Origin of the sequence: Thauera sp., assembly GCF_047601425.1 — a bacterium.
GTDB lineage: Bacteria > Pseudomonadota > Gammaproteobacteria > Burkholderiales > Rhodocyclaceae > Thauera.
The window spans coordinates 2,599,307-2,713,709 of record NZ_JASGJL010000001.1; the positions used below are offsets into that span (position 1 = coordinate 2,599,307).

Consider the following 114,403-nt stretch of genomic DNA (forward strand, 5'->3'; position numbering starts at 1 on the left):
AGCGCGCCGAGCAGGAACTGCTCGGTATTGCCGGTGCGCAGGAAGGCCGGCATGTTCTGCAGGAAACCGCCATCGGCGGCCGGCTGCTGCGGCATCGGCCCCATGCCTTGGGCAAAACCCTGGGCAAAACCGGCTTCCAGACCGCCCGGCAGGTCGCTCGCCATGCCGTACTGGCCCCAGGGCTGCTGCGCTCCGTACGGCTGGCCGTATTGGCCATACTGGGCACCATATTGCGCATTGGGCGGCTGGCCGGGCCACGCCTGGCCAGGCCAGGCGTCGTCCTGCATCGCCCGCCTGCCGCGCCCGTGCTTGTTCTTCTTAGCCATCATGCTTCTCCTGTTCGGCCTGCGCGCTGTCGCGCAGCAATCGTTCGATGATCAGCACGCCGGCCGCGCCGACCGCGGCAGCGGCCAGCACGCCGGCGTAGTTCTGCTGGCGGACGGCGGCCGCTGCCCAGGTGCCGGCAGCCAGCGCGGTGCCGCCCTGCAGTGCATGGCGCAGCACCCGCTTCAGTTCGGCCGGCGAGGGCGAACAAAGCTGCGCAGGGCGGTCCTGGAAGGCCGACAGGCAGCCCCCGGCGACGAAGCCCTGCATGAAGGTCGCCCCGCTGGCGCGAAGCGGCACACCGACCGGCATACCCGCCGGTGCACCGTAGGTCATGATCGTGTTTCTCATGATTCGGCGCCCTCCCCGGCCGTGCCGGGTCCGGCCTCGGCGCTCGCAGCGGGGGCGGCCTTTGCCTTCTTCGGCTTGGCCGCGGCGCGCGGCGCACGCTTCCTGCGTGCCGGCGCCGGCTTTTCGGCCTGCTCGGGGGCTCCTGCATCGGCAGGGGCAGCGTCTTCGACGGCATCGGCTGCCGGAGCTTCTTCGGCGCTTAGGCGCTTGCGCGCACGCGCCGAGGCGTTCTCGATGGCCTCGAGGCTGGACACCGCGGCACCGCGCAGCGTGCCCTGGGCCTTCTCCATGCCGGCACGGGCTTTCTCCACGCCGGCTTCGACACCCGCCTTGGTCTTGTCGGCCTTGGCCAGACGGAGGGCAACTGCACCGGTCAGCACGCCGGCGACGAAAGGTAGTAGCGGGAACATGTCAGTCCTCCTTGCGGTTGCGGCCGGCCCTGTTCTTCCACAGATAGACTCCTGCGCCGCCCGTCACCATGCCGGCCAGCAGGGCGGGATGCGCATTGCGCAGAAGCGGACTGAAGATGCCGATCGGCCCGGCGTACGGCCCGAGCTGCGAGAAGGCACGTTCAAGGAAATCGGACAGCGGCCCGTGGCGCACATAGGCCTGCTGCGGCGGAATGCCGTGCGCGGCGTGGTAGCTCTCCTGCGCCTGCGCCGCGACGGCGGCCTGGCGGAAGGCCGGCAGATGATGCTGCAGCGCCGCTGCCTGCAGGTTCTGGAACACCCTGCGCACTTCCGGCTCGGCAACCTGGTTCAGCAGCCCGGCATACATCTGCACGTTGCCGATCTCGCCGGCGACGGCGCGCTGGCAGTTCGCCAGCCAGGTCGGCTCGACCGTGGTCTCCTGCGGGAAGGGGTCGAGCGGGCGCGGAATACCGAAGCGCTCGCACAGCCCCAGCAGGGCCGTCACGTGCTGCTCTTCGGAGCGCACGACGTTGTCAAAGGGCGGGCGCTCGCCAAAGGATTCGACCACCCGCCCATAGAAGCTGCGGGCCGCATACTCGTCGTACAGCGCGATCCTGACCGCCTGGTGCGCCAGGGGAAAAGGCGCGGCCGGGTCGATACGCTGCGTGCGCAGGATCAGTTCATCGTAGTTTTGCATTGCCGGCCTCCAGATAGGCATCGTGCAGAATGCGTTCGAGAATTGCTGCAGCGTCCGATTCGACATCATTCAGCAGATCGATCCAGGCCCGCTCGGGAATCACCGCGGGGTCGTAATGCACGGTGCAGGAGCGCGCCAGCAGGTTGACCTGCACCGAGGCGACGCCGGGAATGCGATCGAGCAAGCCCTGGAACTCGCGCGCCTGGGCACGCGGCACGTCGATGGAAACCGAGCGGCTTGCCAGCTTCAATCGGATGCGCCCCCGAATGTGATGGGCGATATGCACATCACGCAGAAAGATGCGCAACTCTTCGAATTCCGGCATTTCACTCTCCAGCCTTTCCCGGCCACAACAGGCCTTGCCACGCCCGGGGCATACAGCCCTGCTTCCAAAACCAATTACACGGGCAATGCTGGCTGGCGACCTCGGCTGGCTACACGAACCCGATCCATCTGGAAACCACTCTACGCCCCTTGCAGCGGGCGGTAATGATGCACGTCAACTCCGCCCGAGACGGCCGCTCCTCTTTCTGCTCCCGACCTTCAGAACTCCCAGGCCACGCCGACATTGGCGATGTTGCGATCGTTGCCGCGCCCGACCGCCCCGGAAACCTTGAAGCCTTCGAAGATTTCATAACGCAGGCCGACCTGGCGATCCGGACCGGCGTGCTCCTCGCCGAAAGTCTCGATCGTGAACTGCAACTGCCCGGTGAGCGGAAAATCCGCGCCAATACCCCAGAAATCGGTGTGGCCGTCGCCGCGAACCCATTCGCGGCCAAGGTTCAGGTGAACCCGCGGCCCGGCCTCGAAGGCCCAGGTCGCCAGGCCCGCCAGCGCATTGGCGCGCGCAGTGCCTTCGCCGGTGACACGCTCGCGTCCGTATTCGTATTTCAAGCCGGCGGACAGGCCGGCTTCCTGCTGCAGCGGCACCCACTTCACCGCCGCCCCCACGCCCCGCACCGTGACATCGGGCGACTCGTCGCGGTCCTTCGCCCGGCCGAAGGAAAGCTCGACCTCCACGTTGTCGATCGGGCCGTAGCCGACGGCACCCTCGAAGCCTTTCAGCGAGTCGTCCCGGCTCCAGCCGAACTCGACCTTGGCGCCGCCGCGCTCCAGCGTTCCGGCGTCATCGACGGCCATCGGGCGTTCGGCCAGGACCGGCATGCTGACGGTGGCGAGCATGGAGGCAAGGGCAAGCAGCCTCACAGGGTTGCGATTCTTTGTAGTTTTCATGATGCAACTCCACGGCAAAACGGTGGATGAATGGAAAAGAGGCAACCGGCTCCCCGGCAATGCCTCCTGCGAGACTCTGTCGATGCGACGTCTTCAACACCGCCATCAAACAGTACTGATTCTCACTCTATGCTTCTCCACCGCCGCCGTTCTGACGCAGATCAAACGCTCATGCAGCTTCCTCCATCACTTCCTCGCAGCCCGTTCCGGCATCCGGCCGCGGCCGCAGGAACACCGTACCGAGGAAGATGGCAACAAGCCCGAAACCCAGCGTCCAGGCGACCACGCTGGCAGCCTGCAGCCCGGCCACCGGCATTCCCGGCAGGCCGGCCGCGGCACGCGCCAGTGCGCCCACGCCGATCGCCAGTGCGGCCACCGGCACCCATGGCCGCGTGTCGAGTTCGTAGCCCGAATGGGTGCGCCCGGCGATGCACAGCACGCCGAAGATCGACAAGCCCATCGCGCCGACCGTCAGCAGATGCAGGCCGGCGCTGGGCGCCACCGCGACACCGAGCAGGGACAGGCCGATCGCCCCGTAGCCGAGCGCCATCAGCCAGTACACCGCGTACAGCAAGAAGGCCCAGCGCGTCAGCAGGGCGCGGCCGACGTGCCAGTCGTTGAGCAGGTTCAGCACCGCCGCAGCCGCGGCGAGCGCGACCCAGCCGGCAATCGGCGAGCCCGGCAGCGCGAACTCGGCCAGCGTATAGGCGGCGATGCCGAACACCGCCAGGTTGCGCCGCGGCGGGCGGGCACGGTAGGCGGGCAGTTCGTCATCCTCCTCGCCGGGCAGGCGCGGCCGTTCACCGACATCGCCATGTTCCGCCTCGCGGCGCAGGCGCTCCGCATCCAGCGCATCGTTGACGATGCGCATCGACACCCGGCTCATCGCGACGACGATCAGCACCATCATCACGCCGACACCGGCCAGCACCCAGCGCATCGGATACAACCCGCGCAGCACGTCGGCGTGGTAACCGCTGACGACAAGCCACATTGCCGCCAGCCCCCACAGGAAGGACAGGTGGCGCCGTTCCGGATCGCGCCACAGCCGCGGCGCCACCAGCACCACGATCGCGGCCATGAAGCCGCTGTTGAGCAGCGCGGCAAGCACGGTGCCGGCACCGCCCAGCACACCGGACAGCCAGAATGCCGCACGTGCCGCGACCCAGCACAGCAGCAGCGCGAACGTCATCCGTCGGCCGAAAGCCGCCGTCACGGTGAACTCGGGCACCGCAGTCAGCACGAAGCCGGCGACCGCGGCCAGGCCGAAGCCGAACATCAGTTCGTGCGCATGCCAGACGATCGGGCCGCCCGGCACATCGGGCAGGCCGGTGCCGGCGGCAAGGAAACCCAGCCACACCAGCAGCGGGGCCACGCCGTACAGCGCGGCGGCGAGGAAGAAGGAACGGAAGCTGCAGAGGAACAGCGGTTTCGCCAGCAGCCGGTCGAAGTTCGTCATCGCGCCCGTCATCCTCCGCAACGGCTGGCACTGCGCGCCGATGCCGACTCGGGCGTTTCCACCAGGCGCAGCCCAGAAGTGATGGGCACGGCAGCCGTGGGGCCGTCGGCCGCCGGAGCGCCGGCCGCCGGAACGCCGGCCGCCCCTGTTCCTGCCACTACTGGCGGCAGGCCGAAGGCATCACGCACCGCTGCGTTCTGCAAAAGCTCCGCGGTATGGCGATAGACCCAGGCATCGTCGCGCTGCGCGGCAGGCAGGCCCAGTTCGAAGCGGCAGACGATGCGTCCGGGCGTGGGCGCCATCAGCAGAATCGCGTCCGACAGCCGCACCGCCTCCATCAGGTCATGGGTGATCATCAGCACACCCATCGCCCGCCCGGCCTGCTGCTCCAGCAGCAGGCGGTAGAGTTCTTCCTTCAGGCCCACGTCCAGCGCCGAGAACGGTTCGTCGAGCAGCAGCAGGTCGGGCGCCAGCACCAGCGCACGCGCCAGCGCCACCCGGCTCTGCATGCCGCCGGAAAGCTGGTGCGGAAACTTGTCGAGGTCGCGCAGCACGAGGCCGAGCTGCAGGCCGATGTCGCGCGCGCGGCGGTGGCGTTCGGTGCGCGCGAGGCCCGCCGCCTTGAGGCCGAGCGCGATGTTGTCGAGCGCGGTCTGCCACGGCAGCAGGCGCGGCTGCTGGAACATGAAGGCGGTGGTGTCGAAGCCGTTGCTCACCTGTCCTTCCTGCACCGTCAGCAGGCCGGCGGCCAGATGCAGCAAGGTGGTCTTGCCGCAGCCCGAGGGACCGACCAGCGCCGCCACCTCGCCCGCGGGCAGGCGGAAGCCGATGCCGGCCAGCACCTCGTCGCGGCCGAACGCATGGCTCAGGCCCTCGACGCGCAATTCGCGCACAGGCGTGTTCGCCGTACAGGATGTCGTTCCGCTCATGTCCCCTGCACCCGCCAGCGCTCCACTTCGCGCTTGATCGGCTCCAGCACCAGGTATTCGGCCGCCAGCAGCAGGCCGACCACGGCGGCGATCCAGGCCATCGTCGCCGCGGTGTCCAGGTGCGAGCGCGACACCGCCAGCGCCGCGCCGACGCCGTCCTGGGTCGCCAGCAGCTCGGCCATCACCACCACTTTCCACGAAGTGCCGAGCGCGGCGATCCAGGCCGGGAACAGGTAGGAGACGACGTGCGGCAGATAGACGTCGGTGAACATCATGCGCCGCGGCAGGCGGAAGGCCTCGGCCATGCCGCGCAGCTGGTTGTCCAGCGTGCGCGTGCCCTGCAGCGCGCCGATGAAGATCACCGGGAAGGCGGCGACGAAGACGGTGAACACCGGCGTGCCGTCGCTGGCGCCGAACCACAGCATCGCCAGCACCAGCCAGGCGATCGGCGGCGTGCCCATCAGCACGGTGACGAGCGGACGCGACATCATCGAGGCGGTCATCGACAGCCCCGCCAGCAGGCCGAGAAAACTGCCGGCGACCAGCGACAGGGCATAGCCGCTCATCGCCCGGCGCGCGGTGGCGGCCAGTTCCGGCCAGGCCGCACCGCTTTCGATCAGGCCCAGCAGGGTGCCGAAAGCGGCACGCGGATCCGGCATCACCAGCGGGCCATAGAACGAGGCGACCGCTTCCCAGGCCGCGAACAGCAGCAGCAGGCTGGAAATCGCGCCCCAGCCGCTCCACAGGTAGGCAGGCAGCCCGGCCAGCCAGGCACGCAGCAGCTTCATTGCGCAACGGCGCTGCCGCCGTAGAAGCCGTCGTCCGGCAGCTTGCCGCCGACCAGCGCCGGATTCTTGCGCAGCAGATGGCCGAACATGAACTCGAGCTCGGCACGCGCATCGGCAGCCGGCACCGCTTCCAGCTGGCTGACGGCGATCGAATCGGCCACAGCCTCGGGGCTCAGCATGTCGATGCGGGCGGCGACCGCCTTGCCACAGGACTCGGCATTGGCACGGCACCAGGCAAGCGAGCGGGCATACTCGGCCTCGATGCGGGCAATCACGTCCGGGCGATCGCGCAGCGCGCCCATCACCGCGATGCCGGCCTGCGGGATGCGCGCCGGGCGCTCGAACACCCGCCCCCATTCCTGCTGCAGATCGACGCTGCGGTGCAGTTCGGGGGCGATCACGCTGAGCGGAAAGGAGCCAGTCTTGCGCAAGGCCATCGACACCGCCGGCTCCGCCAGCAGGGCATGGTTGACGCGGCGCATCACCAGCAGCTGCATCGCATCGATCGGGCTGGCGACGTAGCGCAGGCTCAGGTCCTTGCGCACGTCCAGGCCCTGCTGTTCGGCCAGCAGCTGGAAGACGATATCCGGCATGTCGCCGCGGAAAGGCATCGCCAGTTCCTTGCCGCGCAGGTCGGCGAGCGACTTCAGCGCCGGGTCGCGCGACACCAGCCACAGCACGCCCCAGGTCGACACGTTGAGCAGGCGCAGTTTTGCACCGCGGTTGTAGAGGTTGGCGGCGACGTTGCTCGGCATCGCCAGCACGTCGGCGCGGCCGTCGAGCGCCATCACGCGCAACTGGTCAGGGTCGCGCCAGGGCACGAACTCGACCACGTCGGCGAGATCGGCCAGGGCGCCGGAGTCGACCATGTGGATCAGCGGATTCGACACCGCCGCCGAGGGGCCGGCGAGCGTCAGCCTGGGCAGCTTTTGCGCGCTGGCAGTGCCGGTCACGACGAGGAAGGCGAGCACCACGCAGATGTGCAGCAGGATCCGGCTCCAGCCGGGCAGACGGGGGCGTGGTGCTTGCATCTCAGAAACTCCCGGAAAGACTCAATGTTACCCCCCGGCCCGGCGCGGCCAGCTCCTGGCCGGAGACGCCGTCGGTGAGGTGCTCGTGGTAGCGCTTGTCGGCCAGGTTGTGCAGGCCGACGGCAGCCGTGGCGCCGCTGAGGAAGCCGACCGGGCCGAAGCGCCAGCCCAGTTCGGCGTCGGCGGTGACGAAACCGGAGGTGGCATCCTCGGTGCCGTTGGAGAAGCGCGTCGCGATGCGGTCCTGTTCGGCCACCGCGCGCAGCTGCGCATGCCAGTACAAGCCGCGTTCGGCCGGCTGGCCGATGCCCAGCCGCAGTTCGGGCGCCGGCATCTGGTACAGCGGCTCGCTGTCCTGATGGTTCCTGCCGCGCAGCCAGGTGAAGCCGGCATCGGCGACGAAGGCGCCGACCGGCGCGCGCATGCTGCCTTCGACGCCGTAGATGGTGACCTTGTCGAGGTTCTCGGTGCGCTTGAGCGGCAGGCCGGTGCCCGGATGCCTTGCGCCGGTGACACGGCCGGCGATGTAGTCGTCGATGCGGGTGTAGAAGGCCGCCAGTTGATATTCGACGCCGCCACGGGTGGCGCTCTTGAGGCCGACCTCGACGCTGGTCGACACTTCCGGGTCGAGCTGCGGGTTGCCGACGTGGTAGTAGCCGTCGCCACGCGCCGAATCCTCGAAGCGTTCGCGCATGTCGGCAGCACGGTAGGCACGGCCGAGATTGGCGTAGGCGTTGAGGCTTTCGCTCAGCGGCTGGATCACACCCAGCGACCAGGACAGGTTGTTGTCGGTGCTGTCGAGCCCGCGGGTCTGCGCTGCCGGCCCCCAGCCCTTCTGCTTCGCGTCGCCCTTGACGCGGTCGTAGCGTGCGCCGGCAACGATGCGGGTGCGGCCCAGCTCGAACTCGTCCTGGACGAAAACGCCGGCCGCCTCCACCTCGCCGTCGATGAAGGGATCGTTGCGCTGGTTGTTGTTGAAGAAGGGCGCGTTGTTGTCCATGTAGCGCTCGGGATCGCCGGTCATGCGCCAGATTTCGGCGCCGACCGTCAGCAGATGGCTGCCGCCGGCCGGGAACATGTACTTGGCCCTGAGCCCGTCGGTGCTGAAAGTGACGTCGTTGCGCACGTAGTCGCGCCCGAGCCGCTCGGCGCGGGCGCGGATCTGGCGGAACACTTCCTGGCGATAGACCTCGGCCGACAGCTGCCCCTCACCCAGTTTGGCATCGATACCCAGTTCGTAGAGTTCGCGGCGCTGCTCGGGCGAGTGGATGGTGGCGACGCCGAGCGGCGGCGGAATGCCCGCGCCGGTGCGCGCCGAACCGGGATACCAAACGTCCTTGTCCTCATGCCGCTGCAGGTTCAGCCGCAGGCTGAGGTCGTCGCCGAGACGGTGGCGGTACTTGAGCAGCAGGCTACTGGAGTCATAGCCGGTACGGCGCTCGCGGCCGTCCGGGCTGCGGTAGTCGCCGATGTCGCGCCCGGCGGCGCCCAGCACCAGGGCATGGTCCGCATTCGAGCGCTGCACCAGCAGCGCGCCGGCGACGCCCTTGTCGACGCTGCTGTAACGTAGCCCGGCGCGTCCGCCGATGCGTTGGTCGGCGCTGAAGCCGGCTTCAGGCGTCAGCATGTTGACCACGCCGCCCATCGCACCGCTGCCGTGCAGCACCGAACCCGGCCCCTTCACCACTTCCACGCGGTCGAGCAGGCCGAGATCCATGAAGGAGGCGATCGCGCCCTGCGGCTGGGCGGAATTGACCCGCAGGCCGTCGACCATGACGACCACGCTTTCCCGTTTCAGGCCGCGCAGCACCGGGTTCTGCCCCCAGGCGCCATCGGACTGCGCAGCCAGCCCGGGCGCACCGCGCAGCAGGTCGCCGGGTACCTTGGCGCCCGCTGCAGCGGGGTGCAGCACTTCGATCGCCTGCGGAGTCTCGAGTGCATCACCCGCATAACCCTTGGCGGTGACGACCTGCTCGCCGAGCAGGGTATCGGCACACGCGGCAGAAGAGGGAACCAGGGACAAGGGAACGGCGAACAGACCCAGCATGGCCAGGCACAGCGTGTGCGGACGGGACTTCATGAACGGCTCCATCGGGCAGCGAGCTGGCTTGCACTTGGCTGGCTTGCTCGGGATGACAGGGAATCAGGCTGAGACAACGATAGCTGAATGGGAATCACTACCGTTTGATTCCGGTCAAATCCACATATCCGATACCCTACCCCGCACTTTCCGTCCTACTTCTTCAGCTTCGGGCAACCCTTGCAGGGCTTGTCCTTCTTGCAGCACTTCTTCTTGCTCATGATCCTGCTCCCGGGGGCATGAGCCCCATGACGGCAATCGATCAATGCACCTGCGAACCCGCTGCCGGAGTTGGCGAGGATTCGCTCAACATGGCGTACGCGCGCCAATCATCGACCAGCCTGGATGCGCATTCGCGCACGCAGCCGGCCATCCTGGCGTCATTGCCGATCACCTGGAGATGATCGGCAATGGCTTTCGCCACCGCCGGCGACTGCCGCGCCGGAAAGCGCGACAGCAACTGCAGGACGGCGGCGAGTGCCAGTTCGGGCTGGTTCGGATAGGCCAGCCCATCGTCCGGCGCGGCCGAAGCCGCGCCGCCACGACGGCGGGATGCCGGAATGCTCACAGCCGCACCGCGTAGTATTCGACGACTTGCTGGACGTCGACCGGGAACGGCACTTCGTCCGGCGACGGCGTGCGCGTCACGCTGGCGGCGAAGGCGGCCTCGTCGAAGCTCAGCCATTCGGGGCGGGTCAGCGCCGGCTCGGCAAGCGCCTCGACCACGATCGGAATGCGGCGGCCGCGCTCGGTGATCTGGATGCGGTCACCCGGCTTGACGCGAATCGACGGGATGTTGACCGAACGGCCATTCAGTAGCACATGCTTGTGGCGCACCAGCTGGCGGGCAGCCACGGTGGTGGGCGCAAAGCCGGCGCGGAAGACGAAGTTGTCCAGGCGGCGTTCGAGCAGCTCGAGCAGCTTGTCGCCGGTCGGGCCGCGGTCGCGCTTGGCTTCGCGGAACAGGCGCTGGATCTGCTTTTCGGTCAGGCCGTAGTTGAAGCGCAGCTTCTGCTTCTCGATCAGCTGCACGCCGTAGCCCGACTTGCGCTTCGGGCGCTGGCCGTGCTGGCCAGGCGGGTAGTTGCGCTCGCCGAGCGACTTGCGCGACAGGCCGGGCAGCTCTGTTCCAAGCGCACGCATCACTTTCAATCGGGGGCCGGTGTAACGAGACAAGATGATCTCCTTCGATCAGTTCGGAAATGAAAAGCTTGTGGCGGAAGTACGCGAGCGAGACTGAATCGAAGTCCATGCATCGCTGCCGGCGCTCGCACCACCCGCATGGCAGGCATGGGATATCGCCTGGTCGAGCTGTTCGCACGAGGACATCAGTTCTTCATCCATCGTGCTGGTGTCGAGGCAGCGCAGCAGCAACCCGGCCTGGTGAGCGGCACGGGGACAGCCGGTATCGAGATAGCGCGAGACATGCATCAGCACCCCTGCCAGCAGGCGATTCTGCTCGATGGACGCATCCATTAGTGTACTCGCCGCCATGAGAAACCCCTTTCATTTGAGAATGGTTCTCGATATCATCTGCCAATCAAAAATGCATGTCAAGACTTCACGATTCGCCGTCAGGCACAGCACCTCCATAGCCTGTGTACTCGCGAGGCATTGATTTTACAATGCCCCCGGAACAGTAAATAATAGCACTCGTTCTCATTTGCGTGCACTATCTCGCAGACCTTTTTCACGGAGATCACTCGATGCGCCTGAAGCTCCTCGCCGTCGGCCTGGCCGCGGCCCTCGCCCTGCCCGCCTTCGCTCAGAAAGCCGTCACCCCGCAGGACGTGCTGAACCATTATGGCCAGCTCGTCCACGCCAGCTATGCGGACTCCGCCGCCACCGCGCAAACGATGAAAAAGGCCATCGACGCCTTCGTCGCCGCACCATCCGAAGCCGGCCTGCTCGAAGCGCGCAAGCGCTGGCTGGAAGCACGCGAGTGGTACGGCCAGACCGAAGCCTTCCGCTTCTATGGCGGCCCGATCGACGGCGAGGACGGCCCTGAAGGCCGCATCAACGCCTGGCCGATGGACGAAGCCTATGTCGACAGCGTGGAAGGCAACCCGGGCGCCGGCATCATCAACGACCGCAGCGTGAAGCTGGACGCCGAGACGCTCGCCGAACTCAACGAGAAGGACGGCGAGGAGAACATCTCCACCGGCTGGCATGCGATCGAATTCCTGCTGTGGGGCCAGGATCTGCGTGCCGACGGCCCCGGCGACCGCGCGTGGACGGACTTCGTCGACGACAAGGCGCCGAACGCCGACCGCCGCCGCGCCTATCTGCAGATCGTCACCGACCTGCTGGTGCAGGACCTCGAAGATCTGACCCAGGCCTGGGCGCCGGGCGCGCAGAACTACCGCGCGGAATTCGTCGCCGATCCGGCGAGCCTGACCAAGGTGATCTCGGCGCTCGGCATCCTCAGCCGCGCAGAACTGGCCGGCGAGCGCATCGAGGTCGCGCTCGACTCGCAGAGCCAGGAAGACGAGCATTCGTGCTTCTCCGACAACACCCACCGCGATGCCGCCACCAACGCGCTCGGCATCCGCAACGTCTGGCGCGGCGAGTTCCAGCGCGCCGATGGCTCGCTGCTGAAAGGGCCGTCGCTCAGTGCGCTGGTGACGAAAAAGGACAAGGCGCTCGCCGCCGAAGTCGATGCCCGCATGAGCGCCAGCCTGAAAGCCGCCGAAGCCATCCCTGCCCCCTTCGACCAGGCCATCCTGGCCGGCAACCCGGGCCGGCCGAAGGTGGAGGCCACCGTCGCCAGCCTGAAGCAGCAGACCGAGAGCCTGGTGAAGGCAGCCGAAGTGCTCGGCATCAAGCGCCTGAACACCGATCTGCCGGAGTAAACTCCCGCCGCCGTGGAAGGCTGGCGCCGTTTTCGGGGCGCCCCTTCCACGGTGCACGCCCGCATTCCACCGTCAGGCAATCGGGCCCTGCACGCACGGAACCAATCGACTGATGCCACTCAAACACAGCCTGCGTACCGCAATGGTCGCAGCAGTAGCTCTGAGCCTGCCGGCCATCGCCGGCACAGCAGACTTCGAACCTGGCGAGGATCTGCCCGGCGGCAGGACCACGACCAGCGACCAGGGGCGCAACGCCTTTTCCTACCCCGCGGCCAACCTGTCGGTCGACCGCCAGACGCCATTCTTCATCGGCAACTCCTTCTTCAAGAAGAACTGGGTCGAAGCCCCCGCCTCCACCACCGGCCGTGACGGCCTCGGCCCCCATTTCATCGCCCGCTCCTGTGCGGGCTGTCACATCCTCGACGGCCGGGGCGCGCCGCCGCCGGCACCGGACGGCATCAACACCGCGCAACCGGTCGGCCTGCTGTTCCGCCTGTCGATTCCAGCCACGGCCGAACGCCCCGCGGGCAAGGACGGCGTGGTGCCGGAACCCAGCTACGGCAGCCAGTTCAACAATGCCGCCGTAACCGGCATCACGGCAGAAGGCGCGGTCGAGATCCGCTATACCGAACAGCCGGGCCAGTTCGCCGACGGCACGCCCTATTCGCTGCGCAGGCCAAGCTACCGGCTGCACGACCTGGCCTATGGGCCGATGCACCCCGAAACACAGGTTTCGCCGCGCGTCGCCCCGGCAGTGATCGGCCTCGGCCTGCTGGAAGCGGTCCCGGAAGCTGGCTTGCTTGCCGCCGCCGCGCGCCAGGCGGAAGAGGGCCTCGGCATCTCGGGCCGCCCGAACCGCGTCTGGGATGCCGGCAAGCAGGACTGGGCGGTCGGCCGCTTCGGCTGGAAGGCGAACGTCGCCACGGTGCGCCACCAGACCGCGGGCGCCTTCCACGGCGACATCGGCATCACCAGCACGCTGTTCCCGCACGAGGAGTGCATGCCCGCGCAGACGGACTGCCTCGAACGCCAGCAGCGCGAAGCCGAATGGCGCCGCGGCCGCGGTGAGCCCGAGGTGGACATCGATGACCGCACGCTCGATCGCACGGTGTTCTACACCACCACGCTCGCCGTCCCGGCGCGCCCCGATGCCCGCGACCCGCAGGTTCTTGCCGGCAAGCGCCTGTTCCACGAAGCCAACTGCGCAAGCTGCCACACCCCCCGGCATGTGACCGGAGACTTGCCCGGCTACCCGGAACTGTCGAACCAGACCATCTATCCATACACCGACCTGCTGCTGCACGACATGGGCGAAGGGCTGGCCGACAGCCGGCCCGATTTCGACGCCGACGGGCGCGAATGGCGCACGCCTCCGCTGTGGGGCATCGGCCGGGTCAAGACGGTGAACGGCCACACCTTCTTCCTTCACGACGGTCGCGCCCGCAACCTGATGGAGGCCATCCTGTGGCACGGCGGCGAAGCCGAAGCCGCCAAGTCGCGCGTGCTCGGCTTCAGCCAGGCCGAGCGCGACGCCCTGATCCGTTTCCTGGAGTCGCTATGAAGCAGCGCCCTTCCCTTGCCGCCGCCCTGCTCGCAGCCGCGCTACTGTCCGCCCCGGCAAGCGCGGCTGCGCCAGCACCTTTCATCAGCCCTGCTGCGTGGATGTCCGCACTCGGCCAGCAGGTGCTGACCCCCGGCTACGTCAACCTGGCCCGCTCCTCGACCGCGCTGGCACAGCACGTCGACGCGCTGTGCCAGCAAGCGCAGGACGATGCGCTCGAAGCCGCACGCGCCGCATGGCGGCAGACCGCGCTCGGGCTGCGCCGCCTCAGCGCGCTGCCTTTCGGCCCGGCGCTGGAAAGCCGCATCCTGCGCCGCATCGACTTCTGGCCCACCCGCCCGCCTCAGATCGAATCCTCGTTGCGCGGCCGCGCGGCCGGCACCTTGCCGGACGAGCGCATCGGCGTCACCGCCAAGGGCCTCCCGGCGCTGGAATACCTGTTGTTCGACCCGGCCAGGACATCGCTCACCGCAGACGCCACGGCCTGCGGCTACGCCAGCTGGCTGGCGGCCGACGCCAGCCGTGACCTCGAAGCGCTGCTGCCTGCCTGGCCGGCATGGATCTCGAGCCTGGAGGAGGTCGACGAGGAAACCGAAGCCCTGATGCTGAGCGACGGGGTGAACATCCTGATCGGTGGTTTCGACACGCTTCGGGTCAAGTATCTTGAAAAACCCGCCCGCAAACCGACCGACCGCAGCGGCTTCGACGCCTGGCGCAGCGGCGAGGAGCGCACCCACCTGCTCGCCCTGTTCGACGGCCTGCGGCTCGGCCTGCAAGGCCGCGAAGGCCTGCCAGGCCTCACCGCCATCCTGCGCGGCCGCGGCCTGCTGGCGCTCGCCGACAAGCTCGATGCCCAGGCCGCCACCGTCGCAACTGCCCTTCAGGCATTGCCGTCGCCCCCCGGCAAGGACGGCGGAGCCGCCATCTCCCGGGCCATCGAGGCGCTGGCCGTGCTGCAGGGGCTGCTTGCCCACGATGCCGCGGAGCATCTCAAGGTCCGAGTCGGCTTCGGAGACAACGATGGCGACTGAGCTCTCGCGCCGCCGCCTGCTTGCCGGTCTCGCGGCGCTGTCCTGCGGCGGGCTCGCCGCCCGCCCGGCGTTCGCGTGGGCCTCCGCCTGTTCCCTGGGAGATGCCGGCGCCCCGCCCGCTCTGCTGACCTGCTGGAGCGATTCGCCGACGCGTCCGACCGAATTCCACGCCGGCCTGCTCGGCGCGGACTCGCCAACGCTCGCCCTGCCTGCGCGCGGCCATGACATCGCCTGGCATCCGTCGGGAGATGGCAGCGCAGTGGTCGCAGCGCGCCGTCCCGGCGATTTCCTCGTGCGCTGGCACGTTGCCACCGGCACCGAACTGGCGCGCTTCGAAACCGACGACGAATCGCGCTTCGAAGGCCATCTCGCCTTCCGCCCGGACGGCCGCGTGCTGTACGCCACCGAAACCGACCTGATCACCGGCGACGGCCGCATCGGCGTATTCGACGCCTTGAGCCTCGAACGCCTGGACGCCTGGCCCTGCGGCGGCATCGGCCCGCACGCGGTCGAATGGATGGCCGACGGCCGCCTGGCCGTCGCCGTCGGCGGCATCCTGACCCTCCCCGAGACCGGCCGGGTGAAGCGCAACCTGACCAGCATGGACTCCACGCTGGCCTTTCTGGACCCGGCCGACGGGCGGCTGCTGTCCCGCCACCGGCCGCCGGACGCCTTCATGAGCGTGCGCCACATCGCGCAGGACGCACACGGCAACATCGCGGTATCGATGCAGAACGAAGGCAAGACCGGCCGCCCGCTGTTTGCCCTGCTCGACGGCGAGCAGTTGCGCTACGGCGAAGCCGACGCCGGCCTGATCGAACGCTGCGGCGACTACGCAGGCGACATCATCGCGATCGACGGTGGTTTCGCGGTGAGCTGCACGCACGCCGGCGTGACCGCGGCATGGGACACGGACGGCAAGGCCGCCAAGGTTTTCGATACCCAGCGGGTGTGCGCGATGAGCACGCACGACGGCCGTCTGATCGTCACTGGCGACACCGGCGGCCTGTGGCAGCTCGAAGCCGCGGACGCACGCTGCACGCGGCAGTGGCGACTGCCGGTGGCGCTGGACAACCACGCCGACCCTGCCCCCTCGCGGACCTGAAAACCAGCCCGGACGGAGTACTGCGCTGCATCTGGATCGCTCCATACGTTTCCGTATCTTTTTGCCGCCGGCCCCATTCCTACACCCCCCGGAAAACCGTATCATTCTCCTGTTCTCCTCAGCGGGACGGCGGCAGACTCACCCGACCACCTTGCGCCAAGGCGGTGAGGACGTCCCCCGCCAGTGCGAGGAGAAGAAATCGGAAACGGGCACCGCTGCACTCATTCCTATTCAATAGCCCGTTTCTCACGATGGGAGTGGAAAAAGAATGTCGAATGCCTACGCAGTCGGACTTGACAAGAATCCGGCCAACTATGTCCCGCTGTCGCCATTGAGCTTCCTCGAGCGCACGGCACTGGTGTATCCCACCCGCACCAGCGTGGTGCACGGCTCGCGCAGCTACACCTGGAGCGAGACCTATACCCGCTGCCGCCGGCTGGCCAGCGCCCTGGTCGCCCACGGCGTCAAGCGCGGCGACACCGTGGCGGTGATGCTGCCCAACGTGCCGCCGATGTTCGAGGCCCACTTCGGCGTGCCGATGGCCGGCGCCGTGCTCAACACCCTGAACACCCGCCTGGACCCGGAAGCCGTCGCCTTCATGCTCGGCCACGGTGAAGCAAAGGTACTGATCACCGATCCCGAGTTCGCTGCCATCGTTCGCCCCGCGCTCGATCTGCTCGAAGGCGACAAGCCGCTGGTCATCGACGCGCTCGACGACGAGTACCCGGGCACCGAGCGTGTCGGCACCCTGCTATACGACGACTTCCTCGCCAGCGGCAACCCCGAATACCAGTGGAGCCTGCCGGCCGACGAGTGGGATGCGATCGCGCTGAACTACACCTCCGGCACCACCGGCAACCCCAAGGGCGTGGTCTACCACCATCGCGGCGCCTACCTGAACGCAGCCTCCAACATCATCAGTTGGGGCATGCCGCAGCACTCGGTGTATCTGTGGACGCTGCCGATGTTCCACTGCAACGGCTGGTGCTTCCCCTGGACCATGGCCGCCAATGCCGGCGTCAACGTCTGCCTGCGCAAGGTCGACCCGGCACTGATCTTCGAGCTGATCCGCAGCCAGAAGGTCAGCCACATGTGCGGCGCGCCGATCGTCTACGGCATGCTGATCAACGCGCCCGAGCAGCTGCGCGCCGGCATCGAGCACAGCGTCGCCGGCCTGATCGCCGGTGCCGCGCCCCCGGCCGCGATCATCGAGGGCGCCGAACGCATCGGCTTCGACATCACCCACGTCTATGGCCTGACAGAAACCTACGGCCCGGCCTCGGTGTGCGCCAAGCATCCGGAATGGGACGAGCTGCCGATCGACCGCCGCGCCGAACGCAACGGCCGCCAGGGCGTGCGCTACCACATGCAGGAAGGCCTGACGGTGATGGATCCGCAGACCATGGAAGTCGTGCCCGCCGACGGCGAGACCATGGGCGAACTGATGTTCCGCGGCAACCTCGTCATGAAGGGCTACCTGAAGAACGAGAAGGCCACGCAGGAAGCCTTCGCCGGCGGCTGGTTCCACACCGGCGACCTCGGCGTGCTGCAGCCGGACGGCTACGTGAAGATCAAGGACCGCTCCAAGGACGTGATCATCTCCGGCGGCGAGAACATCTCCTCGCTGGAAGTCGAGGAAGTGCTGTACCGCCATCCCGCGGTGCTGACCGCCGCCGTGGTCGCCAAGCCCGACGAGAAGTGGGGTGAGGTGCCCGCCGCCTACATCGAGGTCAAGGACGGCGCCGGCGTCACCGCCGACGACATCGTCGCCCACTGCCGCGAGCATCTGGCTCGCTACAAGGTGCCCAAGTACATCGAGTTCTGCGTGCTGCCGAAGACTTCCACCGGCAAGATCCAGAAGTTCGCGCTGCGCGAAATGGCGAAATCCAGCTCGGCGATCGAGTAAGCCGGGCAGCGGCGGCACTGCCGGCGGTTCGCGCCACCGGCACTGCCAGGCACCCCAGGGCTGGGCCGGTGGCTGCCGCTACCAGCCCAGCCCTTTTTTCAGCCCCAGCAACACCGCCATGCCGACGATGAAAGGCAGCCAGGGATTGCGCCAGCGCAAGGCCACGCCGATCACCACCACGCCGGCGGCGAGCTTGGGATTCAGCAGTGACACCTCGTTGCCGTCGAGCAGCAGGTCGGGCACCACCAGCGCGGACAGCGCCGCCGCCGGCGCATAGCGCAGCGCGCGCTGCAGCGCGGGCGGCAAACGCCCCTTTTCGCCCAGCAGGATGAAACTGCCGCGGGTGCCGACCGTCGTCATCGACATCAGCACGAAAGCCAGCCACAGCCACACGCCTTCGATCATGACGGCCTCCCGCGCTGCTGCCAGCGTTCGGCGATGAAGCCGGCGCCGATGCCGAGCACGATGGCCGCCACGACGCCGAGGCGCAGCGGCAGGCCGCGCAGCAGCACGGCGCCCAGGCCGCCGGCCAGCGCGGCGATCAGCATCGGCCGCGTGCGCACCATCGGCAGCACCATGACCATCAGCGCGATCGTCACCATGAACTCCAGCGACCAGTTGCGCGGCACGAAATCGGCGCCGAACACGCCAAAGGCGACGAACAGCTGCCACATGATCCAGTTGAAGATCGACGGCGCGATGAAGTAGCCCCAGCGCCACTGCGCGTCGCCGGATTTCAACGCCTTGTCGGCGCAGATCGCATACACGCCATCGACGAGCAGATAGCTGGAGGCCAGGCGTTCGGACAGGCTTCGTCCTGCGAACATCGGTGCGATCGAGGCACTGAAGATGACGAAGCGCAGGTTCAGCGCCAGCGCGGTGAGCATGATCAGCCACAGCGGCGCACCGGCGGCAATCAGCGGCAGCGTGCCGAGCTGTGCAGTGCCTGCATACACCAGCAGGTTCATGCCCAGCGACTCGAGCTCGGTCAGGCCGATCGAGCGCATCGCGATGCCGGTGACGATGCCCCAGGGTACCAGGCCGACCGACAGCGGCAGGAAATCGCGCAGCCCTTCCCGGGCGCCGCGACGGAAAGCGGACTCCATCGAAAGCTTCTCGAAAAAAGCTTCGAAGGATAGCAGCCCTAGGCCGCGTGCGGCAGGGATTCCCGCCCTCGCAACAGGAGCCTCGTCTCGAGATAGGCGGCGAACGCCGTTGGCGCCATCGGCTGCGCGAACAGGAAACCCTGCGCCACATTGCAGCCCCGCTCGCTGAGGAAGGCCAGTTGCTTATGGTCCTCGACGCCTTCGGCGACGGTTTTCAGCTTCAGGATCCGGCCGAGGTTGACGATCAGATTGACGATCGCCGCATCCTCGGGGTCGCTGGCCAGATCGCGCACGAAGGCACGGTCGATCTTCAGCTTGTCGATCGGGAAGCGGCGCAGGTAGGCAAGGCTGGAGTAGCCGGTGCCGAAATCGTCGATCGCGATCCGCAGGCCGAGCGCCTTGAGCCGGCGCAAGGTGTCCAGCGTCGCGCCGGAGCCATCCTGCACCAGCAGGGATTCGGTCAGCTCCAGCTCCAGGCATTCGGCCGGCAGGCCGGTTTCGCGCAGGATGCGGTTGACCATTTCCACCGGATCGCCGCGATGGAACTGCAGCGCAGAGACATTGACCGCCATCACCTCCAGACCCATCCCCTGGTCGCGCCATGCACGGGCCTGGCGGCACGCCTCGCGCAGCGCCCATTCGCCCACCGGAATGATCAGGCCCGACTCTTCCGCCAGCGGGATGAAACGTGTCGGCGGCACGCTGCCGAGTTCGGCAGACTCCCAGCGCAGCAAGGCTTCCGCACCGACCACCCTGCCGGTGGCGAGATCGATCTGCGGCTGGTAGTGCAACCCCAGCTCGCCATGCTGGATGGCATTGCGCAGATGGTTCAGCATCGTCAGGCGCTCGTGCGCATCGACGTTCATCTGCGCGGTGAAGAAGCGGAAGACGTTGCGTCCGCTCGCCTTGGCCTGGTACATCGCGGTATCCGCACGCAGCAGCAGGCTGTCGAAATCCGCCCCGTCGTCCGGATGGATGGCGATGCCGATCGAGCACGAGCAGCTCAACTCATGGCCGTCGATGTCGCAAGGCTGCGCCACTGCCTCGATGATCTTCTGCGCGATTGCCGAAACCATGCCGCGATCGCGCAGGCCGGACAGCACGACCAGGAACTCGTCGCCGCCCTGGCGGCTGATGGTGTCGCTTGCACGCAGGCAGGACGACAGCCGCCGGCCGATCTCCTGCAGGAAGCGGTCGCCCACGCCGTGGCCAAGGGTGTCGTTGATGATCTTGAAACGGTCGAGATCGACGAACAGCAGCGCCACCAGCGTCTGCTCGCGCGCGGCCAGCGCCAGCGCCTGGCCGAACCTGTCCCGCGCCAGCACGCGGTTCGGCAGGCCGGTGAGCGGATCGTGGGTTGCCGCGCGGCGCAATTGCTCCTGCGTCTCGCGCAACTCACGCAGGTCGACATCGACGCAGTACATCTCCGCCTCGCCCCGCTCGTTGCTCAGCATGGTGTGGGAAGAGAAGACCGGGACCAGTTCGCCATCACGGTTGAGCAGTTCGATCTCGCTGGCCGGGATCGGCTCGCCCTTGTCGATCCAGTTGCGGTGCAGGCGGATCACCTCGTCGCGGCAGACGGGAGGAATGATCAGATCCTCCAGGCGGCGGCCCAGGGCTTCTTCACGTGGATAGCCGTACAAGGCCTCGCTCGCGGAATTCCAGAACACCACCCGGCGCTCGGAATCGTAGCCTTGCACGGCGACATTGCTGAGATCCTCGAACAGGCGGCGGCAGCGTTCCTCGCTGCTCTTGAGCGCAGTGATGTCGCGCACCACCGCGATCGCACCGACGAACTGTCCATCCTCGTCGATCATCGGCGAAAGCTTGGCGCTGTACCAGCAGCGCCCCTGCGGCAGATCGAGCGCATATTCGACCGACTGCGTCGAGCGCTCGTCGCATACCCGCTGAAGGGCCAGGCCGATCTCGGCCGGCAGGCCCGCCTCACCAGCCTCCTTGCCCATGAAATGCTCGGGCGGGATCAACAAGGCCTTGGGGTCCGGGTAATAGGCATGGGCGAAACGCAGCTTGTCGTCGAAGACGAAGATCAGGTCGTCGAGCGACTCCAGCATCCGCCGCAGATATGTCGCGAGCTCGCGCGACCTGGCGCGCGAGAGCTCGATGCGGGCGAATTGCTCGCGCATCAGGGCAAAAAGCAGAAGCCCGGTGGCAAGGACGAGGATCACCCCTTTCCAGGTCTGCAGCCCAGCATGGATATCGGCATCCGCTGCAAGCCACTGCGTGATGCTGTCGGACAGCCCCATCCACAGCCCTGCCACTGCCATGTAGGGCATGACGATCCGCAACGCGCGCACGGTGGAGGGAGCGATGCCCAGCCATTTACAATTCATGTTCCGCAAACCATTGAATCCATGCGCACAGCTTGGCGGCTGATGCTGGCGTCGTCGCGGTAAAACCGCACGGGCCGGACGGGGCCGGCTCGGGCAAACCGCCGCCGATGTGCATCACGACACGGAAAAGGCAGCGATGGAGGCGCCCCTACGGCGGGGAAGCCCGGTCAGGCTGCCCCGGCAGCAGCGGCACCGTATCCAGATAGACAGCGAATTCCGAGGACGGCATCGGCCGTGCGAACAGATACCCCTGTGCCTCATTGCAGCCGCGTTCGCTGAGGAAAGCCAGTTGCCCGTGGTCCTCGACGCCTTCGGCGACGGTCTTCAGCTTCAAGATCCGGCCGAGGTCGACGATCAGATTGACGATCGCCGCATCCTCGGGGTCGCTGGCCAGATCGCGCACGAAGGCGCGGTCGATCTTCAGCTTGTCGATCGGGAAGCGGCGCAGGTAGGCAAGGCTGGAGTAACCGGTGCCGAAATCGTCGATCGCGATCCGCAGGCCGAGCGCCTTGAGCCGGCGCAAGGTATCCAGCGTCGCACCGGAGCCATCCTGCACCAGCAGGGATTCGGTCAGCTCCAGCTCCAGGCATTCGGCCGGCAGGCCGGTTTCGCGCAGGATGCGGCCGACCATTTCCACCGGATCGCCGCGATGGAACTGCAGCGCAGAGACATTGACCGCCATCACCTCCAGGCCCAAGCCCCGGTCGCGCCATTCCCGAGCCTGGCGACAGGCTTCGCGCAGCACCCATTCACCGATCTGGATGATCAGGCCCGACTCTTCCGCCAGCGGGATGAAACGGACCGGCGGCACGCTGCCGAGCTCGGCACAGTGCCAGCGGAGCAGTGCCTCGGCACCGGCCACCCTGCCGGTGGCGAGATCGATCTGGGGCTGGTAGTGCAATTCCAGCTCGCCATGCTGGATGGCATTGCGCAGGTGGTTCAGCATCGTCAGGCGCTCATGCGCATCGACGTTCATCTGGGTGGTGAAGAAGCGGAAGGCGTCGCGTCCGCTCGCCTTGGCCTGGTACATCGCGGTGTCCGCACGCAGCAGCAGGCTGTCGAAATCCATACCGTCGTCCGGGTGGGTGGCGATGCCGATCGAGCACGAGCAGCTCAGCGAGCGGCCGTCGATGCTGCACGGCTCCTGCACCGCTTCGATGATCTTCTGGGCGATCGCGGCAACCGCGGCCCGATCGTGCAGGCCGGACATCATGACCAGGAACTCGTCGCCGCCCTGGCGGCTGACCGTGTCGCTCTCGCGCAGGCAGGACGTGAGCCGCCGGCCGATCTCCTGCAGGAAGCGGTCACCCACGCCATGGCCGAGGGTGTCGTTGATGATCTTGAAATGGTCGAGATCGACGAACAGCAATGCCAGCAGCGTCCGGTCGCGCACTGCCAGCGCCAGCGCCAGATCGAACCTGTCCCGCGCCAGCACGCGGTTCGGCAGGCCGGTGAGCGGATCGTGGGTCGCCGCAAGCCGCAGTTGCGCCTGCGTCTCGCGCAGCTCGCGCAGGTCGACATCGACGCAGTACATCTCCGCCTCGCCCCGCTCGTTGCGCAGCATGGTGTGGCATGAGAACACCGGGACCAGTTCACCGTCGCGATTGAGCAGTTCCATTTCTCCGGGCGGAATCGGCTCGTCGCGCTCCATCCAGGCGTGGTAGCGGCGAACCGCTTCGTCGCGGTAGGCCGGGGGGATCATCAGTTCTTCCAGGCGCTGGCCCAGGGCTTCTTCACGCGAATAGCCGTACAGCGCTTCGCTCGCGGCATTCCAGAACACCACCCGGCGATCGGCACCGAAACCCTGCACGGCAATGTTGTCGAGATCCTCGAACAGGCGCCGGAAACGCTGCTCGCTGCTCTTGAGCGCCGTGATCTCGCGCACCACCGCGATCGCGCCGACGAAGGTCCCATCCTCGTCGATCATCGGCGAGACCTTGGCGCTGTACCAGCAGCGGCCATGCGGCAGATCGAGCGCATATTCGACCGACTGCGTCGAGCGCTCGTCATATACCTGCTGCAGCGCCTGGCAGATTTCGGCCGGCATTCCCACTTCGTCGGCCCGCTTGCCCATGAAGTGCTCGGGCGGGATCAGCAAGGCGGAACGGTCGGGGTAATAGGCGTCGGCGAAATGCATCCTGTCGTCGAAGACGAAGATCAGGTCGTCGAGCGACTCCAGCATCCGCCGCAGGTACGCCGCGAGATTCCTCGCCTTGGCCCGTGAGCCTTCGATGCGCCTGAACTGCGCGCGCATCAGGACATGGAGCAGGATTCCGGTGGCGATGACGAAGATCGAACCTTTCCAGGTCTGCAGCCTGGCATAGACGTCGGCATCGGCCGCAAACCATCGTGCAAGGCTGTCGGACAACCCGATCCAGAGACCTGCCGCCACCATGTAAGGCATGACGATCCGCAATGCACGCCAGGAGGAAGGCGTGATACCCAGCCATTTATGGTTCATGTTCCGCAAGCCGTTGAGTCCGCGCCCAGTTTGACTGCCGACGCCGAACACGTCGCAGTAAAAGTGCACGAATCATGCAACGCCAGCCCAGGCAGACGGCCGGCCGGCTTGACGCAGACTCAGTCCTCGCCGGTGACCTGGAAGGTGAGCGTGGGCGCGCTGAAATCTTCCGGCTGGGCGCCGAGGCCGATCTCGCCAGCGCCGTACAGCGCACAACTGTCGCGGCGCAGCATCACCGGTGCGGAGGAGCCGGCAAAACGCACCCAGCTGCCATTGCTGCTGAAGTCGGTGAAGGTGCACTGCCCGCCCGTCCACTCGATGCGGGCATGCCGGCGCGACACGCGAGGATCATCGATGGCAAAACCCGCGCCGTCGCCGCGCCCGACGATCAGCGGGCCCTCGCCCGAATACAGCACTGCCTGATGCTCCAGCCTGTGGATGTCGATGCGCTGGACCGGCTGGCGGTCTTCGAGCAGCTGGTTGAAGTCGAAGCTTGCGGCCACGGTCGATTCGGCAGTTCGCGCCCAATCGACGCGCCACACCCGCATCGGCTCGGCCTTGCCCTTGATCGTGATGCGGTCGAGGCTCTGGCATGCCAGCCGCTGGGCCTCGGGCAGGCCGTCGAACGCGGCTTCGCCGATCAGCGTCTCGCCCGGCTGGGCACGGTCGCTGAGCCGGGCGGCGACATTCACCGCATCGCCATAACAGTCGCCGTCATGTTCGACGATGGGGCCCCGCTCGATGCCGGTCTTGACGCCGAGCATGCCGCCTTGCGGCAGCCCGGGAACCTGCTCGCGCAGCACCTCCTGCATTCGCGAGGCGGCTTCGACGGCAGCGAGCGTGTTGTCGAACAGCACCAGCACGCCATCTCCCAGGTATTTCACGAGCTGTCCGCCCGCAAGGGTGAGGTGGCGGCCGATGGTCTGCGTGCAACGCGTGACGAGCCGCGTGGCAATCATGTTGCCCGCCGATTCAAAAAGACCGGTACTCCCCGTCAGATCGGCAAATACCACGGTCCTTACCGTTTGCTTCACACCTCTCCCCGCTGTGGATCATCGAAGCCGCGCAGGACGGGAGGCTCTTTGCCGGCGCGACAAGGACTCCTGCCCATGCAGAAAGACAGGATGCTAGCACCAAGCCTTCTGAACGTCATCGCCCGCGCGACCAAAGGCGGGCCCGGGGCGGGGCGGAAACCTCAAGCGGCGTGAATTGCGCGCAGGGCTTCGGCCAACCGGGGAGCAAGGCATGCCGCCTTGTTGGGATGGGAGTCGCAGCCGGTACTCCGGCCCTGCTCCACGCCGGCTTCGCGCGGCAAGGCGGCATGTGCATGCAGCACCGGCACGGCCTCTGCCAGCGACGAGACACGGCTCGGATACGGGTCCGCAGTCAGCACCGCATCGAACAAGCCTGCGAGAAAACCGCCGACGATGCCCTCGCAGCCAGCCTCGCCTGCCGCGGATTCATCGTCCCGCCGCAGGCCGGCCAGATACGGCGCCACCAGCGTGACATGCTCGGCCCCCCGCCGGCCCGCGGCGCGCACCACCAGCAGCAGCTCCAGCAGCTTCTCGTTGGGACGGTGCAGACTGCGATAGACGACCACCCTGCTCGGCAGGGACTGGGGCAGGCGCAGGTGAAGCTCGTCATCGGGGAAGCTGTGCCGCTCGATGACCGCACATTCGACGCCCACCGCCCGTGCCAGGCGTTCCGCCTCCAGGGTTTCATCGTCGAAGTGCAACAACAAGGTATCCATCAAGGCTCCACGAACAAATGCCGTGCCGGCAAGCGCCGATACAGGCAGGCGAATGGAGGCTACACGCAGGCTCCCGCGGTTTGAAGGATCAAATGAGGCCGGGCGAGAAGCACGCCACGCTGGGCATTTCCTCCGCCGCGGCAGCGCCGCTCAATTGCCGGCCGCAACGCCCCGCACGTGGAAGCGAAGCGTGCCGATCATCTGCTCGTCGCCAGTCAGCACCCTGACCTGCCAGCGGCCGGCGGGATTCTCGGGAAACATCAGCTTGTGCGTCCAGGCGCGATAGCCCTCCTCGCGCCCGCCACGGATATCGAGCGTGATCCGGTCGATCTCGCGCCCTTCGTGGAGCCAGACATGCTGGATGCGCTCCTGCAGGCCCAGCGGCGCACGAATCGAGGTATAGGCATACAGCCCCTGTGCCAACAGCTGGGGGGCATCGATCTCCGCCAGGCTGTCGGCCGGCGCACGCTGCGCATCGTCGATGCTGCTGGCGAGCGCGACGTCGGTCAGGCGCAGCGTGGCTGGCGGCACCCACAAGCGCGCCAGCCAGCCGGTTGCGGCGAGCACCCCCATCAGCCCCACCACCAGCACCCCGCGCCACCAGCGCGGCACCGTGATCGAGCCGAGCAGGCTGGGAAAGGCAAGCAGCACCGCGATGCCCAGCGCAAGCTCGTAGCTGCGCGCGGTCGGCAGCTGCAGGATCAGCGGCATCGCCACCAGCAGCACCGCAAACAGGGCCAGCGTGTGATAGGTCAGGAACAGCCAGCGCCGGGGCGCGAGCCGGCGGTAATAGATCGGATCGATCAGGGCGACCAGTGCCGCCACGATCAGGCTGCCGGTGAACACCGCCTGCCCACTGTTCCACGACGTGCTCGCAAGGAAGAAGGGCAAGGCGAAGAACAGGCTCTCCTGGTGGATCAGCTGCGTCACGTAGCGCAGCACCGGCGCAGGCAGATGCAGGCCGAAACGCTCGAGCAGCAGCTCGCTCAGCATCCGCTCCAGCACCAGCCAGACCCAGCCGATCAGCATCGCCGCCGCAATGACGCGCGCAAAGCCTTCATGGCGATCGATCAGAAAGAAGGAAGCCACGCCGGAAACGAAACCGAAGGCCGCGATCACACCCGGATAACGCCGCGCCAGGGCGACGAGCCGCAACAGTCGGTGCTTGAGCAGAGGCATCGGCAGCAAGAATCCGGGCAGGAACCGAAAGGATGCAGACCATACCGCAGGACGGGCCCGGCCGAAGCGGCTGTTTGTCAGGATTTCTTTCAACCGGACCGCCGCCACGCCACCGCCGGCAAGACCGTAGAATGTGCGTCCTACCGCTGTGGACGCCACCATGCCCGCCTACCGGCACATCCTGTTCGATCTGGACGGTACCCTGATCGACTCCGCCCCCGCCATCCTCGCCAGCTACCGGGATGCCTTCGCTGCTGCCGGCCGCACACCTGCACGGACGATCGACGCTTCCATCGTCGGCCCGCCGCTGACCGAGACCCTGCAGATGCTGGCAGACAGCACCGATCCGGCGCTGATCAGCCCCCTGGCCGACGGCTTCAAGGCCAGCTACGACACCACCGGCTACCTTCAGACGGCAGCCTATGCCGGCGTCGGCGGCATGCTGGCCCGGCTGGCGGCAGGCGGCGGCCGGCTCGCGATCGCCACCAACAAGCGCCTGCATCCCACTAGATTGATCCTGCAGCACCTCGGCTGGGCGCATCATTTCGACGCCGTCTACGCGCTGGACATGTTCGAGCCTCGCCTGCCCGACAAGGCGGCCATGATCGCGCGCCTGCTCGCCGACCTCGGCATTCCGCACGGGGAAGCAGTCTATGTCGGCGACCGCGCCGAAGACGGCGAATCGGCCGACGCCAACCGCCTGCCCTTCATCGCCGCGACCTGGGGCTACGGCAGCCTGCAGGCCGGCGACATGGCTGAGCACTGGCGGGCGGCCGCCAGCCCAGCAACGCTGGCGGACATGCTCCTCGGGGCTTGAAGCTCGTACCAAGCTGCATTCGCAGTGGGAACGAGGTAAGCGGCCGCAAAACGTCCAGAGCCGACATCACCCGGTATCAGGCCGTCTCGCCGGCTGGCCAGCCGTCGGGCGGATACACGCACCAGCCGCCGCCGCCCTTGCGCTTGACCGCGTAGAGCGCCTGGTCGGCGCAGCTTTCGAGGCTGGGGCGGTCATTGCCGTGCAGCGGCGCCAGCGCGATTCCGACTGAACCGGACACGCGAGCCTCGCCCTGCTCCAGCACGAAGGACTCCGCCAGCGCGGCACAGATGCGCTGCGCGGCCTCCCGGGCATCCTCTGCCCCGCCCACTTCCAGCAGGATGGCAGCGAACTCGTCGCCGCCGAAACGGGCCACGGTATCGGACTCGCGCACACAGCCGGTGATCCGCCGGCCGGCCTCGATCAGCAAGGCGTCGCCCGCCGGATGGCCCAGGCCGTCATTGACCGCCTTGAAGCGGTCGAGGTCGATGAACAGCACCGCGAACAGTCCGCCATTGCGATGCATCGATGCCAGCGCGGCATCGAGCCGATCCTGGAACAGCGCCCGGTTCGGCAGGCCGGTCAGGGCATCGTGGTCGGCGCGGTACTGCACGCGCTCTTCGGCCTCCTTGCGCAGCGTGATGTCGGTCAGCGTCGCCACGAAAGCCCCCGCCTCGCCAGGCAGGCTCGCGCGCGTGATCGACATCCACTGCACATAGGCGTCACCGCTCTTGCGCCGGTTCCAGACCTCGCCCTGCCAGTTGCCGGCAGCGGCCAGCGCACTGCGGATGCCGTCGAAAAAATCCCGCCCGTGACGCCCCGCCCCCAGCAGGTCCAGCCCGCGGCCGCGAACCTCGTCCTCGCCATAGCCGGTGATCGCGGTGAAAGCCGGATTGACCTGCGTGATCCGCATGTCGTCGTCGATCAGCATGATGCCTTCGGCCGTGCTGTCGAAGATCGCCCGGTAGCGTGCCTCGCTGGCAGCGAGGCTGCGCTGGTCGCGCCGGCGCTCTTCGATCTCGCGTGCCAGCCCGACGTTGCTGGCCTCCAGTTCACCAGTGCGCTGCGCAATCAGTTGCTCCTGCGCCGCGTTGACGCGAGCGATGGCGCGCACATGGCGGCGCGCGGCAAGGAGCACGTAGTGCACCGAACCCGCCACCAACACGAAGGCCACCAGGAACATCCCCGCCACCCGACGGCGCTCTGCATCGCGCAGGGCCAGCAAGGGTTCCGCAGGCATCGTCACCGAAATGCCGCCGCGGACGTCGCCAAGGCGATAACCATCGGCCGCATGGCATTGCATGCAGGACTCGACCATGCGCAGCGGCGCCATGTAGCGATGAACCGGCTCGCTGCCGCGCTCGAACAGCGCCAAGCGTTCCTGCTCCCCTTGCTCGAATGCGGCCAGCGCCTCGGCCTCCCAGGCATCCGGCACATTCGCCGGACGCATCGGCCGCAGGCTGGTAAGGTGCAGGCGGACGCCGCCAGACTGCTGCGCAAGCTCGGCGATCTGGCGCGTCATGAAGGCCGGGTTGACCATCGTCATGTGCTGCCCATCCCGCGTGACGATGTCCCGCCGAGGGTGGACGAGATAGGGATTCGGCTGCATCTCGTCCGTCTCCAGCACATACACGCCGCCATGGCGGGCATTCCAGTCCCGGGTGGTTTCGACCAGCTGGAACAAAGCATCCCCGCGCTCACGCGCCACCGCCATGGAGGCTTCGTCCACACGCAGCAACTCGCTCCACAGCAGTCCGCCGAACAGCAGCGCCAGCAGCAACTGGGCCAGCACTAGCCGGCAGCAATGCCGGGAAGCCACTTCAGCAACGCCGGAATGGAACGATTCGGCCATCACCTTTTCCCTGCATGGAAGATTCCCCCTGCACAGCAGTTACATACCTGACCGCCACGCCAATCCGCCTTGCACTGCGTAAGCAGGGACACGCTCTTGATCTTCGGTCTCGTGATGGCCAGCAAGCGGTACATGACTGCCTCCATCCGGATTGAACGCCAACGATTCAATCTTGGCAATTCGAAACCGGGCCGAACTTGCCAGAGTCGGGAGGGGGAAATCCCTTCATGGCCATGTGCGCGGAGTGAGCAGCGGAAGCTCCCAGGATGAGATGGCGTCAGACGCGGAAGTGCTCCACGCTCTGCTTGAGCCGGCTGGCGACCTCCTCCAGCGCCTTGCTGGCCTCGGCCGACTGGCGGGCATCGGCATTGTTGCTCTCAGCCATCAGGGCGATCTGCTCGACCCCCTGGGCGACGCTTGCCGCGGCGACACTCTGCTCCTTGGCCGCATTGCTGATGCTGGCAACCGCTTCCGAGGTCTTCATCGCGCCATCGTAGATGCGGCGGATGGCTTCGTCCGCCTCGTTCGCCAGCTTGACGCCGCTGTCGACCTGCTCGACGCCCTTGTTCATGCTCGCCACCGCGTCCTCGGTGTCGTGCTGGATGTGCTCGACCATGCGCGAAATCTCCTTGGTCGAACTGGAGGTGCGTTCGGCCAGCTTGCGTACCTCGTCGGCGACCACGGCGAAGCCGCGTCCCTGCTCTCCCGCCCGCGCAGCTTCGATGGCGGCATTCAGCGCCAGCAGATTGGTTTGCTCGGCGATCTCGTGAATCGTGTTGACGATGCTGGAGATCTCCTGAGACGACTGCCCCAGGCGGGTCAACTTCTCCGAGGCCTCGCCAACGGTGCCGGCAATGTCCTGCATCGCCTCGGTGGCGAGCCGGATGATGCGCGAGCTGTCGGCCGATATCTGCGCCGCCTCCGAACTCGTCTCGCGCGCTTCGTCCGTATTGCCCGCGATCAGGTCGATGCTGGTGCTCATCTGCTCGACCGCCGCCGCCATGCCTGCCGTGGCATCGCTCTGCTTGTCGGAATTGACCGCGACCTCATCGGCCTGGCGCCTGAGCACGTTGGCATCATTGCTCACCAGCGAAGCCACGTCGCGCACTTCGGCAATGGTCTTGCCCAACCCACCGACCATGCGCCCCAAGGCCTCCATCAACTGTCCGACCTCATCGCGCGAGCTGGCGGCGCTGACCTTGACACTCAGGTCGGCATCGGCGACGCGGGTGGCGAGCGCCACGGCTTCGCCCAACGGCTTGCTCACCCAGCGCCGAATGGCGATAACGACGATCAGTATCACGATCGGCACCAGGATGAGGAACAGCAGGATCATTCCCAGCCTCACCTGCTGGCCTTCACTGTTGACCTCAGCCAGATAGCTGCCGGAAACGACCACCCAATCCCATGGTTCGTAGTAGTTGAACACCACCACCTTTTCGCGGGCCTTGTCTTCACCGGGGTTCTTCCACCAATAAGAAAGGGAGCCATTCTTGCGGTCAAGTATTTCGGTGGTGAACGGCCGGCCATGGGTATCGACCGCAGACAGCAGCGACTGGCCTTCGACGGCAGGATGCACTACAGCCGTGCCCCGATTGTCTGCGGCGGCGCTGATCACATAAGGGTAACCGGTATCGCCGATCCGGATACCGACGATCGAACGCCTCAGTTCCTGCAGGCCACTTGTGAAATCGATGCTGACGAAGAAGGCGCCGACGACCGTACCGGCAGCATTCTTGATCGGCTGCGAGTAGGTCATCATCTCGCGGCCAAAGACACTCACCTTGCTGGAAAAGCTCTCACCATTCAGCAAGCGCGCAGTCGCGGCATGCGAAGCACCGAGGAAAGAGCCACCCTGGTTCAGGCGCCGGCCCTGACCGTCCGTCATCGAGGTATTCAAGCGCCGGAAATCGTTGTCGGCACGCACCATCACGGTTCCGAACGCGCCCGAAGTCGCTGTGAAGGCGTCCAGAATCTGCGTGTCGTGCTCGGTGAGCGGCCGCCCGCCGTGGTGGAGCGTGCCTTCGCGCAGTTCAAAGCCGTCCGGGTAGGCCGCTGCGAGCATCCTGCCCATGCGTTCGGTATGTTGGGCGAGGTTTCGGTTGAAGGTGTCGATCATCGTCACGATGGTGGCATTGGTAGCCTCCAGCGTGCGCATCGAGTGCTCCTCCAGCCGGGTGCTCAGATAGTTCGACAAACCTGCCGTGCCGGCCAGCAGCAGCACGCTGATGGACACGACCAGTACAACGCAAAGCTTGAGGCCAATGGAAACATTCTTGAACAATTGAATTTACCTCAAGTGAAAAATCCCCATGCAAAATATGTAAACAAACTAGACATGTCAATTTATTTGACTCAAGACTGCAAAACCACGTCCCGGCAAAATCGTGGACATGGTCGAAGCACACCTCCAAGTCCCTGATTGTCCGAACGAGTTACGCTGGGAGGTACGTCAGCGATTGACCCTGTTGGAGACGAGCCTGGTTCTGCTTGGCAGAATGAACAGCAATGCCTTGACCCACCGCTTCGGCATCAGCCGGGCGCAAGCATCCAAGGATCTCGCGCTCTACCAGAAGCTCCGCCCTGGCAATCTCGTCTATGACCGTTTTGTCAAGAACTACGTCATCACCGACGATTTCAAACCCCTGCTGATCAAGGGCACCTCGGACGAGATCTTTTCGCTGCTGCGCGCAGGCATGCCGGCAGACGGGCCCGTGGTGGTATTGAGCGGCGGGATACCGCCCGTGGATGTGCTGGAACCGGCTCCGCTGCGTGTCGATGCCTGCATCCTGTCGGCAATCTGCCGGGCCATCCATGCCAAAGACAAGATCGAGCTAAGCTACCAAGCGCTGGATCACGCCGACCCGGACTGTCTGCACTTGGCCCCTCACGCACTGGTGTACAACGGCTTTCGCTGGCACGTGCGGGCCTGGAACGAGAATACGCAGTCGTTCCTGGACTATGTCCTCGCCCGGATACGTTCGGTACCCACCAAGCTTGGCCCCGCGGCTCGCATGGCAGAGGAGGACGAGGCATGGCAGTCCATCGTTACGGTGCGCATCGCCCCCCATCCTGGCCTGGCCGCCAGCCAGCAACAAGTGATTGCCGATGACTTCGGCATGATGAATGGGTACGTTGACATCCCGGTACGGGCGGCGCTGATTCCATACTATCTGCGCCTGATGCGGATCGGCTCGGGGGACGAACGGCGTGATCCGAAGATTCAACAGATCATTCTGGCAAACAAGGAAGAAGTGGTGCCTCTAGCCACGCGGCTGGAAGCGTGAGTCAGGCAGTACTGCCATTCTGCAAGGCAGTGACACAGCCGACAGCAAGGCCATCAAGCTTGCGCTGAATCAACTGCCTGGCCCTCCTCATCCTCGGTCGCCTCGCCGATGAAGCCGCCGCTCTGCCGCGCCCACAGCCGCGCGTACAGACCGCCGCGCGCGAGCAGGCTGTGGTGGTCGCCCTCCTCGACGATGCGCCCCTTGTCCATCACCACCAGCCGGTCCATCGCCGCGATGGTCGACAGCCGGTGCGCGATCGCCACCACCGTCTTGCCTTCCATCAGGCGGTACAGGCTGGCCTGGATCGCCGCCTCGACTTCCGAGTCGAGCGCGCTGGTGGCCTCGTCGAGCAGCAGGATCGGCGCATCCTTGAGCATCACGCGGGCGATGGCGATGCGCTGACGCTGGCCGCCGGAGAGCTTCACGCCGCGTTCGCCGACGTGGGCGTCGTAGCCGATGCGGCCTTTCGGGTCGGTGAGGCCGAGGACGAAATCGTGCGCCTCGGCACGCTTCGCGGCCGAGATCATCCCGGCCTCGCCCGCATCCGGACGGCCGTACAGGATGTTGTCGCGCACCGAGCGGTGCAGCAGCGAGGTGTCCTGCGTCACCATGCCGATCTGCGCGCGCAAGCTGTCCTGCGTCACCGTGGCGACGTCCTGGCCGTCGATCAGGATGCGGCCCTGGTCGATGTCGTAGAAGCGCAGCAGCAGATTGACCAGCGTCGATTTGCCCGCCCCCGAACGTCCGACCAGGCCGATCTTCTCGCCCGGCCGGATGGTCAGCGACAGGTCGTCGATGATGCGTTGCGCTTCCGGCCCGGTCGCACCGTAGGAGAAACCCAGGTGTTCGAAGCGGATTTCGCCCCGGTCCACCACCAGCGGCTTCGCATCCGGCCGATCGACCACCGCATGCGGGCGCGACAGGGTGTTGATGCCGTCCTGCACGGTGCCGACGTTCTCGAACAGCGAGGCCATCTCCCACATCACCCAGTGCGACATGCCGTTCAGGCGCAAGGCCATCGCCGTCGCCGCCGCCACCGCGCCGACGCCGACGCCGACCTGGCCCTCGCTCCACAGCCACAGCGCGAGGCCGCCGGTACTCAGGATCAGCAGCATCGACAGGCTGTGGTTGACGATCTCGATCGCGCTGACCAAGCGCATCTGCGCATGCACGGTGTGCATGAACTCCTGCATCGCGCTGCGCGCGTAGCCCGCCTCGCGGCCGGCGTGGGAGAACAGCTTCACCGTGGCGATGTTGGTGTAGGCGTCAGTGATGCGGCCGGTCATCAGCGAGCGGGCATCGGCCTGGGCCCGCGCCACCTTCGACAGCCGCGGCACGAACCAGCGCAGCGACACCGCGTACAGCGCCAGCCAGCCGAGGAAGGGCAGCAGCATCCACAGGTCGAAGCTCGCCACCACCGCGGTGAGGGTAACGAAGTAGATGACGACGAAGACCAGGATGTCGGTCATGATCAGACAGGTGTCGCGCACCGCCAGCGCGGTCTGCATGACCTTGGCCGATACCCGGCCGGCGAACTCGTCCTGATAGAAGCTCATGCTCTGGCCGAGCATCAGGCTGTGGAACTTCCAGCGCAGCCGCATCGGGAAATTGCCCGCCAGCGCCTGGTGCTTGAGCATGGTCTGCAGCGCCACCAGCGCGATGCTGCCGAGCACGATCGCCGCCAGCCACAACAGCTTGCCGCCCTCGTCGGCCCACAGCCGCGCCGGCTCCACCGCCGCCAGCCAGTTCCACCACCTTGCCCAGCATCGCGAACAGCAGCGCCTCGAAGGCTCCGATGGCCGCGGTCAGCAGCATCATGCCGAGGATGAAAGGCCGCATGCCTTCGGTCGCCGCCCACAGGAAGGCGAAGAAGCGCTTCGGCGCGGGCCGCGGCGGCGTGTCGGGGTAAGGATCGACGCGGCGCTCGAACCAGTTGAAAAACAAGGGAATTCTCCGTCAGGGAAAGGCAGGGGCGGAAAAGCAAAAATGCCCCGCAGCAGGCGGGGCATTCTACGACAGTGCAGCGGCGGATCAGGCCGGCGCGCTGGTCCGGATCAGGTGGTCGAAGGCCGACAGCGCCGCCTTGGAGCCTTCGCCCATGGCGATGACGATCTGCTTGTACGGCACCGTGGTGCAGTCGCCGGCGGCGAACACGCCCGGCACCGAAGTCTGGCACTTTGGATCGACGACGATCTCGCCGAAGCGGCTCAGCTCGATCGTGCCCTTCAGGAAGTCGGTGTTCGGCAGCAGGCCGATCTGGACGAAGATGCCTTCCAGTTCGATGCGGTGCGGCTCGCCAGTCTTGCGGTTGGTATACACCAAGCCGTTCACCTTCTCGCTGCCGGTGACTTCGGTGGTCAGCGCGCTCTTGATCACGGTGACGTTGGCCAGGCTGTAGAGCTTCCTCTGCAGCACCGCGTCGGCACGCAGCTCGTCGGCGAACTCCAGCAGCGTGACGTGGCCGACGATGCCGGCAAGATCGATCGCCGCCTCGACACCCGAGTTGCCGCCGCCGATCACCGCCACGCGCTTGCCCTTGAACAGCGGGCCGTCGCAGTGCGGGCAGTAGGCCACGCCCTTGCCGCGGAATTCCTGTTCGCCGGGCACGTTCATCTCGCGCCAGCGTGCGCCGGTGGCGAGGATCACGGTCTTCGCCTTCAGCGAGGCGCCGTTCTCCAGCTGCACTTCGGCCAGCGTGGCGCCGTCCGCGCTGCCCGGCACCAGCCTGGCCGCGCGCTGCAGGTTCATGATGTTGACTTCGTACTGCTTGACGTGCTCTTCGAGCGCCATCGCCAGCTTCGGCCCTTCGGTTTCCTTCACCGAGATGAAGTTCTCGATCGCCAGCGTATCCATCACCTGGCCGCCGAAGCGCTCGGCGACGATGCCGGTGCGGATGCCCTTGCGTGCGGCGTAGATCGCCGCCGCGGCGCCGGCCGGGCCGCCGCCGACGACCAGCACGTCGAAGGCTTCCTTGGCCGACAGCTTCTTGGCGTCGCGCGCCGCGGCGCCGGTGTTGACCTTGGCAAGGATCTCGCCCAGCTCCATGCGGCCGGCGCCGAACTCCTGGCCGTTCAGGTAGACCGTCGGCACCGCCATGATCTGAAGCGCTTCGACTTCCTGCTGGAACATGCCGCCATCGACCATGGTGTGGCGGATGTTGGGGTTGAGCACCGCCATCAGGTTCAGCGCCTGCACCACGTCGGGGCAGTTGTGGCAGGACAGCGAGATGTAGGTGACGAACTCGAAGTCGCCTTCGAGCGCCTTGATCTGCTCGATCACCTCGGCTTCGACCTTGGGCGGGTAGCCGCCGGCCTGCAGCAGGGCGAGGATCAGCGAGGTGAATTCATGGCCCATCGGCAGGCCGGCGAAACGCACGCGCGCCTCGCCGCCCTTGGGGCCGACCGAGAAGGACGGCTTGCGCTCGTCGCCGTCGCGGCGTTCGATCAGGGTGATCAGGTTGGACTGCTCGGCCACATCCTTGAGCAGTTCCTGCATTTCGGCCGACTTCGCACCATCATCCAGCGACGCCACGATCTCGATCGGCTGCGTCACCCGTTCCAGATAGGCTTTCAGTTGAGTCTTGATGTTGGCGTCCAGCATGATGGCTTCTTCCTTCAAAAGTATGGTCACCGCTGTTTACGGCGATCCTGATACGACACAGCCGGCACTTGGCCGGCTGTGGAGCGGGCAGCCCGGGCCGGATGGGCCCGGACGGTGCGGCGACGGACTCAGATCTTGCCGACCAGGTCGATCGACGGAGCCAGCGTCTTTTCGCCTTCCTTCCACTTCGCCGGGCACACTTCGTTCGGGTGGGCGGCGACGTACTGGGCAGCCTTGAGCTTGCGCACGGTTTCGGTCACGTCACGGGCGATGGCGTTGTCGTGCACTTCCATCGTCTTGATGATGCCTTCCGGGTTGACGATGAAGGTACCGCGCAGGGCCAGGCCTTCTTCCGGGATATGCACGTCGAAGGCGTTGGTCAGCTGGTGGGTCGGGTCACCGACCAGGGCGAACTGGGCCTTGCCGACGGCTTGCGAGGTTTCGTGCCACACCTTGTGCGAGAAATGGGTGTCGGTGGTGACGATGTAGACTTCGGCGCCAGCCTTCTGGAACTCGCCGTAGTGTTCGGCGGCGTCTTCGATTTCGGTCGGGCAGTTGAAGGTGAAGGCGGCCGGCATGAAGATCAGCACGGACCACTTGCCCTTCAGGTCGGCGTCGGTGACTTCGATGAACTTGCCGTTCTTGTAGGCTTGGGCTTTGAAAGGCTTGACTTCGGTGTTGATCAGCGACATCTGACATCCTCCAGCGGGGGTTGATGAAACGGGGTGTTGAATCGATGGAAAGAAGTTTAGACCGGTTCGATGAATTGCTCTAATTGATAATCGAGATACTGTCGATTCAATCTCGCTATCGGCAAGCCATTCAGGAATGGCCATATCCAATCGCCAGCCAGCCTGCGGCAATAAGGCCGCCGCCAGGCCGGCTACCGTCGATAGCTGGGGACGATATCCGGAAAATCAAGTGCTGGCGAGATGACGCCGCACTGAAATGACCGCGCCCAGCCAGCCGAGGAAGGCTGCAAAGGCGACGATCGCCAGCGACGCGCGCCAATCCGGGCCAGCAAGCTGGAACACCGCGCCATAGGTCTGCGCCAGCCGCGCGACCGGCTGCCCCAGCGCCTGAACGCCAAGCCATACCGTGCCGAGCGCGACCAGGCCGCCGAGCGCGCCCTGCAGGCCGCCGAACCAGTAGAAGGGCCGGCGGATGAAGGGGTCGGTGGCGCCGAGCAGGCGGCTCACTCCGATCTCCTGGCGCTGGGTCAGGATCTGCAGGCGGATGGTGTTGAAGGTGACGATGACGAGCGCAAAGCCGAGCAGCCCGGCCAGCATCAGCACCGCGGACCGCCCCAGCTCCAGCAAGGCATGCAGGCGCGACACCCAGGCGGAGTCGAGCTGCACATGCGCCACCTTCGGCCAGGCGCCGATGTCTGCCGCCATCTGCTCGAACAGCGCGGGGTCCTCGCCCTGCGGCGTCAGCACGAAGGCATCGGGCAGCGGATTGTCGCCCAGCCCGGCCAGCACGTCGCCCAGGCCACTGGCGGCGAGCTGGCCGAGCGCTTCGTCACGCGCGACGAAGCGATAGCTGGCCAGCATGGGCATGGCCTTGAGCCTGCTCTCGATCGCCTCGGCGTCGGCCTTCTGCGCCTGGGTGTCGAGGAAGACGCTGATTTCCGGCGTTCCCGACACACCCCGCGCCAGCGAGGCGACGTTGTCCAGCAGCAGATAGCCGCCGCCCGGCAGCGACAGCGCGATCCCGACCACCAGCGCCGACAGCAGGGTGCCGACCGGCTGGCCGAACAGGCGGCGCAGCGCATCGGCGATCGCGCGCACATGCAGATACAGCCAGTGGCTCATGCGAACACCTCATCCGCAGTGCTGCCGATTGGGCGGTTGTCCTCGCTCAGCATGCCCTTCTCCAGCACCAGCCGGCGCGGCTGGCTGGCAGCGAACAGGGCGGCATCATGGGTGCTGACCAGCACCGTGACGCCCGCCTCGTTGAAGGACAGGAACAGCTCGGCGATGTCCGCCGCATAGGCCGGGTCGAGGTGGGCGGTGGGTTCGTCGGCGATCAGGATCGAAGGCCTGTTGACAATCGCGCGCGCGATCGCCACGCGCTGCTGCTCGCCGCCCGACAGCCCTGCCGGCACTTCCTTGCCGCGCCCCTTCAGGCCGACGCGGTCGAGCGCCGCGGCCACCCGCTTGGCGGCGTCGCGCGGCGGATGGCCGGTGATCACCAGCGGCAGCATCACGTTGTCGAATACGTTGCGGTCGAACAGCAGCCGGCTTTCCTGCAGCACCAGGCCGAGGTTGCGGCGCAGGTAGGGAATCGCCGCCTTCGGCAGATGCGACACGTCCTGGCCGTTGATCAGCACGCGGCCGGCGCTCGGCCGCTCGATGACCGGGATCAGCTTCAGCAGCGTGCTCTTGCCGGCGCCGGAATGGCCCGACAGCACGACCAGCTCGCCATGGCGAATCGCAAAGTTGACGCCCGCCAGCGCCGTGTAGCCGCCCGCATAGCGTTTGGCCACGTCCTCGAAGACGATCATGGACGTTCGCCTTCTCCGTTCCTGGCCGCACCCGCGGCGGGCTCGAACAGCGCATCGACGAACTCCCGCGCCTTGAACGGCTGCAGGTCGTCGATGCCTTCGCCGACACCGATGAAGCGCAGGGGCTTCGGGCACTGGCGGGCGATCGCCGCCAGCACGCCGCCCTTGGCGGTGCCGTCGAGCTTGGTCACGACCAGGCCGGTGACGCCGATCGCCTTGTCGAAGGCCTTGACCTGGGCCAGCGCGTTCTGGCCGATGTTGGCGTCGAGCACCAGCAGCACCTCGTGCGGGCCGCTCGGGTCGGCCTTGGCGATGACACGCCTGACCTTGGCGATCTCTTCCATCAGGTGGAGCTGGGTCGGCAGCCGGCCGGCAGTGTCGGCCAGCACGATGTCGATGTTCCGCGCGCGCGCGGCATTGATCGCGTCGAAGATCACCGCCGCGGCATCGCCGCCGTCCTGCGCCACCACGGTGACCTTGTTGCGCTCGCCCCAGGTCATCAGCTGCTCGCGCGCCGCGGCACGGAAAGTGTCGCCGGCGGCCAGCAGCACGCTCTTGCCCTGGGCCTGGAAATGCTTGGCCAGCTTGCCGATCGAGGTGGTCTTGCCGGCGCCGTTGACGCCCGCGATCATGATCACGAAGGGCTTGTGGGTACCGGCGTCGAGCGGCTGCTCGAGCGATGAGACGATGGCATGCAGGCCGTCGGCCAGCGCCTTCTGCAACTGGTCTGCGGTTTCCAGGCGGTCGCGCTTCCAGCGCAGGCGCAGGTCGTCGATCAGGTGCTGGGTGGCCTCGACGCCGCAATCGGCCATCAGCAGCGTCGATTCGAGTTCTTCCAGCAGCTCCTCGTCGATCTTGCGGCGGCCGAACAGGCTCGCCAGGCCGCCGCCCAGCTGCTGCCGGGTGCGGGCCAGGCCGGCCTTGAGGCGGTCGGTCCAGGAACGCCTGGCCGGCACTTCGGCGGCTGCCGGAACGACAGGCTCCTCGATGGACGATGCAGGTTCGGCGGTTTCGGCAACAGCCGGCACTTCCACCGGCTCGGGCTCGACGGGGGCCGCAGGCGCCTCGACGGCTGCAGGCTCTGCTTCTGCGACCGGCTGCACGACGACGGGCTCGGCCGCGACTTCGGGTAGCACTTCGGCGACGGGGAGGGATTCGGCGGGCAGCGCGACAGCTTCGTCCGCCTGCGGCTCGACAGGCGCATCGACTGCTTCAGCGGATGGATTCTGTGAAGCAGCGCCTTGCGCCGCTTCCGGGGTGACATCGGGGGCAAGCTCGGCAGCCACCTGCCCGGCACGGTCCTCGGCCGGCTGCTGGCCGGCTTCGGCTTGCCCGGCCTTGCCGAACTTCTTCTTCAGGAAACCAAACATTGCACGCTCGGGTCAGAGGGAACGTTTCGCGTCGGCGGCGCCCCACGCCAGCCGTGGGCACCTGCAACCGATCACGTTAAGATGCGGCACTCCGTCCAGCCGGCGCACTCCGTGCGCCAGCCCCGGCGGAGCGCCGCGAATTCTAACAGATGCAGGACATCCCCATGTTTCTCCACACGTTTGCCCGCGCCCTCGCCATCGGCGGCATTGCCGCCGCCCCGCTGCTCGCACCCGCGGGTGCCCATGCCAATCCCTTCGAGACCACGCTCACCAACGGCATGAAGGTCATCGTCAAGGAAGACCGCCGTGCGCCATCGGCAGTCCATATGGTGTGGTACCGCAGCGGTTCGATGGACGAAGCCGAAGGCGTATCCGGCGTCGCCCACGTGCTCGAGCACATGATGTTCAAGGGCACGAAGAACGTCGGCCCGGGCGAGTTCAACAAGCGCGTGGCCGCCGTCGGCGGGCGCGACAACGCCTTCACCGGCAAGGACTACACCGCCTACTTCCAGCAGGTTCCGCCGGACCGCCTGAGCGAGATGATGGCGCTCGAAGCCGACCGCATGCAGCACCTGGTGCTGGACGACGAGGCCTTCCGCCGCGAACTCGAAGTCGTCAAGGAAGAACGCCGCCTGCGCACCGACGATCAGCCGCGGGCGCTGGTCTATGAACAGTTGATGGCCACTGCCTTCAAGGCCCACCCCTACCGCCGCCCGGTGATCGGCTGGATGCCCGACCTGGAAGCGATGAAGCCCGAGGATGCCCGCGAGTGGTATCGCCGCTGGTATACGCCCGCCAATGCCTACCTGGTGGTGGTTGGCGACGTCGATCACCGCCGCGTGTTCCGCGACGCCGAACGCCATTACGGCCCGATCGCCGCGCGCCCGCTGCCCGAGCGCCGCATCTCCACCGAACCGGCTCAGCGGGGGCCGCGCCAGGCGGAGGTGAAAGCACCGGCCGAACTGCCCTACCTGAGCATGGCCTGGCACGTGCCCGCGCTGCACGACCCGGCCAAGGACCGCGACGCCTATGCGCTGCAGGTGCTGTCGGCCGTGCTCGACGGCTACGACGGCGCCCGCCTGACCCGCCGCCTGGTGCGTGACAGCGGCCTGGCCCTGTCCGCCGGCTCCGGCTACGACGGCAGCGGCCGCGGCCCCGCGCTGTTCTACCTCGACGGCGTGCCGGCCCCCGGCCACTCGGTCGACGAACTCCAGGCCGCGCTGCGCGCCGAACTGCAGCGCATCCGCGACGAAGGCATCAGCGAAGCCGAGCTTGCCCGCGTCAAGACGCAGGCCGTGGCCAGCCGTGTTTACAAGCGCGATTCGCTGATGGGACAGGCGATGGAAATCGGCTACCTGGAATCGGCCGGCCTGTCGTGGCGCGACGAAGAGCTGCTGCTCGAAGGCCTGCGCAGCGTCACCGCCGAAGAGGTCCGCAGCGTGGCGCAGCGCTATTTCAGCGACGACAGCCTGAACGTCGCCCGCCTCGAGCCGCAGCCGCTCGAGGCATCGCAACCCCCGCAGCCGCGCTCGCCGCTCGCGCCGACGCATCACTGATCGCTTCCGCCAACCGACGGAATCCCCGACATGACCAAGACTTCCCGCCTGTTCACCCCTCTCGTCGCCAGCCTCGCGCTGCTCGCCCAGCTCGCCGCCGGCCCCGCCCTGGCCGGGCCGAAGATCGAGCAATGGACCGCGCCGACCGGCGCCCGCGTACTCTACGTCGAAAGCCGCGCCCTGCCGCTGGTTGACATCCAGATCGATTTCGCCGCCGGCTCGGCCTTCGACCCTGCCGGCAAGGCCGGCCTCGCCAGCCTGACGCAGGGCCTGCTCGAAGCCGGCTCCGCCTCGCTCGACGAACAGCAGATCGCCGACCGCATCGCCGACATCGGTGCGCAGATCGGCGGCAGCACCGAAAGCGACCGTACCAGCCTGTCGATCCGCAGCCTTTCGTCCGAAGCCGAGCGCAACGCCGCAATCGAACTCGGCGCCAGCCTGCTCGCCCAGCCCACGTTCCCGGAAGACATCCTCGAGCGCGAGCGCAAGCGCGCCCTCGCCGGCCTGCGCGAAGCGCTGACCAAGCCCGCCATGCTGGCCGCCCGCCGCTTCAACGAAGCGCTGTACGCCGGCCACCCCTACGGCGGCAGCGTCACGGCGGAATCGCTCGAGTCGATCACCCGCGACGACGTGGTCGACTTCCACCGCCGCCACTTCGGTGCCCAGCGCGCCTCGATCGCCATCGTCGGCGACGTTGACCGCGCCACCGCCGAGCGCATCGCCATCCGGCTGACCGAACAGTTGCCGCCGGTCGAAGCCGCCGCCCCGCTGCCCGCCCCTGCACCGACGCAGGCAACCGTGCTGCGCATTCCCAACCCCTCGGCCCAGGCCCACATCGCCGTAGGCCAGGCCGCCCTGGCACGCGAGGACGCCGACTACTTCCCGCTGCTGGTGGGCAACTACGTGCTCGGCGGCGGCGGCTTCGTATCGCGCCTGACCAAGGAAGTGCGCGAAAAGCGCGGCTTTGCCTACAGCGTGCATAGCTACTTCGCGCCGCAGCAGGTTGCCGGCCCCTTCCAGATCAGCCTGCAGACGCGCGGCAGCCAGGCCGACGAAGCGCTGGCAGTGGTGCGCGAAACCCTGGCCGGCTTCATCGCCGAAGGACCGAGCGCAGAAGAGCTGCAGGCCGCCAAGGACAACATGATCAACGGTTTCGGCCTGCGCCTGGATTCGAACGCCAAGATCCTCGGCTACGTGGCGATGATCGGCTTCTACCGGCTGCCGCTGGACTGGCTCGACACCTATCCGCAACAGGTCGCCGCGGTCAGCGCCGAACAGATCCGCGACGCTTTCGCCCGCCGCATCCACGCCGACCGGCTCGTCACCGTGATCGCCGGCGGCGACGGCGACAAGGCCGGAGCCGCGCCCGCCACGGCAGAAGCCGGCAAATGAGCCGTGTGCGCATCGTCGGCGGCCAGTGGCGCTCGCGCCTGCTCGAGGTCACCGACGCCCAAGGCCTGCGCCCGACGCCCGACCGTGTGCGCGAGACCCTGTTCAACTGGCTGGGCCAGACACTGGACGGCGAGCACTGCCTCGACCTCTTCGCCGGCAGCGGCATTCTCGGCTTCGAGGCCGCCTCGCGCGGCGCCGGATCCGTCGTGCTGGTCGAACGCAATCCGCGCGCAGTCGCCGCGCTGCACAACGCGGCAAAGACCTTACAAGCGTCGCAAGTAGAGATCGTGTGCGGCGATGCGGTAAGATTCGCCCAAAACGCGCAGAGGAAGTTCGACGGCGTGTTTCTCGACCCCCCCTACAGCCAGGGCTGGATCGAGCGGATACAGCCCTGGCTGGACTCGCTGCTGAAACCCGACGGATGGATCTACGTCGAGTCCGAAGCCGCGCTAAGCAGCTTGGGCAACTGGCAGGCCGTGAAGCAGGGCCGCGCCGGAACAGTCAATTTCCATCTGATGCGCAGGAGTCAGGAATGAAGGAAGCGGTGGCGGTCTATCCGGGGACCTTCGACCCGTTCACCCGGGGGCATGCCGATCTCGTCCGCCGGGCCTCGGTGCTGTTCGACCGCGTCATCGTCGCGGTCGCGCGCAGCAACAGCAAGGGGCCGATCTTCGGCCTCGACGAACGGGTGGACATCGCCCGCGAAGCGGTTGCCGACTATCCCAACGTCTCGGTCGTCGGCTTCGACTGCCTGCTGATGGATTTCCTCGGGCAGCAGAATGCCCGCGTGATCCTGCGCGGCCTGCGCGCGGTGTCGGACTTCGAATACGAGTTCCAGATGGCCGGGATGAACCGCAAGCTCCATCCGGACGTCGAAACGGTATTCCTGACGCCGGCGGAGGAGTACATGTTCATCTCGGCGACGATGGTCCGGGAAATTGCCCGTCTGGGCGGCGATGTAAGCAAGTTCGTGCAGCCTTCGGTACTGGCACGGCTGCAGGAAAAACTGAAATCAAGGCAATAGCAAGGAAGCGAACACCATGGCTCTGAAGATTACCGACGAATGCATCAACTGCGACGTCTGCGAACCGGAGTGCCCCAACGGCGCCATCTCCCAGGGTGACGAAATCTACGTCATCGACCCGAACAAATGCACCGAATGCGTCGGCCACTTCGACGAACCGCAGTGCCAGCAGGTTTGTCCGGTCGACTGTATCCCGCTCGATCCGGACCGCCCGGAAACGAAGGAACAGTTGATGGAGAAGTACGAGAAGCTGACCGCAGAAGGCTGACCGCCCTGCCGCCCAATATACGAGGCCGCCCGCTGCATAATGCAGCGGGCGGCCTCGTATATTGCGGAACCGCAGCGGCGATCAGGCCGCCGCGCGCACCTCCGTCCCGCGCTCGCCCGCCTCGCTCCGCGCCAGCGGCCCGAGGGTCTCCGCGATCTCCTGCAGCAAGGCATCGAGCTGCGCCAGCATCGCCAGCACGTTGTCCTCGCCCTGCTTCAACTCCTCGACCCGGTCTTCGAGCGTATCCGTCGCCTGATGGATGCGCTTGACGCTTTCGAGCCGGCGCTTGAGCTGGATCTGGTATTCGCGCACCTGCGTCTCGAGCGGCGACATCACCGCGCGCAGCCACTGTTCGACGTCGCGGTTGGCGACCTCGAAGGTGCGCCGGGCCTGCACCGCGACGGTCTCGAAGAACTTCTGCGTCAGCGCATGCTTCTCGGTCGTCACCAGCGTCAGCGTGGTGTTGAGCTGGCGGTTGAAAGCCGCCTCCAGGCGGTCGATCTCCTTCTCGTAGCGCAGCGTGGAGAAGGCTTCGGGCTGCGTCAGCTTGAGCCCATGCTCGACGCTGAAGCGCTTGTACATGGCGTCTAGCATCCTGGAGATTTCACCGACCTCTCCCGTCGACCGCTCCAGGTTCGCGCGCAGATGGCGGAAGAAACCCTCCATCGCGTCGCGCAGGCCCTTGGTGAAGGTCGACTCCAGCATTGCTTCGCGGGTGCGGCGGGTCTCGTCGCGCAGCGCGTCCATGCCGATGGTGGCAAGCAGGCTGTTGGTGAGATCGGAGAACACCGAACGCACGGCGTAGTACTTCTGCAGCCCCTGCTCGAAGTCGTCCTTCTCGGTGCGGATCTTGCGCATCATGTATTCGATGACGCTCTGGTTCTTGCCGCGCAGGTCGGTCAGCTCCTGCAACTGCTCGCGCAGGCCGGCCAGGCGGGCTTCGAGCAGCGTGCGCGTCTGCGCCATCACTTCACCGGTTTCGGCCAGCGTGTCTTCGCGCACGATGTCCTGCTTGGCCGGCAGCAGGTCGCTGGTCAGCGCCCGCTCCAGCGCCGGCATGCGGCTGCGCTCGAGCAGCGGCGCATCGCCGGTGATGCGCGCCACCAGCCCCTTCTGCGCCGACACCGGGAACACCGCGTCGGCGCCGACCTCCAGCGTCTCCGCCACCGAGGCCACCTGGCGGGTGATCTCGGCATCGATCCGCGCCTCGTCGCGCAAGCCATCCCACAAGCCGTCGATCTTGTTCAGCACCACCAGCCGGCCGCGCTGGCTGCCGCCCTGCACATAACTGCGCCACACGGTCAGGTCGCTCTGGGTGACGCCAGTATCGGCAGCGAGGATGAACAGCACCGCATGCGCGCTCGGCAGCATCGACAGGGTCAGTTCGGGTTCGGCACCGATTGCGTTCAGGCCCGGCGTGTCGAGCACCACCAGTCCCTGCTCGAGCAGCGGATGCGGAAACTGGATCACCGCATGGCGCCAGCTCGGAATCTCGATCAGGCCGTCCGCGCCCGGCTTCAGCCCATCGTCACCGTCGGCATCGATGGCAAAGCCGAGGCGCCTGGCCTCGTCCTGCGTCACGCGTTCGGTTTCGCCGACGCGGGCGAGCGCAGCCTGCAGGCTGCCGGCATCCAGGCTCTGCAGCGATACCGTCTGCCATTCTTCGGCATAGCGCTTCAGTTCGCTGACCGGCGTCTGGCGGGCCCGCGTGCGGATCGGCAGCAGGCGCAGCTCCGGCTGTGCGCCCTTGCGCCACTGCAGCTCGGTCGGGCACATCGTCGTGCGCCCGGCGCTGGAAGGCAGGATGCGGTCGCCGTAGTCGGCGAAGAAGATCGCGTTGATCAGCTCCGACTTGCCGCGCGAGAACTCGGCGACGAAAGCCACCGTGAGCTTGTCGTCGCGCAGGCGCTCCAGCAGGTACTGCAGGCGCAGATCGCTCTGGACATCGCCGACTTCGTTGCGCGCCAGCCAGGCGCGCAGGCGCGCGACGGAATCAGCGGCGGCAGTGCGCCAGTTGGCATAGGCTGAAAACTGGTCGATCAATTCGGTCATCGGAGCGCTCACAACAAACTCAGGGCATGAAGCGAAATATCAGCAGCATAACGGCGAACACACGGCACGGCCATGCAGAAATGCGCACTGCGGCCCAGCGGCCGGCTGGGGCCGACGAACGCGCAATCTACGCCGGAACGGACGTTCGCCCGGCTTGATTCAGCGGCGGCGCTGGCAACCGGGGCAGAAGTAGGTCGCCCGCTGGCCGCTGACGATGCCGAACACCGTGCCGCCGCACTGGCGGCAGGCTTCGCCGGCACGCCCATAAACGAAATACTGCTGCTGGAAATAGCCAGGGCGGCCATCGCCGCCGACGAAGTCGCGCAGGGTGCTGCCGCCGGCGGCAATGGCGTCGGTCAGCGTCTCGCGCACCGTCTGCACCAGCCGCGCACAGCGCCGCAGGCCCAGCATGCCGGCCGGCTCCAGCGGATGGATGCGGGCACGGAACAGGCTTTCCGAAGCGTAGATGTTGCCGACGCCGACCAGCTTGCGATTGTCCATCAGCACATGCTTGATCGGCGCCCGCAGGCCGCGCGTGACGCGGAACAGCCAAGCCGCATCGAACGCCTCGCCCAGGGGCTCCGGCCCCAGATGCGCCAGCAGCGGATGCTGATCGCCCGCCCCATCCTGCCATACCACCATGCCGAAGCGGCGCGGATCGCGCAGCCGCAGCGCCTGTTCACCGAAAACGAAGTCGACATGATCGTGCTTGCCAGGCTCTTCGCCGGCGCCGACCAGCCGCAGGCTGCCCGACATGCCCAGATGCACGATCACCGTACCGGAACCGAAATCCAGCAACAGGTACTTTGCCCGCCGCGACACGCCCCGCAGCGTCCGGCCCACGACACGCTCGGCGAGCTCGGGAGGCACCGGCAGCCGCAGCCGCGGATTGCGCACCTGCAGCCCGCTCAGCTCGCGGCCTTCGACATGGGGGCGGATGCCGCGGCAGGTGGTTTCGACTTCGGGCAGTTCAGGCATCGTCGCTATCGGGATCGGATCACGGGGTCGGGCACGAGCTTGGGCAAACCTCACGGCGCCCGCACGGCTCGTCTTGCGGGCCGGGCGCCGATCTGCATACCATGCTTGATACAAACCGAATTCTAGAGCAGCACTCCAAACCCTGCCGATACCTTCGCGGCACCATCTGCACCCCCGCCTTCCGTGGCACCATCTTCACTGCGCAAACCGCCGCAGCCTGCCGGACCTCCGATATGAACACTCGTTCCTCCCGCACTCTCCGCATCCTGTGCCTGGCAATCGGCCTGGGCACCACCGCCTGCCTCGCCGGCGCGGCGGACAAGAGCGAGGCAGGCGGGGCGCTGCCAGCCCAGGAACTGACGCCGCGCACGATCTACCAGTTCCTGCTCGCCGAAATCGCCGGCGCACGCGGCCAGATCGGCCTGTCTGCCCAGCTTTACGTCAACCTGGCCCGGGCCACGCGCGATCCGCGCATCGCCCGCCGCGCCACCGAAATCGCGATGTATTCGCGCAACCCCCAGCTCGCTGGCGAAGCCGCCCGGCTATGGACCGAAACCGCGCCCAGTTCCGAAGAAGCGCGCCGTGTGTTCGCGGGCGTCAGCGGCCGGATGGGCGGCGGCCCCGCGGTCAACCTCGAACAGATCCAGATCCAGCTGGCCCGCACCCTGGCCCAATCCAACGCCCGGCTCCCGCAGAATCTGCTGGGCCTGAACCAGGCGCTCGCAGCCGTTCCCGACAAGGAAGCGGCGCAAGGCATCGTACGGCGCCTGACCGACCCCTATCTCGACCTGCCCGAAGCCCACATCGCCCGCGCCCAGGCGGCGATGATCGCCGAAGAGCCGATGCAGGCGCTGGGTGCCGTCAACAATGCGCTGCAGTTGAAGCCGGGCTGGGAACCCGCCATCCAGCTGAAGGCCCAGATCCTGCAGCACACCGGCGCCACCGCGGAGGCGGTGCGCCAGCTGGAAGCCGAACTCGCACGCAACCCCGGCAGCGCCTCGCTGCGCCTGACCTACGCCCGCGCGCTGGTCAGCGCGCAGCGCTTCGCGGAGGCGCGCGAGGAATTCCGCAGCCTGCTGGCCGCCAGCCCCGGCGATGCCGAACTGCTCTACGCCGTCGGCCTGCTGTCGGTGCAGCTCAACGAACCCGCCGAAGCCGAGGCCCGCTACCAGGAAGCGCTCGCAGCCGGCCATCCTCAGCCGGACCTGATCCGCTTGCAGCTCGGCCAGATCGCGGAGCAGCGCGGCGAAGGCGTGCCGGCGCGCAAGTGGTTCGGCGAGGTCACCGACGAACGCCACCGCGCCGAGGCGATGATCCGCAGCGCGCAGAGCCTGGCGCGCGAAGGCAGCATCGACGAAGCTCGCGCACTGCTGAAGGCGCAGCACGGCAGCGACGAAGACACGCGCCGCTACATGCTGGCCGAGACCCAGTTGCTGCACGAGGCCGGGCGCACCGCGGAAGCTCTGGCCGTCCTGGACCGAGCCCTGGCCGCCACGCCGGACGACGTCAACCTGTTGTACGAATCGGCGATGATGGCCGAGCGCCTGAACCGGGTCGACCTCATGGAAACCCGCCTGCGGCGCGTGATCGAACTCGAACCAGACCACGCCCACGCCCACAACGCGCTGGGCTATTCGCTTGCCGACCGCGGCCTGCGCCTGGACGAAGCCGAGGAACTGATCGCCCGCGCGCACGAACTGTTGCCCGACGACGCCTTCATTCTCGACAGCCTGGGCTGGGTGCGCTTCCGCCGCGGCGACGCAGCCGGGGCGCTGGAGCACCTGGAGCACGCCTACTCGATCCGGCAGGACGCCGAGATCGCCGCCCATCTCGGCGAAGTGCTGTGGGCGATGAACCGCCGCGAGGACGCCAACCGCATCTTCGACGAAGCACGCCAGGCCCACCCCGACAACAGCCTGCTGGCCGACACCGTCCGCCGCCTGCGCGGCCAATGAGAACACGCCGCCTCCTGCCGGCGATGGTCATCGCCGCAGCCGCGCTGGCCCTTCCCGCCTGCGCCCCGCTCACGGTCGGTCCGGCCACCGGCGTCGCCGCACGCAGCTTTTCGCCTGCCTTCGAGCTGCAGGGCCGCATCTCCGCCAGCGACGGCAACCAGGCGGCCAGCGGCCGCATCGAGTGGCGGCACGGGCACGGCACCGACAGCTTCACCCTGCTGACCCCGCTGGGGCAGATCGCCGCCGCCCTCGACGCCGATGCCGGCGGCGCCCGCCTGCGTACCGCCGACGGCCAGTCATTGCATGCGCACAGCACGGAAGCCCTGCTGCCGCGCGTGCTCGGCACCGAAGTGCCGGTCGGCCGCCTGAGCCGCTGGGTGCAGGCGGCGCCCGACGCCGATGCCGAAGTCCGCAGCCTCGACACTGCCGGCCGGCCGGCCATCGTCATCGACCAGGGCTGGCGCATCGAGTATCTCGAATACGACGGCCCTGCCGGCGACGCTCTCCCTGCCCGCATCGACATCTCCCGCGGCGACGCCCGCATCCGCCTCGTCATCGACTCATGGACCGCCCTACCCTGACCCTGCCGGACACTTCCGACCCGCGACGCCTGCCGGGCTGCCCTGCGCCGGCCAAGCTGAACCTGTTCCTGCACGTCACCGGCCGCCGCGCCGATGGCTACCACCTGCTGCAGACCGCCTTCCGGCTGCTCGACTGGGGCGACACGCTCGATTTCGCCCTGCGCGAGGACGGCGGCATCCAGCGCACGACCGAGGTCGCCGGCGTGCCGCCCGAGCAGGATCTGGTCGTGCGTGCGGCACGCCTGCTGCAGGCGCATTCCGGCTGCCGCCTCGGCGCCGACATCGCGCTGCACAAGGTATTGCCGATGGGCGGCGGCATCGGCGGCGGCAGCTCGGATGCGGCGACGACGCTGATCGCGCTCAACCGCCTCTGGGGCACCGGCCTCGGCCGCAGTGAATTGCAGGCGCTGGGCCTTCGGCTCGGCGCCGACGTGCCTGTGTTCATCTTCGGCCGCGACGCCTTCGCCGAAGGCGTGGGCGAAGCCCTGCAGCCGCTGGAGCTGGCGCCCGCCTGGTACGTGATCGTGTCGCCGCAAGTGTCGGTACCCACTGGTGAAATTTTTTCGGCAGGGGACTTGACGAGAAACACGCCTCTCATCAAAATGGCGGACTTCGCAGCAAGCACCACGCGAAACGATCTGCAAGCCGTAGCCTGCAGCCGTTACCCGGAAGTGCAGCGTGCGATCGACTGGCTGATGCAACATGCACCAGCCCGGATGACAGGCTCTGGCGCCTGTGTCTTCGCCGAAGTTCCTTCGGCCCGGGACGCGGAGCGCATCGCCGCAAGCTGTCCGCAGCAATGGACAGCCTGGAAAGTGCGAACGGCCTCTCGCCATCCGCTGTACGAATGGCTAGAATAGCGGCCGCTTCGTCACAGTCGATTTCACGAGCTGACGAAAAAAGGTTTCATTGGGGAGTCGCCAAGTCGGTTAAGGCACCGGATTTTGATTCCGGCATTCGAGGGTTCGAATCCTTCCTCCCCAGCCATACAACGACGGGCAGGCCCAGGTTTTATCCGGGAGCCTGCCCGAGTCGTTTTTACGGGTCGACAATTAAAACGGCATCGGAGCAGCGATCATGCCCCACGGCAGCCTGATGGTCTTCACCGGCAACGCCAACCCCAAGCTCGGCGCGGACGTCACGCGGCGCCTGGGCATCTCCCTCGGCTCGGCCACCGTCGGCCGCTTCTCCGACGGCGAAGTCAACATCGAGCTGCTCGAAAACGTCCGCGGCAAGGACGTCTTCGTGCTGCAGCCGACCTGTTCGCCCACCAACGAAAACCTGATGGAACTGCTGGTGCTGGTCGATGCGCTCAAGCGCGCCTCGGCTGGACGCATCACCGCCGCCATCCCCTACTTCGGCTACGCCCGCCAGGACCGCCGCCCGCGCTCGGCACGCGTGCCGATCACGGCCAAGGTCGTCGCCAACATGCTGCAGGCTGCCGGCGTCCAGCGCCTGCTGACGATGGACCTGCACGCCGACCAGATCCAGGGCTTCTTCGACATCCCGGTCGACAACGTCTATGCCGCCCCGGTGCTGCTGAACGACCTCGACAAGCAGAAGTACGACGACCTGCTGGTGGTGTCGCCCGACGTCGGCGGCGTGGTCCGTGCCCGCGCCTTCGCCAAGCGCATGGAATGCGACCTGGCGATCATCGACAAGCGCCGGCCGAAGGCCAACGTTTCCGAAGTCATGAACATCATCGGCGAGGTCGAGGGCCGCACCTGCGTGATCATGGACGACATCGTCGATACCGCCGGCACGCTGTGCAAGGCTGCCACCGCGCTCAAGGAGCACGGCGCCAAGCGCGTGCTGTCCTACTGCACGCACGCCGTGCTGTCGGGCGCCGCGGTGTCGCGCATCAACGAATCCGAACTCGACGAACTGGTCGTCACCGACACCATTCCGCTGAGCGACGACGCCAAGGCCAGCCCGCGCATCCGCCAGGTCTCGGTCGCCTCGCTGCTGGCCGACACCATCCTGCGCATCAGCAACGAAGAATCCGTCTCGTCGCTGTTCATGGAATGATTTTTTTCGCCCGCGCCTTCCGCTGAAGGGACGGGCTTTTTGCGTTTTCGCCTGGTCGCGGGCGAGGACATCAACTTCAGGAGCAACACATGCAGATCCAATTCAAGGCCACCAAGCGTGACGCTCAAGGTACGGGTGCGAGCCGCCGCCTGCGTCGCGCCGGCCAGCTGCCGGGCATCATCTACGGCACCAGCGAAGCGCTGCCGATCACGCTCGACCACAACGAGCTGTACCACATGCTGCGCAAGGAAGCCTTCCACTCGTCCGTGCTGAGCATCGACGTCAACGGCAAGAAGGAAACCGTCGTGCTGCGTGACACCCAGTGGCACGCCTTCAAGCCGCAAGTCCTGCACATCGACTTCCAGCGCGTCGCTGCCGACCAGAAGATGCACCTGAAGGTGCCGCTGCACTTCGTCGGCGACGACGCCTGCCCCGCGGTCAAGCTGGGCGGCTGCATCGTCTCGCACGTCCTCAACGAACTCGACGTCCAGTGCCTGCCGAAGGATCTGCCCGAGTTCGTCGAAGTCAACCTGTCGGCGCTGGAAGCCGGCCAGTCGGTGCACGTCTCGCAGATCAAGCTGCCGGCCGGTGTCGAACTGGTCCAGCACGGCGACTCCGACCCGGTGGTCGCCAGCTCGCTGAAGGTCCGCGGCGCAGCTGACGCCGAAGGCGACGGCGAAGCTGCCTGAGTCGCTGAATCCCAAGGAAAGCCGGAGACCCCAGATCGATGAGCGCCGCGCCTTCGCGCCCCGTGCGCCTCATCGTCGGTCTCGGCAATCCGGGGAGTGAATACACTGAAACCCGGCACAATGCCGGGTTTTGGTTTTGTGAGCAGCTCGCGCACAAGCTCGGCGTGCGCTTCTCGCATGAATCCCGCTTCCACGGCCTGGTCGCCAACGCGCGCGAAGCCGGCATCTGGCTGCTGATGCCGCAGACCTTCATGAACCGCTCGGGCCAGGCCATCGGCGCCCTCGCGCGTTTCTACCGTATCGAACCCGCGGAAATCCTCGTCGTCCACGACGAGCTGGACATCCCCCCCGGCCAGCTGCGCCTCAAGTTCGGCGGCGGCCTCGGCGGCCACAACGGCCTCAAGGACACCTCCGCCCATCTCGGCACCAACGACTACTGGCGCCTGCGCATCGGCATCGGCCATCCCGGCGACCGTAACGAGGTGATCAACTTCGTCCTCAAGCCGGCACGCCGCGAAGAACAGCAACTGATCGACGAATCCATCGACAAGGCCCTCGCCGCCTGGCCGCTGCTCGCCAAGGGCGAACTCAACACCGCCGCCACCCGGCTGAACGCCCGCCCGGCGCCGCCGAAACCGCCCAAGCCTCCGAAGGCTCCCAAGCCGGCAGCGCCTCCCCAGGCACCGGACGACACCGGCGCCTGAGCAGGATCACGCGGCAGGAAGCGCTCAGTAGCCGACCGCCGCCAGCGCCTTCAGCGGCCCCACACGGCGGATCGACTCGATCTGCTCCGGCTGGCGGGTATACAAGGTGCCGCCGAAGCACACCGCACTCATCGAAATGCCCTCGAAGTGCTCCGCGCTACGCGGCAGCACCAGCAGCCAGCCATCGCTCGCCAGCAGGTTGTAGGGCGACAGCAGGCCATCCTCACCCGGCTGCAGATCCAGCGTTTCGCAAGCCAGTCGATACGCGGCATACAGACTGTCCGCCGCCGTCGCCACCGGCACGCCCTCGCCGCAGCACACGCGCACGAAGCAATGCTTCATCGGCAGCGCCGGATGCTGGGCCACGCCCTGCTCGGGCAGGCCCGCCGGCAGGCCGGGCGTGAAGATGCGCAGGCTGGCATTGCCCGCGGTCAACGGAATCCACTGCACGTGCTTGTGCCGCTGGCTCGCACCCGCGGCCGTGCCGCCGTTGTACAGGCCGATGCCGCCGGCCTCGGCCATGATCTCCGCCAGTGCGGCGAAGTCGCTGCGTGCCAGCGGCAGCAGCTGTTCCTCGAATTCGCGCCGCGCCAGCACCAGGTGGCGCTCGCTGAGCGGGAACTTGTTCAGGATCACCGTGTGTGCGTCGCCCAGCGGGCCGACGGTCAGTTCCGGATCGGGATTCAGGAAGGGATTGAAGTTCGGGTCGCGCGGCCCGCCCGGGATCGCCACCTGCGCAGTCTTGGCCGCATCCTTCACCGCCAGCGACGACACCCAGCGCACGATGAAGCGCATGCCGCCGTCTTCCATCTCGGTCTGCTCCGCCTGCACCGGCTGCAAGGCCCCCGACGCCAGCGCGCCCGCACTGCGCGCATCGATCGCCTCGATCCAATTGCTCGCCATATCTCCTCTCCTCCTCGATTCGTCTTGTGTGTGGCAATGCAAGCCGGACATTGTAGGCGCTGCCCGGCCGTTTGGTAGGCACCGGCCAGTTTTGGAGCTGCTCCCCATCGCGGTACAATTCGCGGTTTTCCACACCGGATCAAGGCAATAGCCCGCCTTCGCGGCACCCCGCCCCGGAACGACAAGGATTCACATGAGCCTGAAATGCGGAATCGTCGGACTGCCCAACGTCGGCAAGTCGACCCTCTTCAACGCCCTGACCAAGGCCGGCATCCAGGCCGAGAACTACCCCTTCTGCACCATCGAGCCCAACGTCGGCATCGTCGAAGTGCCCGACCCGCGCCTCGACCTGCTCTCCGAAATCGTCAAGCCGCAGAAGATCCAGCCCGCCATCGTCGAGTTCGTCAACATCGCCGGCCTAGTCGCGGGCGCCTCCAAGGGTGAAGGCCTGGGCAACCAGTTCCTCGCCAACATCCGCGAAACCGACGCCATTGTGCACGTCGTGCGCTGCTTCGCCGACGACAACGTCATCCACGTCTCCGGCAGCGTCGATCCGATCCGCGACATCGAAGTCATCGACACCGAACTCGCGCTCGCCGACCTCGCCACCGTCGAAAAGGCCATCGCCCGCTACAAGCGCCCGGCCGCCTCAGGCGACAAGGAAGCCAAGGTCCTGGTCGCGGTACTCGAAAAGTGCTTCGCCCAACTCGACGCCGGCAAGGCGGTGCGCGCACTCGACCTCGCCAAGGAAGAATGGGCCAGCCTCAAGCCCTTCTGCCTGATCACCGCCAAGCCGGTGCTGTACGCCGCCAACGTCGCCGAGGACGGTTTCGAGAACAACCCGCACCTGGACGCCGTGCGTACCCACGCCGCCGCCGAAGGTGCCGAAGTCGTCGCCCTGTGCGCCGCCATCGAAGCCGAGATCGCCGACCTCGAAGACGCCGACAAGAAGGAATTCCTCGAGACCATGGGCCTCGAAGAACCCGGCCTCGACCGCCTGATCCGCGCCGGCTACAAGCTGCTCGGCCTGCAGACCTATTTCACCGCCGGCGTCAAGGAAGTGCGCGCCTGGACCATCCACGCCGGCGACACCGCCCCCCAGGCCGCCGGCGTCATCCACACCGACTTCGAACGCGGCTTCATCCGCGCCCAGACCATCGCCTTCGACGACTTCATCCAGTACAAGGGTGAAGCCGGCGCCAAGGAAGCCGGCAAGATGCGCGCGGAAGGGAAGGAATATGTGGTGAAGGATGGGGATGTGCTGAATTTCCTGTTCAACGTGTGATCAACGTCAACTTTCTCCTGCCCCAGTGACTGCCGGGTAGCACTCGGCAGACTGAGCAGCATAGCGGGAAGCACCAATGAGGTAGTTTCCTTGGAACTACCCCATTCCAAACTCATGACTACCTCGTTTGGCGGTGGAACGCCCCCAGAAACCGCCTTGAAAACGGAGGGAATTACTTCGGAGACTGGCCAAAAGATTGGGCACTCCAGCATTTATTTCTGTTCAAGCTCTGACGGTTTTTTCTACACTCGGCGCAGCCAGGCGACGCTCATGCCCCCACAATGAAACAGCAAAGCAAACAGCGTGCGCAAAGGTAAGAGCCGGCATGGAAGGGATCGCCCATGCATAGCAGGCGCTCAGCGAGCTGAACTATACGGACGCTTTCGGCGAAGCTTGGCCAGACGTGCCATTTGTGCAGGCGTTGCTTGCACAAATGCTCTGGCTCTCCTTGCTCGCAGTTGTTAGAGAGGATGGCGAAGAGAACTCATCATGACCGAAGCCGACCTCCTCCACCAACTGGCTCAAGGCGAAGACAGCCGCCGCCAGTTCAAGCGTGACGCCACCAATGCCGATGCGTTGGGCAGAACTGGCGGCGTTTTCCAACAGCGGCGGCGGCACCCTGTTCATCGGCGTGAATGACGATGGTTCGGTGGCCGGGCTGGATGCCTCTGCCGTGCGGCGCCTGAACCAGTTGCTGGGCAATGCGGCATCCCAGCATGTACGCCCGCCGGTGCATCCGCTGACCGAGAACGTGGCGACGGCCAATGGCATCGTGATGGTGGTCAGCGTGCCCGATGGCTTGTCCAAGCCCTATCTGGATGCGCTGGGGCGGTTGTGGGTCAAGCAGGGTGCGGACAAGCGCCATGTGACCTCGCGCGAGGAGATGCAGCGCATGTTCCAGCGTTCGGGCTGGTGCGGGCCGACCTGATGCCGGTAGCGGGTACGTCGGTGGCCGATCTGGACGAGAAGGCCTTCAGTACCTATTTCGAGCGCCGTTACGGACACAGTATCGAAAATACCGGCGCGACGCTGGATCAGGTGTTGCAGAACATCGGGCTGGGCGATGGGCGAGAGCTGACCGGGTGGAGATCATCAGCCCCGGCCATCTGCCCGACAGCCTGAGCGTGGAGGATGTGCGCCAGGGCAAAACCAACCGACGCAATCCGACGTTGACGGAACACGCTTTCCGGGTGCTGCCCTATCGCGGCCTGGGCAGCGGCATTCCGCGTGCGCTGGAGGAATGGCCGCGCATCGACCTGGTCGATGACGTGCGGGGCAACCAGTTCAGCGCGGTGGTGCGCCGGCCGGAAGCAGAGTGGGCGAGCGCGACGGCTCGTATCGCCTACCAAGTCGCCCCACCAGTCACCGGGGAAGTCGGCAGATTGCTGAAGGCGTTGCGGGATGAAATGAAACGGACTGAGCTTCAGAACGCCCTGGGCCTCAAGCACGAGGATCATTTCCGCGATGCTTACCTGAGGCCTGCGCTGGAACTTGGCATGGTGGAGATGATCATCCCCGACAAACCCCGCAGCCGCCTGCAGAAATACCGCCTGACCTCCGCCGGCCGTCGATGGCTGCAATCGCAGCGCAAGGACCAAACCTAGTCATGGCCCCATCGCACCGTTCCCCTCCCCACACCAGCTCAATGCGGACGCAGGCGCAGCTCGCGGCGCAGCACCTTGCCCGTGGTCGTGCTCGGCAGCTCGTCGATGTACTCGATCAGCCGCGGGTACTCATGCCCGGCGAGCCGCGAGCGCACGTGCTCCTTCAGCTGCCGCGTCAGCTCGTCTCCGCCGGCGAATCCATCGTTGAGGACGACGAAGGCCTTCACCAGTTCGGTCCGCTCGGGATCGGGGACGCCGACCACCGCGGCCTGCCGCACCGCGGGATGTCCGAGCAGGCAGTCCTCGATCGGTCCCGGCCCGATCCGATAGCCGGCGCTGGTGATGATGTCGTCGTCGCGTCCGATGAAGCGGATGAAGCCGTCGGCGTCCATCTCGCCCTGGTCGCCCGTGAGCAGGAAGTCGCCGGCAAATTTCTCGCGTGTCGCCGCCGGGTTGTTCCAGTAGCCGATGAACGATACCGGATCCGGCTGGCGGACACCGATCAGCCCGACTTGCCCCGCCGGCTTCACCACCCCGTTCGCGTCGACGATGCGCACGTCGTGTCCCGGCACGGCCTTGCCCATCCAGCCGGGTCTGGCGGGAAACGAGCGGCTGCTCGACGACACCACCACGTTGCATTCGGTCTGCCCGTAGAACTCGTTGATCTCCACGCCGAGGACGGCCCGCCCCCAGTCGAGCAGTTCGGCGCCGAGGCTCTCTCCGCCGCTTGCAACCGAGCGTAGCGCCAGGCCGTAGTCGTGGTCCCTGCGCGTGCCGGCGCGCAGGAGCTTCAATGCGGTCGGCGGCAGCATCACGTTGCGGACGCGGTGCCGGGCCATCAATGCCATCGCCTCGACGGCCTCGAATTTCTCGAAACGGCGCGCGACGACGGGAATGCCGTGGTGCCAGGCGGGCATCAGCACATCCAGCAGCCCGCCGATCCACGACCAGTCGGCCGGCGTCCACATCAGGTCATCGGGCTGGCCGAGGCCATCGTGCGACATCTCGACACCGGGGAGATGGCCCAGCAGCACACGCTGCGCATGCAGCGCGCCCTTCGACTTTCCGGTCGTGCCGGAGGTGTAGATGATCAACACAGGGTCATCCGCGGCCGTGTCGGCGATCAGCGCATGCGTCGCGGCACTGCGTCGAAGCGCGTGGAAGTCCTCGGCGCCATCGGCGGGCCCGTCGACACACAGCACCCGCTTGAGATGCGGCAATCTCGCACGGATCCGCTCCAGCTTGCCGATCGACTGGCGGTCGCCGATGAAGACTTCGGCTTCGCTGTCGGACAGGCGATGCTCGATTGCTTCTTCGCCAAACAGCGGAAACAGCGGAACCGCAATCGCCGCCGATTTGTAGATGGCGACGTGGCAATACGCCGTCTCGGGGCGCTGCGGAATCATCAAGGCGACCCGGGTCCCGGGGGCGACACCGGCATCGCGCAGCAGGTTCACCGTCTGATTCGACAGGGCTTCGATGTCCTGGAACGAATAGCGCTCGACGGATTTTCCATCGTCGTGGATGAGCGCCAGGCGATCCGGGCCAGCCGCCCATTTCGTGCATACGTCGAATCCAATGTTGTAGCGGGCGGGAATCTCCAAATCGGATATCGCGCGCCCTTCGATGAAATAATCCGCCTCGCTGCCCGCTCGTTTCTCCATTTCATCTCCACGCAGTAAGATAAGCCAAGGGTTCAGCAGGAATGGGTAAAAAGACGCCGGAACAATTCCCGGAGTATGAATATTCCGCCCCGCCAAGCAATGAATCACGCTAGCAAGAAGGCCGTGGCCAAGGAAGATACAGTCGCGGCAAACAGTTACTCACGATTTCCCGAGCCGATGACGCCATGAAACAAAAGAATGCCGCGGAAAAGATCGCCCAGGACATTTCGAAGCAGATAGAGTCCGGTTCGCTGAAGAAAGGCGACAAGCTGCCGTCGCTGCGAATCTACGCGCGACTCTACTCACATTCGCTGAATACCGTCATCGCTGCCTTCGAGCTGCTGACGCAATGGCAATTGGTCCAGGCCCATCGGGGCAAGGGTTTCTTCGTGACCGACAGCCCCAGGCAACCCTCCGACGGAGACGAGAGCGCACCGCCGCAGGCATATCAGCGCGCCATCGACACCATCTGGCTGATGCGCCAGCAACTGCTGCAGGCCCCGGGCGAATCGAACCTCAGCATCGCCTTGCCGCCGCCGCATTGGCTGTCGGAAATGCGCATCGACAAATTCCACCGGCAGATCACGCGCAACGGCATTGCCGGGCTGTTCCGCTACGGCAGCCGCTACGGCAACCCGAGCCTGCGTTCCCACATCAACCGCAAGCTGGCCGCCCATTCGATCGGTGCGTCCGAGCGCCAGATCATGACGACGCACGGCGGCAACCACGGGCTCGACCTGATCATTCGCCGCTACGTATCGGCCGGCGATCCGGTTTTCGTCGAAGAACCCGGCTATTACCCGCTATTCGGCAAGCTCCAGTTGCAGGGCGCGCGAATGATCGCCATTCCACGCCTTCCCGACGGCCCGGACGTCGAAATACTCGAGCACAAGCTGCGCACCGAGCGCGCACGCCTTTTCTTCGTCCAGTCGTCGGGGCAGAACCCGACCGGCTCCGACATCAGCGAGGAAAAGGCGCGGCGAATCGCGAAGCTCGCCTCCATGTACAACCTGCTGGTGGTCGAAGACGATGCCGTCGCCGACATCAAGGTCAATTCCGCGCCGAAAATATCGGCGGTGGATGATCTCAGGAATACGCTCTACGTCGGGAGTTTCTCCAAATCGCTTTCCGCATCATTGCGTGCCGGCTTCATCGCCGGCGATGTCAACCGGATCGAGGAACTGGCCGACATCAAGATGCTGCTGCACGTCAGCGGCTGCGAGTACAGCGAGCGGATCCTCGACGTGATGCTGAGCGAGGGGCATTTCCTGCGCCACGTGGTGCGCCTCCAGGAACATGCCCGCAGCGCCACCCAGGCCGGCATCCGGATACTGAAGGATCTCGGCGCCGAACTGTTCTGCGAGCCCGAACAGACGCTCTACCTGTGGGCGCGCTTCCCGGGCATCGACGACATGAACGCGCTGACGCTGCGCCTGCTGCCCAAGGGCGTCGTTCTCGCGCCCGGTTCGATCTTCATGCTGAACCCGCGCTCGAAATCGCCCTGGACCCGGCTGAACGTCGGCTATCTGCAGGATCCGCTGTTCATCGAGAGCATGCAGGCCTGCCTGTGAAGCGGGCGGGTGGCACGGATGCGGTCCGTGCCACCTGCCCGGCCATCACCCCCGCGCAACGTGGATGACGTGGCGGTCGGTGAACTCGTGGATGCCGTCGAGGCCGAACTCGACTCCCAGGCCCGACTGCTTGCGCCCGCCGAAGGGAATGTCCGGCGCCAGCGCGAAATGGGTGTTTACCCACGTCGTGCCGCTTTCCAGCTGCGCAGCGATCCGGGTCGCGCGCGCGATGTCCTTGCCCCACACCGAGCCGCCCAGCCCGTACTGCGTGTCGTTGGCACGGCGGACCGCATCGTCGATCGACGAATACCTCAGGATCGAGCGGATCGGGCCGAAGGTCTCTTCGCGGACCAGCGGACTGGCTTCGTCGATGTCGCGCACCACCGTCGGCGGCACGAACCAGCCCTTGCCTTCCGTCGGTTCTCCGCCCGCGATCACCGTCCCGTCGCGCCTGGCGACGTCGAGCGAACGCAGCACCGCTTCGTACTGGCGCTGGTTCTGGATCGGGCCGTACTCGGTCTTCTCGTCGAGCCCGTGCCCCACGACCGCGGACCTGGCCAGTTTCGCGAACTCATCGCAGAAGCGGTCGTACAGCGCATCCGGCACGTAGATGCGCTTGATGTTGATGCAGACCTGCCCCGAGTTCATGAAGGCCCAGGTGAAGATGCCCCTGGCTGCCGATTCGACGTCGGCATCGTCGAGCACGATCGCGGCATCGTTGCCGCCCAGCTCGAGCACGATACGCTTCAGCGTCGGCGCGCCGCTGGCCATCACCTGCCGCCCCGCTGCCGTTGACCCGGTGAACGACACCTTGCCGATGTCGGGGTGGCTGGAAAGGCGCGGGCCGAGGCTGCCGTCGTCGCCGACGATATTGACCACGCCCGGCGGCAGGATGCCGTGCAGGATCTCGCCCAGCAGCATCGCGTTCAACGGGCTGGTCGGCGCCGGCTTGATGACGACGGTGTTGCCGGTCAGCAAGGCCGGCACCAGCTTGTACACCGTCTGGAAGAACGGGAAGTTCCACGGAATGATCGCCGCGACGACGCCGATCGGCTTGTACTGGACCTCGACGTAGGCCTGCTCGTCGTCCTGCAGCACGTCCGGCTTCAATTCCACGCCAGCGACCTGGCGCGCCCACATCAGCGAGAGATCCACGTCAGCGCGGGCGGCCGCGATCGGCTTGCCGACTTCCAGCGTGATGACCCTGGCGATCTCCTCGCGGCGCGCCTCGATCGCATCGGCGATGCGATGGATCAGCGCGACGCGTTCGGCGTGCGCCACGTTCTTCCAGCCATCGAACGCTTTCCTGGCGGAAGCGACCGCCTGTTCGAGCTGGCTTGCGTCGGCCGCCGGGGCATGGGCGATGATCTCCTCGGTCGCGGGATCGACCACCGGGATCGACGACGCACCGTCGACCAGTTCGCCATCGAGCAGCATCGCGTAGCACCGAACTTCTGCGCCCTGCGCGGCCGCGCCGGGATTCAGATCGTTTTTCATGCTTTTGTCTCCTTCGAATATTTCCTTGTTTCCACTTCTGACGACTTGCTCTCAGAGTGACCAGACCAGGCGGAAATTGAGCGAATTCCCGGCCGGCCGGTTCTTGCCATCCACCGTGTGCAGCAAGTGAATCGAGGCGCTCGACTCCTTGAAATGGAACATCACGCCGCCAAGGACGTCGGTCTCGCTGTTGGCGGGGTTGATCGCCGACGCTTTCTGGTACTCGTAGGCGACGCCGACGTACGGTTCGACGAGCAGCGAAACACGATAGCCGAACAGGTGCTCGGTCGACCACGACTTCCCCGCCTTGGCGTCCGCCTTGTTCGACGTCCCCGGGAAGTTCCAGATCACGTCGCCGGTGTAGTTGAACTTGCCCAGCTGCACATCGATGAAAACGGAGTTGGTGAACTTCCAGCTGTCGCCGCCGCCGACATCGCCGTCGCCGACCGGGAGCTGGAACAGGAAGTCGGTGCCGACCGTGACCTCGTCCGACAGCTTGTACCAGATGTAGGGCGCGACGATGGGGTCGCCCACCCCGCTCGACGAAGTCCTCGCCGTGCGGTTGCGCGTGCCGATCACCGGCACGATCAGCTCCCAGGCGTAGCCGAAGTTCGGATCGCTTTCCAGGGTCCAGCCGCGCGAATACTTCAGCAGCGAGACCATCGTCTCCGTGCGGTCGGAACGGCGCTTGTCGCCCTTGGCGTCGAAGGCCCGGTCGCCCCGTTCCAGGTAGCCATAGACGAGAAACACGTCGAATCCATCGGGGACGTTGGACGGCAGCGCATATTCATGCGGCGCGATGAAGCTGCGGCCGGTGGCCGCCTCGCTGTCCGTCGCCGCGATCAGTCCGGCAGCGCCGGCAACGCAAACCAGCCCCAACAGCCGCCCGATCGACGGACGTTGTTGACGTTCTTCGTTCATTTTTTCACCTCGTGACGAGGCCACCACCCCCGCGGGATGCGGCGGCGGCGCCCTCATGGTCGGTCATGCTTTCAGGGATTGGCCTTCGTGGCCGGATTGCCGGCGCCGCGCGCAGCCTGTTCGGCTTCTTCGTCGGCCTTGAGCTGGATGGCGCGATCGACCAGCCAGGCGCGCAGCGCCTCCACGTCGTCCCGGCTCATGCGGTCGGCGAAGCTCACCATGCCGCGGCTTTCGCGGATGCCGTCATAGACCACCGCGGCGAACGACGCCTTGTCCAGCAGCAGCGGCGAACGGCGCAGGTCGGGCACGACCTCGTCATTGGTGTAGGTGCCGTAGCCGTGGCAGGCCACGCAGTTGCCGTAAAAGGCCGCGCCCCTGGCGACCATTTCGGCCGGGAAGGTCTCCGCCGGCACCTGTGCCGGCCGGCGCACGCGCTCGTAGGGCGGCAACGTGCCCTTACCGTCGAGCTTGAACACCAGCACCCGTCCGATGCCGGCGCGGGGGTTCTTCATGTGCGGAATCTGCAGGCCGGCCGAGCCGCCCAGTCCCGACAGCACGGCGATGTACTGCGTGCCGCCGATCTCGTAGCTCATCGCGCCGGCGATGATGCCGATGCGCCCGTCGTAGCTCCACACTTCCTTGCCGGTATCGGCGGCATAGGCATGGAAGATGCCGTCGGGCGTGCCCTGGAACACCAGGTTGCCCGCCGTGGCGAGCGTGCCGCCCGCGCCGATGGATGGATAGGGCACGCGCCAGACTTCCTTCTGCGCCTGCGGATCCCAGGCGATCAGGTCGCCGCGGAAGCTCTGGGTGATGCTCAGGCGGTCGGCCTCGTCGCGCGGAGCCAGCGTCGGATGCCCGGAAATGTTGGCCAGGTTCCAGGCGCCATTGAGCGGGTTGTACTTGAAGTCCGGGTCGTGCTTGTAGCCGAACGAACCCTGCTGCGCCGGGATATACACCAGGCCGGTGTCCGGGCTGTACGCCATCGGCGGCCAGTTGTGCGCGCCGAACGCGCCCGGAATCGCAAGGAAATCGTTGCCGTGCTTCGAATAGCGCGCCGCCGGGTATTCGATCGGGCGCCCCGTTTCGAGATCGATGCCCGCAGCCCAGTTCACCGGCATGAAGTTCTTCGCCGAAATGAGCTTGCCGTTGCTGCGGTCGAGCACGTAGAAGAAGCCGTTCTTCGGCGCCTGCATCGCCACCCTGGTCTTCTTGCCACCGACGTCCAGCTCGGTCAGCACGATGGGCTGGGTCGCGGTGAAGTCCCATTCCTCGGCCGGCGTGGACTGGTAGTGCCACTTGTACTCGCCGGTATTGGCATCGACCGCGACGATCGACGAGATGAACAGATTGTCGCCCTCGCCGCCCGAGCGCGCCACGTGGCTCCATGGCGTGCCGTTGCCGGTGCCGATCAGCACCTGGTCGTAGTCCTTGTCGTAGACGATGGAATCCCACGCGGTACCACCGCCGCCGGTCTGCTTCCACCAGCCGTCGCCCCAGGTCTTGAAACCGATTTCCCGATGGATCCTGTCCGAGGCCGCGCCGTCGGGCTCGCCGTCCGGGTTGGGCGTGATGTAGAAGCGCCAGGCCAGTTCGCCGCTCTCGGCGTCATACGCCGACACGTAGCCGCGCACGCCGAACTCGGCGCCGCCGTTGCCGATGAACACCTTGCCGTTGGCCACCCGCGGCGCACCGGTGATGGTGTAGCTGCGCGTCACGTCGGTGGTCTGTGTCTCCCACACCGGCTTGCCGGTCCTGGCGTCGATCGCGATCAGGCGCCCATCGTAGGTGCCGACGTAGATCTTACCCTGCCACGCCGCCACGCCGCGGTTGACCACGTCGCAGCAGCCGTCCGGCGCCTTCCTGCCCGGCACTTCCGGGTCGAAGAACCACAACTGTTCGCCGGTGACCGCATCGTAGGCATACACCTTCGACCACGCCGTACTGGTATAGAGCACCCCATCGATCACCAGCGGCGTGGCCTGCTGGCCGCGGTTGGTATCGAATTCGCCATACCAGGCCAGGCCAAGGCGTGACACGTTGGACGTATTGATCCGTTTCAGCGCGCTGTAATGCTGCTCATCCGACGTGCCACCACGCGTAATCCAGTTGGCCGGATCCGCCGCCGCCTCGACAAGCCGTTGCTGGTCGACAGCCGCTTCGGCTTTTTTCCCTGCAGCAAAAGAATGGAGTGGAACGGCGGCAATGGCGACACAGCCCGCAATACTCAGGCATGCCTTCCGCCAGGAAAACTGATTCGATGACGTTCTGGATATCACCACATCCTCCTGATTCTTCATTTTCTGATCCATCCGAAATCACGAACGGTATGGCCTTCCGCTCATTGCCACCCATCCGTTTTTTTCTGTCTCCTACCCGGTGAAGCACCCGCCAAATAACATCCGACGCATGATCTCCTTCAAATACGCCCGCACCCGTCAGTTTCCGGACAATCCTCATCCCGCCCGGCATGTCCCATCATGGAAACAGGAATTCAATTGCACATTGCAGCCGCAAGATGGCAGCACACTGATTCCGGGGGAAATGGCCCGTTTGAAGAAATGGCACCTGGCAAGCGGGCTTTTTTCCCGAAAAGCCCGGCAATGCAAACAATCCAAGCCGCTCCGGGAAAAAATAAACTCGCCCGCTACCTGGAAATGATCTTAGGACAGAACTGCAGTGCAACATGACGGCTCGCAGATACAGTTTCGGACAACAGTCATGCCGGCGAGCCCATTCCCGGCACTCATTTCCGCCCGGCAATGGATTCGCTCATTCGGGCAGCTTTCCGCATGCTGCGGCGTGGCCCTCAAGCATCGGGCCAATGCTGCCGATAAACAGCGCCTGTGACACCGACAACAGCAGCCCGGCATGATCATCGCCAGGTGCTGCGCGCATCCCCGATATGGAGCACCCCATGCGTCTCGACGCCTTCACCCTCAAGACCCGCCTGATCGTCGCGGTCGCCATTCCCTGCATCGCCCTGCTGCTGGTTGCGCTGACCAGCCTCGGCAGCATGGCCAGCATGCACAGGAACACCGAAGTCCTCTACCTCAACACCGCGGCGCCGATGAGGGCGATGGCGGAGGCGGCATCGCGCATTCCGCGCATGCGCGTGGGCATCGACATGATGCTGCTGCAGGACACCGCGCTGCGCGACGCGCGCGGCGTGAAGACGCGCGTGCAGGAAGCACGCGGCGAGGACATCCCCGGCATGCGCGAAGCCATGCGCAATGCGGTGAACGCCCAGGTTGACCCGGAGCGCAAGGCGCAGGCGCAGCGCCTGTTCGACCAGTTCGAAGCGATGGCGGCAAACGAACTCGAGCCGATGCTGAACGCCCTGGATGCCGGCGACATGCACCGTGCCCAGCAGATCTACCGCGACCAGTACGCCAAAAGCTACGGCGCGATGCGCCTCGGCGCCAACGAGCTGCTCGACGCACTGTTGCAGCAGGCCGAACAGCAGAACCGGCACAGCGCCGAGAGCTACGACACCGGCTTCGTCCGCCAGATCGCCATCATCGGCCTCGGCCTGCTGGTGTCCTTCGTCGCATCCTGGATGATCGCCAGCCACCTGCGCCGCCGCGTGGCCGTGCTGCAGAACAAGCTGAGCCAGGCCGCCGAGAACCTGGCGCTGGACACCCGCATCGAGCTGCCCGGCCAGGACGAGCTGAGCGAGATCGCGCGCAGCTTCAACCATTTCGCCGACAAGGTGCATGGGGCCATGCGGCAACTGGCCGACAACTCCCGCCAGTTGTCGGGCGTCGCCCGCGAGGTGGCCGAACGCGCCCGCCTGACCCAGCACAACTGCGCATCGCAAAGCGAGCGCACGGTACAGGTGGCCGACGCGATCAACGGCCTGGGCGCCACCGTTGACGAGATTGCCCGCAACGCCGAGAACGCTGCCACCCTGGCGCGCGAAGCGACCCGGCATGCCAGCGACGGCGGTGATGTGGTCACCCAGGCCCACCGCCAGATCGATGCGCTGAACGGGGAGCTGGAGCGGGCCGGCCAGGTGATCGAGGCCCTGGCCGAACAGGCCAACGCCATCAGCACCATACTCGACACCATCCGCAGCATTTCCAATCAGACCAATCTGCTGGCGCTCAATGCCGCCATCGAGGCTGCCCGCGCCGGCGAGCAGGGCCGCGGTTTCGCCGTCGTCGCCGACGAAGTGCGCACGCTGGCCAGCCGCTCCGGCACCTCGACCGAGGAAATCCAGCAGATGATCGACCGCCTGCAGGCCGAATCCCGCTCCGCCGTGGAGGCCATGGCCAAGGGGCGCCAGCAGAGCACGCTGGTGGTGGAATATGCCGGCAAGGCTTCCGCCGCGCTGCTGCAGATCAACGGTCACATCAACCAGATCAGCGACCAGAACATCCAGGTCGCCACGGCCACGGAGGAGCAGTCCAGCGTGGTCGGAGAGATCAACCGCAATGTCGAGGACATCAACCAGCTTACGGTCGGCACCACCCGGATCGCCGATCAGTTGAACGAGGCCAGCAGCAAGCTGCAAGCGCTTTCGACCCAACTGGACGATCTGGTGGGGCGCTTCCGGCTGTAAAACGTAGTCGTGCAGTGAGCGGACCGGGAAGCCGCTCGTCAGGCGCTCAGCGCCCGACGACCGCCTTCAGCACATCCACCACCACCCGCCAGCGGCTCAGCACCAGGGCCGAAAAGATCAGCCCGCAGCCGAAGAGCTGCAGCTGGCTCATGCGTTCGCCGAACCACCAGGCGGCGATCATCGCGGTCCACATCGGCTCCAGCATCAGGATCAGCGCGGCGTGGCTGGGCGTGGTCAGGCTCTGGCCGTAGAGCTGGACGAAGAAGCGCAGGGTGGTGGCCAGCAGCGCGCTGGCGAGCAGCCAGCCGAGCACCGGGATCGATACCGCTTCGGGCCAGGTTTCGAGCAGCGCGGACAGCGGCAGCAGCAGGATGCCGACCATCATCACCTGCACCGTGCTCAGGGCCAGCGGCGGCACGCTGCGCACCACCCGGCCGTTGAGGTTGATCAGCAGCGCGAACACCAGCGCGGCGGCGAGGAAGAACCATTGCCCGGGCTCGAAGCGGAAGCCGTGCTCGAGCGACAGGCAGGCGAAGCCGGCCAGCGCCAGCGGCATCGATACCCAGGCGATGCGGGGCGGACGATCGCCGAAGAACAGGCGGGCGACCAGCGGCACCAGCACGATGCCGAGGCTGGCGATGAAGGCGCCTTCGCCGAGGTGGTGCGCATGTTCGAGGCCGCTGACCCACAAGCCCATCGCCAGCGCGAACAGCAGACCGATCAGCAGCGCGCCGCGCCAGTTGGCCCGGTTCATCGCCCGCAGCTGCGTCCAGCTGAAGGCCGCCAGCACCACGCCGGCGAGCAGGAAACGGATACCGATGAACAGCAGCGGCGGCAGGCCTGCGAGCGCTTCCTTGGAGAAGATCCAGCCGGCGGCGGCCGCGAAGGTTGCCAGCAACAGCAGCAGGTCCGCCTTGAGCGGATGACGGGTATCGGACATGGTCGGGTAATCTCAGTCGCTGCCCGGCGGGCGGGCGAGCTTGCGTTGCAAGGTGCGGCGGTGCATCTGCAGGGCCCGTGCGGTGGCCGAGATGTTGCCGTCGTGTTCGGCCAGCACGCGCTGGATGTGCTCCCACTCGAGCCGGTCGACCGACATCGGCGTGTCGGGGACATGTTCGTTCGACGACGACGTCTTCGGCCTGCAGGCCATTGACGATGGCATCGATGTCGGCCGGCTTGGCCAGATACTGGATGGCGCCGAGCTTCACCGCGTTGACCGCGGTGGCGATGCTGGCGTAGCCGGTCAGCACCAGGATGCGCGCGCCGGGGCTGGCTTCGAGCAGCGGGCGGATCAGCTTGAGGCCGGATTCGCCGCCGATGTTGAGGTCGAGCACGATGAACTCGGGCGCATGGTCCTGCGCCAGTTCGAGCGCGCCTTCGCTGTCGGTGGCACCGTAGGTGTCGAAGCCCCGCTGCGCCAACGCGCGCGACAGCACGCGGTTGAAGGCGGGGTCGTCATCGACGACGAGCAGGACGGGGGAGTGTTCAGTGCTCATGCGGCAGGCTGGAGAGTCAAGTACCCACGCTGCGCACGAGTATCAGGGCCGCCACCGCGACACAGGCAAAGGCGAAGAAGCGCTGCAGGATCTTCGGCGCCAGCATCCGCCCGCCCGTCATGCCCGCAAGCGCGGCCGCGACGAACGCCCCGGCCGGCGCCCCCAGGACCACGCCCCGGCTCCAGGCGATGGACACCGTCACGCTGGACAGCAGCGCGATCACCATCAGCGACGCGGAGCCGACAGCGAGCAGCGCCACGGGTGCGGCCTCCCGAATGTACAGGCCCAGCCCGAACACCAGCGCCGGCACCCCGAAAATGCCGCCGCCCGCTCCTGTCAGGCCCATCATTGCGCCTATCAGCATCCCCAGCAACCCCGCCATGAGCATCGTATTTCTCCGACAAGCGCATAACCATAACACTCGGCGCCGGACATGCTGAAGGGACTGCTCCTCGCCGCAGCCCCGGCATTTCAGGATGTTCACATCGGTGAAGGGCATGGAATGCATGCAGGCCTTGTCCGGCTTTCTGCCCGGCCCCCCGGTCTGTCCGCTAGAACGCCGTCTACTCCATGTCCCCGGTCGTCGGCGATTGCCCGAAGCGGCGCATCAGCGTGCTCCTGAGGCTGGCGGTCGTCAGTTCGCCCATGTGAGTGTCCACCAGCCGCCCCTGCTCATCGAAGAACAAGGTGGTCGGGAGGCCGCGCGAACCGAAGAGCTGCATGGCCTGGGACGAGTGATCGAGCAGCACGTCCGTGAGCTTCAGCTGCCGGCCCTGCAGGAAGGCGAGCGCCTGCTGCGCGCTTTCCCCCTGGTTGAGCATGACGAAGGCGACCTGCGGAAAATCCCGCTGCGCCTGTGCGAACACCGGCATCTCGCGGCGGCAGGGCGGACACCAGCTCGCCCACAGGTTGAGCACGACCGGCCGCCCCTGGTAGGAGGCGCTCAAGCTGAGCAGCCGGGCGTCGAGCGTGCTCACCTGCACGTCGGGCAGCGGCGGCCCCGACTGGTGCAGCAGGGCCAGCACGCCGCCGCCGGCAAACAAACCCAGCACGCCGGCCGTGATGCCCGTGACGACGGGAACACGCAGCGCCGGCGTGCTGCGGGTCCGCCACCAGACGAACGACAAGGCGGCAAGGACACCGGCCCACCAGGTGAAGCCGCCGTCGCCGATGGCGATCATGGAGAACGGCGCTGCAGCGTATTCCTCCCGCCACTGCGCGATGTAGCCCAGGCGGGCGGCCAGCGCGCCCCAGAACACGCTGTCGAGCAACAGCCCGCCGGCGGCCTTCCTGTACGCCCCGTCCGCCACACGCCTGGCGACCAGGCGTGCCACAACCCAGGCCAGCAGCATGGCGATGAGGACGATGACGACACGAACCGGGAACGGACCGATGCCGATCATGCCGCACCCTTATCGGCAGCGTGAGCCTCTTCGCTGTGCCTGCGGACGTTTTCACGTAGTCTGGCCGGCGACCTGTTCCGGATGTGGTGGGTGAATCGCATGGCACCGAAGTGTGAAGCATGAATACGGTACTGCATATCGCTTCCTGGGCTTCGATGCCTGCCGTCGGCGCGGCAATCCTGGGCCTGGCGATTGGCATGGTCCTGGACCGGCGCAAGGCCACAGGGTTCTGGAGCAAGGCCTGGCGGGTGCTGCTCGTCACGCTGCTTGCCGCGCGGCTGGCTTTCGTCTTCGAGTATCGCGACGGCTTCCTGCAGGCGCCGCTGAGCATTCCGGACATCCGCGACGGCGGCTGGAACGGCCAGATCGGCGTGATCGCCGGCTGGCTCTACGCGCTGACGCTGATACGCAGGCAGCCCTCCCTGCGCCGGCCGCTGATGGCGGGCATGGGCAGCGCCACCGCTGCCTGGATGCTCGGATCCGTGGCCTTGCAGCTGCACGCGGCGGACGGCATCCGCCTTGCCGCCACCACCGCCCAGGCACTCGACGGCACGCAGATCGAGCTGAAATCCTTCTCACGCCAGCCGGCAGTGGTCAATTTGTGGGCGACCTGGTGCGCACCGTGCCGGCATGAAATGCCTCTGCTGCAACAGGCGCAGATCGACCATCCGCAGGTTCATTTCATCTTCCTGAATCAGGGCGAGACAGCCGGGGAAGTGCGGCATTTCCTCGACAGCCAGCAGCTTTCGCCGCGCCATGTGCTGCTTGACCCCAGAGGCCGGGCCAGTGCCGGCCTGGGCGGGCTGACGGGATTGCCCACGACGCTGTTCTTCGACGCCGAGGGGCGGCTGGCCGCACGCTACGTCGGCAGGCTTTCACACCACACGCTGACGCAGATGCTGGACGGGATCGGTGCCCATCACGCGCCCGCGGCAAAGTCATATCGCGACTGAGGCCGCTCTCCTGGGGGCCGGCTCAACAACCGGCAGGCGAGCGCAACGGCACGGCCAGGCGGGCAACGGTTCCGCCGCCGGAACGGGCATGGAAATCCAGCCGGCCGCCGTGGTGCTCGACCGCCGCATGCGCCAGCATCAGGCCGACGCCCATGCCTTCGGCGTGGCTGCCGATCGGCGCGTGGCGCGCCGCCGCGAGCCGTTCGCCGGCAATGCCGGGGCCGCGGTCCAGCACCTCGACCCGCAGCACTCCGCCGTCCACCACGGCATGCACTTCCACCGGAGTGCCGGCGCAGCCGGCCGCCGCGTTGGCATTGGCAGCGTTGTCGATGAGGTTCTGCAGTGCTTCGGCCAGGCTCGCGTCGGCAACGAGGCTGCATGCGGACAACTCGGGCGCGATGTCCAGCCGCAAGCCGGCCTCCGGGCGCAGGCGCTGCCAGCGCGCCGCTGCCGCGCGCAGCCAGCGCCCGGCGCATTCCGCGCCGCCGCCTTCGGCACGCTGCTGGCCGGCCTCGCGCGTCAGGCTGTTGAGGATCTCGCGGCAGTGCTCCAGCTGTTCGCGCATCAGGCCGAGGTCTTCGCGCATGCCTGCATCCAGATCATCTCGCCGGGCGAGTTCATCGGTCAGGATGCGCAGCGTGCCGAGCGGCGTCCCCAGCCTGTGCGCGGCGCCTGCCGCCAGATTGCCCAGGCCGACGACATAGGCGTCGCGCGACCGCGCGGCCCGCGCCTCGGCCAGCGCGGCTTCGCCTTTCGCCAGCTCGGCGTTGAGCCGGACGATGAACCACACCACCGTGACCGCGGCCAGCGCGAAGCTGAGCCACATCCCGGCGAGGTGCCAGTGCGTTGCGTCGGCGGCATCGGCCAGATGCACCGGATGGTGGAACTCCCACAACACCGCATAGACGCCGACCGCCACCGCTGCCAGCGTCCAGGCCAGACGTGCCGGCAGGATCGACGCCCCCACCGCCACTACCGCCAGCAGCAGCGAAATGGCGGGGTTGGTGACGCCGCCGCCGAAATACAGGAAGGCGCCCCAGCCGAGCAGATCGAACAGCAGCTGCACGAAGGCGCCAACCCGGCCGTCCAGCCAGCGCACCGGGCCGGCGAGCAGCAGCAGGTTCGCCACGGCGAGGATCAGCGCCACGCCCAGCAGCGGCTGCACCGGATGGTTCGGCGCGAGCAGCGGAAACACCAGCACCGCCATCGCCGCCATGACGGCGACCGACAGCCAGCGCAGGTGAAGAAGGCGGCCGCCGCCGGTACGCAACGCGGCGATCTCGGGCTCGGCGGATACGGAGAGCGAAGCGTCGGGCGGGTGATTCATGGCAATGAAGTCCGGTTGCGGGCAGATTCAGGCTCGACTCGGACGGAATAGCCATCCTTAACGCAGATCAAGGATTGCAGCTTCGCCCCGCTCTAGAGTGGCCCTGCGACAAAACGCCACAGGGCATCTTGTCAGAGGCATCCGCTCCGCAAACAGGCGAGCCGGATGTCCGGACGAACACCGATCAAGCCAGAACGGGAGCGACACGATCATGAACGAAGAAGTGAAGATGGACCAGGCCGGCACGATGCCCGACCCGAGCCGCCGCAAGTTCCTCAACACCGCCGCCTTCGCCGGCCTGGCCGGTGCCGGCCTGTCGGTCGGCCTGTCGGCATGCAACAACGAAACCGCCCCGGCTGCCGCCCCCTCGGCCGCGCCCGCAGCTCCTGCCGCAGCCCCCGCTGCCGCGCACAGCTCGGTCCACCTGGCTCCGGGCGAACTGGATACTTACTATGGCCTCTGGAGCGGCGGCCACACCGGCGACTTCCGCGTGCTGGGCCTTCCGTCCGGCCGTGAACTGCACCGCGTGCCCTGCTTCGCCCCCGACGCGCTGGTGGGCTGGGGCATCACCAACGAATCGAAGGCGGTCATGGGCACCAAGCCCGACGGCAGCCTGCGCTATACCGTCGGCGACACCCACCACACCCACGCCTCCTACAAGGATGGCAACTACGACGGCCGCTACGCCTGGATCAACGACAAGATCAATAGCCGCATCGCACGCATCCGGCTCGACTACCTGGTGTGCGACAAGATTACCGAGCTGCCCAACGTGCAGGGCTTCCACGGCATCTTCCCGGACAAGCGCGACCCGGTTGACCCCGCGATCAACTACACCACCCGCGTGTTCTGCGGCGCCGAATTCCACATCCCGCTGCCCAACGACGGCCGCGACCTCGACAGCCCGGAGAAATACCGCACGCTGTTCTCGTGCGTTGACGCCGAATCCATGGAAGTGCGCTGGCAGGTGCTGATCGACGGCAACTGCGACCTCGCCGCCACCTCCTATGACGGCAAGCTGGCAGCCACCAACCAGTACAACACCGAAGGCGGCTACCACTACGAAGGCATGATGTCGGCCGAACGCGACGCCTGCCTGTTCTTCAACATCGCCCGCGTCGAGCAGGCGGTCAAGGACGGCAAGTTCACCACCATCGGCGCATCCAAGGTACCGGTGGTCGATGGCACCAGGGCTTCCAACACCGACCCCGCAACCGCGCTGGTGGCCTACGTGTCGGTGCCGAAGAACCCGCACGGCGTCAATGCCAGCCCGGACGGCAAGTACTTCATCTGCGCCGGCAAACTGTCGCCGACCGGCACGGTCATCGAACTCACCAAGGTGCTGGACTGGTTCGACGGCAAGCTCGACGACATCGACAAGGCCATCGTCGCCGAAGTCGAACTCGGCCTCGGCCCGCTGCACACCGCCTTCGACGGCCGCGGCAACGCCTACACCACGCTGTTCCTCGACAGCCAGATCGTGAAGTGGAACGTCGATGCGGCGATCAAGTTCCACGCCGGCGACACCAACGCGCAGTACGTCGTCGATCGCCTGGACGTGCATTACCAGCCCGGCCACATCAACGCCTCGCAGTCCGAAACCATGTTCGCCGACGGCAAGTGGCTGTGCGTGGGCTGCAAGTTCTCGAAGGACCGCTTCCTGCCGGTCGGCCCGCTGCACGCCGAGACCGAGCAGCTCGTCGATATCTCCGGCGAGAAGATGGTGCTGATGGCCGACCATCCGGTCCGCCCCGAACCGCACGACTTCATCATCTTCAAGCGCGAGCTGCTGCAACCGAAGCAGGTCTACGACATCAACGACTTCCCCAACGCGATCAAGGATCCGAAGGAAGCCGGCGTGTTCCGCGACGGCAACAAGGTCACGGTCAAGATCACTTCGCTGGCGCCGGCCTTCGAACCGCGCGAGTTCAAGCTCAAGCTCGGCGACGAGGTCACCATCATCCTGACCAACCTGGACAAGATCGAGGACTTGACCCACGGCTTTGCGATTCCGAAATACAACGTCAACTTCATCGTCAACCCGCAGGAAACCAAGTCGGTCACCTTCAAGGCCGACAAGCCGGGCGTGTTCTGGTGCTACTGCACGCACTTCTGCCATGCGCTGCACCTCGAAATGCGCAGCCGCATGATCGTCGAAGCCTGACGGCCAGACGCCGGCAACACGCAGGACACAGGGGGCTCCGGCCCCCTGTGGCTTTTTCAGGCCGCGGCGCGGGTCCGGCAGAGGAATTGATCCGCGACAAATACAGCGCCGTTCCGCTTTCCTAGACTTCATCGCAATTCCCTTATGGAGAGCGCCATGAAGCTGCTGTCCGCACTGCGCGACTCCCTGTCCGCCCTGCTCCTCACTGCCGCCATCGCCGGCACCGCTGCCCCCGCGCTGGCCCAGACCGCATACGAAGCCGCCCTGCCGCCCGAGCTCAATACCGCGCCGGCGCTGTGCGACCACGTGCCCTGTAGCGAAGTGCTGCCCGGCGCGACGCGCTTTTCCGAGCGCAAGGGCCAGCCTTTCTACGTCGAGGGCTACGCCGACGAGAACGGCACGCGCAAGCTAGTCGGCTACGTCGTGCTGTCGACCGACGTCACCGACACCCCGGCCTATTCCGGCAAGCCGGTGATCACGCTGATCGGCCTGACCCCCGACGGCCACTTCGCCGGCATCAAGATCCTCAAGCACTCCGAGCCCATCCTGCTGCTCGGCATTCCCGAGTCCGCGCTGGTCAAGTTCAACGACCAGTACCTGGGCAAATTCGTCGGCGACAACATCGAGATCGGCCGCTCCCGTCCGGAAGAGGACATCATCGGCCTGGACGCCATCTCCGGCGCCACCGTGACGGTGATCGCGCAGAACCAGGTGATGATGATGTCGGGCGCGGCGGTCGGCCGCCAGGTCGGCATCCTGGAGGCAACCGTGCGGCCGCAGGCGAATTTCGCCGACCGCGGCCGCGCGCTCGACTGGGACACGATGGTCAAGGAAGGCGTGGTGCAGCGGCTGGCGGTGATGCCCGAGCAGGTCGGCCTCGAACGCAGCAGCGAGCCCTTCATCGAGTTGTGGTACGGCTACCTGAACCATCCCGAAGTCGGCCGCGCGATCATGGGCGAGGCCGGCTGGCGCACGCTGATGGGCAGGCTGGCCGAAGGCGAGCACGCGCTGTTCGTGATCCGCACCCGCGGCAACGAATCCTTCAAGGGCTCGGGCTTCGTGCGCGGCGGCATCTACGACCGCATCCAGGTCCGCCAGGGCCAGGATGCCTTCACCTTCCGCGACCTCGACTACCTGAACCTGTACGGTCTCGCCGCGCCCGGCGCGCCGGCCTTCAACGAATCCGGCATCTTCATCGTGCGCTCGCCGGCCTTCTCCGGCGCCTTCCCGTGGAAGTTCATCTTCCTCGGCAACCGCGTCGACCGCGCCACCGGCGCCCGCACCTTCGTCAACTTCGACCGCGAATACTGGCTGCCGGCGGCCTATCTCGAAGGCGGCCGTCCTGAGGTCAAGAAGCCGGATGCGCCCTGGGTGCGTATCTGGAAGACGCGGGCGGTGGAGATTGGCCTCTTCTCCGCGCTGCTGCTGATGGTGGCGGTAGCCTATGCCAACCGCGACGCGCTGACGCGGCGCTCGACGCGCAAGAACAAGTGGCCGGTCAACATCTTCAAGTACACCGCCTGGGTCGTCAGCATCGGCTTCGTCGGTTTCGGCCTGCTCGCCCAGCCCTCGATCACGCAGGTGCTGACCTGGTTCCATTCGCTGCTGTTCCAGTGGCAGTGGGAGCTGTTCCTGACCGATCCATTCATCTTCCTGTTCTGGATCTTCATCATCGTCACCGTGTTCGTGTGGGGCCGCGGGCTGTTCTGCGGCTGGCTGTGCCCCTTCGGCTCGCTGTCCGAGCTGCTGCACAAGATCGGCGCCGCGGTCGGCCTGAAGCGCTTCCAGTTCGAGATGCCGGCCAAATGGCACCACAAGCTGAAATGGCTGAAGTACTTCGTCTTCTTCGGCCTGCTGGCGGTGTCGATGTTCTCGATGGGGCTGGCGGAGAAGCTCGCCGAAGTCGAACCATTCAAGACCACCTTCCTGGTCGGCATGTTCAACCGCAGCTGGCCCTACACGCTGTTCGCCGCCGGCCTGCTGGGGCTGTCGATCTTCACCGAGCGGCCGTTCTGCAAATACCTGTGCCCGCTCGGCGCCGCGCTGGCGATGCCCTCGACCTTCCGCTGGTACGGCCTGCGCCGCAAGCAGGAATGCGACAGCTGCAAGGCCTGCGCGAAAGGTTGCGGCTCGCACGCGATCGACGAGGACGGCCGCATCGACCACCGCGAATGCATGCTGTGCCTGGACTGCATGGTGCTCTACACCGACGAGCACGCCTGCCCGCCGCTGGCGCAGGAACGCAAGCGCCGCACCAAGGCCGGCCTGGCGCTGACGCCGATCGGCAAGGACGGCTATTACATCCCGATCAAGCCGGTTGCGCCCGCCGCGCCCCGCGCCTGATTCCGACACTGCCTTGAGGAGGAAACGATCATGGTCGATCCGCGCATCCTGACCGATCCGGTCGAACCGCCCTATTCCGGCGACAGTGCAGCTGCCCGCCTGCTGGGAGAAGTCCGCGACCACCTGTGGCCCTGGAGCCGCGACGGCTTCCAGCATCAGCGCACCATCCAGGCCGCCGGCCTGGCACTCGCGCTCGCCGCCAGCGTGGTCTGGATACTGGCGGCGATGGGCGACATGACGCCCGGCGCCATCATCGGCTGGTGGTTCGGCTGGAGCGTGTTCGAGGTTGCCGTCCGGCTGGGCTCGAAACCTTATGTCAAGGACGGCCCATGGTGGGGCCGGCGCTACCGCCGCGCCAGCCTGATGGACATGGTCTGCTACGTCGGCTTCAAGAACCTGCTGATCGGTGCCGCACTGTTCCTGGCGCTGAAGAGCCTGGGGCTGATCCAGCTCTGACGGCGCCACACGTCACGCCGCGCTCGCCAGCCACGGGCGCGGCGTTGTTTTTTCCGCCGCGCGGGATGGACAGTCCGACGTGTGCTCACTGTCGGGTGTTCGTCATTTCCGCGCAGGCGGGAATAACGGCGTTTTTTTGTCTCCGCATGGCCGGGTCGGCGCTTCACCAAGATCAAGGAAGGCTGCGCAAGCGTCCGCTTATACTTGGCGCCGTCGTCCAACGCCATCCACGCAATGCACCTTGCTCGCCGTTTCCTTCACGTCCTTGCCGCCGCCAGCCTGCTCGCGGCGCTTGTCGCCCCTGCCGCGGCCGCGGTATGGCGGGTGAAGGCAGGCGAATCCATCCAGGCGGCAATCGACCGTGCCGCACCGGGCGACACCATCGAAATCGAGCGCGCCCGCTACGTCGAGAACCTGCTGATCACCCGGCCGCTGACGCTGCGCGGCATCGACCGGCCGACGATATCGGGCGGCCTGCGCGGCGACACCATCCGCATCAAGGCCGAGAACGTGACGATCGAAGGCCTGATCATCGCCGACTCCGGCGCCAGCCTGCGCGAGCAGAACGCCGGCATCTACGTCTGGCCGGGTTCGCACCACACCGTGGTGCGCAACTGCGACTTCTCCTACACCTTGTTCGGGCTGTGGATCGAACAGTCGAACGACGTGCTGATCGAAGGCAACCTGATCACCGGCAAGCGCGAGCTGCGCTCCTCGCAGCGCGGCAACGGCATCCAGCTCTACAACACGCGTCGTGCGCGCATCATCGGCAACAACGTCAGCTTCGTGCGCGATGCGCTCTACGTCGATGTCTCGCACGACGCCCTGTTCCGCGACAACCGCCTGCACCACAGCCGCTACGGCACGCACTACATGAACGCCTACGACAACGTCTGGGAAGGCAACGACAGCTGGATGAACCGCGGCGGCCTGGCGCTGATGGAAGTGCGCCGCCTGACCGTGCGCAACAACCGCGCCTGGGCCAACTCCGACCACGGCATCATGCTGCGCACCATCCAGGATTCGGTGATCGAGAACAACGTCGTCGCCGGCAACCAGCGCGGCTTCTTCATCTACGACGCCGAATACAACGAGCTGCGCGGCAACGCGGTGATCGACAACCGCGTCGGCATCCACCTGTGGGCGGGCTCGAAGAACAACAAGGTCGAGGGCAACGACTTCATCGCCAACCGCGAGCAGGTGCGCTACGTCGGCGCCCGCGACATGGTGTGGGGCGAACAGCAGGGCAACCACTGGAGCAACTACCTCGGCTGGGACCGCGACGGCGATGGCGCGGGCGACGTCCAGTACGAGGCCAACGACATGGTGGATCGCCTGTCCTGGCGCCACCCGATGATGAAGCTGCTGCTGGCCAGCCCCGCGGTGCAGACGCTGCGCCTGGTCGGCCAGCAGTTCCCGCTGCTGCGTGCACCCAGCATCGTCGACCCCAAGCCGCGGATGCAGCCGCACAACCCCGACTGGAGCCCATGGCGTGGCCGATATTTCCCCCGCTCCGAGTGACACGACCCGCAACACTGCCCGCGCGGTGATCGCCGCCCGCGGCGTGCGCAAGCACTATGGCGCCATCCACGCGGTGGATGGCGTCGACCTGGACGTGCACGAAGGCGAACTGTTCGGCCTGATCGGCCACAACGGCGCCGGCAAGAGCACGCTGTTCAAGATGATGCTCGGCCTGATCCCGCTCAGCGCCGGCGAGATCCGCATCGACGGCGCGCCGGTGAACGGTGCCGGCGGCGACTTCCGCGCGGTGCGGCGCAAGATCGGCTACCTGCCCGAGAACGTGGTGCTGTACGACAACCTCACAGGCTTGGAGACGCTGCAGTTCTTCGCCCGGCTGAAAGGCGTGAGCGGGCAGGACCATGCGGCGCTGCTCGACCGCGTCGGCCTCGCCCACGCCGCGCGGCGCCGGGTGCGCGAGTACTCCAAGGGTATGCGCCAGCGCCTCGGCTTCGCCCAGGCCCTGCTCGGCAAGCCGCGCATCCTGTTCCTCGACGAACCCACCACCGGTCTCGACCCCGAGGCGATCCGCGGCTTCTATGCCATCCTGCGCCAGCTGAAGAGCCAGGGCGTGACGATGGTGATCACCTCGCACATCCTCGCCGAGATCCAGGAGCGGGTGGACCGGCTGGCGATCATGGCGGCGGGCAAGGTGCAGGCCAGCGGCACGGTGCAGGATCTGCGCGAACGGATGGACCTGCCGCTGTGGTTCAGCGTGCGCGTGGCACCAGAGGACTTCGAGGCCGTGCGCGCGGCGCTCGGCAGCCTGCCGGTCGGCGCGATCGAGGCGCGCGACGACCACGTCGCGGTGCAGTGCCCACGCGAGGCCAAGATGGCGGTGATCGGCGCGCTGGCGGCGCTCGGGACCAAGGTGCGCGACCTCAGCGTGCGCGAACCCTCGCTCGAAGACGTGTTCTTCGGCTTTTCGGATTAAGGGGCGGACCATGGAGTTGTCGCAGATCGCCGCCATCGCCGGCAAGGAATTCTGGGATCGCATCCGCAACCGCTGGGTGCTGGCGGTGGCGCTGGTATTCACCGCCTTCGCGCTGTCGATCGCCTATTTCGGCGCCGCCCAGCAGGGCGCGGTGGGCTTCCGGTCGATCGAGGTGACCATCGCCAGCCTGGTCAGCCTGGTGATCTACCTGATCCCGCTGATCGCGCTGGTGCTCGGCTTCGACGCCATCGTCGGCGAGCGCGAGCGCGGCTCGCTCGACCTGCTGCTGTCGATGCCGATCACCCGCGTGGAACTGCTGCTGGGCAAGTATCTCGGCCTGGCCGGGGCGCTGACCTTCTCCACCATCGCCGGCTTCGGCCTGGTAGGCGTCGTGCTGTCGGCGCAACTCGACCTCAACGCACTGTTCCACTACCTGGGCTTCATGCTCAGCTCGGTGCTGCTCGGCTGCGCCTTCCTGAGCCTGGCAGTGATGCTGTCGGTGTTCGCCGCCGACCGCACCCGCGCCTCCGGCCTGGCGATCGCGATGTGGTTCTTCTTCGTGCTGATCTTCGACCTGCTGTTGCTCGGCGTGCTGGTCGTCACCGCCGGCCAGTGGGGCGGCGAGGCGCTGCCCTACCTGCTTCTGCTGAACCCGGCCGATGTCTTCCGCATCCTCAACATCTTCTCGCTCGAAGACGTGCGCACGCTGTACGGTCTCGCCACCGTGTTCCCGCCCGCCTTGGCCAAGCCCTGGCTGCTCGGGCTGGTGATGGCCGGCTGGATCGTGCTGCCGCTGGCCATCGCCGCCTGGCGCTTCCGCCTCGGCGCGGGCCGCGCATGACCCCAACCCAAACAGACTGCGACAGGAGAACAAGGCATGTGCACACACCACGACTGCCGCCATACCCCTTTTGACCGCCGCCGCTTCCTGATCGCCGGCGCCGCCGCCGGCCTGCTCGCAGCCTGCGGAGCGCCGGACGGCAGCGGCAACGCCTCGCTCGTTCCGCTCGAGATCGACCGCAGCACCAGTTGCTCGCTCGACGGCATGCTGCTCGCCGACTACCCCGGCCCCAAGGCGCAGATCCACTATGCCGGCGTCACGGAACCTGACTGGTTCTGCGACACGCTGGAAATGTTCAACATCCACCTGAGTCCGGAACAGGCACGCCGCGTCACCGGCATCTTCGTCCAGGACATGGGCAAGGCCGACTGGGACAGGCCGGTCGGCCACTGGATCGACGCCCGGCAGGCCTTCTACGTGTTCGGCTCGCAACGGCTGGGCTCGATGGGCCCGACCGCCGCGTCCTTTGCCGCCGAAGCAGACGCCCGGGCCTTCGCAGGCCAGCATGGCGGCAAGGTTCTGAAGTTCAGTGAAGTCACGCCGGACATGGCCATCCTCGATGGTGGCGCCCTGCACGACCAATCCATGTGAGAAAACCGGCATGAGCAATCCGATCTACGACGTTCTTCCGCCCGAATCGGGCCCCGAGCTGGAACAGCTCGCACGCCTGGCCTACGAGACACGCGAGCATCGGCGCGCAGTGCTGCAGGCTGTCGGCGCGCAGGACGAGCAAGCCCTGCTGGAGCGCATCATCGGTGGCGGCATCGACGAGCACCCGGCCTACGAACACTATCTGGCGGCACGCATCCTCGGCGACACTCATCAGGCCGCACGCGAAGCGCTGGCTGCCAGCCTGAAGGAGCTCAACCAGCGATGAACCTGCATACGGCCATCCTCGAACACATCGAGCGCGAACATGCGGATGCGCTCGCCGCAGCCCCACAGCTCACGCAGGACGCTCTGACCGTCACCCTGCGCAACGGCATCACGCTGACAGTGCGCTACGCTGCGTCCGACGCCTATTCGCTGCGCTGGCACAGCGGGCCGGACACAGTGGAGACGGGCATCAACACGGCACCCATCCACCCCCACCTCGCCACCCGCCCCAACCACCTGCTTCGCAGCGACGGCACGGTAGCCGCCGACCCGGTCACCCGCATCGACGCCAGCCCCGAAGCCAACGTCAGCGCGCTGATCAACGCCCTCTGCAGCGATCCGCAGTTCGCCTCGAAGCCATGACTCTCACCGGCCGCCGCCCCCTCCTGCTCGGTGCCGCAGCACTCTGCATGGCGGCGGCCGGCGCACTGTTCGCGCAGTACGCAACCAAGGGCAAGGCAGCGGAGTTCGTCCCGCCCGCCGAGGACATCTGCATCGTTGCGCCAACACGGCTGTCGGTTCCGTATCCCCATGATCCCGCCTCCGGGCTGGACAGGCTTGCCGCCCGCCCGGTGCCGGCGGACGCGCGCTGCCCGGTGTGCGGCATGTACCCGGCGCGCTTTCCGAAATGGGCGGCACAGATCATCTTCAGCGACGGCTCGGCGCATTTCTTCGATTCACCGGTCGACCTGTTCGCCTTCCTCGACGAGCCAGCACGCTTCGATGCCGAGCACACCGCGGCAGACGCGGCTGCACTCTACGTTGCCGACCATCGCAGCGGCACCTGGGTTGATGCGCGCAAGGCCGTCTTCGTCATCGGTTCCAGCGTGCGCGGCCCGATGCGCGGCCCCGACCTGCCGGCTTTCGCCGAGCCCGGCGCCGCCCAGGCCTTCATCGCCGAACACGGCGGCCGCGCCCTGGCTTTCGACGAGATCGGCCACAACACCGCCCACGAACTGCGCAACGCCGCCCACGACGGCCACATGCACTGAAAGCCACGCCCTAGCAATCCTGAGGCGCCGATCCTTCCCCTGGCTGCTCGTCAGGAAGCATCTCATCCTGAGAGCGAGGATCGTTTTGTCGATTTTGCTTACATCTTAAATGGGCATGCTGGGCAATAGAATCCCAAATTCATGAAATTTAAGGTCAATTTTCATTGGCACTTTTCATGCTTAGGTGACCCGCCGCACCCTTCATCTTTACATGGATTGAAAAACCGTGAAAAAACACCTGGCCATTGCCGTCCTCGCCACCTTGGGCAGCCAAGCCCATGCAGCACTGTTCAACTTCACCGGCAACATCACCTACAACACCGACGTCGTCCAGATCAACTTCACGCTGCTCAACGACGCCACTAACGTTCGCGTGTGGACGGACTCGTTCCGGAATGGCGTCAATTTCGACCCCATCACTGCGTTGTGGAACCTCAGCACGGGCAGCCGCATCGCTGAAAACGACGATGACGACGACGTCGATCCGGCAACTCAAACCTATTACGACTCCGGTTTCTCGCTGGGCTTCCTTGCTGCTGGCGAATATGCCTTCACGATTGCGGCTTATGCCAATTTTGCCGGTAACAACCTGAGCGACCCCTTCGATTACGCAGCGCGCGGCGAAACGCCGATTCGCATCGCCGACTGGTGCCAACCGGCCAGCAACGACTGCACCAACCAGAAGGGCACCTTCTGGAGTGTCAGACTTGACGGTGTCGATGAGGCCTCCAACCCGAATCAACCTGGCAACCCGGTGCCTGAACCCGGCTCCTTGGCCCTGGCCGGCCTCGGCCTCATGGGTCTCGCTTCGCTGCGCCGCCGAAAAGCTGCCTGAGCCTAACGCCGAACCGGGCCATCGGCACCCGGCTTGCGGAAAAACCATTGGCCTGTGGAATGCACCCCAAAAGTTGGACACCCGTTCAACTCTTGGGGTGTTTTTTCATGGCGAAATACGGCGAGAGGCTCCGAGCACAGCGTGATACAGAGCGAGTGGCACAAGGATAATTACGTGGCCAACGCTGCTCTGGAAAGCTCGCTCAAGGCAGAGCGCTTCCATGCCCGCCGGTTCGACTGCATCGAGCAGTTGCAGACCGGGACACAGCAGTACATCCGTCACTACAATCACAAGCACACAAAATAAAAGGCTTGAGTGCGGTGAAATACCGGACTCAAGCCTTTGGCCCTTGGCTTCCTAAACCGCCCGGCTCCCTGGGAACCGGTTCAAATCAAGGGTTTTCTTTTTTCCATCCAGCCAGGCCGAATCAGCGACACGAAGCGGTGGCTCCCCGCCACGCGCATACCTGCCGTTCACAGCCCGGAAGCATTTACCCTACCGCGACTTCGCAACCATGAAATCGACCGCGGCCTTGACGTCGTCGTCGGACAGCGTGGCCGCGCCGCCGCGAGCCGGCATCATGCCTTTCTCGCCGGTATAGCCTTCGAGCGCATGCTTGTACAAGGTCTCGTTACCCTGGGCGATGCGCGGAGCCCAGTCATCCTTGTTGCCGGGAATCGGCGCACCGGCAACGCCCGAGGAATGGCACAGCGCACAGGTCTTCTTGTAGACGCTCTCGCCCCCCGCATTGGCCGGTGCGGCAGCCACCGGTGCGGGCGCAGGAGCCGGAGCAGCGGCAGCAGGCGGCGCGGCAGGTGCAGGTGCAGCGGCGGGCGCCGGTGCCGAACTGGTGGAACTACCGGAATCCTGCCCGCCACAGGCGGCAAGCAGGCCAGCAAGAGCGGCGGCTAGAATCAGCGGGGTCTTTTTCATGGAATTTCTCCTGAAGCTGTCGGGGCAGACGATGCGACGTGGATCGAGACGCATCTCAGGAGTGAGATGCTACGTGCCGGCAATGCGGCATGTGATTGACAGGAATCAATTTAAACTGCTAAAGCACCGGCCCTGCACATGCACCGGACGGGACTGCCCGGACTGCGCCCGCCTCGACGCTCCATGGACACTTTCGCTCTCGCCCCTTCCTTGCCCCCATACGTCGGCCGCTTCGCGCCCTCGCCCAGCGGCCCGCTGCATTTCGGCTCGCTGGTCGCCGCGATGGGCAGCTATCTGGAAGCGCGCCGACACGGCGGGCGCTGGCTGCTGCGGATCGAGGACATCGACAGGCCGCGCACCGTGCCGGGAGCCGCCGAGGGCATCATCGCCACGCTGGCGCGCTTCGGCTTCGAATGGGACGGCGGGATCGTCTGGCAAAGCAGGCGCGACGAGGCCTACCACCTTGCACTGGATCAGTTGAAGGCAGCCGGCCACGCCTTTCCCTGTGCCTGCACACGCCGCGAGATGGCGGATTCGGCGCTCGCCCGCGACGGCTCGCGGCGCTACCCCGGCACCTGCCGCAACGGCCTGCTGCCCGGACGTGGCGCGCGTGCATGGCGGATACGGGCCGAAGGCATGATCGGCTTCGACGATGCGATCCAGGGCTGGCAGCAGGAAGACCTCGCCCTCGACGCCGGCGACTATGTGGTGCTGCGCGCCGACGGCCTGTTCGCCTACCAACTGGCGGTGGTGGTCGATGATGCCGAAGCAGGCGTCACCCACGTCGTGCGCGGCGCCGACCTGCTCGACTCCACCGCCCGCCAGATCCATCTGCAAGGCCTGCTCGGCATGCCGCACCCAGCCTACGCCCACCTGCCGGTCGCCACCAACGCCGCGGGCGAGAAGCTGTCGAAGCAGACACTCGCCCGCGCCATCGACGAACACCCGCCGGCCGCCGCGCTGTGTGCGGCGCTGCGCTTTCTTGGCCAGATTCCGCCAGCCGCGCTCGACCGCGCCCCGCTCGCCGAGATCTGGCACTGGGCCATCCAGCACTGGCGGCTCGACCTCGTGCCGCGCCAGCGCCACGCCCCTGCAACCACCACCGACTCACCGAGGACAGCATCATGCATCCCAATGACATCTCCGCCGACCGCAGCGCCATCCGCGACCTGCTCGGTGCCGCCCGCAGAATCGCAATCGTAGGCATCTCGGCGAAGCCGCATCGGCCGAGCAATGCGGTGGCGCGCTACCTGCGCGATGCCGGCTACACCATCATCCCGGTCAACCCGGCCTACGACGAGGTGCTGGGCGAAAAGTGCTACCCCAGCGTGCGCGAAGCTCCTGACCCGATCGACATCGTCGATGTGTTCCGCAATCCGGACGAAGTGATGGAAGTGGCCGAGGACGCGATCGCCGCCGGCGCCGGATGCCTGTGGATGCAGCTCGGCGTGATCGCGCCCGAAGCCGCGCAACGAGCTGCCGAGGCCGGCTTGAAAGTGGTGATGAACCGCTGCACCGAAGTCGAGCACATGGCGATGGGCCGGCAAGGCTGAAGACTGCCGTGCAGGCAGCTTAGAAAATGGCCGGGCTCAGCGCGGGCGACCACGGGGCCTTCACTGCCGTACAGGCAGCAATCCCGCACGCAGCAGCCTCAGTGCTTGCCCCCGTAGCCCGCCAGCCCGATCGCCAAACGGACGATCTGATACGAAGCCCAGGTCAGGGCACGCTGCAGCAGCGACAGCCGGCGCCAGTCCGACGGACTCAGCTCCACTGCGCCGTCCTCCATTGCGCGCGTCAGACTGTCATGCAGCCCGGCGGCGAAGCCATCGTCCTCGACGACGACGTTGGCCTCGCGCGCCAGCAGCAGGCTGAAAGCGTCGATGTTGCTCGAACCCACCGTCGCCCAATGGCCATCCACCACCGCCACCTTGGCGTGCAGTTCGCTGCGGTGGTATTCGAACAGCCGGATGCCATGCCGCATGAAATACGGGTAGAGCGCACGCGTTGCGTGGCGCTGCAGCGGATGGTCGGCCACCCCCTGCAGCAACAGGGTGATTTTCACGCCGCGCCCGGCGGCATCGACCAGCGCCTGGCGGAAGCGGCGGCCGGGGAAGAAGTAGGCATTGGCAATGACGACCTCGTGCCGGGCACCGTCGATCGCGTCCAGATAGGCATTCTCGATCGCATGGCGAAAGCGCAGGTTGTCGCGTACGAGGAAGGCGGCACGGATGTCGCCCGCGGCCTCGGTCTGCGCCGGCGCCCCCAGCGGCTGATGCGAGCGGCGGCGGAAACTGGCCCATGACAGCAGGCGCCACAGGCGTTGCGCCGAGGCGAGGATCGGTGCCATGATCGGCCCCCGCACATGCACGGCGTAGTCGTAGCGTGGGTATGCCGGTCCATCGGCATGGGTGTCGTCGATGATGTTGATGCCGCCGACGAAGGCCTCGCGCCCATCCACCACCACCACCTTGCGGTGCAGGCGGCGCAGGCGGTGGCGGCGCAGCGACAGCACGCGCAGTTCGGGACGGTAGATCAGGACTTTGACGCCATTCTCGAGCAGCCGCGGCATCAGCTGGGCGACGAAGCTGCGGCCGCCGAAGCCGTCGACCATCAGCCTGACCGCCACGCCGCGCGCAGCGGCGCGTTCGAGCGCGGCGGCGATGCTGCGCCCGGTCTCGTCCGGCTCGAAAATGTAGCCCTGCAGGAAGATCTCGTGCCTGGCGCGGTCGATCGCATCCCGCAGCGCGGGAAAGTACTGCTCGCCGTTTTCCAGCAGACGCACCGCGTTGCCGGGCAGGAAGGAGATCAAGCCAGCGGCTCCAGCTCGGCCGTCAGCGCCGCGTGGTCGGATATCTGCGCCCAGGGTGCGCCGAAGTGCACCTCGGCGCGCCTGACGCGGAAGCCCCGCACATAGATGCGATCGAGACGGAAGAAGGGCAGCGCGCTCGGGAAGCTGCGCGCCGGCCGTCCGCGGCCGCTGCCGAAGGCTTCGACCAGGCCGAGCCGGTCGGCCAGCAGGCGGTCGGCATGGTTGCGCCAGTCGTTGAAGTCGCCGGCGATGATCAGCGGCACACCGTCGGGCACAAGCTGCTCCATGCGCTCGGCCAGGGTTTCCATCTGCCGTCGCCTGCCGCCGCCCGTCAGCCCCAGGTGCACGCAGACGCAATGCACCGGCGTACCGAAGCCCGGCACCTGCACCTCGACGTGCAGCAGGCCGCGGCGCTCGAAACGATGGTCGGAAACGTCGTGGTTGGATTGGCTCAGGATGGCATGGCGGCTGAGGATGGCGTTGCCATGATGGCCGTGGTCATACACCGCGTTACCGCCGTAGGCGGTCTGATGCCAGTTCTCCTCGGCGAGGAACTCATGCTGCGGCAGCGCCGGCCAGTTGGGATGGCGTTCGGGATGGCGCAGGTGCAAGCCCTGCACTTCCTGCAGGAAGACGAGATCGGAATCCAGCGTGCGCAGGCGCTCGCGCAGCTCGTGCACCACCATGCGGCGGTTGAACTGCGAAAAGCCCTTGTGGATGTTGTAGGTGCAGATGCGCAGGTTCATGAGCGGAAAAGACCCCGGTCAGGATGCGGTCGAGAAGCATCATATGCGGCCCGCACACGGAAATTAAAGCGTTCGCGGCAACAAAAAGCATACCCGCCGGCGGCGCTCATAAACGTTCCCACGGCGGCACCGGCTGAAAATGCCCCAGCAAGGCATCGAGAAAGACGCGCAGCTTGGGCAGGCGCACGCGGCTCGGGGTGTAGCAGGCATACAGCTCGCGGCCGAACACGATGTCCGGCTCGTGACCGTCCAGCACTGTCTGCAAATTGCCGGCAGCCAGTTCCCGATGGCACAGGTAGGTCGGCAGGATGGCGATGCCATGGCCCGCGCGGACCGCATCGAAGATGCAGTCGATGTTGTTGAAATGGATGCGGCTGCGCACCGGCACCACGGTCTCGACCCCCTGGCCGTCGATCAGCACCCAGCGCTTGTTGTCACCGAGCACGTAGCTCAGGCACTGGTGCTGCAGCAGATCCAGCGGCTGCCGCGGACGGCCGTGGCGGGCGAGATAGTCGGGTGCGGCGCATACGACCCGGCGCAGGCTGACGATCCGGCGCGCCACCGCATCGTCAGGCGGCAGGCGCGTCATGCGCAGCGCGAGATCGATGTTGTCGCCGACCAGGTCGACGACGCGGTCGGTGAGGATCAGCTCGATTTCCAGCTCCGGATGAGCTGCGGCGACCTCCGGCAGCAGCGGCGCCACGCAATGGCGGCCGAAGGCGACGGTGGCGCTCACCCGCAGCGTGCCGCAGGGGCGGTCGCCGAGGTTGCGCACCGCGAGCTCGGTGTCATCCACCGCCTCCAGTGCGCGCAGCGCATGCTGGCGGAACACTTCGCCGGCGGGCGTCAGCGCCAGCCGGCGGCTGGAGCGCTCGAACAGGCGTGCGCCGAGGCGGCGCTCCAGCTCGGCCATCTGCTTGCTGACCTGCGCGCGGGTACAGCCCAGTTCGCGTGCGGCCGCCGCCATGCTGCCGCCTTCGGCGACGCGGACGAAGCAATCCCAGGCTGGCAGCCAGTTCATCGCAGCTCCATGCTGCGCCGATCATCCGGATTCAAGTCTCGTCCTCCTGTGGCGCGGGTGACTATCCTGCGGGGCGCCAAGCCGCGAAAGCAGCCTTGCTGCCGTCTCCAGCTGCTGCTCTGGCGGCCAGGGCCGCTTGCGAAGAGAAGCCGGGAAGCCGGCAGAGCAGGTGGAGATGCTGCTCCCTCGGCCCCCGCATCGTCAACGAATCATTGACGCACTGCATCGATTCACGGGCTTTTCTGTATACGATGCGGAACCTATCCTCACGCCATCTTCCGCCGTGCCGGCGCCTTGGCTCTCCGCTCCGCCGAACTGCTCCATTCCACTCTTCTCCAAACCGCTCCGAATGTTCCACTCCCTGCGCCAGCCCGGCGTACTCGCCATCACTCTCGCCGCCGCCGGCATCCTCGCCATCACGATGGGCGGGCGCCAGTCGCTCGGCCTGTTCGTCAGCCCGCTCAACAGCGCCACCGGGCTGGGCATCGCCTCGATCAGCCTGGCGCTGGCCGTCGGCCAGTTCACCTGGGGCGCGATCCAGCCTCTCGCCGGCGCCGCTGCCGACCGCTGGGGGCCGCGGGCAGTGCTGATCGCCGGCATCCTGGTGATGGCGCTGGGCAGCGCGATCACGCCCTTCATGGATTCCACTTTCGGCCTGGTGGTGTCGCTCGGCCTGCTGTCGGCGATCGGCTCCGGCGCCGGCAGCTTCTCGGTGCTGATCGGCGCCGCCGCCCAGCGCCTGCCGGCGGAAGCGCGCGGCACAGCCTCGGGCGTGATCAATGCCGGCGGCTCCTTCGGCCAGTTCGTGTTCGCACCCCTGCTGCAGAAGCTGATCCAGCTGTTTGGCTGGATGGGCGCGCTATGGTCGCTGGCGGTGATGACGCTCGCCGCGCTGCCGCTGGTCGGCAAGGTGGCCGGAAACGGCCACGCCACGACGCGGCCGGCAGAGGAAAAAGGCGGCCTGCGCCGCGCCGTGCGCGGGGCGATGGGCGATCGCAGCTACCTGCTGCTGCATGCGGGCTTCTTCACCTGCGGCTTCCACATCGCCTTCCTCGTCACCCACCTGCCGGGCGAAGTGGACCTGTGCGGCCTGCCGCCTTCGGTGGCAAGCTGGTCGCTGGCGATCATCGGCCTGACCAACATCTTCGGCAGCCTGTACGCCGGCTCCTGCGTGGCACGCTACCGCAGCCGCAACGTGCTGGCGCTGATGTACGGCTCGCGCGCCGTGCTGGTGGCGCTGTACCTGGTGCTGCCGAAGACGGAATGGACCTTCTATCTGTTCGCCGCCGGGCTGGGCTTCACCTGGCTGGCAACCGTGCCGCCCACCGCCACGCTGGTCAGCAAGCTGTTCGGTATCCGCTACCTGGGCACGCTGTTCGGCCTGACCCTGCTGTCGCACCAGATCGGCGGCTTCCTCGGCGCCTGGCTGGGCGGCATCAGCATCACGCTGGCGGGCGATTACAGCTGGATGTGGTACGCCGATATCGCCCTCGCCGCGCTCGCCGCGGTGCTGAACCTGCCGATCCGCGAAGCGCCGGTCGAGCGCACACCGCAAGCGGCCTGAGCCAAAGGCACGCCAGCACACCATGCCGCGACAGCGGCCCACTTCGAACACCCCACCACGAAGGAAACACAGTCATGAGCGTCCTGCGCACCGATATCAACGTCGCACTGCTGAACGAACGCGGCGGCGAATACCTGCCCGGCTACCTCGGCATCGAAATCCTGAGCGTCGCCCAGGGAAGCCTGAGCAGCCGCATGCCGGTGAAGAAGCTGCACATCGCTCCCAACGAGTTCCTGCACGCCGCCAGCGTCGTGGCGCTGGCCGACACCAGTTGCGGCTACGCCACCGTCGCCCACCTGCCGGCGGGCGCGGAATCCTTCACCACCATCGAGCTGAAGAGCAATCACCTGGGCACGGTGCGCGAGGGCGCAATCCGCTGCGTCGCCACCGCCCAGCACCTCGGCCGCAACACCCAGGTGTGGGACGCGACCGTCAGCGACGAAGCCAGCGGCCGTACCATCGCGCTGTTCCGCTGCACGCAGATGATTCTATGGCCGAAGGGCTGAGGCGGACAGCGCTCCAACATCACTCGAAAAAAAATAAGACGGGAGCCGGCTAGGCCAACAGGCGTTCGACCACCGGCGACTGTCGAGAATAGGTCAGAAAGGCCTCGTGTGTTGCGCGCGTTATGGCAACGTAGGTCAACCGGACTTCGTCCTCGACGGAATCCAAGGACAGCGCCCCCAGACCGCCGACTGCGACGCATGGAAATTCCAACCCCTTCGACGAATGCATGGTGATGAACCGGACGGCATCGCGGTCAGCGCGAACCCGGTTCTTGTCCTTGTTTTTCTTCACCACATCGATCGGAATGGCGTATCGGGCAAACGTCTTTTCGAACTGATCCCCGACTTTATGTTCAGGGTACAACACCGCCATGTGCCCCCATTGATAGCCTGCCGCATGGCGGGCCAAAAACCATTCGGCAATGGCATGGGCTTCGGCGGCGTAATCCACGCATTTGCGCACTTCAGGCTCCAGCCCCTGCCGGCCAGCATCCTCAGGCAAAAGAATGGCGTCTTCATCGTCCGCGCAAACGCCTGGCGCACCCAGCACATCGGCAGCTACCTTGCGCGCGAAGCGCAATATCTGCGCGGTGTTGCGGTAATTGACCTTGAGCACCGTGGTACGGCCCGATGCCTCGATGCCGAGTTGCTTCCAGACCGGCCTCGAGCGGCCCTTGTAAATGGCCTGGGCATCATCGTAGACGATCATCAACGACTTGGTGTCCGGGTTCACCATCCTGGCTGCGAGCTCAAGCCACTGCGGTTCGAAGTCGTGCGCTTCGTCGATCAGGATTGCGTCATACTGCCCGCCGGCGATCAGGCCTTTGTCCACCGCATCGATGACCGCTTGGACGCGTGCGGCAAGAAATTCGCCTGTCAACGCATAGTCCTTTCTGGACGGCGATTCGAGATCGCCGTGTTGCAACATCCGCCCGCACCAGGCATGAAAGGTGGATACGATGACCCGGTCTTCCACGCCACGATCCTGCATGGCGTTTTCCAACCGGCCTGCAATCGCGTTCGCATAACACAGCACGAGTACAGGCCGCGCCGCCGCCAGCGCCAGATGTTCGGCGCGGAAAGCAAGGATCAGCGTTTTCCCCGAACCAGCCACGCCGCGGATGATGCGATGCCCACCACCCAGGCTACGGGCAATCAGCTCCTGCTGCATGTCCATCACCGCCAGCATGCGGTCGTCTGCCGGCGACTGCGATTCGCTTTCAGGAACGTCGAGCGGCAAGGCAATCTGCCTGACCCGCACCTCAGGAAACAGGCATGCCCGCACTCTATCGAGCTGGGGCAAGGCCAGGCTTGGCCCCAGTCGGGGCGATACCATCCTCCAGATACGGTTCCGAAAATCTTCCGGCTCCACGCTTTCGGTCATCTCGTCACGAAAGATGCAGCGATTCGGCGGGAACACTTCGCACAGATCGGTACCGTCGAACTGCCTGCGCGTAATGTTTGTAAACACCAAGCCATGCCCGAAGGGCAGGACGAGTTGCCCCTTGAAGCGCCCCTCTTCGATTAACAGGATCTTTTCCTGCTTTAGGGTATTGACCACATTGAACATGTAGCCACGCACTTGCTCAAACGGATTCTCCTTGCCGACGACCCCCTGATCCGTCAGCAACTCGACGCCTTGCCTACTGGCTTTGACGATCGTTTCCAGCCGCCAGTCCTTCACTTCCAGCACCACAATACCCTGCTGGGGATGAAGCACGACGAAATCCGGATGTTTGCCGAATGGCCCGACGGACAGGTTGTGCCAGACCCAAGCGTTGTCCTCCAGAAAATCCTTCAACCTTTCCGCCAGGCGTAATTCGCCTCTGGCGTCAAACCGTGCCGCACCCAAGGAAGGAATCAAAGTAGCCATGTTTCGATCGCAGCCATCTGAACGAACCTGTTCGTACATATCCGGCTGATTGTATCTTTCACGGCCCCGCGCATGTCTCCAGCATCCGACCACCGGTCCATTCCGTGGCTAAACGGCCATCAGGCATAGGGAGCAAAATCATTGCCGTCGCGGCTCAGCAACTGCAGCAGCTTGGGATGCAGGAAGAGCTTTTCACGGCCGACGGTGATCTCGCGCAGGACTCCGATGCCAACAAGGTCTTTCAGATAGCGCGAGGCTGCCTGGCGCTGGGCAATGTCCTTGTCGATCAGGTCACCAATGCGGCAATACGGCTGCTCGAAGATGACATCGATCAGATCGCGACTGTAAATTTTCGGCTGGCGGACACGGACGAATTCGGCGGTGTGCTCGGACAGGGCCCGGATGGCGGCGATCTTGGCGGTCGTCCAGGCTGCGGTGTCCGCAATGGCGTCGAGCATGAACAGCGTCCATTCCTCCCAGGCAGCTTCCGTGGTGACAGCAAGCAGCAGACGATAGTAGTCGGCCTTGTGCGCAATCAGGTAACGGGACAGGTAAAGGATGGGCAGATTGAGCAGTTCTTCCTGGATCAGCCAAAGGATATTGATGACACGCCCGGTACGTCCATTGCCATCGGTGAACGGATGGATGGCTTCGAACTGATAATGACCGACCGCCATGCGAATCAACGGGTCGAGGTCGGTCGCGCCGTGCAGGAAACGCTCCCAATCGGCGAGCATATCCCGCAGGCGATTTTCACCGTCTGGAGGTGTATAGATGACTTCGCCGCTGCGGTCATTGATGAGTTGCGTGCCGGGAGTACGCCGGATGTCCATCGCGACGCCTTTCAGTGTGCTGCATACTTCGACGGCCGTAGCAGTACACAGAGGCTTGTCGGTCAGCGACAGATAGCCACGCCGCAGGGCTGATCGATAGCGCAGAGCCTCCTTGGTCGCAGGATCAGCATGCGTGTCGCTCTGAGCGTGCTGGAAGAGTTTGTCGGTGGTGGTGACGATATTCTCGATTTCCGAGCTGTCCTTGGCCTCGAGCAAGGGGATGGTGTTGATCAACATGCTCTGGTTCGGGATCAGCTCGGCAGCCTGCTTGAGTTCGGCCAGTGCTGCACGGGCTCGGATGCAACGCTTGAGCACAGCCTTGCTCTCCAGATCACAGGCTGGCGGCAGGCACGGTAAGGCATTGTGAGGCGTCGCTGGGTTCCAGGCGGCAGTGGACATTTCGGTATAGAAGAGAGGCAATCGAAGCGTCAGATTATGTCCTGGCCAGCGACAGGTCAATAAAACGTGTCGATATTTTCAAAAAACATCGACACGTTATGAGGACATGTCGCCAGCAGCGACATATCACTAAAACGTGTCGCTACTTCTCAGTTTCATCGACATATCTCTTAAAGGCGCATGCAAAAAGGGCGGCTCCCGTGAGGGAAGCCGCCCTTTTCATACGTACAGACCAGTACTCAGGACACGGCCAGCATCCGGTCGAGCGCGATGCGGGCCAGTTCGGCTTCGTGCTCCGGCACCTTGATCTGGTTGACCACCTTGCCGTCGGCGAGGTTTTCCAGCGTCCAGGCCAGGTGCTGCGGATCGATTCGCTGCATGGTCGAACACATGCAAACCGTCGGCGCCATGAACTGGATGTGCTTGCCCTGCGGCTTCATCTCTTCGGCCAGCCGGCTGACGAGGTTCAGTTCGGTGCCCACCAGCCAGCGCGTGCCTGCGGGCGCGGCGGTGATGGTGTTGATGATGTATTCGGTGGAGCCGACGTAGTCGGACTTGCGGCATACGTCCAGACTGCTTTCGGGGTGCGAGATCACCAGGCCGCCCGGGTTCTTCTCGCGCCAGCGGTCGATATGGACCGGCTGGAACATCTGGTGCACCGAGCAGTGGCCCTTCCACAGCAGGATCTTGGCCTTGCGGATCTGCTCGGGGGTGAGGCCGCCGTATTCGAGGTCGGGGTCCCACACCACCATTTCGTCGAGCGCGATGCCTTTCTTGAAGCCGGTCCAGCGGCCGAGGTGCTGATCGGGGAAGAACAGCACTTTCTCGCGCTTGGTGAAGGCCCAGTCGAGGATGGTTGGCGCGTTGGTCGAGGTGCAGACGATGCCGCCATGCTCGCCGCAGAAGGCCTTCAGGTCGGCTGCGGAGTTGATGTAGGTGACCGGCGTGATCAGTTCGTCGGGCTTGTCCAGCACTTCGGCCAGTTCGCGCCAGCAGCGCTCGACCTTGGCCAGGTTGGCCATGTCCGCCATCGAACAGCCGGCGGCAAGGTCGGGCAGGATGGCGATCTGGCTGGGCCTGGACAGGATGTCAGCGACCTCGGCCATGAAATGCACGCCGCAGAAGACGATGTACTCGGCATCGGTCTGCGAGGCCAGGCGGGCGAGCTTGAGCGAGTCGCCGGTGAGATCGGCGTGCTGGTAAACGTCGGCACGCTGGTAGTGGTGGCACAGCAGCACCGCGCGATCGCCGAGACGGGCGCGGGCGGCACGGATGCGCTCCTGCGCCTCGTCGTCGGCGAGCGCGTTGAAGCGGTCGAAGCTGATGGTGGCTACTTGCATGATGCGGGTCCGGTTCCTGTTTGGAGGGGTGCGGGCCAGTCGGCCGCCGTGACTCGGAGCGCCCGCAGCCGGAGGGGTTCCGGCGGCAGGCGCCCGGATTGTAAGGAAAAGCTCAGCCCTGGTGCCAGGGCAGGCCGGCATGGCGCCAGCCGCCGATTCGGTTGCGCTGGCCGTTGGCGTCCTTGTCGCCCTCGAAGCCTTCGAGCACGTTGTAGCAGTTGCTGTAGCCGCCCTCGACCGCCGCGCGGGCAGCACCGTCGGAGCGGCCGCCGGAACGGCACAGGAACATCACCAGCGCCTCGGCATCGACCTGATGCTTGAGCTGATTGACGAAATTGGCATTGCGCTGCATGCCGGGCCAGGACAGCCACTCGATCTCGACCGCGCCGGGCACACGCCCGACCCATTCATGTTCGGCGCGAGTACGCACATCGACCAGCTTGGCGCCGGGCGCCAGCTGCAGCACTTGCCAGGCCTCGGCGGGGGTCAGCGCGCCCTGATAGGGCAGATCGAGGTTGGCAGCGCGCTGCCGGGCCAACGCCAGCAGATCGGACAGGGTTCCCATGCAAGCATCCGTCTAGAATCGTGTATCGCGCGAAGTATAGCGCGTCCCTTCCCAAGCCCCCCATGAACCACGCACCTCCGCCCCTGTCCGACGCCCGCCCATTGCCGCCAGACGGCAGCGGGGCCCTGCGCAACCGTGGCATCCAGCGCACCGCCCTGGTCGCGATCGCCACCAACGCACTGCTGTCGCTGGCGCAGATCGCCGTCGGCCTGTTCGCCAATGCCTTCAGCCTGGTGGCGGATGCGGCGCACACGCTGGCTGATCTCGTCACCGACGTGCTGGTGCTGGTCGCCGGCCGCCACGGCGCAGACCCAGCCGACGCCAACCATCCTTACGGCCACGGCCGCATCGAGACCATCACGACGATGCTGCTCGGTGCCGTGCTCGCGGCGGTCGGCATCGGTTTCCTGTGGAGCTCGGGACTGCGCCTGCAGCACATGGACGCCTTGCCGGAACTGCATCCGGCCGCCCTCGCGATGGCCTTGATGACCCTGGCCGCCAAGGAAGGCCTGTTCCGCTACACGCTGGCCGCCTCGCGGCGGCTGAAGGCGCCGCTGCTGGAGGCCAGCGCCTGGCACGCACGCTCGGACGCGGCTTCGTCGCTGGTCGTGGCGATCGGCATCGGCGGCAGCCTGGCTGGCCACCCCTTCCTCGAGCCGCTGGCGGCCGCGCTGGTGGGCTTCCTGATCGCTGGCATGGGAGTGCGCCTGGGCTGGCAGGCGGTGCGCGAGCTGATCGATACCGGTCTGTCGGAAGGGGAGCTTGCCCGTATCCGTGAAACCATCGGGACGACACCGGGCGTCGTCGGTCTTCACGATCTGCGCACGCGGCGCATGGCCGGCCGGGTACTGTGCGACGCCCACGTCCAGGTCGAGCCGCGGCTGACGGTCTCCGAAGGCCATCGGGTATCGGACGAGGTTTACCGCCGCGTGCGTGAAGCCCACCCCGAAATACAGGACATGCTGGTGCATATCGACCCCGAGGACGATGGCGGCTTGCGAACCATGCCAGCCGTACCGTTGCCCGCACGCAAGGACGTCGCCGCCTCGATCGACGGCTTGCTCCGCCGCGGACTCGGCAGTGACGCGCCTGCTCCCCTGCGGGTGCAGATCCACTATCTGGGCCAGCGCATCGATGTGGACGTGCTGCTCCCCGCCCGGGGGCCTGAGGGGCAGGAAGCAGCGCTTCGCCAGGACATCGAAAACTGGCTCGAAGCACATGCCGAATACCGCTCGATTCGCCTCTTCCAGCAGATCGCACCATGATGGTGCATACGGCATCAACACAGCACCACAATGGTGCATAGGCCCGGCAGGCTGGCACCGTCATTGCGCATCGGCCCTTGTGGCACAATGAGCCACAGACAGGACCCCTGCCTGGCACGTTTGATGCTTACTCGAATTACGAATTCCCGCTCACGGGTTCAGTGCCGGTGAGCAAACCAAACCTCTACGCAACCAAAGCCTCATCTCATCAGGAGTGAACATGAACGCCCAAGACGTCATGAAGATGATCCAGGAAAACGAAGTCCGCTTTGTGGATCTGCGCTTCACCGATACCCGCGGCAAGGAACACCACGTCGGCCTGCCGGTTTCCGCCTTCGAGGAAGAGCACTTCGAAACCGGCCACCCCTTCGACGGCTCCTCGCTGGCCGGCTGGAAGGGCATCCAGGCTTCGGACATGATCCTGATGCCGGAACCCGCATCCGCCTACATCGACCCCTTCTTCGACGAAACCACGCTGGTGGTGACCTGCGACGTCATCGAGCCGGCCGACGGCAAGGGCTACGACCGCGACCCGCGCTCGATCGCCAAGCGCGCCGAGGCCTACCTGAAGAGCACCGGCATCGGCGACACCGCCTTCTTCGGCCCCGAACCCGAGTTCTTCATCTTCGACGCGGTCGAATGGTCGGTCAACATGTCCGGCGTCTATAGCAAGATCATCTCGGAAGAAGCCGCCTGGTCCACCGCCGACAAGTTCGAAGGCGGCAACACCGGCCACCGTCCGCGCGTCAAGGGCGGCTACTTCCCGGTGCCGCCGGTCGATAGCCTGAACGACATCCGCGCCGCCATGGTGCTGGCGCTCGAAGCCTGCGGCGTGCCGGTCGAGGTGCATCACCACGAAGTCGCCAACGCCGGCCAGTGCGAAATCGGCACCAGGTTCAGCACGCTGACCAAGCGCGCCGACTGGACCCAGGTGCTGAAGTACATCGTGCATAACGTCGCCCACCAGTACGGCAAGACCGCGACCTTCATGCCCAAGCCGATCGTCGGCGACAACGGCTCCGGCATGCACGTGCACCAGTCGATCTGGAAGGACGGCCAGAACCTGTTCGCCGGCAACGGCTACGCCGGCCTGTCGGAAACCGCGCTGTACTACATCGGCGGCATCATCAAGCACGCCCGCGCACTGAACGCGATCACCAACCCGGGCACGAACTCGTACAAGCGCCTGGTGCCGCACTACGAAGCACCGACCAAGCTGGCCTACTCGGCCCGCAACCGTTCGGCTTCGATCCGCATCCCCTACGTCGCCAACCCGAAGGGCCGCCGTATCGAGGCGCGCTTCCCGGATCCGCTGGCCAACCCCTACCTGTGCTTCGCCGCGCTGCTGATGGCGGGCCTGGACGGCATCCAGAACAAGATCCACCCGGGCGATCCGGCCGACAAGAACCTGTACGACCTGCCGCCGGAAGAAGACGCGCTGATCCCGACCGTGTGCACCAGCCTCGACCAGGCGCTGGAGTACCTCGACAAGGATCGCGAGTTCCTGACCCGCGGCGGCGTGTTCTCCAACGACTTCATCGATGCCTACATCGAGCTGAAGATGGAAGAAGTCACCCGCATGCGCATCACCACCCATCCGGTGGAATTCGACATGTACTACAGCCTGTAATCCGAGGATTACTGCGCAGACAGGAAAGGACGGGCATTGCCCGTCCTTTTTTTATGGGGTCTAATCCAGCCACCATTCCATCCGGATGGCGCCGGTCCGATCCGCCCGGCGCAGCGAACCGATGAACACGAGCATGCGCCTGCTTCGAATCCTCCCGCTGACCCTGCTGCTTCATGCGGCCCTTCCCGCCCAGGCAGAGGTCTACAAGTGCATCGATGCCGAAGGCCGCGTGACCTACACCAATGACCGCAGCGCGGCACGTGGCTGTACCGCGATCGATACCGGCCAGTCGGTATCGACCGTGCCCGCGCCCGTGCGCCGTCCGGCGCCGGGCACTGCGCCCTCCTCCTCGCCTGCGAACTTCCCCAGGGTCAGCCCCGACGACCAGCGCGCCCGCGACGACAGCCGCCGGCAGGTTCTGGAATCCGAGCTGGAGCGCGAGGAGTCCGCGCTGGCGGCTGCCGAAGCCGCGCTGGCCGAGCAGGAAGCGATCCGCCTCGGCGACGAACGCAATTACCAGAAAGTGCTCGACCGCCTGCAGCCCTACAAGGACAAGGTCGAACTGCACAAGCGCAACATCGAAGCTCTGCGCCGGGAAATTTCCGGCCTGAGGTGACGCACCGGCACGGCTGCGCACCATCCCCGGGGGCCGGGCCCCGTGTCCCCACACACTGGCGCGTATCTTGCGTGTCACCCTGGAGACAAACAGGACGCGCACATGCCGAAGCATCCTCCCCCCATCGTCACCGGCCCCTTCGCCGGCCTCGAGCTGCTGTCGTCGGCCGTCGTGCTGATCGACGAGAAGCTGATCATCCGCTACATCAACCCCGGCGCCGAGAACCTGTTCGCGATCAGCCGGCGCAAGCTGCTGGAGCAGCCGCTGAGCCGCCTGCTCGGCACGCCGCCCGGACTCTGCGCGGCGCTGGAAAGCGCCCTCCACACCAACTGGAGCTATACCGGCCAAGACATGACGATCTCGCGCGGCAGCGCCGAGCCGATCCGGCTCGACTGCACCGTCAGCCCGGTCGAGACCAACGGCGTCCGCCTGCTGCTGGAATTCCGCCCGATCGACGCCCAGCTGCGCGTGGCCCGCGAGGAGCAGTTGCTGCAGCAGCAGCAGGCCAACCGCGAGCTGGTCCGCAACCTGGCGCACGAGATCAAGAACCCGCTGGGCGGCATCCGCGGCTCGGCGCAACTGCTGCAGCATGAGCTGGACGACCCGCAGTTGCGCGAATTCACCGAGGTCATCATCGCCGAGGCCGACCGCCTGCAGGACCTGATGAACCGCTTGCTGAACTCGCATTCGATGATGCGGCCGGCGCCGCTGAACATCCACGACGTGCTCGAACGCGTGCGCCGCCTGATCCTGGCCGAATTTCCCGCGCTCGAGATCCGCCGCGACTACGACCTGAGCCTGCCCGAATTCACCGCCGATCGCGAACAGCTGATCCAGGCCATCCTGAACATCGTGCGCAACGCGGCGCAGGCGCTCGAAGGCGTAGGCGAGATCCTGCTGCGCAGCCGGGTGGCCCGCCAGGTCACGCTGGCCAAGCGGCGCTACAAACTGGCATTGGAATTGCAAGTGATCGACAACGGCCCGGGCATTCCGGCGGAGATCCACGACAAGATCTTCTATCCGCTGGTGTCGGGCCGGGAAGGTGGCAGCGGCCTGGGCCTGTCGCTGGCCCAGAGCTTCATCGAGCAACATCAGGGCATGATCGAGGTGGACAGCCGTCCGGGCCGCACCTGTTTCACGATCCTGCTGCCGATTTCCGATCGTGCGCTGGCCGCCGGCAGCGCACCAGAATAGTGCATAGAAAATGAACAAAGTCTGGATCATCGACGACGATCGCTCCATCCGCTGGGTCCTCGAGAAGGCCTTGAGCCGCGAGGACATCCCCCATCGCAGCTTCAGTTCCGCCAGCGAGGCCCTGGAGGAGCTCGACCGCAGCGGTCAGCCGCCGGCGGTGATGCTGTCCGACATCCGCATGCCGGGCGAATCCGGCCTTGACCTGCTGCAAAAGGTGAAGGAGCGCCACGCCCAGTTGCCGGTCATCATCATGACCGCATACTCGGACCTCGACAGCGCGGTGTCGGCCTTCCAGGGCGGTGCCTTCGAGTACCTGCCCAAGCCCTTCGACGTCGATCAGGCGGTGACGCTGGTCCGGCGCGCACTGGAACAGGGCATGCCGGAGAAGAACGGCACCGAGGAAGCTTCGCTCGCACCCGAGATCCTCGGCCAGGCGCCGGCCATGCAGGAGGTGTTCCGCGCCATCGGCAGGCTCGCGCACTCGCACGCCACCGTGCTGATCAACGGCGAGTCCGGCAGCGGCAAGGAACTGGTCGCACGCGCGCTGCATCGCCACAGCCCGCGCCGCGACGCGCCCTTCATCGCGATCAACACCGCGGCGATACCGCGCGACCTGCTCGAATCCGAGTTGTTCGGCCACGAGCGCGGCGCCTTCACCGGTGCCGCCGCCCAGCGCCGCGGCCGCTTCGAGCAGGCCGACGGCGGCACGCTGTTCCTCGACGAAATCGGCGACATGCCGGCCGAGCTGCAGACCCGCCTGCTGCGGGTGCTGTCCGATGGCCATTTCTACCGCGTCGGCGGCCAGCAGCCGATCCGCGCCAACGTCCGCGTGATCGCCGCCACCCACCAGGATCTCGAGGAGCGGGTGCGCCAGAACCTGTTCCGCGAAGATCTCTTCCACCGCCTCAACGTCATCCGCCTGAGGCTGCCGCCGCTGCGCGAACGGCGCGAGGACATCCCGCTGCTGGTGCGCCACTTCCTGCAGAAGAGCGCGCAGGAACTCGGCGTCGAGCGCAAGAGCATCTCGGACGCGGCGATCGAGTACCTGCAGGCACAACCCTTTCCCGGCAACGTGCGCCAGCTCGAAAACCTGTGCCACTGGCTGACGGTGATGGCGCCCGCCCAGGTGATCGAGGTCGCCGACCTGCCGTCGGAAATTCGCAGCCAGCCGATGCGCGAAGCGCCGACGAGCTGGATCGACGGCCTCGCCAGCGAAGCCGACCGCCTGATCGCAGCAGCACCGGGGACGGTGTTCGAACAGCTCACCCATACCTTCGAACGCACCCTGATCCGGCGCGCGCTCGCCGCCACCGGCGGCCGCCGCATCGAGGCAGCGCAATTGCTGGGCATCGGCCGCAACACCATCAGCCGGAAGATCCAGGAGCTCGGCATGGACGAAGCGCCCGGCGGCGGCGACGACACCGCCGGCTGAGATCTGCGAGCCGCCTCGTTCCGTCGCAATCACGCACCAGGCTCGTGCGCCCGGCACGGTTCGACGGATAATGCGGCCAGCCTAACCGTCTCCCGCCCGACCGTGTCCGACACTTCCGCCAGCACTGCCAGCCTTCTGTCCCATCTCGGCCCGCTTGCCTCGCGTTTCGCGATCGCCTGGATCGACAGTTGCGCGTCGACCAACAGCAGCCTGATGGAGCGGATGCCGGACGACGACGGCAGGGCCCACGTGCTGGTCGCCGACCGGCAGACGGCGGGCCGCGGCCGGCGCGGCCGCCAATGGCAGTCGTGGCCGGATGGCAGCCTGACCTTTTCGCTGCTGTGGCGCTTCGCCGCCGGCACGCCTGCTCCGGCCGGGCTATCGCTGGCCGCCGGGCTGGCGGTCGCCCGTATGCTCGAACGGATCGGCGTGCCCGGCGTGCAGTTGAAGTGGCCCAACGACGTCCTGATCAACGGCGAGAAACTGGTCGGCATCCTGGTCGAACTGCAACCCGCACGCGATCGTTCGCTGGCGGCGGTGATCGGCATCGGCATCAACATCAGCCTGCCGCCCGGCGCGCAGGTCGAACACCATGCCGGCGTCACCGATCTGGCGCGTGCGCTGGAGTCGCCGCCGCCGTCACGCCCGGCCCTGCTGGCCCGGTTGCTGGCCGAGCTGCAGCAACTGCTCGATCTCTACGCCGTCGCCGGTTTCGCCGCGCTGAAGAGCGCATGGGAACAGCGCAACGCCTTTGCCGAATTGCCGGTGCGCATCAGCGGCGAGCACTCCGCCATCGATGGCATCTGCCGCGGCGTCGACGACGATGGCGCGCTGCTGCTCGACACTGCCGACGGCATCCAGCGCATCCTGGCCGGCGACGTCTCGTTGCGCCCGCTCGGTGGAGAAGGCGCGTGATCCTGCTGATCGACGCCGGCAACACCCGCATCAAATGGCGGCTGCAGACCACGGCGGACGGCCTCGTCCATGACGAGGGCGCGATCGCCCACGAAAACCTCGCGCCGCTTTCGGACCTGCGCAACAGGCTGGCCGGCCCGCTCCGGGTGGTGGGCAGCAATGTCGCCGGGGCCGAAACGGCCCGGCGCATCCGCGACACCCTGGGCGTGGAACAGATCGAATGGCTTCGCCCCGAGGCACAGGCCTGCGGCGTGCGCAACCTGTATGCCAACCCGGGCCAGCTCGGCGCCGACCGCTGGGCAGCGCTGATCGGCGCCCGCGCCCTGCACACCGGCGCCTGCCTGGTGGTGATGGCAGGCACGGCCACCACGGTGGACCTGCTGTCGGCCGACGGAGATTTCCTCGGCGGCCTGATCCTGCCGGGCGTCGAGCTGATGCAGCAATCGCTCGCCAGCGGCACGGCACAGTTGCCGCTGGCCGCTGGCCGCTTTGCGGCCCAGCCGCGCTGCACCGCCGATGCGATCCGCTCCGGCTGCCTGCAGGCCCAGGCCGGCGCCATCGAGCGCATGTTCCGCCAGGTCGCCACACAATCCGGTGCCTTGTGCCTGCTCGGCGGCGGCGCTGCCGACGCCTTTGCAGATCTTCTCGACATTCCGCTGAAACGCCTCGACAACCTGGTGCTGCATGGGCTGGCCACGGTCGCCGCCGCATCCAGACCCCAGCAGGCTGGAAACACGGCATGAGCACGCATCGCATCCTCATCATCATCCTGCTCGCGCTGAACGCGATCGCCTTTGCCGGCAGCCAGGGGTGGCTCGGCAGTTCGCCGCTCCGCACAGAACCGGAACGCCTCGCGCAGCAGCTCGACCCGGAACGCATCCGCCTGGCCTCGGATCGGCCGGCCGACAGCACAGCGATTCCCAGTGCGACAGTGCCGCAGGCTGCCGCTGGCGCCACGGTGCCAGCGCTGGCGGCGGAGCCCGCAGGAACAGCAGCCGAGACAGAAGCTGACCCGCCGCCCTTGGTGCCTCCGCCCGAAGACGCTGCCGAAAGCGCGGTAGACACGGCCGCTGCCGAGGCTCCGGCGCCGTCCGCCCCGCAGATGGCCACTCCCGCCGTCGCCCCTCCAGCCCCGGCCCCGGTCAGTTGCGTCGCCTGGAGCGAACTGAGCGAAGCTCAGGCCGATGCGCTGATGCGCCGCCTGCGCAGCAGCGGAGCCGGTGCAGAGCGCAGCAAGACCGAAACACCCACTTCGTGGTGGGTGCGTATTCCGCCCCAGGGCGGCCGTGAGCAGGCCGAACAGCAGGTTCAGGAGCTTCGCGCACTCGGTGTCAATGACTTGTTCATCGTGCAGGACCGCGGGCCTTCGCAGTACGCGATTTCGCTCGGCGTGTTCAAGACCGAGCCCCGGGCACGCCAGATGCTGACCGAGTTGCGCGCCAAGGGTGTGCGCAATGCCGGCGTCGAGCCGCGCATGAGCACCGCCTACCGGGTCCAGGCCCAGCTCACCGCCGACGAGGCGCGCGAGACTCAGCGCAGCGTGCGCGGTCTCGCTGCGCTGCGCACGGCCTGCGTCCGACGCTGACATCCACCGCCCGCAAAGCGCCATGGTCCACACACCGCCTTCACGTCCATTCACCGTCGGCCTGACCGGCGGCATCGGTAGCGGCAAGAGCGCCGCGGCCGACCTCTTCGTCACTCACGGTGCCAGCCTGGTTGACACCGACGCCATCGCCCATGCGCTGACCGCGGCAGGCGGCGCAGCGATGCCCGCCATCCGCACCCAGTTCGGCGATGCCATCATCGCTGCCGACGGCAGCCTCGACCGTGCCGCAATGCGCGCGCATGTGTTTGCCCGCGACGAAGCGCGCCAGCAGCTCGAAGCCATCCTGCACCCGATGATCCGCGACGAAAGTGCCCGCCAGTGCGCGGCCGCCCGCGGCAGCTATGTCATCCTCGCCGTGCCGCTGCTGATCGAATCGGGCAGCTACCGCTCCCGTTGCGACCGGATCTGCGTGGTGGATTGCCCGCCGGAGCTGCAGGTTGCGCGCGTGCGGAGCCGCAGCGGGCTCGAGGAAGCGCAGATCCGCACCATCATGGCTGCCCAGGCGAGCCGCGGGCAGCGCCTCGCAGCTGCGGATGACATCATCGACAACAGCGGCTCACTGGAACATCTGCGCCTGCAGGTCGCCGCCCTGCATGCGCGCTATGCCTCGCTCGCCGCCCGGCCACCGGGCTGAAGACCCCTTTCTCCACAGGGTTTTCGCGCAGAGTGCGAAATCGGCTCTGTGCTATCATCCGCGAAACTTACTGGGCACGATTGTTGCGGAAAATGTGCGGTGATTAGCTACGAATATCCTCTCAACGAGCGCATCCGCACCCTGCTGCGACTCGAGGACCTTTTCGTCAAGCTCGCACACTTCGTCGAGCGCGATGCCCCGCAGGACCATCACGTCGCGCTGCAGACCATCTTCGAGACGCTCGAGGTCGCCAGCCGCGCCGACCTGAAGGTTGACCTGGTGCAGGAACTCGAGCGCCAGCGCCAGATTCTGATGTCCTTCCGCAACAACCCCGAGATATCGGAAGAAGCCCTGTCCGGCGCGCTGTACGAAATCGAACAGGCGTCCACCGGCCTGCTGGCGATGGCGGGCAAGATCGGCCAGTACCTGCGCGAAAACGAATGGCTGATGAGCATCCGCAGCCGCGCGGCGATACCCGGCGGCGTATGCCAGTTCGACCTGCCCTCCTACCACTACTGGCTCAACCGCGACCCCGCCGTGCGCCGGGCCGACCTCGACGCCTGGATGGCGCCGATGGCGCCGATCCGCGAAGGCCTGGAGATCGTGCTGCGCCTGCTGCGCGCCAGCGGCCGGCCGGAGGAGCAGATGGCACGCAGCGGCGCCTACCAGCTGACCATGGCCGGCCGCAGCGCCCAGATGCTGCGCGTGCGCGTGCCGCGTGGCGAAGCGGTAGTGCCCGAAATCAGTGCCAACAAGTACGCATTGAACATCCGCTTCATGCTGCCCGAAACCGTCGCCCGCCCGCGGCTGGCCGAACGCGACGTGCAGTTCGAGCTGACGTTCTGTAGCCTCTGAGCGAAGCCATGGCCGACACGCCACGCACCGTTTCCTGTCCGACCTGCAGCAAGCCCGTGGTCTGGAGTACCGAGAGCCGCTACCGGCCCTTCTGCTCGGCACGCTGCCGCCAGATCGACCTCGGCGCCTGGGCGTCCGAAGCCTATCGCGTCCCCAGCTCGCCGCCCGATGCCGGCGAAGCCGAGGATTTCCTCCCCCCGGGACAGGCACGCGACTGAAGGCCGCAGCGCCGCCGGTCCCACGATCTCCAGTTCGTCTTCCCGCTTTTCATCAGGCCTTTCAGGCCCGCCACGCGCCGCGGATCGCGGCGATGCCATGCGCACCGGCATCACGCGCCGCCTCCATGCTGTCCGGCTGCAGGCCGCCCAGCGCCAGCACCGGCAACGGCAGGCCAGCCGCCAGTTCGACGAAGCGCGCCCATCCCAGCCCGGGCAGGCCGGGATGGCTGGCAGTCGGGGCCACCGGGCCGAGCAGGGCGTAATCCAGCCCCAATGCCGCAGCCCGCTCGAGTTCGCCGCGGTCGTGGCAGGACGCGCCCACCCAGGCGCAATCGGGGCGCTGGGCCAGGCTCGCCAGCAGACGCGCAGGCAGATGCACGCCGTCGGCGCCGACGGTTCCGGCCAGAGCGGGATCGCCGTTGATCAGCACCAGGCCGCCGCAGCCATGGACGCGCGCGACGACTTCGCGCGCGAAACGCGCGCGCTGCGCGTCGTCCAGCGCCGGTTCGCGCACCTGGACCAGCCTCAGTCCGTCCGCCAGGGCACGGTCGAGCGCCGCGAGCTGGGCCTCGATGCCGATCTCGCCAGCGTGGGTGATCGCCATCAAGCGCGGCAGGCTCAGGGCCTTGAGGATCGGCCCGTTGGCCGGCAGCATCGGCTCGCGCGTGGTCAGGTCCGGCAGCACCCAGTCCAGCACGCTGTGCACCTTGCCATGCGGCTCGCCTTCCCAGGCCGAGACCTCGAAGAAGTGCAGGCGGACGTGGGCGTGCTCGTACAGGTGTTCGCGCAGCATCCAGGGCCGCAGATGGGTGACGCGGATGCCGAGCTCCTCGTCGAGTTCGCGGCACAGCGCCTGCGCCGGCGTTTCGCCCGCCTCGACCTTTCCGCCCGGAAACTCCCAGTAGCCGGCATACACGGTGTCCGGCCCGCGCTGGCCGAGCAGGTAGCGCCCATCGACACGCAGCAGCACGCCGGCGGCAACCTCGACACGCTTGCGCGTCACCGCCCGGCTCCTTCGCCGTGCTGCGCGGCTTCGCCGATCTGGCCAGCATAGTCGCGCGCGAACTGCCAGGCGACCCGGCCCGAGCGCGAGCCGCGCATCAGCGCCCACTGCAGCGCCTCCTGCCGCGCCGCGTCGATGCGCGCCTGCGGCACATCGAAGCTGGCAAGCCAGTGCGCGACGATGTCGAGGTATTCGTTCTGGCTGAAGGGATAGAAGGAAATCCACAGCCCGAAGCGCTCGGACAGCGAGATCTTTTCCTCGGTCGCCTCGCCGGGATGGATCTCGCCGTCGATGTGGCGGGCCTGCAGGTTCTCGTCGTGGTACTCGGGCATCAGATGGCGGCGGTTGGAGGTCGCATAGATCAGCACGTTGTCCGCCATCGCCGACACCGAGCCGTCGAGCACGCTCTTGAGCGCCTTGTAGGCATCCTCGCCTTCCTCGAAGGAGAGATCGTCGCAGAACAGGATGAAGCGCTCGGGCCGGCCTTCGACCAGCTCAACGATCTCCGGCAGGTTGACCAGATCGGTCTTGTCGACCTCGATCACGCGCAGGCCGCGATCGCTGTACTCAGCCAGCAAGGCTTTGATCAGCGAGGACTTGCCGGTGCCGCGCGCGCCGGTCAGCAGCACGTTGTTGGCCCGGCGGCCGGCAAGGAACTGCTGCGTGTTGCGGTCGATGCGTTCCTTCTGGTCATCGACGTCCTGCAGGTCGGCAAGGCGGATGCGGTGCGGCGAGCGCACCGGCTTGAGGGCTGCACGGCCGTGGCGCCGCTGCCAGCGGAAAGCCACCGCGGCATCCCAGTCGGGCGCCGTGGCAGGGCCGGGCAGCAGGGCCTCGAAGCGTTCGAGCAGCCGCTCGGCGCGGCTCATCAGGTCTGACAGCTCAGTCATCGTGTTCGTCCTTGTTGTCGCCGGCGTTTCCCCGGCGCGGCCAGGTCGCCCAGACGATGATCAGCAGCAGCACGAGCGCGAGCCCTGCTTCGAGAAAGATCACCCACATCGCAAACCTCGGGGCCGGGATGCTGCCACCGGTATACTGTTGTCCGAAAGCTTCGCAGTCTAACCGATCCCCTCCATGATTCCGGCTCCCTCCCATCCGGCACGCCTCGCGCTGCCCCTCTTGCTCGCATTGCTCGGCGCCTGCGCGAGCCCATCGCCGACACCCGATACCGAAGCGCAGTGTCCGCCGCAACGTGCCTGTCCGTCCTGTCCCAGCTGCCCGCCTGCGCCTAGCAAACCGGCGACATCTCCCCCCCCGCCGGCCGACGCCGCGGCAGAGCAGCCCCCCGCCGTCCAGGCAAGCTGGTCTGCGCTCCCCGGCTGGGGCGAGGATGACCCGGCCGACGCCTGGCCTGCCCTGCTCGCCTCCTGCTCCCGGCTCGCCCGGCAGCCGAACTGGCAGTCCGCCTGCACAGCGGCATCCGCACTCGGCAAGGCCCCCTCCAGCCAGCAGGCGCGCGCTTATTTCGAGCAGCAATTCGTCCCTTGGCAATTGTTCAACAGCGGCCCATCGGCGGAAGGCCTGGTGACCGGCTACTACGAGCCGCTGATCCGCGGCAGCCGCAGCCGCTCCAGCCAGTATGCGTGGCCGATCCACGGCGTACCCGCGGACATGCTGACGATCGAGCTCGGCGACGTCTATCCCGAGCTGAAATCCATGCGCCTGAGAGGGCGTATCGTCGGCAACAAGATCCTGCCCTACTGGACGCGGGGACAGCTGGATGAGCGCGGCGCACAGCTGCCTGCGCCGGTGCTGCTGTGGGCGAACGATCCGATCGACCTGTTCTTTCTGCAGGTGCAGGGCTCTGGGCGCGTCCAGTTGCCCGACGGCAAGACCGTTCGCATCGGCTACGCGGACCAGAACGGACACCCCTACCAGTCGATCGGACGCTGGCTGGTGGCACAGGGAGAGCTGAGCCTGGAGCAGGCTTCGATGGATGGCATCAAGCGCTGGGCACGGGAGAATCCGGCTCGCCTGCGCGAAATGCTCAATTCCAATCCGAGCTACGTCTTCTTCCGCGAACTGCCGGCTTCGGACGGTGGACCGATCGGCGCGCTCAACGTCCCGCTGAGCGAAGGCCGCAGCATTGCGGTCGATCCGCGCTACGTACCGCTCGGGGCACCAGTGTTCCTGGCGACGAGCCTCCCGCTGAGTACGCGTCCGCTGAACCGCCTGGTGCTGGCACAGGACACCGGCAGCGCCATCAAGGGCGCAGTACGGGCGGATTTCTTCTGGGGGTTCGGCGAAAGTGCCGGACGGGAAGCGGGAAGGATGCGTCAGCAGGGGCGGATGTGGGTGCTGCTGCCCAAGGGGATGAAGCCTCCCCGCTGAACGACGGCCCCTGGCACCTCGCCGGTACCGGGGGCTGTCCAAATCACTTGGATCGGGCCGCGGCCTTGGGCTTCACTTCGGCAAGCGCTTTTTCGAGCTCCGCCGCGGGCATGTAGCCACCGATGCGGGTGCCGTCGGCCAGGAAGATCGTCGGCGTGCCGCTGATGCGCAATTGCTGGCCCAGCTGCACGTTCTGCGCCACTGCCGTGACGTCGCAATCGGCGGCAGCCGGCTCCTTGCCATCCAGCACCCAGCCGGTCCAGGCCTTGGCCTTGTCCTTCGCGCACCAGATGTTGTTCGACTTGGTGGCCGAATCCTCGCTGAGGATCGGATACAGGAAGGTGTAGATCGTGACGTCATCCATGCCGGCCAGATCCTTGGCCAGACGCTTGCAGTAGCCGCAGTTCGGATCCTCGAAGGTCGCGATCACGCGCGTCCCCTTGCCCTTGACCTGCTTGACCGCACGTTCCAGCGGCAGCGAGGCGAAATCGATCGCGGACAGTTCGTTCAGGCGGGCCTGGGTGACGTCGCGGCGAGTCTTCATGTCGATGATGCTGCCGTCGATGACGAATTCCGCCTTGGCATCGGTATAGACGAGTTGGCCATTCTTCAGCACCACTTCGTACAGCCCACCGTACGGCGTCTTCGTCACCGACTCGACCGCGGGCGCGCCAATGAAGCCTTCAACGCCTTTCCTTACCGCCTCTTCCGAGGCCTGGGCCAGCCCCATCGTCGTCAGGCCCAGCAGCAGCGCGATCGAACGTGCCACGGTACGTTGAGCAAACAAAGTCATCTATATCTCCGGATGGTTTCAGAACCGCCCATTGGCCGCATAGCGCGTCAAGGCGTTGGTTAGGACAGGCAAGCTGCCGGTGAGGTTCATCCCGGTATTGCGCAGCGCGGCAAGAATCGGGTTGGGGTGATTGAACAGACGGTTCAGGCCGTGTGTGAGGTACTGCATCAGAAAAGGCTCTTCAGCACGCGCACGTGCATAGCTGCGCAGGATGGCAAGCTCGCCGATGTCCCGCCAGGTGGGTGCCTGTGCAAGCGCCTCGGCCAGCGCCTTCGCGTCCTGGAAGCCGAGATTGATGCCATGGCCGGACAAGGGATGGATGGCGTGGGCCGCGTCGCCGATCAGGGCGATCCGCGGCTTGACCACCGTATCGACGCGCATCAGGCGCAGCGGAAAAGCCGCCCTCGGCGTGATCTGGCGAAACTCTCCCAGCGCATGCCCTCCCGCAGCAGCGACCTTGTCGCAGAATGCAGCGTCATCGAGCGCAAGCAGATTTTCAGCCGCTTCGTCGGGAGCCGACCAGACCATGGAGATCCGGTTTCCTGGCAAGGGCAGCCAAGCCAGAACCCCGTCGCTGCGGAACCACTGGAAGGCCGTTGCACGATGGGGCAAGGCACAGTCGAAGTTCGCCACCACGCCGCGCTCGCCATAGGCGGAGACGCTGGCCTCGATGCCCGCCTGCTGCCGAACCCAGGACTCGCGCCCATCGGCACCGACGACAAGACGCGCCCGCAGCACCCTGCCGTCCTGCAGGCCGAGGGAAACCCCATCGTCCGCAACAGTGAGACTCGCCGGCGATGCCGGACAGAACAGCGTGACGTTGTGCTGCCGCTTCAGGCTTTCCCACAACTCGCGATGAATGCGGCTGGACTCACCGATCCAGGCCAGTTCGGACAAACCGCTGTCGTAGGCAGAGAAGCGCAGCGCACCGCCCGCGTCACCGAAAATCCGCATTTCGGCAACCGCTTGCAGGCGCTCCCGTTCCAAGTGCTGCCAGGCACCGAGCTCATCCATGAAGCGGACGCTCGCCGAGCTATAGGCGTACACCCGTTGATCCCAGTCCGCCGGCAAGCGCGGCGCACTCGTCTCGATAACGGCCACCTTCAGGTGAGTGCGGCGCAACGCAACCGCGAGCGCCGCGCCTGCCAATCCGCCGCCGACGACAATCAGGTCGAAATTCATTCAAACATCCAGGCGTTGCCTTCGAACTCGGCATTGTGCCGAATGGCGGGATCATCGTCACGCTTCGACCCACCACGAACGAGACTTCTGCCCGCGTATGGGGATTGGATGTTGCAGCGTTTTTCTGTGCGTTGACGCCTTGCTGTAGACGCAAAAACGCCCGAACGTTGTACATGTTCGGGCGTTTTTTTGTGTGAGTTAGTCTGACGATGACCTACTTTCACGAGGGCGGACCTCACTATCATCGGCGCGTTTGTGTTTCACGGTCCTGTTCGGGATGGGAAGGGGTGGTACCACAAAGCTATGGTCGTCAGACTGTGACTTGTTCCCTGCGTGGGTTGCAGGGCAAAGGAGGAAGAAGTGTGTGTTGTGTGATTGGTGCGCGCGCTGCGCACGTTACGAGTTCTAGTGTGCATTCAAGGTTATAGGATCAAGCCACACGGGCAATTAGTATCGGTTAGCTCAACGTGTTGCCACGCTTCCACACCCGACCTATCAACGTTGTGGTCTTCAACGACCCTTCAGGGGGCTCGAGGCCCCGGGGAAGTCTCATCTTGAGGCGAGTTTCCCGCTTAGATGCTTTCAGCGGTTATCTCTTCCGCACATAGCTACCCGGCGATGCGACTGGCGTCACAACCGGTACACCAGGGGTGCGTCCACTCCGGTCCTCTCGTACTAGGAGCAGGCCCTCTCAAACTTCCAGCGCCCACGGCAGATAGGGACCAAACTGTCTCACGACGTTTTAAACCCAGCTCACGTACCACTTTAAATGGCGAACAGCCATACCCTTGGGACCGACTACAGCCCCAGGATGTGATGAGCCGACATCGAGGTGCCAAACTCCGCCGTCGATGTGAACTCTTGGGCGGAATCAGCCTGTTATCCCCAGAGTACCTTTTATCCGTTGAGCGATGGCCCTTCCATACAGAACCACCGGATCACTATGACCTGCTTTCGCACCTGCTCGACTTGTGGGTCTCGCAGTCAAGCCACCTTTTGCCATTGCACTATCAGTACGATGTCCGACCGTACCTAGGTGACCTTCGTACTCCTCCGTTACCTTTTGGGAGGAGACCGCCCCAGTCAAACTGCCCACCATGCACGGTCCCCGACCTGGATTCACAGGCCTGGGTTAGAACCTCGACGACACCAGGGTGGTATTTCAAGGATGGCTCCACCGGAACTGGCGTCCCGGTTTCATAGCCTCCCACCTATCCTACACAAGTCCCGTCAAAGTCCAATGCAAAGCTACAGTAAAGGTTCATGGGGTCTTTCCGTCTAGCCGCGGGGAGATTGCATCTTCACAAACATTTCAACTTCGCTGAGTCTCAGGAGGAGACAGTGTGGCCATCGTTACGCCATTCGTGCAGGTCGGAACTTACCCGACAAGGAATTTCGCTACCTTAGGACCGTTATAGTTACGGCCGCCGTTTACCGGGGCTTCGATCAAGAGCTTGCACCCCATCACTTAACCTTCCGGCACCGGGCAGGCGTCACACCGTATACGTCCACTTTCGTGTTTGCACAGTGCTGTGTTTTTAATAAACAGTCGCAGCCACCGATTCTCTGCGGCCCCTTCGCCCTTCGGATGTTCTCCTACAAGCTAACGGGGCATACCTTCTCCCGAAGTTACGGTATCAATTTGCCGAGTTCCTTCTCCTGAGTTCTCTCAAGCGCCTGGGTATTCTCTACCAGCCCACCTGTGTCGGTTTGCGGTACGGTCAGTTCTAGACTGAAGCTTAGAGGCTTTTCCTGGAAGCTGGGTATCAGTTGCTTCAGACCCGAAGGTCCTCGTTATCACGCCTCAGCTCAGCCCGGCGGATTTGCCTACCGGGCACGCCTACACGCTTGAACCACCTATTCCAACAGATGGCCAACCTAACCTTCTCCGTCCCCCCATCGCATCTAAAACCGGTACAGGAATATTGACCTGTTTCCCATCGACTACGCATTTCTGCCTCGCCTTAGGGGCCGACTCACCCTGCGCCGATGAACGTTGCGCAGGAAACCTTGGGCTTACGGCGAGGGTGCTTTTCACACCCTTTATCGCTACTCATGTCAGCATTCGCACTTCCGATACCTCCAGCATCCCTTACGAGACACCTTCGCAGGCCTACGGAACGCTCCCCTACCACGTGTCAAAGACACATCCGCAGCTTCGGTTCATGGCTTGAGCCCCGTTACATCTTCCGCGCAGGACGACTCGACTAGTGAGCTATTACGCTTTCTTTAAAGGGTGGCTGCTTCTAAGCCAACCTCCTAGCTGTCTGTGCCTTCCCACCTCGTTTGCCACTTAGCCATGCATTTGGGACCTTAGCTGGCGGTCTGGGTTGTTTCCCTCTTGACACCGGACGTTAGCACCCGATGTCTGTCTGCCGTATATCACTTTGCGGTATTCGGAGTTTGCTATCGCGGGGTAGATCGCAGTGACCCCCCCAACGATTACAGTGCTCTACCCCCGCAAGTGTCCGTACGACGCACTACCTAAATAGTTTTCGGGGAGAACCAGCTATTTCCGGATTTGTTTAGCCTTTCACCCCTATCCACAGCTCATCCCCTAACTTTTCAACGTTAGTGGGTTCGGACCTCCAGTACCTGTTACGGCACCTTCATCCTGGCCATGGATAGATCATCCGGTTTCGGGTCTACGCCCAGCAACTACGACGCCCTTATCAGACTCGCTTTCGCTACGCCTCCCCTATTCGGTTAAGCTCGCTACTGAACGTAAGTCGC

General features: G+C 66.2%; 105 protein-coding genes, 1 tRNA gene, 2 rRNA genes and 2 pseudogenes (2 of these 110 cut by a window edge). 55 read left to right on the plus strand and 55 right to left on the minus strand.

Annotation, left to right across the window (positions count from 1 at the left end):
• The 14 genes from QM748_RS12660 to QM748_RS12725 all read right to left on the minus strand — a co-directional run.
• Positions 1-326: the 5' portion of a hypothetical protein gene (locus QM748_RS12660; RefSeq protein WP_415247291.1), read on the minus strand. Its footprint begins 169 nt before the window's first position; the window shows 326 of its 495 coding nt (coding positions 1-326); it begins with the start codon at positions 324-326; its stop codon lies off the left edge, out of view.
• Positions 319-675 (minus strand): hypothetical protein, encoded by a 357-nt coding sequence (locus QM748_RS12665; protein ID WP_415247292.1) that lies wholly within the window; start codon positions 673-675, stop codon positions 319-321. The genes QM748_RS12660 and QM748_RS12665 overlap by 8 nt, the downstream gene beginning before the upstream one ends.
• Positions 672-1,085: a hypothetical protein gene (locus tag QM748_RS12670; protein ID WP_415247293.1), complete on the minus strand. Its 414-nt coding sequence runs from the start codon at positions 1,083-1,085 to the stop codon at positions 672-674. Before QM748_RS12670 ends, QM748_RS12665 begins: the two co-directional genes overlap by 4 nt.
• 1 nt (position 1,086) lies before the next feature.
• Positions 1,087-1,782, minus strand: coding sequence for a ferritin-like domain-containing protein (locus QM748_RS12675; RefSeq protein ID WP_415247294.1), 696 nt, complete (start codon positions 1,780-1,782; stop codon positions 1,087-1,089).
• On the minus strand, positions 1,766-2,107 hold the full coding sequence (locus QM748_RS12680) for a heavy-metal-associated domain-containing protein (RefSeq protein ID WP_415247295.1): 342 nt from the start codon (positions 2,105-2,107) through the stop codon (positions 1,766-1,768). The genes QM748_RS12675 and QM748_RS12680 overlap by 17 nt, the downstream gene beginning before the upstream one ends.
• A 218-nt stretch (positions 2,108-2,325) precedes the next feature.
• A complete protein-coding gene (locus QM748_RS12685; protein ID WP_415247296.1) occupies positions 2,326-3,015 on the minus strand; it encodes a hypothetical protein in 690 nt (229 codons plus the stop codon).
• 169 nt (positions 3,016-3,184) lie between these two features.
• Positions 3,185-4,474 carry an NnrS family protein gene (locus QM748_RS12690; protein WP_415247297.1) on the minus strand — a complete coding sequence of 430 codons (1,290 nt, stop codon included), beginning with the start codon at positions 4,472-4,474 and terminating at the stop codon, positions 3,185-3,187.
• Between the two features lie 8 nt (positions 4,475-4,482).
• Entirely contained in the window at positions 4,483-5,403 is a 921-nt protein-coding gene (locus tag QM748_RS12695; RefSeq protein WP_415247298.1) for an ABC transporter ATP-binding protein, read from the minus strand.
• Positions 5,400-6,191: an ABC transporter permease gene (locus QM748_RS12700; protein WP_415247299.1), complete on the minus strand. Its 792-nt coding sequence runs from the start codon at positions 6,189-6,191 to the stop codon at positions 5,400-5,402. Before QM748_RS12700 ends, QM748_RS12695 begins: the two co-directional genes overlap by 4 nt.
• Complete coding sequence (locus QM748_RS12705; RefSeq protein ID WP_415247300.1) at positions 6,188-7,222, minus strand: ABC transporter substrate-binding protein; 1,035 nt, start codon at positions 7,220-7,222, stop codon at positions 6,188-6,190. The genes QM748_RS12700 and QM748_RS12705 overlap by 4 nt, the downstream gene beginning before the upstream one ends.
• Before the next feature lies 1 nt (position 7,223).
• Positions 7,224-9,302: a TonB-dependent receptor gene (locus QM748_RS12710; RefSeq protein ID WP_415247301.1), complete on the minus strand. Its 2,079-nt coding sequence runs from the start codon at positions 9,300-9,302 to the stop codon at positions 7,224-7,226.
• A 262-nt stretch (positions 9,303-9,564) separates the two neighbouring features.
• Positions 9,565-9,870, minus strand: coding sequence for a hypothetical protein (locus QM748_RS12715; RefSeq protein ID WP_415247302.1), 306 nt, complete (start codon positions 9,868-9,870; stop codon positions 9,565-9,567).
• Positions 9,867-10,478: a 30S ribosomal protein S4 gene (gene rpsD / locus QM748_RS12720; RefSeq protein ID WP_415247303.1), complete on the minus strand. Its 612-nt coding sequence runs from the start codon at positions 10,476-10,478 to the stop codon at positions 9,867-9,869. Before rpsD ends, QM748_RS12715 begins: the two co-directional genes overlap by 4 nt.
• 15 nt (positions 10,479-10,493) lie before the next feature.
• A complete protein-coding gene (locus QM748_RS12725; RefSeq protein WP_415247304.1) occupies positions 10,494-10,778 on the minus strand; it encodes a hypothetical protein in 285 nt (94 codons plus the stop codon).
• Positions 10,779-11,008: 230 nt separating this feature from the next.
• Between QM748_RS12725 and QM748_RS12730 the strand changes: the two genes are divergently transcribed.
• The 5 genes from QM748_RS12730 (at position 11,009) to QM748_RS12750 (ending at position 17,757) form a co-directional block, all read left to right on the plus strand.
• A complete protein-coding gene (locus QM748_RS12730) occupies positions 11,009-12,154 on the plus strand; it encodes an imelysin family protein (protein WP_415247305.1) in 1,146 nt (381 codons plus the stop codon).
• A gap of 112 nt (positions 12,155-12,266) precedes the next feature.
• Positions 12,267-13,715 (plus strand): di-heme oxidoredictase family protein, encoded by a 1,449-nt coding sequence (locus tag QM748_RS12735; RefSeq protein WP_415247306.1) that lies wholly within the window; start codon positions 12,267-12,269, stop codon positions 13,713-13,715.
• On the plus strand, positions 13,712-14,746 hold the full coding sequence (locus tag QM748_RS12740) for an imelysin family protein (protein ID WP_415247307.1): 1,035 nt from the start codon (positions 13,712-13,714) through the stop codon (positions 14,744-14,746). Before QM748_RS12735 ends, QM748_RS12740 begins: the two co-directional genes overlap by 4 nt.
• On the plus strand, positions 14,736-15,851 hold the full coding sequence (locus QM748_RS12745; protein ID WP_415247308.1) for a DUF1513 domain-containing protein: 1,116 nt from the start codon (positions 14,736-14,738) through the stop codon (positions 15,849-15,851). Before QM748_RS12740 ends, QM748_RS12745 begins: the two co-directional genes overlap by 11 nt.
• Before the next feature lie 268 nt (positions 15,852-16,119).
• Positions 16,120-17,757, plus strand: coding sequence for an acyl-CoA synthetase (locus QM748_RS12750; protein ID WP_415247309.1), 1,638 nt, complete (start codon positions 16,120-16,122; stop codon positions 17,755-17,757).
• Positions 17,758-17,835: 78 nt separating this feature from the next.
• Here QM748_RS12750 and QM748_RS12755 read toward each other — a convergent pair whose 3' ends face one another.
• The 7 genes from QM748_RS12755 to QM748_RS12785 all read right to left on the minus strand — a co-directional run bounded on the left by QM748_RS12755 (position 17,836) and on the right by QM748_RS12785 (position 26,604).
• On the minus strand, positions 17,836-18,162 hold the full coding sequence (locus tag QM748_RS12755) for an AzlD domain-containing protein (protein ID WP_415247310.1): 327 nt from the start codon (positions 18,160-18,162) through the stop codon (positions 17,836-17,838).
• Positions 18,159-18,863, minus strand: a complete 705-nt coding sequence (locus QM748_RS12760; RefSeq protein ID WP_415247311.1) for an AzlC family ABC transporter permease — start codon at positions 18,861-18,863, stop codon at positions 18,159-18,161. Before QM748_RS12760 ends, QM748_RS12755 begins: the two co-directional genes overlap by 4 nt.
• A gap of 38 nt (positions 18,864-18,901) precedes the next feature.
• A complete protein-coding gene (locus QM748_RS12765) occupies positions 18,902-21,214 on the minus strand; it encodes a putative bifunctional diguanylate cyclase/phosphodiesterase (protein ID WP_415247312.1) in 2,313 nt (770 codons plus the stop codon).
• Between the two features lie 148 nt (positions 21,215-21,362).
• Entirely contained in the window at positions 21,363-23,675 is a 2,313-nt protein-coding gene (locus QM748_RS12770) for a putative bifunctional diguanylate cyclase/phosphodiesterase (protein WP_415247313.1), read from the minus strand.
• A 119-nt stretch (positions 23,676-23,794) separates the two neighbouring features.
• Positions 23,795-24,709: an FHA domain-containing protein gene (locus QM748_RS12775; protein ID WP_415247314.1), complete on the minus strand. Its 915-nt coding sequence runs from the start codon at positions 24,707-24,709 to the stop codon at positions 23,795-23,797.
• A gap of 161 nt (positions 24,710-24,870) precedes the next feature.
• Positions 24,871-25,425 carry a ribose-phosphate pyrophosphokinase-like domain-containing protein gene (locus tag QM748_RS12780; protein WP_415247315.1) on the minus strand — a complete coding sequence of 185 codons (555 nt, stop codon included), beginning with the start codon at positions 25,423-25,425 and terminating at the stop codon, positions 24,871-24,873.
• Positions 25,426-25,575: 150 nt separating this feature from the next.
• Positions 25,576-26,604 carry a DUF5924 family protein gene (locus tag QM748_RS12785; protein WP_415247316.1) on the minus strand — a complete coding sequence of 343 codons (1,029 nt, stop codon included), beginning with the start codon at positions 26,602-26,604 and terminating at the stop codon, positions 25,576-25,578.
• A gap of 160 nt (positions 26,605-26,764) precedes the next feature.
• Between QM748_RS12785 and QM748_RS12790 the strand changes: the two genes are divergently transcribed.
• The gene (locus tag QM748_RS12790; protein ID WP_415247317.1) at positions 26,765-27,421 is read left to right on the plus strand and encodes an HAD family hydrolase; all 657 of its coding nucleotides are present in this window, start codon (positions 26,765-26,767) and stop codon (positions 27,419-27,421) included.
• A gap of 76 nt (positions 27,422-27,497) precedes the next feature.
• Here QM748_RS12790 and QM748_RS12795 read toward each other — a convergent pair whose 3' ends face one another.
• Both QM748_RS12795 and QM748_RS12800 read right to left on the minus strand, forming a co-directional pair.
• Entirely contained in the window at positions 27,498-29,270 is a 1,773-nt protein-coding gene (locus QM748_RS12795) for a diguanylate cyclase domain-containing protein (RefSeq protein WP_415247318.1), read from the minus strand.
• A 277-nt stretch (positions 29,271-29,547) separates the two neighbouring features.
• Positions 29,548-31,554, minus strand: coding sequence for a methyl-accepting chemotaxis protein (locus QM748_RS12800; protein ID WP_415247319.1), 2,007 nt, complete (start codon positions 31,552-31,554; stop codon positions 29,548-29,550).
• Positions 31,555-31,768: 214 nt separating this feature from the next.
• On the opposite strand from QM748_RS12800, the gene QM748_RS12805 reads away from it, so the two are divergent.
• Positions 31,769-32,557 carry a WYL domain-containing protein gene (locus QM748_RS12805; protein WP_415247320.1) on the plus strand — a complete coding sequence of 263 codons (789 nt, stop codon included), beginning with the start codon at positions 31,769-31,771 and terminating at the stop codon, positions 32,555-32,557.
• 53 nt (positions 32,558-32,610) lie between these two features.
• On the opposite strand, the pseudogene QM748_RS12810 reads toward QM748_RS12805, so the two are convergent.
• The 6 genes and pseudogenes from QM748_RS12810 to ftsY all read right to left on the minus strand — a co-directional run bounded on the left by QM748_RS12810 (position 32,611) and on the right by ftsY (position 40,033).
• Positions 32,611-34,501, minus strand: a pseudogene (locus QM748_RS12810) (ABC transporter ATP-binding protein).
• A gap of 87 nt (positions 34,502-34,588) precedes the next feature.
• Positions 34,589-36,157, minus strand: coding sequence for an alkyl hydroperoxide reductase subunit F (gene ahpF, locus QM748_RS12815; protein ID WP_415248067.1), 1,569 nt, complete (start codon positions 36,155-36,157; stop codon positions 34,589-34,591).
• Positions 36,158-36,285: 128 nt separating this feature from the next.
• Entirely contained in the window at positions 36,286-36,849 is a 564-nt protein-coding gene (ahpC, locus tag QM748_RS12820) for an alkyl hydroperoxide reductase subunit C (protein WP_415247321.1), read from the minus strand.
• Positions 36,850-37,074: 225 nt separating this feature from the next.
• Entirely contained in the window at positions 37,075-37,971 is an 897-nt protein-coding gene (ftsX, locus tag QM748_RS12825) for a permease-like cell division protein FtsX (protein ID WP_415247322.1), read from the minus strand.
• Positions 37,968-38,663: a cell division ATP-binding protein FtsE gene (locus QM748_RS12830; RefSeq protein WP_415247323.1), complete on the minus strand. Its 696-nt coding sequence runs from the start codon at positions 38,661-38,663 to the stop codon at positions 37,968-37,970. Before QM748_RS12830 ends, ftsX begins: the two co-directional genes overlap by 4 nt.
• The gene (gene ftsY, locus QM748_RS12835; RefSeq protein WP_415247324.1) at positions 38,660-40,033 is read right to left on the minus strand and encodes a signal recognition particle-docking protein FtsY; all 1,374 of its coding nucleotides are present in this window, start codon (positions 40,031-40,033) and stop codon (positions 38,660-38,662) included. The genes QM748_RS12830 and ftsY overlap by 4 nt, the downstream gene beginning before the upstream one ends.
• Positions 40,034-40,197: 164 nt before the next feature.
• Here ftsY and QM748_RS12840 point away from each other — a divergent pair, with 164 nt between their 5' ends.
• From QM748_RS12840 to QM748_RS12860, 5 genes are read left to right on the plus strand one after another with little or no spacing between them, the layout of a single operon-like run.
• Complete coding sequence (locus tag QM748_RS12840) at positions 40,198-41,589, plus strand: M16 family metallopeptidase (RefSeq protein ID WP_415247325.1); 1,392 nt, start codon at positions 40,198-40,200, stop codon at positions 41,587-41,589.
• A 30-nt stretch (positions 41,590-41,619) separates the two neighbouring features.
• Positions 41,620-42,981, plus strand: a complete 1,362-nt coding sequence (locus QM748_RS12845) for a M16 family metallopeptidase (RefSeq protein WP_415247326.1) — start codon at positions 41,620-41,622, stop codon at positions 42,979-42,981.
• On the plus strand, positions 42,978-43,517 hold the full coding sequence (rsmD, locus tag QM748_RS12850) for a 16S rRNA (guanine(966)-N(2))-methyltransferase RsmD (protein WP_415247327.1): 540 nt from the start codon (positions 42,978-42,980) through the stop codon (positions 43,515-43,517). Before QM748_RS12845 ends, rsmD begins: the two co-directional genes overlap by 4 nt.
• Complete coding sequence (gene coaD, locus QM748_RS12855) at positions 43,514-44,005, plus strand: pantetheine-phosphate adenylyltransferase (protein WP_415247328.1); 492 nt, start codon at positions 43,514-43,516, stop codon at positions 44,003-44,005. Before rsmD ends, coaD begins: the two co-directional genes overlap by 4 nt.
• A 16-nt stretch (positions 44,006-44,021) precedes the next feature.
• Complete coding sequence (locus QM748_RS12860) at positions 44,022-44,273, plus strand: YfhL family 4Fe-4S dicluster ferredoxin (protein ID WP_415247329.1); 252 nt, start codon at positions 44,022-44,024, stop codon at positions 44,271-44,273.
• Between the two features lie 81 nt (positions 44,274-44,354).
• On the opposite strand, the gene QM748_RS12865 is transcribed toward QM748_RS12860, so the two are convergent.
• Positions 44,355-46,325 (minus strand): dynamin family protein, encoded by a 1,971-nt coding sequence (locus tag QM748_RS12865; RefSeq protein ID WP_415247330.1) that lies wholly within the window; start codon positions 46,323-46,325, stop codon positions 44,355-44,357.
• Between the two features lie 159 nt (positions 46,326-46,484).
• The gene (gene mutM / locus QM748_RS12870) at positions 46,485-47,303 is read right to left on the minus strand and encodes a bifunctional DNA-formamidopyrimidine glycosylase/DNA-(apurinic or apyrimidinic site) lyase (protein ID WP_415247331.1); all 819 of its coding nucleotides are present in this window, start codon (positions 47,301-47,303) and stop codon (positions 46,485-46,487) included.
• A gap of 233 nt (positions 47,304-47,536) precedes the next feature.
• Here mutM and QM748_RS12875 point away from each other — a divergent pair, with 233 nt between their 5' ends.
• From QM748_RS12875 to pth, 7 genes are all read left to right on the plus strand, one after another.
• Positions 47,537-49,258, plus strand: a complete 1,722-nt coding sequence (locus QM748_RS12875) for a tetratricopeptide repeat protein (RefSeq protein ID WP_415247332.1) — start codon at positions 47,537-47,539, stop codon at positions 49,256-49,258.
• Complete coding sequence (lolB, locus tag QM748_RS12880) at positions 49,255-49,839, plus strand: lipoprotein insertase outer membrane protein LolB (protein WP_415247333.1); 585 nt, start codon at positions 49,255-49,257, stop codon at positions 49,837-49,839. Before QM748_RS12875 ends, lolB begins: the two co-directional genes overlap by 4 nt.
• Positions 49,821-50,699: a 4-(cytidine 5'-diphospho)-2-C-methyl-D-erythritol kinase gene (gene ispE, locus QM748_RS12885; protein ID WP_415247334.1), complete on the plus strand. Its 879-nt coding sequence runs from the start codon at positions 49,821-49,823 to the stop codon at positions 50,697-50,699. The genes lolB and ispE overlap by 19 nt, the downstream gene beginning before the upstream one ends.
• Before the next feature lie 50 nt (positions 50,700-50,749).
• Positions 50,750-50,826: transfer RNA gene (locus QM748_RS12890), tRNA-Gln, on the plus strand.
• Positions 50,827-50,916: 90 nt separating this feature from the next.
• A complete protein-coding gene (locus tag QM748_RS12895; RefSeq protein WP_415247335.1) occupies positions 50,917-51,867 on the plus strand; it encodes a ribose-phosphate pyrophosphokinase in 951 nt (316 codons plus the stop codon).
• Between the two features lie 89 nt (positions 51,868-51,956).
• Positions 51,957-52,556, plus strand: coding sequence for a 50S ribosomal protein L25/general stress protein Ctc (locus tag QM748_RS12900; protein ID WP_415247336.1), 600 nt, complete (start codon positions 51,957-51,959; stop codon positions 52,554-52,556).
• 38 nt (positions 52,557-52,594) lie between these two features.
• Positions 52,595-53,260 carry an aminoacyl-tRNA hydrolase gene (pth, locus tag QM748_RS12905; RefSeq protein WP_415247337.1) on the plus strand — a complete coding sequence of 222 codons (666 nt, stop codon included), beginning with the start codon at positions 52,595-52,597 and terminating at the stop codon, positions 53,258-53,260.
• A gap of 24 nt (positions 53,261-53,284) precedes the next feature.
• Here the strand turns inward: pth and QM748_RS12910 are convergent, their stop codons facing one another.
• Positions 53,285-54,163: an ATP adenylyltransferase family protein gene (locus tag QM748_RS12910; RefSeq protein WP_415247338.1), complete on the minus strand. Its 879-nt coding sequence runs from the start codon at positions 54,161-54,163 to the stop codon at positions 53,285-53,287.
• Positions 54,164-54,356: 193 nt separating this feature from the next.
• On the opposite strand from QM748_RS12910, the gene ychF reads away from it, so the two are divergent.
• From ychF to QM748_RS12930, 4 genes are all read left to right on the plus strand, one after another.
• Positions 54,357-55,448, plus strand: coding sequence for a redox-regulated ATPase YchF (ychF, locus tag QM748_RS12915; RefSeq protein WP_415247339.1), 1,092 nt, complete (start codon positions 54,357-54,359; stop codon positions 55,446-55,448).
• A gap of 571 nt (positions 55,449-56,019) precedes the next feature.
• Positions 56,020-56,376, plus strand: coding sequence for a helix-turn-helix domain-containing protein (locus QM748_RS12920; protein ID WP_415247340.1), 357 nt, complete (start codon positions 56,020-56,022; stop codon positions 56,374-56,376).
• A 20-nt stretch (positions 56,377-56,396) separates the two neighbouring features.
• Positions 56,397-56,570 carry a hypothetical protein gene (locus tag QM748_RS12925; RefSeq protein WP_415247341.1) on the plus strand — a complete coding sequence of 58 codons (174 nt, stop codon included), beginning with the start codon at positions 56,397-56,399 and terminating at the stop codon, positions 56,568-56,570.
• Complete coding sequence (locus QM748_RS12930) at positions 56,531-57,052, plus strand: Fic family protein (protein WP_415247342.1); 522 nt, start codon at positions 56,531-56,533, stop codon at positions 57,050-57,052. Before QM748_RS12925 ends, QM748_RS12930 begins: the two co-directional genes overlap by 40 nt.
• Before the next feature lie 38 nt (positions 57,053-57,090).
• Here QM748_RS12930 and QM748_RS12935 read toward each other — a convergent pair whose 3' ends face one another.
• Positions 57,091-58,812, minus strand: a complete 1,722-nt coding sequence (locus QM748_RS12935) for an AMP-binding protein (RefSeq protein ID WP_415247343.1) — start codon at positions 58,810-58,812, stop codon at positions 57,091-57,093.
• 89 nt (positions 58,813-58,901) lie between these two features.
• Here QM748_RS12935 and QM748_RS12940 point away from each other — a divergent pair, with 89 nt between their 5' ends.
• A complete protein-coding gene (locus QM748_RS12940; protein WP_415247344.1) occupies positions 58,902-60,287 on the plus strand; it encodes a PLP-dependent aminotransferase family protein in 1,386 nt (461 codons plus the stop codon).
• 45 nt (positions 60,288-60,332) lie between these two features.
• On the opposite strand, the gene QM748_RS12945 is transcribed toward QM748_RS12940, so the two are convergent.
• The 3 genes from QM748_RS12945 to QM748_RS12955 all read right to left on the minus strand — a co-directional run bounded on the left by QM748_RS12945 (position 60,333) and on the right by QM748_RS12955 (position 64,912).
• Positions 60,333-61,784, minus strand: a complete 1,452-nt coding sequence (locus QM748_RS12945) for an aldehyde dehydrogenase family protein (RefSeq protein WP_415247345.1) — start codon at positions 61,782-61,784, stop codon at positions 60,333-60,335.
• A gap of 51 nt (positions 61,785-61,835) precedes the next feature.
• Positions 61,836-62,705, minus strand: coding sequence for a transporter (locus QM748_RS12950; RefSeq protein WP_415247346.1), 870 nt, complete (start codon positions 62,703-62,705; stop codon positions 61,836-61,838).
• A 71-nt stretch (positions 62,706-62,776) separates the two neighbouring features.
• Positions 62,777-64,912, minus strand: a complete 2,136-nt coding sequence (locus QM748_RS12955) for a PQQ-dependent dehydrogenase, methanol/ethanol family (RefSeq protein ID WP_415248068.1) — start codon at positions 64,910-64,912, stop codon at positions 62,777-62,779.
• A gap of 202 nt (positions 64,913-65,114) precedes the next feature.
• Between QM748_RS12955 and QM748_RS12960 the strand changes: the two genes are divergently transcribed.
• Positions 65,115-65,366, plus strand: coding sequence for a hypothetical protein (locus QM748_RS12960; protein WP_415247347.1), 252 nt, complete (start codon positions 65,115-65,117; stop codon positions 65,364-65,366).
• Between the two features lie 256 nt (positions 65,367-65,622).
• On the plus strand, positions 65,623-67,269 hold the full coding sequence (locus tag QM748_RS12965; protein WP_415247348.1) for a methyl-accepting chemotaxis protein: 1,647 nt from the start codon (positions 65,623-65,625) through the stop codon (positions 67,267-67,269).
• 46 nt (positions 67,270-67,315) lie between these two features.
• On the opposite strand, the gene QM748_RS12970 is transcribed toward QM748_RS12965, so the two are convergent.
• From QM748_RS12970 to QM748_RS12985, 4 genes and pseudogenes are all read right to left on the minus strand, one after another.
• A complete protein-coding gene (locus QM748_RS12970) occupies positions 67,316-68,209 on the minus strand; it encodes a DMT family transporter (protein ID WP_415247349.1) in 894 nt (297 codons plus the stop codon).
• A gap of 12 nt (positions 68,210-68,221) precedes the next feature.
• A pseudogene (locus QM748_RS12975) lies at positions 68,222-68,765 on the minus strand (response regulator transcription factor).
• A 16-nt stretch (positions 68,766-68,781) separates the two neighbouring features.
• The gene (locus QM748_RS12980; RefSeq protein WP_415247350.1) at positions 68,782-69,264 is read right to left on the minus strand and encodes a TSUP family transporter; all 483 of its coding nucleotides are present in this window, start codon (positions 69,262-69,264) and stop codon (positions 68,782-68,784) included.
• A gap of 64 nt (positions 69,265-69,328) precedes the next feature.
• On the minus strand, positions 69,329-70,168 hold the full coding sequence (locus QM748_RS12985) for a prolipoprotein diacylglyceryl transferase family protein (protein ID WP_415247351.1): 840 nt from the start codon (positions 70,166-70,168) through the stop codon (positions 69,329-69,331).
• 119 nt (positions 70,169-70,287) lie between these two features.
• On the opposite strand from QM748_RS12985, the gene QM748_RS12990 reads away from it, so the two are divergent.
• The gene (locus QM748_RS12990) at positions 70,288-71,121 is read left to right on the plus strand and encodes a redoxin domain-containing protein (RefSeq protein ID WP_415247352.1); all 834 of its coding nucleotides are present in this window, start codon (positions 70,288-70,290) and stop codon (positions 71,119-71,121) included.
• Between the two features lie 22 nt (positions 71,122-71,143).
• Here the strand turns inward: QM748_RS12990 and QM748_RS12995 are convergent, their stop codons facing one another.
• Entirely contained in the window at positions 71,144-72,448 is a 1,305-nt protein-coding gene (locus QM748_RS12995) for a sensor histidine kinase (protein ID WP_415247353.1), read from the minus strand.
• A 211-nt stretch (positions 72,449-72,659) separates the two neighbouring features.
• On the opposite strand from QM748_RS12995, the gene nosZ reads away from it, so the two are divergent.
• The 12 genes from nosZ to QM748_RS13055 all read left to right on the plus strand — a co-directional run bounded on the left by nosZ (position 72,660) and on the right by QM748_RS13055 (position 83,713).
• Positions 72,660-74,612, plus strand: a complete 1,953-nt coding sequence (nosZ, locus tag QM748_RS13000; protein ID WP_415247354.1) for a TAT-dependent nitrous-oxide reductase — start codon at positions 72,660-72,662, stop codon at positions 74,610-74,612.
• 156 nt (positions 74,613-74,768) lie between these two features.
• Complete coding sequence (locus tag QM748_RS13005) at positions 74,769-76,955, plus strand: 4Fe-4S binding protein (protein ID WP_415247355.1); 2,187 nt, start codon at positions 74,769-74,771, stop codon at positions 76,953-76,955.
• 30 nt (positions 76,956-76,985) lie between these two features.
• Positions 76,986-77,411, plus strand: coding sequence for a transcription regulator (locus tag QM748_RS13010; protein WP_415247356.1), 426 nt, complete (start codon positions 76,986-76,988; stop codon positions 77,409-77,411).
• Between the two features lie 234 nt (positions 77,412-77,645).
• The gene (locus tag QM748_RS13015; RefSeq protein WP_415247357.1) at positions 77,646-78,932 is read left to right on the plus strand and encodes a nitrous oxide reductase family maturation protein NosD; all 1,287 of its coding nucleotides are present in this window, start codon (positions 77,646-77,648) and stop codon (positions 78,930-78,932) included.
• Positions 78,904-79,863, plus strand: coding sequence for an ATP-binding cassette domain-containing protein (locus QM748_RS13020; RefSeq protein WP_415247358.1), 960 nt, complete (start codon positions 78,904-78,906; stop codon positions 79,861-79,863). The genes QM748_RS13015 and QM748_RS13020 overlap by 29 nt, the downstream gene beginning before the upstream one ends.
• A 10-nt stretch (positions 79,864-79,873) precedes the next feature.
• A complete protein-coding gene (locus QM748_RS13025) occupies positions 79,874-80,704 on the plus strand; it encodes an ABC transporter permease (RefSeq protein ID WP_415247359.1) in 831 nt (276 codons plus the stop codon).
• A gap of 36 nt (positions 80,705-80,740) precedes the next feature.
• Positions 80,741-81,295, plus strand: coding sequence for a nitrous oxide reductase accessory protein NosL (locus QM748_RS13030; protein WP_415247360.1), 555 nt, complete (start codon positions 80,741-80,743; stop codon positions 81,293-81,295).
• Between the two features lie 10 nt (positions 81,296-81,305).
• Positions 81,306-81,581, plus strand: coding sequence for a hypothetical protein (locus tag QM748_RS13035; protein ID WP_415247361.1), 276 nt, complete (start codon positions 81,306-81,308; stop codon positions 81,579-81,581).
• Positions 81,578-81,943 carry a hypothetical protein gene (locus QM748_RS13040; RefSeq protein ID WP_415247362.1) on the plus strand — a complete coding sequence of 122 codons (366 nt, stop codon included), beginning with the start codon at positions 81,578-81,580 and terminating at the stop codon, positions 81,941-81,943. Before QM748_RS13035 ends, QM748_RS13040 begins: the two co-directional genes overlap by 4 nt.
• The gene (locus QM748_RS13045; protein WP_415247363.1) at positions 81,940-82,572 is read left to right on the plus strand and encodes a nitrous oxide reductase accessory protein NosL; all 633 of its coding nucleotides are present in this window, start codon (positions 81,940-81,942) and stop codon (positions 82,570-82,572) included. Before QM748_RS13040 ends, QM748_RS13045 begins: the two co-directional genes overlap by 4 nt.
• A gap of 226 nt (positions 82,573-82,798) precedes the next feature.
• Positions 82,799-83,407, plus strand: a complete 609-nt coding sequence (locus QM748_RS13050) for a DVUA0089 family protein (RefSeq protein ID WP_415247364.1) — start codon at positions 82,799-82,801, stop codon at positions 83,405-83,407.
• Positions 83,408-83,581: 174 nt separating this feature from the next.
• On the plus strand, positions 83,582-83,713 hold the full coding sequence (locus tag QM748_RS13055) for an IS3 family transposase (RefSeq protein ID WP_415247365.1): 132 nt from the start codon (positions 83,582-83,584) through the stop codon (positions 83,711-83,713).
• Between the two features lie 189 nt (positions 83,714-83,902).
• On the opposite strand, the gene QM748_RS13060 is transcribed toward QM748_RS13055, so the two are convergent.
• Complete coding sequence (locus QM748_RS13060) at positions 83,903-84,340, minus strand: c-type cytochrome (protein WP_415247366.1); 438 nt, start codon at positions 84,338-84,340, stop codon at positions 83,903-83,905.
• A 183-nt stretch (positions 84,341-84,523) separates the two neighbouring features.
• Between QM748_RS13060 and gluQRS the strand changes: the two genes are divergently transcribed.
• Complete coding sequence (gene gluQRS / locus QM748_RS13065; RefSeq protein ID WP_415247367.1) at positions 84,524-85,543, plus strand: tRNA glutamyl-Q(34) synthetase GluQRS; 1,020 nt, start codon at positions 84,524-84,526, stop codon at positions 85,541-85,543.
• The gene (locus QM748_RS13070) at positions 85,465-85,893 is read left to right on the plus strand and encodes a CoA-binding protein (protein ID WP_415247368.1); all 429 of its coding nucleotides are present in this window, start codon (positions 85,465-85,467) and stop codon (positions 85,891-85,893) included. Before gluQRS ends, QM748_RS13070 begins: the two co-directional genes overlap by 79 nt.
• 98 nt (positions 85,894-85,991) lie before the next feature.
• Here QM748_RS13070 and clsB read toward each other — a convergent pair whose 3' ends face one another.
• The 3 genes from clsB to QM748_RS13085 form a co-directional block, all read right to left on the minus strand.
• Positions 85,992-87,146: a cardiolipin synthase ClsB gene (gene clsB / locus QM748_RS13075; protein ID WP_415248069.1), complete on the minus strand. Its 1,155-nt coding sequence runs from the start codon at positions 87,144-87,146 to the stop codon at positions 85,992-85,994.
• Positions 87,146-87,895 carry an endonuclease/exonuclease/phosphatase family protein gene (locus QM748_RS13080; RefSeq protein ID WP_415247369.1) on the minus strand — a complete coding sequence of 250 codons (750 nt, stop codon included), beginning with the start codon at positions 87,893-87,895 and terminating at the stop codon, positions 87,146-87,148. The genes clsB and QM748_RS13080 overlap by 1 nt, the downstream gene beginning before the upstream one ends.
• A 106-nt stretch (positions 87,896-88,001) precedes the next feature.
• Positions 88,002-88,916, minus strand: a complete 915-nt coding sequence (locus QM748_RS13085) for a LysR family transcriptional regulator (protein ID WP_415247370.1) — start codon at positions 88,914-88,916, stop codon at positions 88,002-88,004.
• 349 nt (positions 88,917-89,265) lie between these two features.
• Between QM748_RS13085 and QM748_RS13090 the strand changes: the two genes are divergently transcribed.
• Together QM748_RS13090 and QM748_RS13095 are read left to right on the plus strand one after the other, a co-directional pair.
• Complete coding sequence (locus QM748_RS13090) at positions 89,266-90,480, plus strand: MFS transporter (protein WP_415247371.1); 1,215 nt, start codon at positions 89,266-89,268, stop codon at positions 90,478-90,480.
• Between the two features lie 74 nt (positions 90,481-90,554).
• Positions 90,555-90,986: a PaaI family thioesterase gene (locus tag QM748_RS13095; protein ID WP_415247372.1), complete on the plus strand. Its 432-nt coding sequence runs from the start codon at positions 90,555-90,557 to the stop codon at positions 90,984-90,986.
• Between the two features lie 49 nt (positions 90,987-91,035).
• Here the strand turns inward: QM748_RS13095 and QM748_RS13100 are convergent, their stop codons facing one another.
• The 4 genes from QM748_RS13100 to QM748_RS13115 form a co-directional block, all read right to left on the minus strand.
• Positions 91,036-92,898, minus strand: coding sequence for a DEAD/DEAH box helicase (locus tag QM748_RS13100; protein WP_415247373.1), 1,863 nt, complete (start codon positions 92,896-92,898; stop codon positions 91,036-91,038).
• Between the two features lie 80 nt (positions 92,899-92,978).
• Positions 92,979-94,091 carry a protein adenylyltransferase Fic gene (gene fic / locus QM748_RS13105; RefSeq protein WP_415247374.1) on the minus strand — a complete coding sequence of 371 codons (1,113 nt, stop codon included), beginning with the start codon at positions 94,089-94,091 and terminating at the stop codon, positions 92,979-92,981.
• A 239-nt stretch (positions 94,092-94,330) separates the two neighbouring features.
• Positions 94,331-95,431 carry a quinolinate synthase NadA gene (nadA, locus tag QM748_RS13110; protein WP_415247375.1) on the minus strand — a complete coding sequence of 367 codons (1,101 nt, stop codon included), beginning with the start codon at positions 95,429-95,431 and terminating at the stop codon, positions 94,331-94,333.
• Positions 95,432-95,543: 112 nt separating this feature from the next.
• Entirely contained in the window at positions 95,544-95,996 is a 453-nt protein-coding gene (locus tag QM748_RS13115) for a rhodanese-like domain-containing protein (protein ID WP_415247376.1), read from the minus strand.
• A gap of 62 nt (positions 95,997-96,058) precedes the next feature.
• Between QM748_RS13115 and QM748_RS13120 the strand changes: the two genes are divergently transcribed.
• The 11 genes from QM748_RS13120 (at position 96,059) to yacG (ending at position 106,361) form a co-directional block, all read left to right on the plus strand.
• Entirely contained in the window at positions 96,059-97,261 is a 1,203-nt protein-coding gene (locus QM748_RS13120; RefSeq protein WP_415247377.1) for a cation diffusion facilitator family transporter, read from the plus strand.
• A gap of 220 nt (positions 97,262-97,481) precedes the next feature.
• Positions 97,482-98,891: a type I glutamate--ammonia ligase gene (gene glnA, locus QM748_RS13125; RefSeq protein WP_415247378.1), complete on the plus strand. Its 1,410-nt coding sequence runs from the start codon at positions 97,482-97,484 to the stop codon at positions 98,889-98,891.
• A 133-nt stretch (positions 98,892-99,024) separates the two neighbouring features.
• Complete coding sequence (locus QM748_RS13130; RefSeq protein ID WP_415247379.1) at positions 99,025-99,507, plus strand: DUF4124 domain-containing protein; 483 nt, start codon at positions 99,025-99,027, stop codon at positions 99,505-99,507.
• Between the two features lie 102 nt (positions 99,508-99,609).
• Positions 99,610-100,701, plus strand: coding sequence for a nitrogen regulation protein NR(II) (glnL, locus tag QM748_RS13135; RefSeq protein ID WP_415247380.1), 1,092 nt, complete (start codon positions 99,610-99,612; stop codon positions 100,699-100,701).
• Between the two features lie 10 nt (positions 100,702-100,711).
• Positions 100,712-102,133 (plus strand): nitrogen regulation protein NR(I), encoded by a 1,422-nt coding sequence (gene ntrC / locus QM748_RS13140; RefSeq protein WP_415247381.1) that lies wholly within the window; start codon positions 100,712-100,714, stop codon positions 102,131-102,133.
• A gap of 102 nt (positions 102,134-102,235) precedes the next feature.
• Positions 102,236-103,048 carry a biotin--[acetyl-CoA-carboxylase] ligase gene (locus QM748_RS13145; RefSeq protein WP_415247382.1) on the plus strand — a complete coding sequence of 271 codons (813 nt, stop codon included), beginning with the start codon at positions 102,236-102,238 and terminating at the stop codon, positions 103,046-103,048.
• Positions 103,045-103,791 (plus strand): type III pantothenate kinase, encoded by a 747-nt coding sequence (locus QM748_RS13150; RefSeq protein ID WP_415247383.1) that lies wholly within the window; start codon positions 103,045-103,047, stop codon positions 103,789-103,791. The genes QM748_RS13145 and QM748_RS13150 overlap by 4 nt, the downstream gene beginning before the upstream one ends.
• Complete coding sequence (locus tag QM748_RS13155; RefSeq protein ID WP_415247384.1) at positions 103,788-104,633, plus strand: SPOR domain-containing protein; 846 nt, start codon at positions 103,788-103,790, stop codon at positions 104,631-104,633. Before QM748_RS13150 ends, QM748_RS13155 begins: the two co-directional genes overlap by 4 nt.
• Positions 104,634-104,655: 22 nt before the next feature.
• Complete coding sequence (gene coaE / locus QM748_RS13160; RefSeq protein ID WP_415247385.1) at positions 104,656-105,288, plus strand: dephospho-CoA kinase; 633 nt, start codon at positions 104,656-104,658, stop codon at positions 105,286-105,288.
• 99 nt (positions 105,289-105,387) lie between these two features.
• Positions 105,388-106,143: a cell division protein ZapD gene (zapD, locus tag QM748_RS13165; protein WP_415247386.1), complete on the plus strand. Its 756-nt coding sequence runs from the start codon at positions 105,388-105,390 to the stop codon at positions 106,141-106,143.
• Between the two features lie 8 nt (positions 106,144-106,151).
• Positions 106,152-106,361, plus strand: a complete 210-nt coding sequence (yacG, locus tag QM748_RS13170; RefSeq protein WP_415247387.1) for a DNA gyrase inhibitor YacG — start codon at positions 106,152-106,154, stop codon at positions 106,359-106,361.
• Positions 106,362-106,422: 61 nt separating this feature from the next.
• On the opposite strand, the gene QM748_RS13175 is transcribed toward yacG, so the two are convergent.
• Together QM748_RS13175 and QM748_RS13180 are read right to left on the minus strand one after the other, a co-directional pair.
• Complete coding sequence (locus tag QM748_RS13175) at positions 106,423-107,364, minus strand: Nudix family hydrolase (RefSeq protein WP_415247388.1); 942 nt, start codon at positions 107,362-107,364, stop codon at positions 106,423-106,425.
• Positions 107,361-108,254: an ATP-binding protein gene (locus QM748_RS13180; RefSeq protein ID WP_415247389.1), complete on the minus strand. Its 894-nt coding sequence runs from the start codon at positions 108,252-108,254 to the stop codon at positions 107,361-107,363. The genes QM748_RS13175 and QM748_RS13180 overlap by 4 nt, the downstream gene beginning before the upstream one ends.
• A 184-nt stretch (positions 108,255-108,438) precedes the next feature.
• On the opposite strand from QM748_RS13180, the gene QM748_RS13185 reads away from it, so the two are divergent.
• A complete protein-coding gene (locus QM748_RS13185) occupies positions 108,439-109,695 on the plus strand; it encodes a murein transglycosylase A (RefSeq protein WP_415247390.1) in 1,257 nt (418 codons plus the stop codon).
• Between the two features lie 43 nt (positions 109,696-109,738).
• Here QM748_RS13185 and QM748_RS13190 read toward each other — a convergent pair whose 3' ends face one another.
• The 4 genes from QM748_RS13190 to QM748_RS13205 all read right to left on the minus strand — a co-directional run.
• Positions 109,739-110,488 carry a DsbC family protein gene (locus tag QM748_RS13190; RefSeq protein WP_415247391.1) on the minus strand — a complete coding sequence of 250 codons (750 nt, stop codon included), beginning with the start codon at positions 110,486-110,488 and terminating at the stop codon, positions 109,739-109,741.
• An 18-nt stretch (positions 110,489-110,506) separates the two neighbouring features.
• A complete protein-coding gene (locus tag QM748_RS13195; RefSeq protein ID WP_415247392.1) occupies positions 110,507-111,670 on the minus strand; it encodes a UbiH/UbiF family hydroxylase in 1,164 nt (387 codons plus the stop codon).
• Between the two features lie 201 nt (positions 111,671-111,871).
• Positions 111,872-111,985 (minus strand): 5S ribosomal RNA (rrf, locus tag QM748_RS13200).
• Positions 111,986-112,096: 111 nt separating this feature from the next.
• Positions 112,097-114,403: ribosomal RNA gene (locus QM748_RS13205) — 23S ribosomal RNA — on the minus strand (it continues 578 nt past the right edge of the window).

Bases quoted from the DNA above. Each gene is read 5' to 3' on its own strand.
- QM748_RS12665 (WP_415247292.1), bottom strand. From the start codon at position 675: ATGAGAAACACGATCATGACCTACGGTGCACCGGCGGGTATGCCGGTC.
- QM748_RS12670 (WP_415247293.1), bottom strand. From the start codon at position 1,085: ATGTTCCCGCTACTACCTTTCGTCGCCGGCGTGCTGACCGGTGCAGTT.
- QM748_RS12675 (WP_415247294.1), bottom strand. From the start codon at position 1,782: ATGCAAAACTACGATGAACTGATCCTGCGCACGCAGCGTATCGACCCG.
- QM748_RS12680 (WP_415247295.1), bottom strand. From the start codon at position 2,107: ATGCCGGAATTCGAAGAGTTGCGCATCTTTCTGCGTGATGTGCATATC.
- QM748_RS12685 (WP_415247296.1), bottom strand. From the start codon at position 3,015: ATGAAAACTACAAAGAATCGCAACCCTGTGAGGCTGCTTGCCCTTGCC.
- QM748_RS12690 (WP_415247297.1), bottom strand. From the start codon at position 4,474: ATGACGAACTTCGACCGGCTGCTGGCGAAACCGCTGTTCCTCTGCAGC.
- QM748_RS12695 (WP_415247298.1), bottom strand. From the start codon at position 5,403: ATGAGCGGAACGACATCCTGTACGGCGAACACGCCTGTGCGCGAATTG.
- QM748_RS12700 (WP_415247299.1), bottom strand. From the start codon at position 6,191: ATGAAGCTGCTGCGTGCCTGGCTGGCCGGGCTGCCTGCCTACCTGTGG.
- QM748_RS12705 (WP_415247300.1), bottom strand. From the start codon at position 7,222: ATGCAAGCACCACGCCCCCGTCTGCCCGGCTGGAGCCGGATCCTGCTG.
- QM748_RS12710 (WP_415247301.1), bottom strand. From the start codon at position 9,302: ATGAAGTCCCGTCCGCACACGCTGTGCCTGGCCATGCTGGGTCTGTTC.
- QM748_RS12725 (WP_415247304.1), bottom strand. From the start codon at position 10,778: ATGGATGCGTCCATCGAGCAGAATCGCCTGCTGGCAGGGGTGCTGATG.
- QM748_RS12730 (WP_415247305.1), top strand. From the start codon at position 11,009: ATGCGCCTGAAGCTCCTCGCCGTCGGCCTGGCCGCGGCCCTCGCCCTG.
- QM748_RS12735 (WP_415247306.1), top strand. From the start codon at position 12,267: ATGCCACTCAAACACAGCCTGCGTACCGCAATGGTCGCAGCAGTAGCT.
- QM748_RS12740 (WP_415247307.1), top strand. From the start codon at position 13,712: ATGAAGCAGCGCCCTTCCCTTGCCGCCGCCCTGCTCGCAGCCGCGCTA.
- QM748_RS12745 (WP_415247308.1), top strand. From the start codon at position 14,736: ATGGCGACTGAGCTCTCGCGCCGCCGCCTGCTTGCCGGTCTCGCGGCG.
- QM748_RS12750 (WP_415247309.1), top strand. From the start codon at position 16,120: ATGTCGAATGCCTACGCAGTCGGACTTGACAAGAATCCGGCCAACTAT.
- QM748_RS12755 (WP_415247310.1), bottom strand. From the start codon at position 18,162: ATGATCGAAGGCGTGTGGCTGTGGCTGGCTTTCGTGCTGATGTCGATG.
- QM748_RS12760 (WP_415247311.1), bottom strand. From the start codon at position 18,863: ATGGAGTCCGCTTTCCGTCGCGGCGCCCGGGAAGGGCTGCGCGATTTC.
- QM748_RS12765 (WP_415247312.1), bottom strand. From the start codon at position 21,214: ATGAATTGTAAATGGCTGGGCATCGCTCCCTCCACCGTGCGCGCGTTG.
- QM748_RS12770 (WP_415247313.1), bottom strand. From the start codon at position 23,675: ATGAACCATAAATGGCTGGGTATCACGCCTTCCTCCTGGCGTGCATTG.
- QM748_RS12780 (WP_415247315.1), bottom strand. From the start codon at position 25,425: ATGGATACCTTGTTGTTGCACTTCGACGATGAAACCCTGGAGGCGGAA.
- QM748_RS12785 (WP_415247316.1), bottom strand. From the start codon at position 26,604: ATGCCTCTGCTCAAGCACCGACTGTTGCGGCTCGTCGCCCTGGCGCGG.
- QM748_RS12790 (WP_415247317.1), top strand. From the start codon at position 26,765: ATGCCCGCCTACCGGCACATCCTGTTCGATCTGGACGGTACCCTGATC.
- QM748_RS12795 (WP_415247318.1), bottom strand. From the start codon at position 29,270: ATGGCCGAATCGTTCCATTCCGGCGTTGCTGAAGTGGCTTCCCGGCAT.
- QM748_RS12805 (WP_415247320.1), top strand. From the start codon at position 31,769: ATGAACAGCAATGCCTTGACCCACCGCTTCGGCATCAGCCGGGCGCAA.
- ahpF (WP_415248067.1), bottom strand. From the start codon at position 36,157: ATGCTGGACGCCAACATCAAGACTCAACTGAAAGCCTATCTGGAACGG.
- ahpC (WP_415247321.1), bottom strand. From the start codon at position 36,849: ATGTCGCTGATCAACACCGAAGTCAAGCCTTTCAAAGCCCAAGCCTAC.
- ftsX (WP_415247322.1), bottom strand. From the start codon at position 37,971: ATGAGCCACTGGCTGTATCTGCATGTGCGCGCGATCGCCGATGCGCTG.
- QM748_RS12830 (WP_415247323.1), bottom strand. From the start codon at position 38,663: ATGATCGTCTTCGAGGACGTGGCCAAACGCTATGCGGGCGGCTACACG.
- ftsY (WP_415247324.1), bottom strand. From the start codon at position 40,033: ATGTTTGGTTTCCTGAAGAAGAAGTTCGGCAAGGCCGGGCAAGCCGAA.
- QM748_RS12840 (WP_415247325.1), top strand. From the start codon at position 40,198: ATGTTTCTCCACACGTTTGCCCGCGCCCTCGCCATCGGCGGCATTGCC.
- QM748_RS12845 (WP_415247326.1), top strand. From the start codon at position 41,620: ATGACCAAGACTTCCCGCCTGTTCACCCCTCTCGTCGCCAGCCTCGCG.
- rsmD (WP_415247327.1), top strand. From the start codon at position 42,978: ATGAGCCGTGTGCGCATCGTCGGCGGCCAGTGGCGCTCGCGCCTGCTC.
- coaD (WP_415247328.1), top strand. From the start codon at position 43,514: ATGAAGGAAGCGGTGGCGGTCTATCCGGGGACCTTCGACCCGTTCACC.
- QM748_RS12860 (WP_415247329.1), top strand. From the start codon at position 44,022: ATGGCTCTGAAGATTACCGACGAATGCATCAACTGCGACGTCTGCGAA.
- QM748_RS12865 (WP_415247330.1), bottom strand. From the start codon at position 46,325: ATGACCGAATTGATCGACCAGTTTTCAGCCTATGCCAACTGGCGCACT.
- mutM (WP_415247331.1), bottom strand. From the start codon at position 47,303: ATGCCTGAACTGCCCGAAGTCGAAACCACCTGCCGCGGCATCCGCCCC.
- QM748_RS12875 (WP_415247332.1), top strand. From the start codon at position 47,537: ATGAACACTCGTTCCTCCCGCACTCTCCGCATCCTGTGCCTGGCAATC.
- lolB (WP_415247333.1), top strand. From the start codon at position 49,255: ATGAGAACACGCCGCCTCCTGCCGGCGATGGTCATCGCCGCAGCCGCG.
- ispE (WP_415247334.1), top strand. From the start codon at position 49,821: ATGGACCGCCCTACCCTGACCCTGCCGGACACTTCCGACCCGCGACGC.
- QM748_RS12895 (WP_415247335.1), top strand. From the start codon at position 50,917: ATGCCCCACGGCAGCCTGATGGTCTTCACCGGCAACGCCAACCCCAAG.
- QM748_RS12900 (WP_415247336.1), top strand. From the start codon at position 51,957: ATGCAGATCCAATTCAAGGCCACCAAGCGTGACGCTCAAGGTACGGGT.
- pth (WP_415247337.1), top strand. From the start codon at position 52,595: ATGAGCGCCGCGCCTTCGCGCCCCGTGCGCCTCATCGTCGGTCTCGGC.
- QM748_RS12910 (WP_415247338.1), bottom strand. From the start codon at position 54,163: ATGGCGAGCAATTGGATCGAGGCGATCGATGCGCGCAGTGCGGGCGCG.
- ychF (WP_415247339.1), top strand. From the start codon at position 54,357: ATGAGCCTGAAATGCGGAATCGTCGGACTGCCCAACGTCGGCAAGTCG.
- QM748_RS12920 (WP_415247340.1), top strand. From the start codon at position 56,020: ATGCGTTGGGCAGAACTGGCGGCGTTTTCCAACAGCGGCGGCGGCACC.
- QM748_RS12940 (WP_415247344.1), top strand. From the start codon at position 58,902: ATGAAACAAAAGAATGCCGCGGAAAAGATCGCCCAGGACATTTCGAAG.
- QM748_RS12945 (WP_415247345.1), bottom strand. From the start codon at position 61,784: ATGAAAAACGATCTGAATCCCGGCGCGGCCGCGCAGGGCGCAGAAGTT.
- QM748_RS12950 (WP_415247346.1), bottom strand. From the start codon at position 62,705: ATGAACGAAGAACGTCAACAACGTCCGTCGATCGGGCGGCTGTTGGGG.
- QM748_RS12960 (WP_415247347.1), top strand. From the start codon at position 65,115: ATGATCTCCTTCAAATACGCCCGCACCCGTCAGTTTCCGGACAATCCT.
- QM748_RS12965 (WP_415247348.1), top strand. From the start codon at position 65,623: ATGCGTCTCGACGCCTTCACCCTCAAGACCCGCCTGATCGTCGCGGTC.
- QM748_RS12970 (WP_415247349.1), bottom strand. From the start codon at position 68,209: ATGTCCGATACCCGTCATCCGCTCAAGGCGGACCTGCTGCTGTTGCTG.
- QM748_RS12980 (WP_415247350.1), bottom strand. From the start codon at position 69,264: ATGCCCTTCACCGATGTGAACATCCTGAAATGCCGGGGCTGCGGCGAG.
- QM748_RS12985 (WP_415247351.1), bottom strand. From the start codon at position 70,168: ATGATCGGCATCGGTCCGTTCCCGGTTCGTGTCGTCATCGTCCTCATC.
- QM748_RS12990 (WP_415247352.1), top strand. From the start codon at position 70,288: ATGAATACGGTACTGCATATCGCTTCCTGGGCTTCGATGCCTGCCGTC.
- QM748_RS12995 (WP_415247353.1), bottom strand. From the start codon at position 72,448: ATGAATCACCCGCCCGACGCTTCGCTCTCCGTATCCGCCGAGCCCGAG.
- nosZ (WP_415247354.1), top strand. From the start codon at position 72,660: ATGAACGAAGAAGTGAAGATGGACCAGGCCGGCACGATGCCCGACCCG.
- QM748_RS13005 (WP_415247355.1), top strand. From the start codon at position 74,769: ATGAAGCTGCTGTCCGCACTGCGCGACTCCCTGTCCGCCCTGCTCCTC.
- QM748_RS13010 (WP_415247356.1), top strand. From the start codon at position 76,986: ATGGTCGATCCGCGCATCCTGACCGATCCGGTCGAACCGCCCTATTCC.
- QM748_RS13015 (WP_415247357.1), top strand. From the start codon at position 77,646: ATGCACCTTGCTCGCCGTTTCCTTCACGTCCTTGCCGCCGCCAGCCTG.
- QM748_RS13025 (WP_415247359.1), top strand. From the start codon at position 79,874: ATGGAGTTGTCGCAGATCGCCGCCATCGCCGGCAAGGAATTCTGGGAT.
- QM748_RS13030 (WP_415247360.1), top strand. From the start codon at position 80,741: ATGTGCACACACCACGACTGCCGCCATACCCCTTTTGACCGCCGCCGC.
- QM748_RS13035 (WP_415247361.1), top strand. From the start codon at position 81,306: ATGAGCAATCCGATCTACGACGTTCTTCCGCCCGAATCGGGCCCCGAG.
- QM748_RS13040 (WP_415247362.1), top strand. From the start codon at position 81,578: ATGAACCTGCATACGGCCATCCTCGAACACATCGAGCGCGAACATGCG.
- QM748_RS13045 (WP_415247363.1), top strand. From the start codon at position 81,940: ATGACTCTCACCGGCCGCCGCCCCCTCCTGCTCGGTGCCGCAGCACTC.
- QM748_RS13060 (WP_415247366.1), bottom strand. From the start codon at position 84,340: ATGAAAAAGACCCCGCTGATTCTAGCCGCCGCTCTTGCTGGCCTGCTT.
- gluQRS (WP_415247367.1), top strand. From the start codon at position 84,524: ATGGACACTTTCGCTCTCGCCCCTTCCTTGCCCCCATACGTCGGCCGC.
- QM748_RS13070 (WP_415247368.1), top strand. From the start codon at position 85,465: ATGCATCCCAATGACATCTCCGCCGACCGCAGCGCCATCCGCGACCTG.
- QM748_RS13080 (WP_415247369.1), bottom strand. From the start codon at position 87,895: ATGAACCTGCGCATCTGCACCTACAACATCCACAAGGGCTTTTCGCAG.
- QM748_RS13085 (WP_415247370.1), bottom strand. From the start codon at position 88,916: ATGAACTGGCTGCCAGCCTGGGATTGCTTCGTCCGCGTCGCCGAAGGC.
- QM748_RS13090 (WP_415247371.1), top strand. From the start codon at position 89,266: ATGTTCCACTCCCTGCGCCAGCCCGGCGTACTCGCCATCACTCTCGCC.
- QM748_RS13095 (WP_415247372.1), top strand. From the start codon at position 90,555: ATGAGCGTCCTGCGCACCGATATCAACGTCGCACTGCTGAACGAACGC.
- QM748_RS13100 (WP_415247373.1), bottom strand. From the start codon at position 92,898: ATGTACGAACAGGTTCGTTCAGATGGCTGCGATCGAAACATGGCTACT.
- fic (WP_415247374.1), bottom strand. From the start codon at position 94,091: ATGTCCACTGCCGCCTGGAACCCAGCGACGCCTCACAATGCCTTACCG.
- nadA (WP_415247375.1), bottom strand. From the start codon at position 95,431: ATGCAAGTAGCCACCATCAGCTTCGACCGCTTCAACGCGCTCGCCGAC.
- QM748_RS13115 (WP_415247376.1), bottom strand. From the start codon at position 95,996: ATGGGAACCCTGTCCGATCTGCTGGCGTTGGCCCGGCAGCGCGCTGCC.
- QM748_RS13120 (WP_415247377.1), top strand. From the start codon at position 96,059: ATGAACCACGCACCTCCGCCCCTGTCCGACGCCCGCCCATTGCCGCCA.
- glnA (WP_415247378.1), top strand. From the start codon at position 97,482: ATGAACGCCCAAGACGTCATGAAGATGATCCAGGAAAACGAAGTCCGC.
- QM748_RS13130 (WP_415247379.1), top strand. From the start codon at position 99,025: ATGCGCCTGCTTCGAATCCTCCCGCTGACCCTGCTGCTTCATGCGGCC.
- glnL (WP_415247380.1), top strand. From the start codon at position 99,610: ATGCCGAAGCATCCTCCCCCCATCGTCACCGGCCCCTTCGCCGGCCTC.
- ntrC (WP_415247381.1), top strand. From the start codon at position 100,712: ATGAACAAAGTCTGGATCATCGACGACGATCGCTCCATCCGCTGGGTC.
- QM748_RS13155 (WP_415247384.1), top strand. From the start codon at position 103,788: ATGAGCACGCATCGCATCCTCATCATCATCCTGCTCGCGCTGAACGCG.
- coaE (WP_415247385.1), top strand. From the start codon at position 104,656: ATGGTCCACACACCGCCTTCACGTCCATTCACCGTCGGCCTGACCGGC.
- yacG (WP_415247387.1), top strand. From the start codon at position 106,152: ATGGCCGACACGCCACGCACCGTTTCCTGTCCGACCTGCAGCAAGCCC.
- QM748_RS13180 (WP_415247389.1), bottom strand. From the start codon at position 108,254: ATGACTGAGCTGTCAGACCTGATGAGCCGCGCCGAGCGGCTGCTCGAA.
- QM748_RS13185 (WP_415247390.1), top strand. From the start codon at position 108,439: ATGATTCCGGCTCCCTCCCATCCGGCACGCCTCGCGCTGCCCCTCTTG.
- QM748_RS13190 (WP_415247391.1), bottom strand. From the start codon at position 110,488: ATGACTTTGTTTGCTCAACGTACCGTGGCACGTTCGATCGCGCTGCTG.
- QM748_RS13195 (WP_415247392.1), bottom strand. From the start codon at position 111,670: ATGAATTTCGACCTGATTGTCGTCGGCGGCGGATTGGCAGGCGCGGCG.